The organism is Mycobacterium sp. D16Q13 (assembly GCF_002013375.1).
GTDB lineage: Bacteria > Actinomycetota > Actinomycetes > Mycobacteriales > Mycobacteriaceae > Mycobacterium.
In genome coordinates this window covers 1-115343 of the sequence record NZ_MAEW01000001.1, presented here as the reverse complement: position 1 = coordinate 115343, position 115343 = coordinate 1, and the positions used below count along the sequence as shown (strand labels likewise).

The following is a 115343-nucleotide window of genomic DNA, read 5'->3' as shown; positions in this document are numbered from 1 at the left end:
TTCCCGGACGGGTGCGCTGGCAGCGTGGCTACTGCAGGCTGATGCTGCGGTGCCTCGGCGTACGCATTTCCGTCTCCGGTGGCCCGATCCGCGATATCCGGGGTTCCCTGGTGGTGGCGGGCCATGTGTCCTGGGTCGACGTCTTCGCCATCGGGGCGGTGCTTCCGGGGTCGTTCGTCGCCCGGGCAGACCTGATCGATTGGCCCGGTCTGGGCATCATCGCCCGGATGATGCGGGTCATCCCGATCGAGCGGGGGAACCTGCGCACCCTGCCGCGGGTAGTCGACACCGTCGCGGCGCGGCTCCAGGCCGGTCAGACAGTGGTGGCGTTCCCGGAGGGCACCACCTGGTGCGGTAATGCGTACGGGTCATTCCGCCCCGCGATGTTCCAGGCCGCGATCGACGCGCAGCGGCCGGTACAGCCGCTGCGGCTGACGTACCACCACCGGGGCGGCGAGCTGTCGACGGTTCCGGCCTACGTCGGCGAGGACACCCTGATGGCCTCTATCCGCCGGATCACCGCGACGCGGATGACCGTGGCGCATATCCAGGTGGCGGGGCTGCAATTGCCCGGAGAGAGCCGCCGTGATCTGGCCAACCGCTGTGAGGCCGCCGTTCGGGCCGGTGAACGAACCCCACAGATCCACAGCCACCCGGAGCACCCGGAACCGATCGCTGCCTGACGCGATTGGACGAGCCCACCTGGGTGGGACCTATCCTGGATGCGTTATGTCTGCTGCTCGAACCCCAGCTCGCCCGGATGGCTCATCTGCGGTGTACCTGGACCACGCCGCCACCACCCCGATGCGCCCCGCTGCCATCGAGGCGATGGCAGCCGTCATGGCACGGACCGGGAACGCCGCTTCGTTGCACGGATCCGGGCGCGATGCGCGGCGACGGGTGGAGGAATCGCGGGAGTCGATCGCCGCGGCCCTGGGCGCCCGACCGTCGGAGGTGATCTTCACCGCCGGTGGCACCGAGAGCGACAACCTCGCCATCAAGGGTATCTACTGGGCCCGCCGAGACGCGGACGTGCGGCGGACACGCGTCATCGCCAGCGCCGTCGAGCACCATGCCGTGCTTGATGCGGTGCAGTGGCTCGCCGACCACGAGGGGGCCGAGGTGACGTGGCTACCGGTGGACGACGCCGGCACCGTCACTCCCGCGGCACTGCGCGCGGCTCTCGTCGACCACGACGATGTAGCGCTCATTACGGTGATGTGGGCCAACAATGAGGTCGGCACCATCAACCCCATCTGTGAATTGGCTTCCATCGCCGCTGAATTCGACATCCCCATGCATAGCGATGCCATTGGGGCGGTTGGCCAGCTCGATGTCGATTTCGCCGTCAGTGGTCTGTCGGCGGTGAGCGTGGCCGCGCACAAATTCGGCGGCCCCATGGGTGTCGGAGCACTACTACTGCGACGTGAAACAGTTTGTGTCCCATTGCTTCATGGCGGCGGCCACGAACGCGATATTCGTTCGGGCACCCCAGACACCGCCGCCATCGTGGCGATGTCGACCGCACTCGTCGAAGCCGTCGCAGAGCGGTGCGAGGGTGCGGACACACTGAAAACACTGCGGGACGGGCTGATCGATCAGGTCTTGACCAGCATCGAGGGCTCCGTGCTCAACGGTGCGGTCGGCAGCGGCAGATTGCCCGGAAACGCGCATTTCACCTTCGCCGGATGCGAGGGCGACTCCCTATTGATGTTGTTGGACGCCAACGGCATCGAATGCTCCACCGGGTCCGCATGCACGGCAGGCGTCGCGCGTCCCTCGCATGTGCTCATCGAAATGGGCATTGACCCCGAGGTGGCGCGCGGATCGCTGCGCTTCACCTTCGGCCACACCTCCGTTCCCTCGGATGTGGCGCGTGCGGTCGAGGCCTTGCAGGTCGCCGTTCCGCGTGCGCGTGCTGCCGCCCTCGCCAGTGCTGGGAGCCGGTCATGAGAGTGCTTGCCGCCATGAGTGGGGGAGTGGACTCCTCGGTCGCGGCCGCGCGCATGGTGGACGCCGGACACGATGTGGTCGGTGTGCACCTGGCACTGTCCGCGGCACCCGGCACACTGCGCACGGGCTCCCGCGGGTGCTGTTCGAAAGAAGATGCCGCCGACGCCCGTCGTGTTGCCGACATGCTCGGAATCCCCTTCTATGTATGGGATTTTGCCGATCGATTCAAGGAAGACGTCATCGACGACTTCGTCGAGGCGTACGCCGAGGGGCGCACACCTAATCCCTGCGTGAAGTGCAACGAGAAGATCAAGTTCGCGGCGCTGGCCGATCGTGCCATCGCGTTGGGCTTCGATGCGGTCGCCACCGGGCACTACGCGCGGCTGCGCGACGGCAGGTTGCGCCGCGCGGTCGACGAGGACAAGGACCAGTCCTATGTGCTGGGGGTACTGACACCGCAGCAGCTGAGTCGTGCGCTGTTCCCGATCGGCGACAGTTCCAAGCCCGATATCCGGGCCGAGGCCGAGCAGCGCGGTCTGCTCGTCGCGAATAAGCCCGACAGCCACGACATCTGCTTCATCCCTTCCGGAGACACCCAGGCGTTCCTGGGTGCACGCATCGGCGTGCGCCGCGGAAACGTCGTGGACTCCGACGGCAGCGTACTGGCCACCCATGCGGGGGTGCACGAGTTCACCATCGGTCAGCGCAAGGGGCTCGGGCTGGTCGGTCCTGCAGCGGACGGCCGTCCCCGCTACGTCACCTCGATCGACGCCGAGACCTCCACCGTTCGGGTGGGAACCGTTGAGGACCTTGAGATTTGGGAGTTCGGGGGCGAGCCCGTGGTGTGGACCTCCGGTCAGGTTCCGGATGGGCCTGTTGAGTGCCAGGTGCAGGTCCGCGCGCATGGATCGGTCGTGGACGCGGTTGTCGACCCGGCGACCGAGCGGATTCAGGTCCGGCTGCGCACCGCCCTGCGGGGTGTGGCACCTGGGCAGACGGTGGTGCTGTACCGGCCCGATGCCGAGGGCGACGAGGTGCTCGGCAGCGCCATCATCACGCGCGACTAGGTCCCCTAGACCCCCGCGGAGCGCATGGCGATGGCTACGCGCTCGGCGACGTACTGCCGTCCCGGTGCGGTCGGATGCATCGGGATTCCCTCATCGCCGGCGCCGGTACCCGTCATCGACACGTAGCGCTGAAAATCGGACGCGCACACGCTGTGGTCGCTGCTTGTCGCCGGGATGACGGGGGTGAACCCGGCCTTTGACGATTCGGTGATGATCGTGTCGTTCAGCTGACGCTGCAGACCATTGAGGAAGGTGATGGTCTCTTGGGTGTTGATCAGCCCGACCAAGCACCCCTTGGCATCCGGGGGCAGGATCGGTAGGTAGCCCACCGTGAAGACGCGTGCGTTCGGAGCGGCTTGACGTATGGCGGCGTACGCGCCCGTGAGTTTCGGGCCCACCGAGGCCACGTTGGCGCTGAATTGCGCCTTCTTTTCCGGCGGGCAGCTCAACGCGAACAGGCAGTCGGTGGCGATCTGCTCAAAGCCGGCGTCGTTGCCACCGATGGATACGATCGCCACCTTGGTGGCGGGGGACAGCCCCGTGTTCTGCGGGCCGCGCGTGGAGGGCGTGTAGACATCGGTAGAAAGTGCGCCCACGCAGGAGTAGTCGGCGAATGTCATCTGCGGGAAAGACGTGGCCACCAGGTGTGCGACATTGTCGGTCGCCTGGTTACAAGCGGTGCCCACGGGGCCGGTGATACCTGCGGCGTTTGAGCCCGCCGCCATGAACGAGTCTCCGATCGCCACCAGCTGGGCGCCCGCGAGAGGTTCGGCCGACGCGATCGAGGGGCCGGCCACTGTCGCCGCCACCACTGTGGCGATGCCGATCACCGTCGAGAGCGTCCTGAACGCGCGCATGTGTCCCTCTCCTCCCGGCTGGCCGGCAGGCGGCCCCGATCAATGGTACTGAACGGCATATCGCCGTTTGCCCACGTCGGCGTTACGGAAGGGCTACACCCTGGCGGCCTTGCGCTCGGCACGCTTGGCCTGGCGTTCCAGGTACTTGGCCTTGACTTCCTCGAAGTCGCTGGCGGTCTTCCTGAGGTCGGTGATGAGACGGTCGAGGTCTTCGCGGTACCACTCGCCTTCGCCGGTGATGTCATCGCGCTCGAAGATGCGCCACTTGCGCAGCACCGGCAGGACAACTTCGGCGAGGTGCGACTGCGGGTCGTAGACGCCGCCGGTGGCGATGGTCACGGCGTTGCGGCGAAATCCCGGGATCGTGTATCCGGGCATGGTGAAGTTGTCGAGAACCTTGTGGATGGACTTCACGGCCTGGTTGGGAGCGATCTGGAGACCGGCCTCGACCATGTTGCGGTAGAAGATCATGTGCAGGTTCTCGTCATTGGAGATGTGTTTGAGGAGTTCCTGGGCGATGGGTTCGGCACACGCGACGCCGGTATTGCGGTGTGAGACACGGGTGGCCAGCTCCTGGAAGGACACGTACACCACCGAGTCGAACAGGCTGTCGGCGAACATGTGATCCCCGCCCTGACGGTTCTGGCCGGGGGAGAAGCCGCGGGTCATCTGCTCCATGCGCAGCTTCTCGAGCTCCACCGGGTCGACCGCGCGGGTGACGACGAGGTAATCGCGGATCGCGATGCTGTGGCGGTTCTCCTCGGCGGTCCACCGGTTTACCCAGGTGCCCCAGGGCCCGTCCATGGTGAAGTTCATCGCGATCTCACGGTGATAGGCGGGCAGATTGTCCTCGGTGAGCAGATTCGTGATCATCGCGACCTTGGCCAGTTCGGAGAGCTTGCACTGCTCTGGATCCCAATCCTGACCGCCCAGGGCCTTGTAGTTCTTGCCCTCGGACCACGGGATGTAGTCGTGTGGGCTCCACTCTTTGAACACGCCGAGGTGGCGATGAGTGTTCTCCTCGACCACGGGTTCGAGTTCGTGGAGGAGCTCGAGGTCGGTGAATTCCTTCTGCGGCATGAATGCGGTCCTCGGGACTAGTTATCTGTGTCTAAAAGTGACACTTACATTTGACCGGGTGGCCGCACGCGCCTCTAGTGACAAAGGTCATCTATCTGGGGTGGAAAGTCCCTCGCCCGTGAGCGTTCCGATGGGCGGCCGGGAACCGGGGCCTGTACTTTCAACGCCTATGAATGGCCTCCTGGACCGGTACTTCCGGATCTCCGAGCGGCAGTCGACGTTAGGGCGGGAGGTCCGCGGCGGGGTCGTCACCTTCTTCGCGATGGCCTACATCGTGGTGCTCAACCCGCTCATCATCGGTGGCGAGCCCGGACGCGCGCATAACGCCGACGTGCTGGGCCATGTGCTGCCAGTGGGGCAGGTAGCGGCGGTCACGGCGCTGGCTGCCGGAGTGATGTCGATCCTGTTCGGATTTATCGCCAATTACCCGTTCGCGCTTGCGGCCGGGCTGGGCATCAACAGTCTGCTCGCGGTGTCGTTCGCATCGCAGATGAGCTGGCCCGAGGCCATGGGATTGGTCATCGTTGACGGCCTCGTCATTGTGGCGCTGGGCATCTCCGGTTTTCGCACCGCGGTGTTTCATGCCATTCCCGACGAGCTGAAGGCGGCGATCGCTGCGGGAATCGGCTGCTTCATCGCGTTCATCGGGTTTGTCGACGCGGGTTTCGTGCGGCGGATCCCCGACGCTGCCAACACCACGGTGCCGGTTGGTTTGGGAATCGACAACTCGGTGGCCACCGTCCCGACCCTGATCTTCGCCGCGGGTGTGCTGCTGATGGGAATCCTGGTGGTGCGCAAGGTTCGTGGCGGACTGCTCATCGGAATCGTCGTGATGACGGGGATTTCCATGATCGCGCAGGCGTTGACCGAACGCGGCGCGCAGCCCGTCGACACCAAGGGATGGAATCTCACGGTGCCCGACTGGCCCGCCTCCGCGGGCGGCATCCCGGATCTGAGTCTGCTCGGTCAGGTCGACATGTTCGGTGCGTTCACTCGGGTGGGCGTGCTGTCGGCCACGGTCCTGGTGTTCGCGCTGGTGCTCTCGAACTTCTTCGACGCAATGGGAACCATGACCGGTTTGGGTAAGGAGGCCGGATTGACCGATGAACACGGCACCCTGCCCGGTATCGGACGGGCGCTGTCCGTAGAGGGCGTCGGTGCCGTCGTTGGTGGTGTCTCGTCCTCGTCCTCCAACACCGTGTTCGTGGAGTCCGCGTCGGGCATCGCCGAGGGTGCACGGACCGGGCTGGCCAATGTGGTCACCGGGCTGCTGTTCCTGGCGGCCATGTTCTTCACCCCGCTGTATTCGGTTGTACCGCTGGAAGCCGCGGCGCCGGCGCTGGTGGTGGTGGGTGCCATGATGATCGGCCAGCTTCGCAGCATTGACTTCACCCGGTTCGACCACGCGCTGCCCTGCTTTTTGACCGTGGTGACGATGCCCTTTACCTACTCGATCGCCAACGGCATCGGCGTCGGATTCATCAGCTGGGTGGTGCTCGCCGTCGTGTCAGCGGAGCGCGGGGCTCGAGGCCGTGCCGTGCATCCGCTGCTGTATGTGGTGGCCGGATTGTTTGTCGTCTATTTCGCCAAGGGTCCGATCGAGTCGCTCATCACCTAACGTTCTGCATGTGAATGTATGGGCGAAGGGAACTGGCGTCGGCTCGTGGCCGGGTCAAGAGGCGCGTGCCGCGACCGAGATCGTGGTGGCCGAACTGCCGCTGCCCCATATCGTGGAGCTGCCTGCGCGCGGAATCGGTGCCGATCTGATCGGACGGGCCGCGGCCTTGCTGGTTGATATCGCCGTCGATGTGGTGCCCACCGGCTACCGCACCACTGCCCGGCCCGGGGCGGTGGTGCGACGGGCCCGCGGATTCCTTGACGAGGACATGGATGCGCTTGAGGAGGAGTGGGAGCGTGGCGGGCATCGGGGTAGCGATCGCGCGGTGAAGGTGCAGGGCCCCGGGCCGGTAACGCTGGCAGCACAATTGGAGCTTCCCAACGGCCACCGCGCGATCACCGATCCCGGTGCGGTGCGGGACCTGGCGGCTTCTCTGGCAGAGGGGTTGGCGCTGCACCAAGCCACGCTGTCCCGACGGCTCGGTGTTCCCGTGGTGGTGCAGCTCGATGAACCGTCCCTGTCCGCCGCGCTGGAGGGCAGGCTGTCCGGAACCAGCATGTTCTCGCCGGTACATCCGGTCGACGTACCGACAGCGATTTCGCTGTTGGACCAGTGCGCCGCCGCGGTCGGCGGTGAACTAGTGGTGCACTGCTGCGCCACAGATCCTCCCTGGGAGCTGTTGCGCGGGACCAATATTCGCGGGATCGCGGTGGATGCCGCATACCTGACGGATGCGCAGGCGCTCGACGGACTGGCCTCGGTGCTGGACACCGGGAAGATCGCGCTGCTCGGCGTGATTCCCGGCTCGCCACCGCCGGTGCCGATATCGTCCGACGTGCTCGCAACGCGTACCGCGGCGCTCGCGGACAAACTGGGCTTCGGACGTGCCGTGCTGCGCGATCGGATCGGCATCAGCGCCGGATGTGGTCTGGCCGGCGCAGACCTTCCATGGGCACGTACCGCAACCGAATTGACCCGCAAGGTCAGCGATCTGATCGCTGCCGACCCGGATGCGCTGTGATGGACGTCTATCAGGCCATTGCCACCCGCCGGGACGTGCGTGCCGAGTTCACCGGACAGGTTGTCGACGACGCGACGTTGATGAAGCTGCTTCAGGCCGCGCATCGCGCGCCCAGCGTCGGGAACAGCCAGCCGTGGGATTTCGTGGTGATGCGCGAATCGCAGACGCTGGAGAAGTTCGCAGCGCACGTGACGGAGCAGCGCCAGAGATTCGCCGACAGCCTTCCGGAGGAACGGCGAACCACCTTTGACCCCATCAAGATTGAAGGCATCTGTGAAAGCGGCACCGGCGTGGTGGTCACCTACGACCACGGCCGTGGTGGCCCGCACGTTCTGGGCAGGCACACCATCGCCGACGCGGGCCTGTTCTCGGCCGTGCTCGCCATCCAGAACCTCTGGCTCGCCGCGGTCACCGAAGGGATCGGCGTCGGCTGGGTGTCCTTCTACGAGGAACAGTTCCTGGCCGAGTTAATAGACGCACCAACGCATATCAGGCCGATCGCCTGGTTGTGTGTCGGACCGGTGCATGAGTTCGCCGAGCGCCCCGACTTGGAGCGCTTCGGCTGGCGCAGCGGGCGCCCCCTGGAGGATGCCGTGCACTGGGGCCGCTACCGGGAGATCTAGCGTCCCTTGAAGTCGGGATCACGCTTCTCGAAGACCGCGCCGATGGCTTCCTGCAGGTCCTCCGACGGCAGGAACGCGGCATTCCACGTCGAGACGTACTTGAGGCCGTCGGCGACGACACTCTCGCGCTCGCGGCCCAGCACGTCCTTGACGCCCTGCACCACCAGGGGCGGATTGGCGGCGATTTCGGCGGCGGTCGCGTGGGCGGCGGCCAGCGTTGCCTCCGCAGTGTCGAACACGTCATTGACGAGTCCGATCTTCTCGGCCCGCGCGGCGTCGATGTCCTTGCCGGTGAACGCCAGTTCACGCAGGTGACCGTCGCCGATGATCGGTGGAAGACGGTGCAGTGAGCCAATATCGGCCACAATCGCGACCTTGGCCTCGCGCACACTGAACTTCGCGTCGGCACTCGCGTACCGGATGTCGGTGGCTGCGATGAGGTCGACGCCACCGCCGATGCACCAGCCCTGCACCGCGGCGATCACCGGCTTGCGGCAGTCGGCGACGGCGGTCACCGAGGCCTGCAGCCGGCGTATCTCGTCGAGGAAGTCGGTGCGCGGTTTCGCCAATGCCTTCTCGGCCATCAACGGCATGAAGGTGCCTGCCATCGCGGGCAGGTCCAATCCGTAGCTGAAATTGGTGCCGTCGGCGGCGAGAACAATCGCCCGTACCTCCGGGTCCGCGTCCAGTTCGGTGAAGATCAGCGGCAGTTCCCGCCAGAAATCGGGTCCCATCGCATTGCCCTTGCCAGGCCCGATGAGGGTGACCTGGGCGATGTGCCCGGTGGTCTCAACGGTGAAGGCTTTCCAGTCGCTCGCCGATGAGCCGCTTGTGCGAAGAGAATCAGACATGGGCGTGAGCCTACGGGCTCAGCCGGGCAGTAGACCCTTGCGGTCCTCGCGGAGTTGCTTGACCACCGACGGCCAGGACATCGCCCACGACTGCACGTCATCGCCGGACTGGCTGGTCATGAAACCGCGAATGATGCCGACGAGCACGGTGCGGTCGCCGACATGGGTGTACACCGGGCCTCCAGAATCGCCTTTGGCGATCACCGGGCCGTTAAACCTGAACCAGCCGTTGCCAAGTCGGGTCACCGATCCGCACGCATCGCCCGTGGTGAAGCCGGTGCGGCAGACAGGCATTCCCACGTCGGGAGTGACCGTGTCATCGCGTTCGAGCCGTTGACCATTGGCCATGACGTCGTTGACGGGCAATCCGTCATCGATCGAGATGGCCTCGTAGTCGATGGTGTACTCGTCCTCGTACACCGGGCCCTCGGGCGGGCGGTTGTCGTGCGCCAGGATCTTGTGTCCCACCGCCGCGAAGTCTCCATTGCGAACGATGCCGTCACCGTTGAAGCAATGCCCAGCCGTGATGCCCACGCGAAGCGCCGGATCGACATAACCGAGCGTGCAGCTCAGCGAGCCCTGATAGATGAGCATGCCGGGGTACACCAGCGGCGGGTCCGCATGTGCAGGTGCGGGGTTCGCGGCGGGAAGCGCGCACAGCACAGCGACGATGGTCGTTATCCACAAGAACGGGCGCATGACGGCTAGGGGACAACCATTCTCGCGGGACCAGACGGGCGGTCATCGGAGGGCGCCGGAGGCAGGACCATCGGCGGCGCCTGCGGATTGATGGCCACGGGGCTCGCGGCCTCGGGGCGACGCGCGGCCGCCGCGATGTCGTCTCGGATCTGCTGTTGCACCGTCGGCCAGGACAGCGCCACGGTGGACTCCCGGCGGGTCTGATTGGCCGTGAATCGCGCGCTCACGATGCCGACGATGGCGGCATTGCCGGGCGAGGTCACGGTGTACACGGCGCTACCGGAGTCGCCGTGGTCGGCGGGCAGGCCGTCCACGAGGAACCAGCCGTTGCCGAATCCGGCGATGGCGCCGCACGCCTCACCCGTGGTGATCCCGATTCGGCACACCGCCAGACCGTCCCGGGGAACGACGGCGGGGTCGACTCCGAGTCGTAGTCCGTTGGGCAGCACGTTGTTGATCGGCACGCCCTCGTCGAAGGCGATGCCCTCGTAGTCGATTCGGTAGTCGTCGCGGGCCAGCGGCCCTTCGGGCTTGATATTGGACTGGGCCACCGCGAGCTGTCCGATACGCACGCCGTCGTTGGTGAACACCGGCCCGTTCCCGCCACAGTGACCTGCGGTGACGCCGACGCGCGCGGTGGGATCAACGAACCCGAGGGTGCAACTCAGCGATTCCTTACCGGGTGGGCGTTGGATGATCTCCATACCCGGGTAAATCAGCGGATCCGCATGTGCCGCAGCCGGGTTCGCGAGACCAAGACCGCTCAGCACGGCCAGGGCCGCCACCCAGACTGTCCACCGTCCCCACGGGTCGGTCCGTCGACCGTTCTCGCCGACACTGGTCACGCGATAGCTCTCTGTCTGCCACGTTCACCGTCAACAAAGCCCGACCAGTGTGAGGAGAGCACGCGGCACGACTCTCCGTGTCGCTACGAGCCTATGCGAATTGGGTGTCTTGTGGTGCAGGAAGTGCCGTCGGGGTTGGTGAATCCCCAGGTGGAGGGGGAGCGGTGGGTGGTTTTTCGAGGTCTTCCCGCAGTTGATTGAGGACGGTTGACCAGGAAATCGCGGTGGTTTGCACCACGCCGGTGTCCACGCTGCGCGTGGTTCCGCGGGCGATGCCGACGATGGACCCGTGCCCGGGTGAGGTGATCGAGTACACCGGGCTGCCCGAGTCGCCGTGGTCGGCGGGTAGTCCGTCGATTTCGAACCAGCCGTTGTTGACCGTGGTGACGGTGCCGCAGGCCTCACCGGTAGTGACGCCATTCCGGCAGACCGGCAGCCCGGTGTGCGGCTGGATCCCGCTGCCGCGCTCAAGCCGAATCCCGTTGGGCAGCACGTCGTTGATCGCTACGTCATCGCGGAATTTGATGGCCTCGTAGTCGATCAGGTACTTGGTGCCGTCGATCCGCTCGCCGTCGCGCAGATTGGAACCGGCGATGACGAGGACGCCGATGAGTTCGCCTGCCGAGTCGTACACCGGGCCATCGGTATCCATGGCGCAATGGCCCGCGGTGAGGCCGAAACGTACATCGGGATCGACGAAGCCCAGCGTGCAACTCTGCGTTCCCTGGATGATCTCCATCCCGGGAAACACGAGGGGCCCATCGGCCAGGGCCGGGGGCGCCATGGCGACTGCGGTCAGCGCGGCTGCGCCGAGAACACCGCACAATCTGCTAGCAACAGACAATTTGCATCCCAGCCTGTCTCTCTGAGTGGTAGGCAAAGCGTGAAACTGAGTGTAGGGATTGTCCGGGGATCAGTGGCGCTGATCGAGCAGCTTGATCAGCCTCTTGGTGGCGATCAATCGATAGGACGCATCGAGAAGCTCGGCAACCTCGTCCCAGTCCACGTCGGTGGTGCTGACATCCAGGCCGAGCCAGCCAAAGGGCCCCATGTAGGCCGGGTAATAGAAGCGTTCGTCCTGCAAGAGAGCGGGGCGCTCCGAATCGTCCACCTTGACCAGCACCGAGTAGGGGTAGGCGATCATCTCGCCCCGGGTTGCGCCCTTGGCGTTCCCGCCGAACATCGCGAAGATCTTTCCGGCCTTGAAGACGGGTCTGCCCCAGGAGATCTGTTCGGTGGCCTCGGGCAATGCGAGAGCAAGCTCGCGTAGTTCGGCCAGACCCGGATCGTCCTCGGTGAACATAATCGGGTGTGTGCCCATGGGCACATCGTAGGGTTCCGGTGCTGTCGGGCGGGTCCGTTAGCCTGCCGGTATGGATCCCGACATCCAGCGCCAATGGGGTGAGCTGGCCGAAGAGGTGCGCGGTCACCAGTTCCGCTACTACGTCAAGGACGCCCCCGTCATTTCCGATGGCCAGTTCGACGAGCTGCTGACGAGGCTGACGGCGCTGGAAGAGCAGTACCCGGAGCTGCGCACTCCGGATTCGCCGACGCAGCTGGTAGGTGGAGCCGGTTTCGTCACCGAGTTCAGATCGGTCGATCACGTGGAGCGAATGCTGAGCCTGGACAACGCATTCAGCTCCGAGGAGCTGGTGGCCTGGGACGCGCGGGTGCGCGGCGATATCGGTGAAGAACCCGAGTACCTGTGTGAGCTGAAGATCGACGGTGTGGCACTCGCGCTGGTCTACGAGAACGGCGTGTTGGTGCGCGGGGCCACCCGCGGGGACGGACGTAGCGGTGAGGACGTCACCCTGAATGCCCGGACCATTGAGGATGTGCCGGAAAGGCTCACGGGGTCAAAGGAATACCCGATACCCGCGCTCTTGGAGGTGCGTGGCGAGGTGTTTTTCCGGCTGGAGGACTTCGAGGTGCTCAATGCCTCGCTGGTGGAGGAGGGCAAGCCGCCGTTCGCCAATCCGCGCAACAGCGCCGCGGGCAGCTTGCGGCAGAAGAACCCGGCCATCACCGCCAGACGCCGGCTGCGGATGATCTGTCACGGACTTGGCCGTGCCGAGGGCTTCGCGCCCGAAAGCCTGCATGACGCCTATTTGGCGTTGGGGCAGTGGGGGTTACCCGTATCTACTCACACCACCAAGGTGCGCGGTATCGCGAAGGTCCAGGAGCGCGTCAACTACTGGGCCGAGCATCGTCACGATGTGGAACACGAGATCGACGGCCTTGTCGTGAAGGTAGATACGGTATCGCTGCAGCGTCGCCTCGGTAGCACCTCGCGGGCGCCGCGCTGGGCCATCGCGTACAAATATCCGCCCGAGGAAGCCACGACCGAACTACTCGACATCCGGGTGAGCGTGGGCCGTACCGGCCGGGTCACGCCCTTCGCGTACATGACCCCGGTCAAGGTGGCCGGGTCCACGGTGTCCCTGGCCACCCTGCACAACGCCTCCGAGGTCACGCGCAAGGGAGTGCTGATCGGTGACACCGTGGTGATCCGCAAGGCCGGGGACGTCATCCCGGAGGTGCTGGGGCCGGTCGCCGATCTACGCAACGGATCCGAACGCGAATTCGTCATGCCCACAACATGTCCGGAATGCGGGACCACGTTGGCCCACGAGAAGGAGGGCGACGCCGATATTCGCTGCCCCAACTCACGCAGCTGCCCGGCGCAGCTGCGTGAGCGGGTTTTCCATGTGGCGGGGCGTGGCGCCTTCGATATCGAGGCGCTCGGTTATGAGGCGGCGATCGCGCTGCTCTCGGCCGGGGTCATCGAGGACGAGGGCGACCTGTTCAGCCTCACCGCCGATGATCTGCTGCGCACCGATCTGTTCACGACCAAGAACGGATCGTTGTCCGCCAACGGAAGCCGATTGCTGGACAACCTGGATAAGGCGAAACAACAGCAGCTGTGGCGTGTATTGGTGGCGCTGTCGATCCGCCACGTGGGCCCGACCGCGGCACGCGCCCTGGCCACCGAGTTCGGTGAACTGGAAGCCATCGAGGGCGCCTCCGTCGAACAACTGGCCGCCGTCGAGGGTGTGGGAACCACGATCGCCGCGGCCGTGGTGGATTGGTTCAGCGTTGACTGGCATCGCGCCATCGTCGACAAGTGGCGCGCCGCGGGCGTGCGGATGGCCGATGAGCGCGACGAGTCCATACCGCGCAATCTGGAAGGCCTGTCGATCGTCGTTACCGGTTCACTCCCAGGGTTTTCGCGTGATGAGGCCAAGGAGGCCATCATCGCGCGGGGTGGCAAGTCTGCGAGCTCGGTGTCCAAGAAGACGGCATTTGTCGTCGTCGGCGACGCGCCGGGGTCCAAGTACGACAAGGCCGTTGAGCTGGGGGTGACGATCCTCGACGAGGACGGCTTCCGGGCACTGCTGGCCGACGGGCCGCCCGCCTAGCGCCGACAAGTCCGATGCCGAGTGTGAAGCTGTGGCGAGAAATCGCCCGGAATCTCGCCACAGCTTCACACTCGGCGTTTCTAGGGTTTCGGCGGCACCGACAGGTCGAACACCCGAAGATCTCCGTAATCCTTTGAGGAGAAGTGGGTTTCGACCCACTTCTGGACCTCGTCGGTCACCCGCTTGGTGTCGCCGTCCTTCTGCGGCTGCTCCTCTTGCTTGTCTTTGTCCTTGACGGACTCGGCATAGAACTCGACGGTGCCATCCTGCGTGTAGTCGATGAACTGCTGCAGGGTGATGGGGTTGTCGCGTCCGGAGAACCCGCCGATCGCCATCACGGGCGCGTTGGTCTCCAGCTGAATGGGAGCGGCCGTGCGGGTGTTGGTGGTCGCCACCGGCCACCGGGCATCGGAATCCCTGATTAGCGCCGCCAGTGCGGGATCGAGCGGCTTGGGCTCCCGCCCACCGAACTTGTCGTCGTCGGGCATCACCGGGCCGGAGGTGGACAGCCCACCGACCTTGGGCGTGGTGACGTTCGCGATGGTGAAGGCGATCGACCCGCCCAGCGAAACCGCAAGGGCCAGTGTGGCAATGGCGTAGCGCAGCCGGGCGTTGCGCTCGAGCGCGCCAAGTGTCAGGGCAATGGCCGCGGCGATGCCGCCGATCAGCAGGACCCAGCGCAGCCACGGCAGCCAGGCCGGTATGCGCCGGAGCAGGACGAACGCCATGATGGTGGCGCTGAGCGTGAGCGCACTGAGCCCCAGCTTGCCGATTCGCTCGGATCGATGCCGCCATAACAGGACCGTGCCGATGGCCAGGGAACCGGCGATAGCGGGGGCCATGGCCGAGGTGTAGTAGGGATGGAACTGCTTGGCCATGTAGCTCAGGATCACGTAATTGGACACCATCCAGGTGCCCCACAGAATGAGCCCTGCCCCAGCGGGATTGGTGGTGATCGCACGCAGGCGGCCCAGCCAGCCCTCGGTCTGCGGGGTCCTGCTGACGATGGCGAGTCCGAGGATCAGTGCGATGAGCGCCGTGGGCAACAGCCACGCGATGTGGTCGGCCTGGGTGTCCTGGAACAGGCGGAAGATGCCTGGGGTACCAGAGAACGAGGGTCCGCTGCCGCGGCCGCCTTCGCCCATTCCATTCGAATCGTCGCCGAGCAGGCGGTCCAGTCCGTTGTAGCCGACTGCCAGGGTCCATTCGCTGTTGTCGGTGGAGTTGTCGACGTACGGACGGCTGGCCGCCGGGGTCAGTGCGACCGCGGCCATCCACCATCCCGACGAGACCAGCAGCGCCGCGCCGGCGCCGAGCAGATGCACGAGCGTTGTTTTCCAGGGCCATTTCGCGCACACCAGATAGGCGAGGAGCAGCGCGGGAGCCACCAATAGCCCTTCCAGCGTTTTGCACAGGAATGCGAAACCGATGCCCACGCCGGCCAGCGCCAGCCACCCGGCCGCGTTGCGAGAGCGCTCGGAGTCGATTGCGCGCGTGGTGAAGTACGCGGCCACCACCATGCCGAACACCATCGGTGCGTCGGGGTTGGAGTGCCGGAACATCACCGAGACGACGGGGATCAGCGCGAACAGGGCCGCCGCGAGCAGGCCCGCGCTCGGACCGGCCTGGCGCCGGACCGTGGCGCGAATCAGGGCGGCGCTGACGATCGCCAGTACGGCCTGCGGAATCAGCATGCTGGCGCTGGAGAAGCCGAAGATTCTGGCGGACAACCCCATCAGCCAGAGACCACCGGCGGGCTTGTCCACCGTCACGTAGTTCTGCGGATCGAAGCTGCCGAAGAACCAGGCCTTCCAGCTCTCGCTGCCCGATTGGACGGCCGCCGCGTAGAAGGCGTTGGACCAGCCGTTATGGCTGATGTCCCAGAGATACACCACGGTGATCGTCAGCAGAATGGCGGCGAAGATGAGTCGTTCACGAGTCCTGCTCATGGACGCGTCGATATCAGTCACGCCAGTGAGTGTGCCGGGCGATTCCGGGAGACGGCTGTACCGTTCCTGTGAACCGGCCGCTACCGCACCAAGGTTGCGACGATGCCCGCCAGGTAGCCCAGACGGGCGACCTCCGAGGGCCGAAACTCCGGGCCGCCGGGACGACCCAGCACGACGGCGGTGTCACCCGAGCCCAGCGGTGCGGCCGCCAGGGTGGTGTCCATGTCTTTCCACAGCTGCGGCACCCAGTCGGCGGCGGTGTCGAGGACCTGCGCTCGGTCCAGCGGTAACCACGGGGCCGAGGTCGCCTGGGTCTCCGGAGCGCCGGAACTCCCGGCCACTCGAATGAAGCCGCTGCCGTCCTGCCGCACCACGGTGCACCAATTGGCGCGCAGCACATGGGGGGCTTCCTGGGCGAGTACCTCCAGACGGGCGGATGCCGCGGCGGCGGCCACCCTGTCGATGAGTTCCAGCTCGCGATGCGCCTCCAACAGGCCCGTGTGCGGGCGGATGGAATGCACATGCACCCCGTTCAGCGCCTCCGCGGCAGTGAGCAACGAATCGGGCATGGCCCCCGGCGGCAGGTCGATGACCAGATCGTCGATGGCATAGCCCGGGCCGCGCTCGACGACGTCGAGGGACAGGATGTCTGCGCCCACCGTGCCGAGCGCGACGGCGACCGATCCGAGACTGCCGGGACGGTCGGCGAGCTGCAGGCGCAGCAGATAAGACGGCACGTCCAACACTGTGGCACAGGTCAGGCACTGCCGCCCTCTAGGCTATCTAGCCGTGAGCGCCATATCCCGTGACGAGGTCGCGCACCTGGCCAGACTGGCCAGGCTTGCGCTGACTGACGCTGAGCTGGACGGATACGCCGGGCAACTCGACGCGATCCTCGGCCACGTCAGCCAGATCAGTGCTGTTTCCACCGATGAGCTCGACGAGGTGGACGCGACGAGCTCTCCGCTCGATGCGGTCAATGTCACACGGCCCGATGTGATTGCCGACTGCCTGACCCCCGATCAGGCGCTGGCGCAGGCTCCGCGGGTGGCGGAGGGGCGCTTCGCGGTGCCGCAGATTCTGGGGGAAGAAGAGTGACCGATCTGATCAGGCAAGACGCCGCCTCTCTGGCCGCGCTGATTCATGCGGGCGAGGTGTCATCCGTCGAGGTGACGCGCGCGCATCTGGATCAGATCGCCAGTACCGACGAGACCTATCGAGCCTTCCTGCATGTGGCGGGAGAGCAGGCACTCGCCGCTGCCAAGGACGCCGACGACGCGATATCGGCCGGATCGGTAGCGTCACCGCTTGCCGGCGTTCCGCTGGCGCTCAAGGACGTCTTCACCACCAGCGATATGCCGACCACCTGCGGGTCCAAGATCCTGGAGAACTGGGTTCCGCCCTATGACGCGACGGTCACCGCGCGGCTGCGCGCGGCCGGGATCCCGATCTTGGGCAAGACGAACATGGACGAGTTCGCGATGGGTTCCTCCACCGAGAACTCCGCGTACGGACCCACCCGTAACCCGTGGGACATCGAGCGGGTGCCGGGCGGTTCGGGCGGCGGTAGCGCGGCCGCTCTGGCTGCGTTCCAGGCGCCCCTGGCCATCGGCACCGACACCGGCGGCTCGATCCGTCAGCCCGCGGCACTTACCGCGACCGTCGGGGTCAAGCCCACCTACGGAACGGTGTCGCGTTATGGCCTGGTGGCCTGCGCGTCGTCCCTGGACCAGGGCGGGCCCTGCGCGCGCACGGTGCTGGATACCGCGCTGTTGCACCAGGTGATCGCGGGGCATGATCCGCGCGACTCCACCTCCGTCGATGAGCCGGTGCCCGATGTCGTGGCCGCCGCTCGTGCCGGTGCCGCTGGCGACCTCAAAGGCGTTCGCGTCGGGGTGGTCTCGCAGTTGCGTGGCGATGGGTATCAGCCGGGCGTGATGGCATCGTTCGACGCGGCCGTCGAACAGCTGACCGCGCTGGGCGCCGATGTGGTTGAGGTGTCCTGTCCCCACTTCGAATACGCACTTCCGGCGTACTACTTGATTCTGCCGTCCGAGGTGTCCTCCAATCTGGCTCGGTTCGATGCCATGCGGTACGGCATGCGCGTGGGCGACGACGGAACACACAGCGCCGAGGAGGTCATGGCGCTCACCCGGGCCGCGGGCTTTGGCCCAGAGGTGAAGCGGCGCATCATGATCGGCACGTATGCGTTATCGGCGGGGTACTACGACGCCTACTACGGCCGGGCGCAGAAGGTGCGCACCCTGATCAAACGCGATCTGGAGCAGGCCTATGAGCAGGTGGACGTGTTGGTGACCCCGGCGACGCCCACCACCGCATTCCGGTTGGGGGAGAAGGTCGATGACCCGCTGGCCATGTACCAGTTCGATTTGTGCACGCTGCCGCTGAATCTGGCCGGGCACTGCGGAATGTCGGTGCCGTCCGGACTGTCTGCCGATGACGGGCTTCCGGTGGGTCTGCAGATCATGGCTCCCGCACTTGCCGACGACCGGCTGTATCGGGTGGGGGCGGCCTACGAAACAGCCCGCGGCCCGCTGCCCTCGGCGCTTTAGAGATTCACAGGTAACTATCAGCGTTCTGTACGGGCGCTAGCCGTAAGAGCTGTCATATTTGCATATATGCATATGAGAGTTCGGTGTGGCGGTACGGTGATCGCCGCCGGTGTGGTGGCGGCGATACCGGGTGTTGTGGCGGTGTCACAGGCCGTCCCGGCAACGCAGCAGGTGCCGGTCCGATGTTCAGTACAGACGGACACCACCTGCGATTACTCCGGCGATCCACACCTGACCGCGCGACCGAACCCGGGCAATATGGTGCCGCGGGCGACCGTCCCGCAGACAAAAACACGCCCCAGTACCGTCTTGCCGCGACCGTGACGCGCATCCATAGAGCGTCGAGAGGTCTGCTTGGCGCGGTCGGCGTGTGCGCGATGGTTTTCGCCGGTGCGGTGTGGACGAGCCACACCGAGGCTCCCGAGGCGGCAGTCCAGGTGAAACCCGTGGATTGCGGGGGACCGGTGGACCGTGACTGTCTTCCTGCCGGCGACCGTCACCTGTCGTCGACGCCCGACCCCGGGAATGCTCCACCGTCCGCCACCATCGTGACGACCAGGCCGGGCCCCACGACGGTGCGCCCCGGGCGATGACGACGCGCCCCGGGGGCTAGGTTGGCATCCGTGGCAGCGGCGCCGAAGCGGGTAAGAGTCAACAGTGGCGTCATCGAAGGCTTTGTCCGGCGCGGAATGCGCCGTTTCCGCGGGATTCCCTACGCCGAACCGCCGGTGGGGCCGCTGCGACTGCGGGCGCCGCGTCCCGTGCAGCCCTGGGAGGGCGTCCGGCGCTGCACAAGATTTGGCGCGGTGCCGTACCAGCCCAAGGTGTTCACGCCACAGAAGCGGCGCAGCGAGGACTGCCTCTCGCTCAATGTGGTGACGCCGGAAGAGTTACCGGATGGTCCGCTGCCGGTCATGTTCTACATCTACGGCGGCGGATACTTTCTCGGCGCCAGCGCCTCGCCGCCTTATGAGGGGTCGATACTGGCGCGCCGTGGATGCGTCTACGTGTCGGCGAACTATCGCGTGGGTGCACTGGGCGCTTTCGATCTGTCCGCGCTGTCCGACGACGAGCATGTCATCGAAAGCAACGTGTACCTGCGTGATCTCGTGCTGGCTCTGCAGTGGGTCCGTGACAACATTCGCGCCTTCGGGGGAGACCCGGACAATGTGACCATCTTCGGGGAGAGCGCGGGCGGCAGTGCTGTCGAGACCCTGATGGCCACCCCGGCCGCCGCGGGGCTGTTCCATCGCGCGATTATCCAGAGCACCGCCAGCGGCCTGGCCGCCAACGCCGACGCGATCGCGCATGACGCCCGGCGTTTCGCTGAACTGCTCGGCGCCGCACCCGATAACGCCGCGGCGACTGTCATGAATGCCTCGCCACGGCGGCTGCTGCGCGCACAGCGCACGTTGATCGCGGAGGGCAGCTTCCCGTTCGGTCCTTCGGTCGACGGCGACTATCTGCCGAAGCCTCCCGTAGAAGCGATGGAACACGGTGAAGCGCAACGTGTTCCGCTGATCGTTGGCAGTAACGCCGATGAGGCCAGGCTCTTCACGAAGGTGATCAAGGCGATGCCGTTGTCCGAGCCCGAGCAGCAGGAAATTCTCGCGGGCGGGGGCTCCGGTTACCGGGAACGAATCCTCGCGGCCTATCCGGGATATCCGTCGAAGGAAGCGCGGTTGCGGCTCGCGGGGGACATGTTCTTCACGTCCTCGGTGTGGCGGATTGCCGGAGCGCATCAACAGTTCGCGCCGGTGTACGTCTACCGATTCGACTATGCGCCCTGGACTGTGCGGGCGGCTGGTTTGAAAGGGTCGCACGCTACCGAGCTGCTGGCGGTCTTCGGCAGTTATCGCGGTCCTGCCGGGCCGCTGTTGGCCGGCAGCCTTACGCATCGCGATGCCTCACGTGTGGTTGACGACATGCAACAACGCTGGGTAGCTTTCGCGCGCAACGGCGTTCCCAGTGAGGACTGGCCGTTGTACCGCGGTCCGGAATGGCCCGTGATGGTCTTCGACAGTGCGACACGTGTCGAGCAGAACCTGGGCGCCGACCGTCGTGAGGTGTGGGCCGGGTTCAGGCTGAGCGTTCCGAGTCGCCTCCCGAAGGCTCCGTAGCGCTGCCGTCTCACCCGCTGCCGGGCATGATGGGGCTATGCGTATCGGAGTGCTTACCGGTGGAGGAGACTGCCCAGGGCTCAACGCCGTCATCCGCGCGGTGGTTCGAACCTGCGCCAACCGCTACGACTCCCAGGTGGTCGGATTTCAGGATGGCTGGCGCGGGCTGCTGGAGAATCGGCGCATTCAGCTGGCCAATGACGATCGCAACGACCGGCTGCTGACCAAGGGCGGCACGGTGCTCGGCACCGCGCGCACCAACCCCGACAAGCTGCGTGCCGGGCTGGACCAGATCAAGCAGACCCTCGATGACAACGGGATCGATGTACTCATCCCGATCGGTGGGGAGGGCACGCTGACGGCGGCCAGCTGGCTCGCCGACGAGAACGTGCCCGTGGTGGGGGTGCCCAAGACAATCGATAACGATATCGATTGCACCGATGTCACTTTCGGGTTCGATACGGCGCTGACCATCGCCACCGACGCCATCGACCGGCTGCACAGCACGGCCGAATCGCACCAGCGCGTCATGCTGGTGGAGGTGATGGGCAGGCATGCGGGGTGGATCGCGCTACACGCCGGGCTGGCCTCCGGCGCCCATATGACACTGATCCCCGAAGTACCGTATGACGTGGAAGAGGTGTGCCGCCTGATCAAAGGCCGCTTCCAGCGCGGGGATTCGCATTTCATCTGCGTGGTGGCCGAGGGTGCCAAGCCAGCGGAGGGCTCAATGGAGTTACGCGACGGGGGAATTGACGAGTTCGGGCATCAGCGGTTCACCGGTGTGGCCCAGCAGCTCGGCGTCGAAATCGAGAAGCGCATCAACAAGGAGGTCCGCACCACGGTGCTGGGCCATGTGCAGCGCGGCGGCACCCCGACACCGTTCGACAGGGTGCTCGCTACCCGGTTCGGTGTGAATGCCGCGGACGCCGCCCATGCCGGCGAGTACGGGGTGATGGTGTCGCTGCGGGGCCAGGACATTGGGCGAGTGCCGTTGTCGGAGGCGACCCGCCATCTCAAGCTGGTCCCGAAGAATCGTTACGAGGACGCGGCCGCCTTCTTCGGCTGAGGAGCGTCGCCATCCTGCGTCCTCATCGAGTGCCCAGATTCACTGCCCGACGGCGGCCACCTGCGCTTTCTCCGCGACACGCGTCTGCTTGGCCGGCAATGCCGACCCATTAGGATCGCAGCATGACAGAACTGCTGGACTACGACGACGTGCTGACCCGATACGAGCCGGTGCTCGGTATGGAAGTCCACGTCGAACTGTCCACGGCCACCAAGATGTTCTGCGGCTGCCCGACGGCGTTCGGCGCGGAGCCAAACACGCAGATCTGCCCGGTCTGCCTCGGCCTGCCGGGCTCGCTGCCGGTTGTCAATGAGAAGGCCGTCGAATCGGCCATCCGTATCGGACTGGCGCTGAACTGTGAGATCGCCCCGTGGGGCCGGTTCGCCCGCAAGAACTACTTCTACCCGGACCAGCCCAAGAACTACCAGATCTCCCAGTATGACGAGCCGATCGCGTTCAACGGTTACCTCGACGTTCCATTGGACGACGGCACCACCTGGCGGGTGCAGATCGAGCGCGCCCACATGGAAGAGGACACCGGCAAGCTGACGCATATCGGCGGCGAGACCGGTCGCATCTCCGGGGCAACCGAATCCCTGCTCGATTACAACCGTGCCGGCGTGCCGCTGGTCGAGATCGTGACCAAGCCCATCGAGGGCACCGGGGAACGGGCCCCGGAGATCGCTCGTGCCTACGTGACGGCGCTGCGGGATCTGTTGCGCGCCTTGGATGTTTCCGATGTGCGCATGGATCACGGGTCGATGCGCTGCGATGCGAATGTGTCGCTGATGCCGACCGGTGCCGGCGAGTTCGGCACCCGTACCGAGACCAAGAACGTCAACTCACTCAAGAGCGTCGAGGTAGCGGTCCGCTATGAGATGCGCCGTCAGGCAGCTGTTCTGGACGCGGGCGAGGAAGTTATTCAGGAGACGCGGCACTTCCTGGAGCAGGACGGCTCCACCAGTGCGGGGCGCCGTAAGGAGACCGCCGAGGACTATCGGTACTTCCCGGAGCCGGACCTGGAGCCCGTCGCGCCGAGCATCGAGCTGATCGAGGGGCTGCGCGGCACCCTTCCCGAGCTGCCCTGGCTGCGGCTGGGGCGCATTCAGCAGGAGTGGGGCGTCTCCGATGAGGTAATGCGCGACCTGGTGAACAACGGTGCGGTCGAACTCGTACAGGCCACCGTCGCCGAGGGAGCCAGCAGCGAAGAAGCACGCTCGTGGTGGGGCAACTACATGGTGCAGCAGGCCAATTCACGGGAGGTCGAGCTGTCCGAGCTTCCGATCACGCCGACTCAGGTGGCTGCCGTTGTCACGTTGATCAACGACGGCAAGCTGTCCAACAAGCTGGCCCGACAGGTGATCGACGGGGTGCTCGCCGGTGAGGGTGAACCCGAGCAGGTGATGACCGCTCGTGGGTTGGTGGTGATGCGCGACGATTCGCTGATCCAGGCCGCCGTCGATGAGGCACTGACTGCCAATCCAGATGTCGCGCAGAAGATCCGCGACGGCAAGGTGGCAGCCGCGGGTGCCATCGTCGGCGCGGTGATGAAGGCGACCAAGGGTCAGGCCGACGCCGCGCAGGTCAAGGACCTGGTGCTCAAGGCCTGCGGCCAGGGCTAGTTAGTCCAGGTCGTCGTTGGCCCGGGGGAATCCGCCGCCCTTCGGGAACAGTGGGAACACCACGTCCTCGGTGGGAGTGGCGGTGCCGAAGTCCTTGTTGATGGAACCGCCCCAGACGTTTCCGTCGGCCGAGAGCTTCAGCGCCCGCACATGACCGTGCTGCTCCTTCTGGCGGAGCACCTCGGGATCGCCGGTGACCGCACCGGTTTCGGGGTTCTGGCGCACCACCACGGTGGTCTGGTTGAACACCAAATTGACCATCACCGAGCTGTCCAATGCGGCGCAACCGGCCACCCCGGGCTTGTCCGGCCACGTCCAGACCGTTGAGATCTTGCCGTCCTTGGTGAGCTTCTGCAGCCGATCGCCCGCGGGTGCGCGGTCGGTGACATATAGCGCGCCGTTGGCGGCATCCACACACATGGCACCGCCGTCACCGAGGCCGCTGATCGCGGTCGTCGGCGCGGCCTGGTCGATGGTGGTGGGCTGCTCGATGCGGATCACCTTGCCGGCCAGAGAGTTCGGATCATTGGCTGCTGCCGCGTTGCCACCGGTGCCGGTCTGTACCACCAGTGTGGTGGGGCTGATGAACGCCAGCGATCCAGCATTGCCATTGGGTCCCTTGGGGATACCGGTGAGGATGTCCTTGGGTACGTCGCCGTCGGCGACACGTATCACCCGGTTGTCGGTAGGGGTGCTGATGTAGGCGTACATCAGCCGGTCCTGCTGGTAAGAGGGGGAGAGCACGATATCGGACAGTCCGCCGTCCCCGGACGGGTCGACGGGGATGGTCGTCTTCACCTTCGGTTCGGCGCTCGTCGCGATCTCTTTGATGACACCCGTCGCGCGCTCGGCGACCAATGCGGTCTTTCCGTCGCTGCCCATGATGAGTCCGCTGGTGGCCTCCAGGCATCCCTGCATCACACCGTCGGCGGGGCACTGCTTGGGGAACGGTTTACCCGGCAATGGCGGCGGCGGGGTGGTCGTGGTCTGGGCAACCCCGCGCCGGGGAACCTCGGTAAACGGCTGATCCTGGGTCGGATCGAACCGCACACATCCCGATAACAGCGTCACCGTTCCGGCCAACGCCGCCATCGAACCGACAAGCAGTCTTTTCCCCGATGGCTCATTGATCGGTCCCGTCGAGGGGCTGGAGCGAATGAGCATGCCCGCAAGATTACGGACCTTACGGCGTTGCTCGCCACATTCGGGGCTCCAATGGACTTACGCTGAGCCCGTGACCGGTCATTCGGACGATCCGCAGGCGTGGCGTAAGCCGCCCGAGCTGGTCGACCCTGAAGACGATGTGCCGTCGGCCACCTATGGCGGCGATTTCGAGACCACGGCAATCCCGCATTACCAGGCGGAGAAGCTGACGAGCTCCCACGATGTGAAAGAGGTTGGACCGTTGTACGATCCAGCGCCGCTGCCCTATGCCGAGCCTGCCACCACGCAAATATCCTCCGAGGCGGTGCAGGCGCGACATGCCGCGCCGTGGGGTACCCAGGACCCGACGGGCGATCGTCGTGGCACTCAAGATCTCGGACTGTTGTTGCTGCGTGTCGGGGTGGGCGCGGTGCTCATCGCGCATGGGCTGCGCAAGGTTTTCGGCTGGTGGGGCGGGACCGGACTCAACGGATTCGAAGCAACCTTGAATGACCGGGGCTTCAAATACGCCGACATCCTTACGTATATCGGCGTGACGGCGGAGCTCGGCGCCGGGGTGCTGCTGGTTCTCGGCCTGCTCACGCCGCTGGCCGGTGCGGCCGCGCTGGCCTTCATGGCCAATGTGCTGCTGTCCGACATGGTGTCCGACAAGGCGAACCGCTACGCGATCTTCTGGCCCGATGGGCACGAGTTCGAGCTGTTGATGATCGTCGCGATCATCGCCGTGATCCTCGTCGGCCCTGGCCGGTACGGGTTTGACGCCGGACGGGGCTGGGCCCGCAGGCCGTTTGTGGGGTCCTTCGCCGCAGTGCTGCTGGGTCTGGGTGCCGCGGCCGCCATCTGGGTGTTCCTCAACGGAACAAATCCACTGGCTTAGTCCGCACCTCTCCCGCGCCGACACGCCGCATTGTGCGTCGGCGACTCGAGAAATGCGTCGTAAACCGTAGTTTCGCTGCCGGTTCGGTGCACCGGCACGACGGCGGCCTCGTTGCTGAATCCGGGGCCTGAGGGTGTTATCCCAACGGATTCCGCTCATGTTGGGCGAAATCTCAACGGAAACCGTATTCTGCTCGCATTCCGCCGAGCAGGGAGATGCCGATGAGCGCAGACAGTGCAGTGGAGAGCAAGGGGCTCAAGGGCGGCGCGATGGGGCTGCTGTCCAGCGTCGTCGTTGGGCTCGCCTCGACGGCACCGGCCTACAGCCTGGCCGCCACCCTGGGTTTGATCGTCGCCAGCGGCGGTGCCCTGCTCGCCGGGGTCAAGGCGCCCGCCATCGTGCTGATCTCGTTCATCCCGATTTATCTGATCGCGGTGGCCTATCAGGAGCTGAACAAGGCCGAGCCGGACTGCGGCACCACCTTCACCTGGGCGTCCCGTACCTTCGGGCCGATTGTCGGATGGCTCGGCGGCTGGGGGATCATCGCCGCCGACGTCATCGTGATGGCCAACCTGGCCCAGATCGCGGGCGCCTATTCGTTCACCTTCGTCGGTGATCTGGGGTGGACCGCGGCGGCGAGTCTGGCCGACAGCACGCTGTGGTCGACAGTGGCGGGCGTTCTTTGGATCGTGATCATGACCTACATCTGTTACCGCGGTATCGAAGTCTCGGTGCGCCTGCAGTACGGGCTCTTACTGGTCGAGATGGTGGTCCTGGTCGCCGTGTCGATCATCGCGTTGATCAAGGTCTATACCCATAACGCCGAGGCCTACTCACTGCTGCCCTCGTTGTCCTGGTTCTGGCCCGGAGGTATGGATTTCGGCACCGTCATCGCGCCCGCCGTGCTGACGACGATCTTCATCTACTGGGGTTGGGATACCGCGGTGGCCTGTAACGAGGAGTCCGATGACCCGGGACGCACGCCCGGACGCGCCGCGGTGCTGTCCACGTTCCTGCTGCTGGCCACCTATGCGCTGGTCAGCGTGGCAGCCGTGGCGTTCGCGGGCGTCGGCACCGAGGGGATAGGCCTGGGCAATCAGGAGAATGCCGCCGACGTGTTCGCGGCCATCGGTCCCGAACTGTTCGGCGATAGCTTCCTTGGGCATGTGGGGATGCTGCTGTTGTCGGCCTCCATCCTCACGTCGGCCTCGGCCTGCACCCAGACCACGATCCTGCCCACGGCCCGCACCACGCTGTCGATGGGTGTCTACAAGGCGCTGCCGGATTCGTTCGCGTCGATCCACCGCACGTATCTGACGCCCACCACCTCCACCGTGGCGATGGGTGCGGTCTCGATCGCGTGCTACGTGCTCTTTACGATCATCAGCACCAACCTGCTGACGGCGCTGATCGGATCGGTCGGCCTGATGATCGCCTTCTACTACGGGCTCACCGGTTTCGCGTGTGTGTGGTTTTACCGCCGGACACTCACGCAGAGCCTGCGCAATTTCATGATGCGTGGTGCGATCCCCTTGCTCGGTGGAGTCGCGCTGACGGTCATCTTCGCTTACGGGCTGATTCAGTACGCCAAACCCAACTGGCTCATCGATGACGCCGGTAACAACGTCACCGTCTTCGGATTCGGTGCGGTGGCGGTGGTCGGTATCGGCGCGCTGGTGCTCGGCGTCGTGCTGATGCTGCTGTGGCGGGTGGCGGCGCCGCCGTTCTTCCAGGGGGCGACGCTGCCACGGCGCAGTGCCGACCTGGTGCTTGCTCCTGCCGGGGCCACCGCGCATTTCGGACTGCCCGATGCGGTGGAGGCGCAGCAGACCGTGATCGCCGGCGATCTGTCCAATCTTCCGGAAGGGGAGGTCGCGGTGAATCCGCAGACGGGTGAGGAATTCAGCAGGGATTAGAGCGAGGCAAGCGCCGTGCCAGCCGCAGTTGCGGCGTCGTAATCGGGAATCCAGTTGCCGGTGAGGATTTCGATGAGCTGTGCCGCTTGCTGCTGTGCAGTCAGGTCAACAGAGCGATAGACGTGCCCTGACTGGCGGGCATTCTGTTGAACTCGGGTGGTGCGATCACGCCGCAGCGACTCGTACAAGGCCAGCCGCTGGGGGACGTCAGCGGCCGAGGCGCCTGCCAACACGGTGGCCAGCACGACGGCGTCCTCGATCGACATGTTCGCGCCCTGGCCAAGGTGCGGAGTCATCGGATGCGCGGCGTCACCCAGCAGTGCGATGCGATCGGTGGTCCACCGGCTCAATGGCTTTCGGTCGTATAGGCCCCAGCGGAAGGTCTCCGTCATCGCTTCCACCACACGCTGCACCGGCCGATCCCACCCCGCGAACTCGGCGGCCAGTTCCGTGACGTCGCCGGGGGCGGTCCAGGATTCCTCGGCGTCGAGATTGCTCGGGGTGAAGGCCACCACGTTGAGCAGCCGGCGTTGAGAGACCGGGTAGATCAGGAAGCTGCGCCCGGGGCCGAGCCACATCTGCATGCTGTCCAGATCGATCGCGCCACCGAGGCGTTCCACCGGGATCAGGCCGCGATAGGCCATGATGCCGTCACTGGACAGCTCAGCCGGGTCGGTCACTACGCGCTGCACCACCGAGTGGATACCGTCGGCTCCCACCGCGATATCGGCCCGCTCCTCGGAACCGTCGGCGAAAAGGATGCGCACCTCGTCGGCCGTCTCGACGATGTCGCGGCAGGGGCGTCCGAGGCGAACGGTTCCCGCGGGCAGTGCACTCAACAACGCTTGCTGCAGTTCGCCGCGGTGCGTGGGGAGGGAGGTCACCGGGCGATCTGGGCTCACCGATGGCCAGGCCGGGGGCACCGGCACGCATTCTCCCTGCCACGTGTGCCAGCGCGTGCGTTCGATCGGGGTGCCCACGGCGCGTACCCGCTCGCCCAGGCCCACTGCGTCGAGTGCGCGCAGACCGTTGCTCGCGACGACCACACCCGCGCCCACCTCGCGCAGCTCGTGTGCCTTCTCATAGACGGCGACGTCGATATCGTTGGCGCGCAATGCAGCTGCTGCCGTCAGCCCGCCAATTCCGGCGCCGATGATCGCTACCCGCATGAGTTCGTCCTTTCCTTGGCCCTCTTCAATAAAATTAGCATGCTAACTATTGCCGTGCTAACCCTTAGACTGTCGGGGTGCCAGGACAACCGAGTGGAAACAGTGCGCGCGAGATCGAAGAGCTTGTCGCGGCCACGGATGCGCTGTACTTCGCGATGCGCCGGGGGCGAACGTCGCCCTCGGGTACTCAGGCGGGTATGAGTCGCTCGCAGCTTGAGCTGATGGCGCCGCTGCTCGATCGGGATTCGATGTCCGTGAGTCAGCTCGCCGGGACGGCAGGAGTGGCAGTGCCGACGGCCACCCGGGCGCTCAAGCAGCTGGAGGAGCGAGGGGTGATCGAGCGCGCTCGATCGTCATCGGATGACCGCCTGGTCCTGGTGGGCTTGACCTCCACCGGGCGCGCGCAGGTCATTAAGGCACAAGCGGCCTTTCGGGCGCGACAGCACGGGGTCTTCGCGGAACTGACCAGTGCCGATCGCCGTACCATGACCGCCAGCCTCACCCGGCTCGCGGCGCTCATCAACGACAATGTGGACGCGCGGGCCTAGCGTTTCGCGAAAATAATTCGGTGCCAGTCTTTTTCGGCGGTTCCGGTGATGTCGCTCATGACGTGTTTGATGGTCAGGTACTCCTCAAGGGAGTAGTCGGACATGTCCTTGCCGAATCCGGATGCGCCGAATCCGCCGTGCGGCATCTCGCTGACGATGGGGATGTGATCGTTGATCCATACGCAACCCGCCTTGATTTCCCGCGATGCCCGCTGCGCGCGATAGACATCGCGTGTCCACGCCGAGGCGGCCAGACCGTAGGCGGTGTCATTGGCCTGCCGCAGAGCGTCGTCGTCATCGCTGAATGAGCGCACGGTGAGCACCGGGCCGAAGATCTCGTCGCGGTAGACCTCGGAGGCCTCGGCGACATCGGCGATCAGCGTGGGCCGGTAGAAGCATCCCGGTAGGTCGGGGGAGCTTGCGCCGGTGACGATTCGGCCGCCCTGGGCGGGGGAGCGGTCCACGATGCTCGATACCTTGGCGCGGTGCGCGGCCGAGATCAGCGGTCCGATATCGGTGGTGGGGTCCATCGGGTCGCCGACGACGACCCTGCTCATCACCTCACCGACCCCGGCGACGAAGTCGTCATACAGATCGCGGGCGACGATGGCCCGCGTCGCGGCCGTGCAGTCTTGGCCGGAGTTGATGAGCGCTCCGGCAACCGCGCCCTGGATCGCCGCGTCCAAGTCGGCATCGTCGAACACTACAAAGGGGGCCTTGCCGCCGAGCTCCAATTGTGTTCGGTGGCCATGAACCGCCGCTGCCGCCATCACCTTTCGGCCGATGGCGGTGGACCCGGTGAAGGTGACCAGATCTACGTCCGGATGGCCGGCGAGTGCACCACCGGCGGCATCGCCGCGCCCGGTGACGACGTTGAGCACGCCAGGAGGCAGTCCGGCCTCGACGGCCAGGCGTGCCAGGGTGAGCGTGGTCAGTGGTGTCAGTTCGCTCGGTTTGATCACCACCGTGCATCCGGCCGCCAGCGCCGGCAACACTTTCCACACCGCCATCTGCAGTGGGTAGTTCCAGGGAGTGATGGTGGCGACCACCCCGGCAGCCTGCCGGCGGATGCTGGAGGTGTGGCCGGCCGAGTATTCGGCCGTCGCCTTGCCTTCCAGATGTCTTGCGGCACCGGCGAAAAACTCGACATTGTCGATGCTGCCGGGTACATCGAACTCGGAGGCCAGCCGCACGGGTTTACCGGTCTGGGCGACCTCTTCGGCGACCAGCGTGTCGGCATTGGCAGCCATCACGGCCGCGAGTTTGGCCAGGACATTTGCGCGGTCGACGGGTGTCGCGGACGCCCAGCCGGGCCCCGCGGCCTTGGCCGCCAACACTGCCGCATCGACATCGGCAGGGGTGGCGAGGCTTAACTCTGCGACGGTCGTACCGGTCGCCGGGTTGATGACGCGGTGCGCTTCGCCGTTGGTCGTGACGGGGCGGCCATTGATCCAGCTGCTGGGAACGATCACCTGGCCACGGTATCGAAAATCGGTGCCTGAATCCACGGATTCCATCGTCAATAGTCCACTCTTCGCGGTAATTCGTCGTAAAACATTGCAAGAACCGATGGAATCCGTGCACAATCGAGCTCGTGGCCAACACGAAACGACGTTTGTTGCGGGTCGCTGATCCGGGTAACGGCTCCGCGGCATTCCAGCTCGATGATGCGTCCAAGGCGATCGTCGAGGAGCTTCAGCAGGACGGGCGGCGCCCGTACGCGACCATCGGCAAGTCGGTCGGGCTCTCGGAGGCGGCAGTTCGGCAGCGTGTGCAACGCATGATCGACGCCGGTGTCATGCAGATCGTGGCGGTGACCGACCCCATGCAGCTGGGGTTCGCGCGCCAAGCCATGATCGGTATCAAATGCTCCGGTGACACCACCGAAGTGGCCGATCGTCTGGCGGAACTGGACGCGGTCGACTACGTGGTACTGACCGCCGGAACCTTCGACGCGATCGTCGAAGTGGTCTGTGAGGACGATGACGACCTGCTGGATCTGCTGAACAAGCAGATTCGTGCGGTGCCAGGGGTGACCTCCACCGAAACCCTGGTCTATCTGAAATTAGTGAAACAGCAATATAATTGGGGTACTCGGTGACAACCGTCGATGTAGCACACGATATTTCCGGCGACCTGCAGCAGAAGGCTTCCCGTCATCTGTGGGGTCACTTCGCCCGGCACGGTGAGGGCATCTCTGTGCCCATCATCACGCGCGGTGAGGGGGTAAGGATCTGGGATGACCGCGGTAAGAGTTACCTCGACGGCCTCTCCGGACTGTTCGTCGTACAGGCCGGGCACGGTCGCGCCGAGTTGGCGCAAGCGGCGGCCCGGCAAGCTGAGAAACTTGCCTTCTTCCCGCTGTGGTCGTACGCCACCCCGACTGCGATCGAGCTGGCCGATCGCATCGCCGGATACGCCCCGGGCGACCTGAACCGTGTCTTCTTCACCACCGGTGGGGGCGAAGCGGTGGAGAGCGCGTGGAAGCTGGCCAAGCAGTTCTTCAAGCTGACCGGGAAACCCGGTAAGCACAAGGTTGTTTCGCGGGCCATCGCGTATCACGGAACCCCGCAGGGCGCATTGGCCATCACCGGGCTGCCCGCGTTCAAGGCGCCCTTCGAACCCCTGACCCCGGGCGGGTTCCGCGCACCGAACACCAACTTCTATCGGGCGCCGGAGCCATACGCGCATGATCCCAAGGCATTCGGGCGTTACTGCGCCGACCGGATTGCCGAGGCGATCGAGTTCGAGGGACCCGACACCGTCGCGGCGGTGTTCCTCGAACCCGTCCAGAACGCGGGCGGTTGTTTCCCTCCGCCGCCGGGCTATTTCGAGCGGGTACGCGAAATCTGCGACGAGTACGACGTGCTGCTGGTGTCCGATGAGGTGATCTGCGCCTTCGGTCGCATCGGGTCGATGTTCGCCTGCGAGGATTTCGGGTATCAGCCGGACATCATCACCTGTGCCAAGGGCATGACATCCGGGTATTCGCCGATCGGGGCGATGATCGCCACTGATCGCCTGTTCGAGCCGTTCAACGACGGCAAGACCACCTTCCCGCACGGATATACCTTTGGTGGACACCCTGTCTCGGCGGCGGTGGCACTTGCCAATCTCGACATCTTCGAACGTGAGGGACTCAACGACCGGGTGCGGGAGAACGCGCCGGTGTTCCGGGCCACCCTGGAGAAACTGCACGACCTGCCGATCGTCGGTGATGTGCGCGGCGAGGGGTACTTCTACGGGATCGAGTTGGTCAAAGACAAAGCGACCAAGGAGACGTTCAGCGGCGAGGAGAGCGAGCGGCTGCTCCGTGGCTTCCTGTCCACGGCGCTGTGGGACGCGGGTCTGTACTGCCGCGCCGACGACCGTGGTGACCCGGTGATTCAGCTTGCGCCACCGCTGATTTCCGGGAAACCGGAGTTCGACGCGATCGAGGACATTCTGCGCGGTGTGCTCACCGAGGCCTGGGCCCGGTTATAGGTATGAGAGTCCTCATCGTGGGTGCCGGGGGAGTGGGCAGCGCGGCCGCGTTCATCGCGGCCCGTCGAGAGTTCTTCGAGGCGCTGGTGATCGCGGACTACGACATGGCGCGGGCGCAGGCGGTGGTGGACCGTCTCGGCGATCCACGGTTCACGGCGGCCCGCATCGATGCCTCCTCGGCCGAGGATGTCGCGGCGCTGTGCCGCGAGCATCGAATCACCCATGCGCTCAACGCGGTTGATCCTCGATTCGTCATGAGCGTCTTCGGGGGATGTTTCGCGGCGGGGGTCACCTACCTCGATATGGCGATGAGCCTGTCGCATCGCCATCCGGACAAGCCCTACGAGCTGCCCGGGGTGATGCTCGGTGACGAACAGTTCGCCATGTCCGAAAAGTGGGAGTCCGAGGGGTTGTTGGCGCTGGTGGGCATCGGCGTGGAGCCGGGCCTCAGTGATGTGTTCGCGCGGTATGCCGCCGACCATCTGTTCTCCGAGATCGACGAGCTGGGCACCCGGGACGGCTCCAACCTGGAGGTCCAGGGGCACCGGTTCGCTCCGTCGTTCTCCATCTGGACGACCATCGAGGAGTGCCTCAATCCCCCCTTGATCTGGGAACGCCATAGAGGGTTCTTCACCACCGAGCCCTTCAGCGAACCGGAGGTCTTCGACTTCCCGGGAGGCATCGGCCCCGTCGAATGCGTCAACGTCGAGCACGAGGAAGTGGTGCTCATGCCGCGCTGGGTAAATGCCCGGCGGGTGACGTTCAAGTACGGCCTCGGTGCCGAGTTCATCAATGTGCTGCGCACGCTGCGTCTGGTCGGGCTGGACAGCACCGACCCGGTGAGCGTGCACGCGCAGGGCGGCGATGCTGCCGTCAGCCCTCGCGATGTGGTGGCGGCGTGCCTACCGGATCCGGCCGGGCTGGGGCACCTGATGCGTGGGGCCACGTGTGCGGGTCTGTGGGTGACCGGTACCGGCAAGGACGGCAAGCCACGCGAGGTCTATCTGCACCACGTCGTCGACAACGAATGGACGATGGCCCGCGACGGCGCGCAATGTGTGGTGTGGCAGACGGCCGTGAACCCGGTCGTGGCCCTGGAGCTGCTCGCCGAGGGCGCGTGGAGCGGCACGGGTGTGCTGGGGCCGGAGGCCTTCGACAGCCTGCCGTTCCTGGATCGGCTCAATACCTTCGGCGCGCCGTGGGGCATGCAGGAGCGCGCGGTCGCCTAGCCCCGCTCGAGCCCCTGATAGGGATTCGGCACCCGGCCGTTACTGGCCGCGGACAGGATGGGCAGCGTCGAGAAGGTGACTGCCGGCAGGCGCAGGGTGCCGTCGACCAGCTCGGCCCGTGCCCAGGCGTGCTTGTCGAATCCGATCCCCTTGACCTGAGTCCAGGGCAGCTTGCGAGTAGCCGTCAGTGTTCGTACCTGCACCGACTGGGTGTCGACCGCGGTCTGGTACCGAAAGACCGCATAGGAGAAGGCGGCGGGGATGACCAGCAGGGGCGCGAGGACCGGGAGATATAGGACGAATGTCAGGATGCCGAGCGCCAGAAACCCGGACATGAAATGCGCCATCGGCGACGTCCTGATCACTGTGCGTTTCTCCTCGGTCATCTACCCATTGTCGCCGACAGCTACGTCATGGCGAGAATTCGGGCCCCGAACTCGCGGTGGCTTCACGCTCGGCGAAGCCGCTCCTAGCAGGGATTTGACTCGGACCTCCAGAAACGACTACCGTACGCGGTGTGAACAACCCCGCCTTGCTCGTAGTAATCGGTATGCGCGTCGACGCGTAGCCCGAGTCCAAGGCAACTCGCGCACACTCGACGCGCAACCCTCGTACAGCAGACAGCTGGCGGGGGTTTTTTGTTGCCATAGGTTTTCAGTACGGACACAACAAGAGGACAGACCACCATGAGCGCACCTGCAAAGCCCAAGCCGGCTTCGGCCCCGGGGCCGGCTCCGGAATCGAACACCGTCGCACCCCAGCGCGTCACCGGCGCGCAGTCGGTAGTGCGGTCGCTTGAGGAGCTTGGCGTCGAGGTCATCTTCGGCATTCCCGGTGGTGCGGTGCTGCCCGTGTACGACCCGCTGTACGACTCGGTCAAGGTCCGGCATGTCCTGGTGCGGCACGAGCAGGGTGGCGGGCACGCCGCCAGTGGGTACGCACATGCCAGCGGCAAGGTCGGCGTCATGATGGCCACCTCCGGCCCGGGTGCCACCAACTTGGTCACCCCGTTGGCCGATGCGCAGATGGACTCGATCCCCGTGGTCGCGATCACCGGGCAGGTGGGACGGGGCCTCATCGGCACCGACGCCTTCCAGGAAGCCGATATCTCCGGCATCACCATGCCGATCACCAAGCACAACTTCCTGGTGAACAACGCCGAGGACATCCCACGGATCATCGCCGAGGCCTTCTACATCGCCCAGAGCGGTCGACCCGGTGCGGTCCTGGTGGATATCCCCAAGGACATCCTGCAGGCGCAGACGACCTTCAGCTGGCCGCCGCAGATCTACCTGCCCGGCTACAAGCCCGTCACCAAGCCGCATGGCAAGCAGGTCCGTGAGGCGGTCCGGCTCATCGCCGCCGCCAAGCGTCCGGTGCTGTACGTCGGTGGCGGTGTCATCCGCGCGGACGCGGCACCGGAACTCAAGGAATTGGCCGAATTGACCGGCATCCCCGTCGTCACCACCCTTATGGCGCGCGGTGCATTCCCCGACAGCCACGAGCTGCACATGGGTATGCCCGGGATGCACGGCACCGTCGGCGCGGTGGCAGCACTGCAGCGCAGTGATCTGCTGATCACCCTGGGCGCGCGTTTCGATGACCGCGTCACCGGGCAGCTGGACTCGTTCGCGCCGGATGCCAAGGTGATTCACGCCGATATCGACCCCGCCGAGATCGGTAAGAACCGCCACGCCGATGTGCCGATTGTCGGGGACGTGAAGAACGTCATCGCCGAGCTGACCGAGGCTATCCGGAATGATCACGCGACCGGTGCGACCACCGATCTGTCCGAGTGGTGGGAGTACCTGTCGGGTATCCGCGCGACCTACCCGCTGGGCTACGACGCACAACACGATGGCAGCCTGGGCCCGGAGTTCGTCATCGAAACCCTGGGCAAGATCGCCGGACCCGACGCGGTCTACGTGGCAGGCGTTGGGCAGCACCAGATGTGGGCCGCACAGTTCATCAAGTACGAGAACCCGCGCACCTGGCTCAACTCCGGTGGCCTGGGCACGATGGGCTTCGCGGTGCCCGCAGCCATGGGCGCCAAGATGGCGCGGCCCGAGGCCGAGGTGTGGGCGATCGATGGTGACGGCTGCTTCCAGATGACCAACCAGGAGTTGGCCACCTGTGCCATCGAGGGTGTGCCCATCAAGGTGGCGCTCATCAACAACGGCAACCTGGGCATGGTGCGGCAGTGGCAGACCCTGTTCTACGACCAGCGCTACTCGCAGACCGACCTGGCGACACACTCGCGTCGCATCCCGGACTTCGTGAAGCTGGCTGAGGCGCTCGGTTGCGTCGGATTGCGTTGCGAGCGTGAAGAGGACGTGGCCAAGGTGATCGAAGAGGCGCGGGCCATCAATGATCGCCCGGTGGTCATCGACTTCATCGTCGGTGCCGACGCCCAGGTGTGGCCGATGGTCGCGGCCGGCACCAGTAATGACGAGATCCAGGCGGCCCGGGGCATCCGGCCGCTGTTCGATGATGATGAAACTGCGGAGCAGGAAGGGTCACGATGACCAGCACCCACACCCTGAGCGTTCTGGTCGAGGACCGTCCCGGTGTGCTCGCCCGTGTTTCGGCGTTGTTCTCGCGGCGCGGATTCAACATCGCGTCGCTGGCGGTGGGCCCGACCGAACTCAAAGGTATTTCGCGTATGACAATCGTCGTCACCGTCGACGATTTTCCGCTCGAGCAGGTCACCAAGCAGCTCAACAAGCTCATCAACGTGATCAAGATCGTCGAACAGGACGAGGAGAATTCGGTCGCCCGCGAGCTGATGCTCGTCAAGGTGCGGGCCGATGCGACGGTGCGCGCGCAGGTCATCGAGGTGGTGAACCTGTTCCGCGCCAAGGTCGTGGATGTGTCGCCGGAGTCGGTGACCATCGAGGCGACGGGCACCCAGTCCAAGCTGGATGCTCTGCTGCGGATGCTCGACCCGTACGGTATTCGGGAGATCGTGCAATCCGGCGTGGTCGCGCTGTCGCGTGGCCCGCGGTCCATCGCCGCCGCGAAGTAGCAGTCATAAAGACGTCAGAAGAAGAAGTAAGAAGGGAAAAGCACTGTGGCAGTTGAGATGTTCTACGACGATGATGCGGACCTCACCCTGATTCAGGGCCGCAAGGTCGGCGTCATCGGGTACGGCAGCCAGGGACACGCGCACTCGCTGAGCCTGCGCGACTCCGGCGTCCAGGTGAAGGTCGGTCTGCGCGAGGACTCCAAGTCGCGCGAGAAGGTCACCGAGCAGGGCCTCGAGGTCGATACCCCCGAAGCCGTCGCCAAGTGGGCCGACGTCATCATGATCCTGGCGCCCGACACCGCGCAGGCCCAGATCTTCACGAATGAGATTGAGCCGCATCTCAAGGACGGCGACGCGCTGTTCTTCGGTCACGGCCTGAACATCCACTTCGGTCTGATCAAGCCCCCGGCCAACGTCACCGTTGCCATGGTCGCCCCGAAGGGCCCCGGCCACCTGGTGCGTCGTCAGTTCGTCGATGGCAAGGGTGTTCCCGCGCTTATCGCCGTGCACCAGGACCCCAAGGGTGAGGGCCAGGCCCTCGCGCTGTCGTATGCCAAGGGCATCGGCGGCACCCGCGCCGGCGTCATCAAGACCGACTTCAAGGAAGAGACCGAGACCGACCTGTTCGGTGAGCAGGCCGTGCTCTGCGGTGGCACCGAGGAATTGGTCAAGACCGGATTCGACGTCATGGTCGAGGCCGGATACGCCCCCGAAATGGCGTACTTCGAGGTGCTGCACGAGCTCAAGCTGATCGTCGACCTCATGTACGAGGGCGGCATCGCGCGCATGAACTACTCGGTGTCCGACACCGCGGAGTTCGGTGGCTACCTGTCGGGTCCGCGCGTTATCGACGCGGGCACCAAGCAGCGGATGAAGGACATCCTCAAGGACATCCAGGACGGCACCTTCGTCAAGCGCCTCGTCGCCAACGTCGAGGGCGGCAACAAGGAACTTGAGGGCCTGCGCAAGGAGAACGCCGAGCACCCGATCGAGGTCACCGGCAAGAAGCTGCGCGACCTCATGAGCTGGGTGGATCGGCCGATCACCGAAACCGCCTAGTTTTTGTTTATCTGAACGCAAGGCCCCCGCACTCTACGGAGTGACGGGGGCCTTTGCGTTTTACGGGATGTTGGCGACCGATGGGAATGGGGTCCATCGAGTATCCAATTGCCCAGTGTTACTCCGGCGTCATCGGGTACCCCTACGGCCTGCTACTTCGGCCGCTCGCGCGGCTAGGATTGCTAGCTAACACTGCTTGACTGCCGGGGAGGTTCAATGGGTCTGAGTGTCGATCCCGATGACGTTGATGGTTTCGCTAAGACGGTGTGGCACGTCAGCGACAAGCTGGCCGCTCTGCGGATGGATTCAGTTCTCTTGCAAGGAGCCGGGGCCTGTGAGGGTACTGCCCTCATGTCGGGCCTTCGTGAGCACGCATTCGAGCAGCAAGAGCATGTGACCAACCATGCGCGGCGTCTGGATGGGTTGGTAGACGAGCTGAAACACGCTGCCGAAGAGTTCCGACGTACCGAGTCGCGTAATGCGTCGCGTCTCGATGACACCGGCAAGCAACTGTGAAGATTTCACAGGTCCGCAGCTGGCGCCTCAGCGATCTGACCGACACCGCTACAGGCTTGCGTAACGGGGCTTCTCAACTCGATGAGCATGCGTTGACGGTGATCAACGGCATGGAAGGTGTATCGACCAACTGGGATGGCGAAGCCCGAGACAGTTACGCGGTCAAGGTAAAAGACCACGGAGAAGAGTTCTTTCAGCGCAAGCAGCGGTGGAACAATGCCGCTGCCGTTCTCGATAAAGGCGCCCAGCAGATGGGACTGCTCCGCGACAAGATCCTTGAAACGGTCGACAACCCGAACTACCGAGGGGTCTACTCATTCGCTGACGATGGCGGCGTCACCTTGACCCCAGAATATGCAAAAACGCTCACCACCAAGGACGCCCAAGACAACGCTGAAGCAACGCGTAGCGGGCTAGAACATGCATTGCGTGCATTACTGGCAACCGCCGACGTGGCAGGACAGCAGTACGACTGGCAAGCGACGAACGCGCTTCGAGGCGACAAGGATTCGGATCGTCCATTTGTGCCGCAGATACCCGATCACCCGACGCCACCAACGTTCTCGAAAGACAACGCAAACAAGGATGGTTCGGGGCCGGATCAGTACGGCATCGACAAACCGGGATTCCTCGACAAGGCGGGATTGCAGGCAACGCGGGCATGGGCCGAAGGTCTCGTGGGTGGCGCCCGTGCAACTGGACAGCAGTACGCCCCCGATCTTCTCCAGCACTTCCTCGATGGTTCCGGTAAGCCTGCAACCGTTCCGGTGGACAACATGCTTCATGACATGTCGTGGTTCAAGCAGGACTCCACAGCGATGGCGCGGACCAACTTGGATTCGGCAATGCAGGCGATGCCGCGAGGATACGAGGGACCGGTCGCTTTCCAGAGTGGCTACGGATCGGTGGACGGAAACCGTGCCCGGCCCGACTGGTCAAAGAACACAGATTGGTTCGCCGCGCTGGGCTCGTTTAGTTACCAGACCAGCGGTGTGGCAGTGCCCAATGGCAACGGAACCTATGATGTGTCAACGCAAACCAGCATCTACGACTACTTCAATTTCGAGACCACAAACAAGAATCCGTGGCCGCAACCGTCGGATCTGAACAACCTGCACCGCGCAGGCTGGGCACAGAACTTCGAGACGTTCGGCACGTCAAGCCCGCAACGGAGCACTTGGCCATGACCATCCGCCGACTTTTTTCTTACGCAGCGAGCGTGTGCGCGCTCTTGCCAGCCGCTTGCGGTCCAGGGATTACAGACAAGGACAACAGTCCGGTGGCAGCCCTCAAAATCGAGGTCCCGGAATCCGCTAAACCTCTTGGCGGGTACCTCGATCCATATCGTGTCGAGTTCCTCATACCCAACGATCAATGGCGCAGCTACGTGGATAAGTACTACCCCGGAAAGCAGCTCTCAGAATTCGTCAACAAGACGGAATACGAGTATCCGTCAGCCTGCATTGCCGCGTTCCGCTCCGGTGTGCGGCTTGTCAAGTGGGTGACCGGCGACGAGATCCAGTATCTCGACACCGACCAGACAGCCCACCGTTCAGTGAGTGTCATTCCCGACTGCGAGCCGGGCAAGGCGTACGTGCGATGGAGCCTCGGCGACCCGAAGTAGCTGCGGGGTGCTGGACCGCTACCTTCGTGTCCTCTTAATTCATCGCATTTTCGCAGGTCAGCCGGACCGACAACGCATCCCTCCTGTTCTTAATCGAGATGAGGACGTACCTATATCGCAAACCTCGTCAGCGTCGGCGATTACGACTGTTCCATTGCCACACGTGACCTTGTATTGTGCTGAGGCGCAACGGGGTACCGGTCTTGCCGTCCCTTGCCGCCTTTTAGCTTGTACGCGGGCCTGCCGCAGACACCGCAGTAGATCACCCGCAGTAGTAGGGCAGAACTCCGTTTGGTCCCAGCGCGTGCCGGGAGTCAGCTCATTGGTGTTGCGGTGGATCGCGCCCCGTGTTTACGGCGGTGGCTACCGGCCACAGCTCTGCAAGTTGAGACGTCGCCTTTAGTCAGGTGGATACTGGAACTCGATGACCACCTCCCGTCCGTCCACCGTCGCCTCCCGACTGGTCGCCCCCGCCGCAGTGGCGGGCGTGACGGCAGCGGGATGCGCTGCAATCTGGTTCGGTGACCCGACAACGCCAGGGGGAGTACTCCCGGTGTGCCCTTTCAAGGCACTGACCGGTCTCGACTGTCCCGCGTGTGGCGGTTTGCGCATGGTCTATTCGGTGATGCACGGCGATGTACTCGGTGCGTTGCACTACAACGCGGTTGCGCTGGTGGCCCTGGGATTCCTCACGGTGTGCTTTGTCGCATGGACGCGTAGCCGCTGGCGAGGAGACTCCGGCTGGAATCCGCCGTGGCTGCGCGGATGGGTGCCGACGATCGTCGTGGTGGTGTTCGTGGCCTGGTTCGCCATCAGGCTGATTCCGATCGCACCGTTCACCGCACTGCGAGTGTGACGCCCTAGGCGGACCGCTCCGTAAGCTCGCGGGCGTTCTCTCCCAACGTAATACCGTCATCACCGATGAAGAGTCTCGAGATCTCGCGCGCCAGCGGCTCGAGTGTGAAGGGCACAAAGGCAGGCTGCGCAAGTCGCAGGAGCACCGCCAGTACCGGGTCCGCGATCCGGGGAATTCCCAAATGACGCCGCACCTTTGGCGGCACCACGGCAACAGAAGGCACGGCGGTGACGAGGGTAATCGCGGCGACCGCCGCCGCAGTCAGTCCGCCGAAGCCGCGCGCGTTTCTGATCACCGACAGGGCGAATCGCATGCCACCGGGCACAAATCCTTTCACCATCCGGTACTCGGATTCGATGGAGTCGTAGTAGGCCTCCACCTCCTCGGAGGTCACCGGCACGGTGTCCGGGTCGGCTCCCATGAGCTCGGCGAACGTCTTAACCTCTGAAAAGAATTGGTCGCGTTCGGCTTTGGGGAGGCGCCGGGGGATAAGTCGCCCCGGTGCGGGTGTGTTCTCGTAGATACGTAGCGCCGCATGCATGATCGTCACGTGCGCGAAGAGCACCAGTGCCGGCCCCTGCGCGTCGTAGGGCCGGTCGGTGCCGGGAATGACACCCTTCATGTTGCGGTGGTAGTGACGCAGGTGCGCGGCCAGGGCATCGGCGCTCGCGGTGTCGCCGAAGATGATCGGTATCGGCACTCCGGCCGTGCGCTGAATGCGTTTGACGGTGTCATCGAAGTCGACCTGGTTGCGCTTGCTCTTGGTGAACACCGGATCGTGGTTGATCTCGACGGCCTGTAATCCCTCATGACTGCCCTCCAGGAGCGCCGTCACCAGGACGATCATCGGTGCCACGGAGGGATGCAGAAAGACCTTCCAGGTCACCGAGTCGGGGCCGAAGTAACCGTAATCCGGGTGTCCGTCGGGGCCGGTGCGTTGACCGGCGGGGGTTGGCCCGTCACCGCGCCGCCAAATCCGGGCTTTGGCATCACCTCGAGGCGGCATACCCGCCGAGGATGGTGTCGTGGCGTGTGTAGCTGTGCTTGGCATCGTTGCCTCCCAGGGAGCGGTTCGCTTCCTCTTATTGGAGACGTTAACAACGTCAGTTGTCAACAGTAATGGGCGCAACTGTTATGGAAGTGGCTGCTGCATTGCAATCTCCGCCGGTGGTGCACCAGCTACCGGCGGTTCGCCCCGATCAGGTCCAGGCCCAAAGCGGTGGCCCAGTGAATGACTGCTTTGCCATCGCGGCGGCTGTGTACCAACCGTGCCTGCCGCAATGCCGACGTGTGCTCGGAGGCTGAGGCCGGGCTGATACCGAGATTGCGGGCGATGTCACCGGTGGTGTGCTCCTGACTCAGCACGCGCAATACTGCCGCTCGGGTCGCCCCGAGTATCGTTGCGAGCGAGTCAGATTCGGTGCCGATACCCATGGTGAGATCGATTGGTGCTGGGTATGCCAGGACCACCGGGCGGTCGCCAAGCTCACCGACTAGCGGCGGCCCCGCCCAGAAGACGCTTGGTGTCAGCACGAGGCCACGGCCGCGTAAGGCGATGGTGTGGCGCTGTGGACTGTCGATCTCCAGGCAATCGCCATTCCATCGTGCGCCGGGGATGATTTTGCTGAGAGCGGCCCGCACGCCGTGGCGCGCCATCATGCGCCCCTGCCTGACTAGTTCAATCTGATGATTCGCCTGGATATTGGGCCAGTAGGGTTCCAGCACCGCCCTGTAGGCGCTTCTTGTCGTGCGCCCCAACGCCACGTTGGCCTCGCGATTGCCTGCGATGGCGTGCCGGAGATAGTGCGGCGCACCGGTGCCTTCGGTGGGGCCGCGCCCGAAGACAGCCAATTCCGCATGCGCTTGTTGCCGAGTCAATTCCTGGACAGACTGCATGCCCTCATCGAAATTGTCGCCCAGCACCGTGGGGGACAATGACCACGAAAAGTGGCTCACCAGTGCCCGTCCCGGTGCGGCCGATATGGGGAATGCCGCCAGTGCGTGACAACGCCACCGCTCGCCCCACGGTGTACGAATACCGTGCCGCAGCGCTCGTGCCGCGAACTTCATCTCTAACAAAGGGGCGGGCATCGGCAAAAACCGCGTCAAAGCAAGGTCATTCGAGGTGAACATGAGTTGCAGCACGCTGGCCTACAACCCGCTGCGGACCGCTTTGACGAGCATTTCACCACAATATGCCCATACCTTTCGGTACACCCGCGAAATATCGCGCTGCGGTGCTTAGATATGGAACCGCATGGGAATGCTGAGTGGTCCGCGGATGGCGGGTGTATCTCGCCAGCTGACAGGACCGATGATCATCGGCCGGCGTGCCAGGATCTCGCGAATGGCCACCGCGGCCTCCAGCCTGGCCAGCGCTGAGCCCAAGCAGTGATGCGCCCCGTATCCGAAGGCCAGCGGTGGGGTGTTCTTGCGGTCTAGCCGGAATTCGGCGGGATTGGTGAACACCTGCGGATCGCGGTTTGCGGCCGCGATCGCGATGAGTACAGTCTGGCCCTCCAGGATCGTGTTCCCGGCGAGGCTATGGTCCCGGGTCGCTACGCGCGCGGTGCCCTGTACCGGGCCGTCGAGTCGCAGTAGTTCGGTGATGACTGCGGGGTCATCGGGGTCGACGTGATCGGCAAGCCGGGTTCCGTCGGCGCGCGCGGTGAGCAGCCGAAGCATGCTTGCCCCCAAGAGATTAGCCGTCGTCTCATGACCGGCTATCGCGATCATGAATGTCATGGTGACGACGTCTTCCAAAGACAGGTCGGTATCGGATGCGATCAGGCTGAGTAGGTCGTCACCGGGATGGGCTCGCCGATCCGCGGCCAGGGGTAGCAGCTCGGTAGCGAGGGTGGCCCCGGCCGCCGTGCCGGCCATGACGGTCTCGACGTCGGCGAAGGCGCCCAGCATCTGAATGATGATCGGCGATTCCTCGCGAAGGACGGCGGACGACGAGTCATCCAGGCCAAGCCATTCACCGATGATGGCGATCGGCAGCGGCAGGGCGATATCGGTCATGAAATCGAAAGATTCTCCTGCCAAGTGGTACTCGATGACATGAGCGGTGATGGACTCCACGCCGTCGCGTAGGCCGGCAATGAATCCGGGGGTAAACACGTCGCGGACCGCACCCCGGAGCTCGGTGTGGTCTGGTTCATCGGCAAAGAGCATGTTTCTGCCGAAGCTCGACAGATCGAGGTACTCGGGGGCTGCCGCGCGCATCTGGGGGCTGGCGAGTGGATCACTCGACCAGCCGGTGCCGCCCAGCACCTCGCGGGCCGAGTGATAGCCGAGAACCACCCAGGTGCCGGCGTTCTCGTCCCATACCACGTCACCACGGGCCCGGAGACTCTCGTAGTAGAGGTAGGGATCCCTTGAATCCCAGGGGATCCGCGGTGCGATGGGCTTAGCAGTGGTCATGATGATCCAATCCGAAGGGCAGGCCGCGGTCACGGACCCATGCGACATGCTGTTTACCTAGTGGGGAAACAGGTTCGGCGACACCGTCGAGATCGTCGAGTAGCGCGCGGGTGTGCGCGGTCCCGTTCAGCGTTGCCGACAGGGCGCTGATGTTCAGATTGATCCGGGCCAGGAAAATCAGGTCGCTGGGGATCGACATCTGATGCAGCGTTTGGAAATTGAGCAGGGATCGGGTGCCACTGTTGGACACTTCACGCGTGAATGTCACGGGTTGAGCGGCGCGGATGTCTTGCACGGTCGCCCCGAGCCATTCGAAAATGTCCTGTTCGGACAGCGGCGAATCGATCGCGAAGTAGCCGGCGTCGACCATGAGCTGACGCAAATCTCCCCGGCGTTCCTCGGCGGCCGCGCGAATCATCTGCACGAGCCGATAGCGCAAGATCTCGGGCACCACCTTGATGCAGCCGAAATCGACGAAGCCGACCGACCCGTCCATGCCGAATCGATAGTTGCCCGGATGTGGATCGGCATGAAACAGATTGGCATGCCGAAATGACCCGGTGCTGAAGCGCCAGATCGTCTCCACCCAAACATTTTTGAGGTCCTGATCGGCCAGCTGGGCCGCCGTCCAGTCCAATCCGTCCAGGTACGTCATGGTGAGTATCCGATTGCCGGAAGCTTCCGGGATCACCTCGGGTATCCGGATGAACGGATGGTCCCGGTATAGCTCCGCGAAGATCTGAATGTTGGTGGCCTCGTGCCGATAGTCCAACTCCTCGGAAATACGCGCGGCCACCGGCCAGGGGCATGGTGCGCCGGATGCGCCCTCGGGGGATTTCTTTGCCGCTCATAGCCGGACCTCTTCTTGCCCGCGACGATCAAGACCGAACGGCAACCCACGTTCACGTACCCACGCCACATGCCGAACACCCAGGGGGGTTTCGGGTTCGGCAACACCTGCCATGTCCGACAGGATCGCGCGAAGATTGACCGTCGCCTCGAGTCTCGTCATGGAAGAGGTAACACCCATGGTGATGCGGCTAAGCATGAACATGTCGGGCGGAATAGTCAGATGGCGCGATCCAGCGTCGGGGTTGGAGACGTTGACTGCGGCGAGAAATTCTTGCATCAGCTCGGGTGTGTATCTGACGGGTTGAGTCAGGGATAGTCCGGGACTGAAGTTGGTTATCCAGCGGTATGTCTCGTCGGCAGAAGCAGTGGAATCATCAGGCAGCACCCCGTATTCGACTGCCATCCGACGAAGGCCTGGTCTGTCGCCACTGAACATCGCCTGGCCCATCAATGTCCAGCCGTATCGCCGGAATTCCGGAAACTCTTTGACACAGCCGAAGTCGACGACGCCGATACTGCCATCTAAGCCAAAACGATAGTTGCCTGGATGTGGGTCGGCGTGATAGAGCGACGAGTGCTGAAAGGATCCATAGACAAAGCGCCATAAGGCTTCTGCCCAGGTGTCCTTCAGCTCTTGATCGGCGCTGTGCGCCTCATCCCAACCGATTCCGCCCACGAATGTCATGGTCAGCACTCGCTCGCCGGATGCTTCATCGACGAGCTCAGGTACCCGGATGAATGGGTGCTCGCAGTAGAGGTCGCTGAAAGCCCGAATGTTAGCGGCCTCATTGCGATAGTCGATTTCTTCACCGATCCGGTCTGCGATCTCGGCGGCAATGCCCCGCAGATCGGCTTGGCTGTAGATTCCGGCTGCGGACAGGGCCACCCGCAGGAACGTGGCGAGCAGCTCGGTGTTTGCAAGGTCGTCCCTAATAGCCTGTGCCACACCGGGATACTGGATCTTTACCGCGACCCGGCGCCCGTCGTGTAGCACCGCTTGATGGACCTGGCCGATGGATGCTGACGAGATCGGCTCATCATCGAACTCGGCAAAGAGCTCGTCGATGTTGCGGCCCAGGTCGTCTTGGAGTATCTGCCGGGCCAAGCCAGACTCCATTGGCGGTGATTGCGTCTGCAACTTCGTCAGAGCATGCGCATAGGGAGTCAAGAAGCCGCTGAGGCTCGTATCGAGAGTGGAGAAGATTTGGCCGGCTTTCATGAGGACGCCTTTGGAGTGTCCGAGTAGTTCTGTGTAGCGCTCGGCGGTGCGTTCATGGAAGCGGTCGATGGCTCCGGTGTCTCCGGCTTTTTCGCGGAGGCCCGCCACGAGTCGTCCGCCTGCGGCGCGGGCGGTGAAGCCCGCCAGCGGCATGGTGCGCCGGACCCTGCCTCTAGGCACTAGCTCTTCGGCCATGGCTGCCTCCTACCGGTGACCGGTCCCAGCTGTTAAAGTACTCACTGAGTGAGACTAAGTGATTACTTGGGAGGCGTCAATGGGTGAGATTTCCACCAAGGAGCGCCTGGTCACCGAGGCCATGCGGTTGTTCGGAGAGCAGGGGTACAAGGCCACCAGCGTGGCGCAGATTGAGAAGGCTGCTGGTCTGACGCCGGGCTCGGGCGGCCTGTACCACCACTTCAAGTCGAAGGAGGCGCTGCTTGAGGCCGGTATCGACCGTCAGCTCGATCGGCGCAGCGCTATGCGCGATATCCGCGCACTCTTCGGCGGTCTCGGAGACCTGCGTAATGAACTGACCATGATGGGGCGCTACATCCTGGCGATCCTGGACGAGGAATCGCAGTTGTTGCAGATCGTCTCCAGTGTGCCATCGGGCCGCCCCGCGCGGCTCGATGACGCCTACGCGGCGCTGTTCGACAGCCTGTACGGAGAACTGACCGATTGGGTACAGGGCTGGGCGCCCGGCGTCGGTAAGCAGGACGCGGAATCGATTGGGGTGCTTGGCGTCAATGCGCTCCTGGGCAAGCGTGCGACCAACGCGGTGTTCCGCCGGCCTGGCCTCGATATTGCCGACGAGGACTACATCGCGGAATGGACGGCCATGCTGGCCACGAGAATCGAGTCGCTGCGTTAGTCTCCGCCGGTGGCCCTGACACCGGAGACCGTGCCCGCTGCGCCCGTGGTCCCGCGCAGCCGAATCGTCGTTGCCTCCATGGTGGGCACGAGCATCGAATTCTTCGACTTCTATATCTACGCCACCGCAGCGGTGCTGGTATTCCCAACGTTGTTCTTTCCCAAAGGAGATGACACCGCCGCGCTGCTGTCCTCGTTCGCGACATTCGGGTTGGCCTTCGTCGCCCGGCCGGTCGGATCCATGCTGTTTGGACACTTCGGCGATCGGATCGGACGCAAGGCCACGCTTGTTGGATCGCTGATGACCATGGGAGTCGCGACCTTCGCGATCGGGCTGCTACCCACCTTCGAAACTGTGGGCTACTGGGCTCCGGCCATGCTGTCGCTGCTGCGCTTTTGTCAGGGGTTGGGACTGGGAGGGGAGTGGTCGGGTGCGGCGCTGCTGGCGACCGAAACCGCCGAGGAGGGCAAGCGGGGCTGGGCGGCGATGTGGCCACAGCTCGGCGCCCCGGTCGGCTTTTTCTTCGCCAACGGCACCTTCCTGTTGTTGATGCTCGTCATGGGCTTCGACGCTAAGTCGGCCGCGGCCAACCATGCGTTCTTGGCGTGGGGTTGGCGGGTTCCGTTCTTGGCCAGCGCCGTCATCGTGGTCGTCGGCCTGTACGTGCGGCTCAAGCTCACCGAGACACCCGTGTTCACCCAGGCGGTTGCCGAGGGCAAGAAGGTGCGTGCGCCGCTGGCCGAGGTGGTCCGGACCTCGTGGCGTCAGCTGGTGATCGGCACCTTCGTCATGCTGGCCACGTACACCATCTTTTACGTCGTCACGACTTGGGCGGCGTCGTACGGAACGGGGAAGGTGGTCGACAAATCCGGGGTAAGACTCGCGATCAGCTACGTCGACTTCCTTCAGATGCAGCTGATTTCGGTGTTGTTCCTCGCCGCGTGTGTGCCGATATCCGGCCGGCTGGCGGACAAATATGGCCGCAGGCCGGTGCTGCTGACGTTCACTGCCGGAATCATGGCGTTCGGGCTCTCGTTCGGCTGGTTCCTCGACCCGGCGACGGTGGACAAGACCACAATGCTGGTGTTCCTGAGTCTGGGAATGGTATTGATGGGCTTATCTTTTGGGCCAATGAGTGCCCTGCTGCCCGAGCTGTTCCCGACGAATGTGCGCTACACAGGGTCGGGGATCGCCTACAACTTCGCGTCCATCATCGGCGCCGCCATGGCGCCCTTCATCGCGACGTGGTTGGTGCACGACTTCGGCGTCGGCTGGGTGGGCGTGTACCTGTCAGTCGCCGGTGTACTGACATTTGTGGCACTGCTGGCCGTTCGTGAGACGCGTGGGATAGATCTGGCTGAGGTGTGATCAGCCACCCAGATCGATCGACGGGAAGTAGATGACCTGTCCCGCCGTGATGCGGTCGGGGTCTTCGATCAGGTTGGCCGCGGCCACCATCTCGACCGCCAACAGCGTCCGTTCGTCGCCGTAGTCGCCATAGTTCTGACCCGCCAGCTTCCAGAGCGTGTCGCCGGCGACAACGGTGTGGCGGCGGTTGAGCCGAGGCTGGATCAGCACCGCGCCGGGTTCCGGGTCATCTCCGCTCAGCTGGTTCGCGATCGCGATCACTATCCAGAGTGTCCAGTCGCCGTACCACCGGTCCGCGAGCACTTGCAGCGTCTCACCCGACACCACGGTGTGATGTCCCACGTTGGCGAGATCGGGCATCAGCAGCCATTCGCCGACGATGAGGTCGCGCTGCGAGACGCCACCGGGGCTCTCGAACACTCCGCTCATCGAAAAGCTGCCGTAGAAGTGTTCTGCGATCTTCGCCTTGGTGTCACCGGCTTTGACCTGGTAGCGGTACGTGACATAGGGGATTTCAAGTTCCTGCCCGACCTCGATGAGGTCCGGATCGGACAAGCCGTTGATCACCGCGATCACCCGGTAGCGACGTCCGTCGCCATAGAACATTTCGGACAGTTTCCACAGCGTGTCACCACTGCGGACCGTGTATTGGCCACTGACAGGTAGTACATGTGTTTCAGTCATGCGCACAGCGTCATCCGGGCGCGCGTCCTGGGGCGTGAGTAGTGCGCTACTCGATGTGGCGGGGCAGGACCCCGACTGTCGGCGACTGTGATGTCCGCCGCTTCGGGCGGCACACTAGGCTATGACGACGTGAGCGAACGTCCAGTCGTGCTGATTGCCGACAAACTTGCCCAGTCGACCGTCGAAGCACTTGGTGATGGTGTGGAGGTGCGCTGGGTCGACGGCCCCGATCGCCCCGCGCTGCTGGCCGCGGTACCCGACGCCGATGCGCTGTTGGTGCGCTCGGCCACCACGGTGGATGCCGAGGTACTGGCCGCGGGAACCAAGCTCAAGATCGTCGCGCGCGCCGGCGTCGGACTCGACAATGTCGACGTCAAGGCGGCCACCGCCCGCGGTGTCCTGGTGGTCAACGCACCCACCTCGAACATCCACAGCGCTGCCGAGCACGCCGTCACCCTGCTGCTGTCCACCGCGCGGCAGATCCCGGCCGCCGACGCCTCGCTCAAGGCGCACACCTGGAAGCGCTCGTCGTTCAACGGCACAGAGATTTTCGGCAAGACCGTCGGTGTGGTGGGCCTGGGCCGCATCGGCCAGCTGTTCGCGCAGCGCCTCGCCGCGTTCGGAACGCACATCGTTGCCTATGACCCCTACGTCTCGGCCGCTCGCGCCGCCCAACTCGGCATCGAGCTGCTGACCCTCGACGAACTTTTGGGTCGGTCAGATTTCATCTCGGTGCACTTGCCCAAGACGCCGGAAACCGCGGGTCTCATCGGCAAGGAGGCGCTCGCCAAGACCAAGCCGGGCGTCATCATCGTCAACGCCGCGCGCGGTGGGCTTATCGACGAGGCCGCACTGGCTGACGCGATCCGCAGCGGTCACGTCCGCGGCGCCGGGCTTGACGTGTTCTCCACTGAGCCGTGCACCGACAGCCCGCTTTTCGAGCTCGACCAGGTTGTGGTGACCCCGCACCTGGGCGCCTCGACCAGCGAGGCCCAGGACCGCGCCGGCACCGATGTGGCCGCGAGCGTGCAGCTGGCCCTGGCGGGCGAGTTCGTCCCCGACGCGGTCAACGTCGGCGGGGGAGTGGTTAGCGAAGAGGTCGCGCCGTGGCTGGAGGTCGTGCGCAAGCTCGGCGTGCTCATCGGTGCCGTGTCCGAGCAGCTGCCCACCTCGCTGTCGGTCGACGTTCGCGGTGAGCTGGCTTCCGAAGATGTTGCGGTGCTGAAGCTTTCGGCGCTACGTGGACTCTTCTCCTCGGTGATCGAGGACCAGGTGACCTTCGTGAATGCTCCGTCGATCGCTGAGGAGCGCGGCGTGAGCGCCGAGATCACCACGGCCACCGAGAGCCCCAACCACCGCAGCGTGGTCGACGTGCGCGCCGTATACGCGGACGGTTCCGTGATCAACGTGGCCGGAACCCTGTCCGGCCCGCAGCAGGTGCAGAAGATCGTTCAGATCAACGGCCGTAACTTCGATCTGCGTGCTGAAGGCGAGAATCTCGTCATCAATTACGCCGACGTGCCCGGTGCCCTCGGCAAGATCGGCACCGTGCTGGGTTCTGCCGACGTCAACATCCAGGCCGCGCAGCTGAGTCAGGACGCCTCCGGACAGGCGGCCACCATCATCCTGCGTATCGATCGCAGTGCCCCGGATGTCGTGCTGGACGAGATCCGTGCCGCCGTCGGAGCGACAACCCTTGAGCTGGTTGATCTTTCATGACGAAACTCGCGATCATCGCCGGCGACGGCATCGGACCCGAGGTCATCGGCGAGGCCGTCAAGATCCTCGATGCGGTACTGCCCGGCGTCGACAAGACCGAATACGACCTGGGTGCCCGCAGGTACCTGGCCACTGGCGAGCTGATGCCCGATTCGGTGCTCGACGAGCTCCGTGGCCATGACGCTATTCTGCTGGGCGCCATTGGCGATCCATCTGTTCAGAGTGGCGTGCTGGAGCGCGGTTTGCTGCTGCACACCAGATTCGCGCTCGATCACCACATCAACCTGCGTCCGGCCAAGCTGTACCCGGGAGTGACGGGACCATTGGCCGGCAACCCGGCCATCGACCTCGTCGTGGTGCGCGAGGGAACTGAAGGGCCGTACACCGGCAACGGCGGAGCCATCCGGGTCGAGACCCCGCACGAGGTGGCCACCGAGGTCAGCCTCAACACCCGCTTCGGGGTGGAGCGTGTGGTGCGCAACGCGTTCCAGCGTGCCGAGGCCCGCAGCAAGAACCTGACGCTGGTCCACAAGAACAATGTGCTCAAGTACGCCGGCTCGCTGTGGACGCGGACGGTCAACGAGGTCGCCGCCGAGCATCCGGACGTGCAGGTGTCCTACCAGCATATTGACGCCGCCACCATCCACATGGTGACCGACCCGGGCCGGTTCGACGTCATCGTCACCGACAACCTGTTCGGTGACATCATCACCGATCTGACGGCCGCGGTCACCGGTGGAATCGGCTTGGCCGCAAGCGGAAACATCGACGGGTCGGGTAAGAACCCGTCCATGTTCGAGCCCGTGCACGGCAGTGCGCCCGATATCGCGGGCCAGGGGATCGCCGATCCTACGGCTGCGGTCGTGTCGGTCTCACTGCTGCTGGATCACCTCGGCGAGACCGAGGCCGCGGCCCGCGTGGAGAAGGCGGTCGAACAGCACCTGGCCACCCGGGGCGCGGAGAAGCTGTCCACCTCGGCCACTGGTGATCGGATCGCCAGCTTCCTGTAGTCCTGATCGAGTGCGAGCTTCACGCGGAAATCCGGCCGGAAAGTCGCGTCAGGCTCGCATTCGGCGTTATTGGGCGGGTTTCTCCAGCTTCACCGGCACCAAACCGACTGCCGCCAGCGGGAACAGCGCGCACACGGCGAACGCCGCAGAGAATCCCGCTGCTGTGGCGATCGCCCCGAACACCGGCGGTGACACCGCGGCGGCCAGCAGCTGACCGGTGTTCTGCGCGCCTAGGGCCCGGCCACTCCAGAACGGTCCGGCGATCTCCGCGATCGACGTGTAGGCCAGGCCGTTATCCGACACGGTGATCACCGAAGCCACCAGCATGACGACGACGCTGATCGACCAGTCCAGCTGATTGGTGACAGCCAGTAACGCCATGGTCGCCGATGCGGCGAGGGCAATGAGACGGATCGGCCGCATGCGCGAACCCCAACGGTCGGACCACATTCCGGCTGCGACCCGGCCGAGCGCGCCGACGACCTGTGCGACGGTGACCATGATGCTGGCGGCCCCAATGCTCCAGCCTCTATCGGTCACCAGCCACACCAGCGTGAATGTCCACACCACCACCTGCGGCACCACCAGCAGTACCGACACGCCGTGGATGAGCCACAGCACCCGTGATCCGCGATAGGGGTTGGCCAGGTGCTCCTCGGGCGCCTCTGCGCGAGGAGGGCGGGGCGGGTCGATGATGCCCACCAGGCACACCGCCGAGGACACCGCGCATACGACCGCCGGGAAGATCAATGCCGTTGCCACGCCGTGGCCTTCGGCAATACGGGGAATGACCAGGGCGCCCAGGGCAACCCCCAGTGGTTGGGCCATCTGGCGGATGCCCATCACCGTGCCTCGCTGGTTCGGCGGGAACCACCCCACCACCACGCGTCCGCTGGCCGAGTTGCATGCCGCGGCAGCGGCTCCTCCCAACAGCAGGAAGACGCCGGTGATCACCAGCGACGGTGCCTCGGCCGCCGCGAATGCGGCCAGGGCCGTGAGCGCCAGACCGCTCACCAACGCGATCCGTTCGCCGAACCTGTCGATGAGCGCACCCCACGCGATGAGGGTCAGCACCATCCCGAAACTGGGCATCGCCGATAGCAGCCCTGCGTTGGCGAGGTCGAGACCGCGCTCGGTATGCAGGGCCGGTATGAGGAATGCCACGCCGTTGATGAAGACATTCGCACCCGCCGTGGACCCCAGGGCAATGGCCAGCATCGCCCAACGGCGTGTTGTACCAACCTCATCGACACGAACCATGACTGTCATGGTTCCACATCCATCTCAAATTGTTGAACTATTGTCTCAATATATGAGATTGCCTAACTGGCGGTCGCGAGCTTGTCGTGCTGCCGGTACGTGCGATCGCCACCGGTCTGCGCCATGCCGCGCGAGACGATCTGACGTCGCGCAAAGTGACCGAATTCCTCACTGATACGAGTCATGCCGGGCAGCACATTGCGGCGCTCGAAGAACCAGTTGACCACCGAGGTCCCGAGGACCGCAGCCTGCATGGACTTGCTGTCGATAAGCCCCAAGTGATCGGCATGCGTCTTCCCGAGGATGAGGCGGCTGTAGGACGACAGGTACGCACGGGAAAGCCGCATGAACGCCGGCTCGTCCTGTGTGGACGCGTGTAGCGCCTGCGTCAGGGAGTACGAATCCTCGTCGGGCAAGAACTCGGTATCGGCCTCCAGCCAGAACAACCGCCAGGTGTCCTCCTCGCTGGTGGGTACAAGTTCGGGGTGAATTCCCATGAGCTGTCCCACATATCGCCAGAAATGGAAAACTGCCTCGCGCTCTGCGTCGGAGAAGCTCATGCCCATGGCCTGACATCCCGCCAGGTTGGCCAGTGAGAAGAGCATCAGCGTTCCCGCCAACTGAATCTGGTTGATCGGGGTGTCCCAGTTCTCGTAGTCCCAGTCATCGCGCCGGTTCATGGCGCCACGAACCAGCGCATGCATCAGACGGACGCGAGAAACTCCCTTGAAACCGGTGGCGAATCGCTCGAGTCCACCGGGAGAGGTGACGTCGATGAGCCATTGCGCCGTCTCGTGCAGCCGACGGGGAGCCGCGGCTTGCAGATTCAGGTTGCCGGTACCGACCAGGGGTTTATCGGCACGGGATGAGAGGTAGCCCCCGGTAAGGGCAAGGCCGGGCAGCGCCAGGCCCAGGCCGACGACTCCGGTGCGCATGCTGACCCGCGCCGCCAGCTCAAGCTTCGCCTCGTCGAGCCAATATGGCCGGGCATCGACCTGTGCGAAGAATGCAACGAGTTCCTCGGGGGGATTGTCGACCGATTCGATGCCGGACTCCAGGGCCATCTCGAACATCCGGCGACCCTGACCTGCCGGGAACCGCGCGAACATCGCGACCACTGCGTCAGCGAGCGGGTCGCCGACATGCGCGTACTGGCGGAAGGCTTCTCGCTGCTCGGCGGTCGCGCGGATATCCCGTCCGGCCAGGAAGCGAGTGAACACGTTGAACGGGAACTCGCGAAGCTGCGGCGGGTTAGGGAGCTTCTGCCAGCTCGAAGCCATGGATGAGGTCCTTTCCTCGTTGAATGGGCCATCTGGTGACACGATTCACCATCTGGTGAGAATCATCACCAGAAAATCCCGTGAGGTCAAGGACCGCAGTGCGACAATCGGCAGATGCCATCCCGGACCTATGGCGGTGCAACATCCGGTGAACGACGCGCACGACGACGCGCGGCGCTTCTGGATGCCGCACTGGACCTGGTCGCGGGTAGCGGCGTGAAGGGACTGACGGTGCGCGGCGTATGCGCCGAGGCCCGGCTCAACGATCGGTACTTCTACGAGAGCTTCCGCAGCACCGACGAGTTGGTACTCGCGATGCTGGACGAACAGATGCTCGCGGGCTCGGCCGCCATTATCGAGGCCATCGCGAAGAGTTCGACGTCCACCGATCCGGTGGTGCGCACGCGTGCGGCCGTCGGCAGTGGCTTGCGGTTCCTGACCGCCGACCCACGCCGGGGCAGGCTTCTGGTCGAATCGCAGGCCACCGAAGGGCTGGCCGCGCGCCGCCGCGATCTGGTCAAGACCCTGGCCCAGGTGATGGCCGATCAGGGGCGCGTGCTGCTCCCCGCCGATGATGCGCTGGACCCCGATCTGGACCTTGCCACGTTCACGCTGGTGTCCGGCGGGCTGGACTTGGTCACCAGCTGGTTTCGCGGCGAGCTCGACATCACCCATAACCGGTTGGAGGATTTCCTGGTGGCGTTGGTCACTCGCGCCAACATCCGGGAGGACCAACGCGAGGACGCCGAGGAAGCCACAAAGCCCGGCAACTAGGCTCATATGAATGCGCCTAGGACGTATTGCCAGCCCAGACGGTGTCGCCTTCGTCAGTATCGAGGGAGAAGACGGCTCCGAGACCGCCCGTGAGATCGCCGAGCATCCCTTTGGGACGCCCACCTTCACGGGGCGGCAGTGGCCACTCGCCGATGTCAGGCTGCTGGCGCCGATCCTGGCGAGCAAGGTTGTGGCCATGGGCAAGAACTACGCAGCCCACGCCGCGGAAATGGGCGGTGCCCCGCCGGAGTCGCCGGTGATCTTCATCAAGCCCAACACCTCGATCATCGGCCCGGGCCTCCCGATCCAGTTGCCGCCCAGCGCATCCGAGGTACACCACGAGGGCGAGTTGGCCATTGTGATCGGCCGGCCGTGCAAGGACGTCCCCGCCTCCCGTGCCGCCGAGGTCATCCTGGGATACACGATCGGCAACGACGTGTCGGCGCGTGATCACCAGCGTGCCGACGGCCAGTGGACCCGCGCCAAGGGGCACGACACGTTCTGCCCACTGGGGCCGTGGATCGTCACCGACCTGGATCCCTCGGACCTGGCCATCCGCACCGAGGTCAATGGCGAAGTCAGGCAGAGCAGCAGCACCGCGTTGCTGTTGCACGATGTCGGAGCGATCGTTGAGTGGGTGTCCGCTGTCATGACCCTGCTGCCGGGTGACGTGATTCTTACCGGGACACCCGAGGGTGTCGGACCCATCGTCGACGGCGATACCGTCAGTGTCACCATCGAAGGAATCGGCACGTTGTCCAATCCTGTTGTGCGGAAGGCGAAGTAACAATGAGTGACACCACTGGATCTGACAAGGTCCGGGTTCGTTTCTGTCCGTCGCCGACGGGCACTCCGCATGTCGGGTTGATTCGGACCGCGTTGTTCAACTGGGCGTACGCGCGACACTGCGGAGGCGACTTCGTCTTCCGCATCGAGGACACCGATGCCGGCCGCGACAGCGAGGAGAGCTACCTGGCGCTGCTGGACGCGTTGCGCTGGCTGGGCCTGGATTGGGACGAGGGGCCCGAGGTTGGCGGGCCGTATGTGCCCTATCGGCAGTCGCAGCGCAAGGAGCTGCACCTTGACGTGGTGCGCAAGCTGCTTGAGTCGGGGGATGCCTACGAAGCGTTCTCCACGCCGGAAGAGGTGGAGGCGCGTCACCTCGCCGCGGGGCGCAACCCCAAACTGGGGTACGACAACTACGACCGCGACCTCACTGATGAGCAGCTCGCCGCATTTCGTGCCGAGGGGCGTAGCCCTGTTGTCCGTCTGCGGATGCCCGATCACGACATCACCTGGAACGACCTGGTGCGGGGGGAGACCACCTTCGCGGCGGGAGTCGTGCCCGATTTCGCACTGACCCGCGCCAACGGAGATCCGTTGTACACGTTGGTGAACCCCGTCGACGACGCGCTGATGAAGATCACCCATGTGTTGCGCGGCGAGGATCTCTTGCCGTCGACGCCGCGCCAGATCGCCCTATACGAAGCCATGATCCGGGTGGGGGTGGCCGATTCGATACCCATGTTCGCCCATCTGCCGTCGGTGCTCGGAGAGGGCACCAAGAAGCTGTCCAAGCGCGATCCGCAGTCCAATCTGTTCCTGCATCGCGACCGGGGATTCATCCCCGAGGGGCTGCTGAATTACCTTGCGCTGCTGGGATGGTCGATCGCCGACGATCACGACATCTTCAGCCTGCAGGAAATGGTCGCCGCGTTCGATGTGGCCGACGTCAACTCGAATCCGGCGCGGTTCGACCAGAAGAAGGCCGACGCCATCAATGCCGAGCAGATCCGGCTGCTGGCCCCGGAGGAGTTCGTGGCGCGGCTGCGGACTTTCTTCGCCGGGCACGGGTACGAGCTCGGGCTCGACGACAGCGCCTTCGCGGTGGCGGCGGACCTGGTGCAGACGCGGGTCGTGGTGCTGGGCGATGCCTGGGGCCTGCTGAAGTTCCTCAACGACGATGTGTACGCCATCGACCCGGGATCGGCCCGCAAGGAATTGGGGGAGGCCGCGCTGCCGGTGCTGGATGCGGCGATAGGTGCGCTGGAGTCCGTCGACGCATGGACTACACCGGCCATCGAGGAGGCGCTCAAAGGCGCGCTCATTGAGGGGCTCGAACTCAAACCCCGGAAGGCATTCGGGCCACTGCGCGTCGCGGTCACCGGAGCGACGGTGAGCCCGCCACTGTTCGAATCAATGGAACTACTGGGCTCCGAGCGCACCTTGCAGCGGCTGCGAAACGCGCGGACCTGGGAAAATGAGGTGGAGAGCCAAACCGATTCGGGTTAATCGCGGTTGGTTTGGTAGTCTGCTCGTCGGCTCCAAAGTCCGCAGTCAGCGCGCTGACCTGCGGTTCTGCGAGGCCAATGGGGTATGGTGTAATTGGCAACACAGCGGTTTCTGGTACCGCCATTCTAGGTTCGAGTCCTGGTACCCCAGCGCAAATCATTTGCACAACAAGTGGTTTGGTGTGATGCACGCCGGTGAGCTAGACTGTCAAGTCTGCGCGCCTCGCGCGTCGCACGGAATGTTCTAGCCCCCGTCGTCTAGCGGCCTAGGACGCCGCCCTCTCACGGCGGTAGCGTGGGTTCGAATCCCATCGGGGGTACCAGCTCTCAATGCGAAATCTATAGCCAGCTCTCGGCGCGATAGTCGCCCAACATGCGCAACGCCTCCTCGGTGAGTTCGGGATGGCGCTCCCGCAGGGTCCAGATCACAAATTTGCGCGCCTGATGGGCGCCGGTCTTCTTGACATTCACCTCGATATCGAGGGTTTCGACGCATAGCTCACGGATCCGATCGCCGTGCTCTCCGGCCGTCTCGCCGGTATCGAGGTGGTGGACCAGCGCGTCGCTCAATGGCCGCTTGATCTTCTTATGCCGCAGACCCTCACGGAAGGAGTCGAACGCATCGCGCGCGAGCTGGCCCACCGCCGTACCTACTGCTGTGGCGCCGTCGACCCGCCGAGGGGCATCGCGGGCAGGCCCAGCTTGCGGTGATCCCAGGACCGGATGCGGGCCGGCCGCACCCGGACCGCGATGCGTTTGTTGAGCATCTGCTCGACGAAGGGTTTCATCTCTTCGGTGTACGGCGCGGTGTAGCGCTCGAAGACGCTGATGCCGACCTGGAACAGCTGGTCCGCGTCCTCGACTATCTCGGCCTGTCCTTCGATCGATACCCCGCGCAGTGTGTCGTAGGTGAGTCCGTCTTCGATGAGGCAGGTGATCCGCGGATCACGCTTGAGGTTCACTACCTTCTGCGACTTGGCCTTGGTTTCGAACCACAGCTCGCCCTCGATCACGGCGTACCACATGGCCACCAGGTGCGGCTGGCCATCGGCGCCGATGGTCGCCATGGTCGTAGTGCGCGAATTATTGATGAACTCGGTGATCTCTTCGTCGGACATGACGATCTGCGAGCGCTGATTGCTTCCCATAATCGGAGCTTAAAGCCGGGCAGTTATGGCCTCGGAGGCGGCAACGAGATCGGCGGCCCAGCGTGCTCCCGGCCGGCGGCCCATCCGATCGATAGGGCCGGAAACCGATATCGCCGCAACGACATTGCCATGCCGATCGCGAACGGGCGCCGATACGCTGGCGACTCCGGCCTCGCGCTCGGCCGCGCTCTGCGCCCAGCCCCGCTTGCGCACGTCGGCCAGGGCGCGGTCGGTGAACGTGGCGCCGGGGAGTACCGCGGCCTGAATGGCCGTATCGCTGTGGGCAAGCAGGACTTTGGCGCCCGATCCGGCGGACATGGGCAGGCGTGAACCGACCGGCACGGTATCGCGAAGCCCCGCTGGTGGTTCGAGCGCCGCCACGCATATGCGTACCGTGCCTTCTCGGCGGTAGAGCTGCACGCTCTCGCCGGTAATCTCACGCAGCTTGGGCAGCACCTGGGCGCTGGCGCTCAGCAGCGGATCGTTGACGTGCGCGGCGAGTTCGGTCAGCCCGGCGCCGAGCTGCCACTGTCCGGCACCGTCCCGGGACAGGAATCGGTGCACCTCCAGCCCCGCTGCCAAGCGATGCGCGGTGGCGCGGGGGAGTCCCGTGCGCTCGCACAATTCGGCCAGTCCGCACGGGGAGTCGCCGATGGCGGTCAGGACCTGCACCGCTTTGTCGAGAACGCCGATACCGCTATGCTGTCTCACGGAACGATACTAGCGTTCCAAATAATGAGACGCAATGAGCACGGAGCCAATGATGACTAGTGTCCAACAGCCCCGGACCCTGGCAGAGAAGGTCTGGGACTCCCACGTAGTGGTACGCGGAACCGGTGAGGGTGAGGCGCGTGAGCCCGACCTCATCTATATCGACCTCCATTTGGTCCATGAGGTGACGAGCCCTCAGGCCTTCGATGGTCTGCGGCTCGCCGGGCGCCCGGTGCGCCGGCCGGATCTGACGATCGCGACCGAGGACCACAATGTGCCGACCATTGATATCGACAAGCCGATCGCCGATCCGGTCTCACGCACTCAGGTGGAGACGCTGCGACGCAACTGCGAAGAATTCGGCATCCGCCTGCACCCGATGGGCGACGCCGAACAGGGCATCGTGCACGTGGTCGGTCCGCAGCTGGGTTTGACCCAGCCGGGCACCACGGTGGTGTGCGGCGATAGCCACACCTCCACCCATGGAGCCTTCGGGGCGCTGGCCATGGGCATCGGGACTTCCGAGGTCGAGCACGTGATGGCCACGCAGACCTTGCCGCTGAGGCCATTTCGGACCATGTCCATCAACATCGATGGCCCCCTGCCGACCGGCGTTACCAGCAAGGATGTCATTTTGGCGGTCATCGCCAAGATCGGCACCGGTGGCGGCCAGGGGTACGTCCTGGAGTATCGCGGGCAGGCCGTCGAGGAGATGTCGATGGAGGCCCGAATGACTATGTGCAATATGTCTATTGAGGCGGGCGCGCGGGCAGGAATGGTCGCTCCCGACGAGACAACATATGCCTACCTCAAGGACCGTCCGCACGCGCCCAAGGGTGAGCTGTGGGATGCCGCTGTGGCCGAATGGGACTCGCTGCGCACCGACGATGGGGCTCAGTTCGATGCCGAAGTGCACATCGATGCCAGTACTTTGGCGCCCTTCGTCACCTGGGGTACCAACCCGGGCCAGGGAGTTCCGCTGAGCGCCGCCGTCCCCGATCCAGAGCAGATGGTCGACGAGGAGGAGCGGCTGGCGGCCGAGAAGGCGCTGACTTATATGGATCTCACGCCGGGTACCCCGATGCGTGAGATTCCGGTGGACACCGTGTTCGTCGGGTCCTGCACCAACGGGCGGATCGAGGATCTGCGGGCGGTGGCCGAGGTGCTGCGGGACCGGAAGGTGGCCGAGGGGGTCACCATGCTCATCGTCCCCGGCTCGATGCGGGTGCGCGCGCAGGCCGAATCCGAGGGGCTGGGCCAGGTATTCACCGCTGCGGGCGCTCAATGGCGTCAGGCAGGCTGCTCGATGTGTCTGGGCATGAATCCCGATCAGCTGTCCCCAGGGCAGCGGTGCGCCTCGACGTCGAACCGGAACTTCGAGGGACGCCAGGGCAAGGGCGGCCGTACTCACTTGGTGTCACCGGCCGTCGCAGCGGCCACCGCGGTGCGGGGAAAGCTCTCATCGCCAGCTGATTTGGCAAAATCCGCGCTCTAGACCAGCAGGGAGAGGAAATAGTGGAGGCATTCGACACTCACACCGGAATTGGTGTGCCGCTGCGTCGTTCCAACGTCGATACCGATCAGATCATCCCGGCGGTGTACCTCAAGCGTGTCACCCGAACGGGTTTCGAGGACGGTCTCTTCGCCGGCTGGCGTAATGATCCCTCGTTCATCCTCAATCTGGAACCGTTCAATCGGGGCAGTGTGCTTGTCGCCGGGCCCGATTTCGGCACCGGATCATCCCGCGAGCACGCCGTGTGGGCGTTGATGGACTACGGATTTCGAGTAGTACTGTCGTCCCGTTTCGGAGACATCTTCCGGGGCAACGCGGGTAAGGCCGGTCTGGTTGCGGGACTGGTGGATCAGTCCAACATCGAGCTGCTGTGGAAACTGATCGAGCAGAATCCAGGTTTGGAACTCACTGTGAATCTTGAGGATCGGACAGTGACTGCCGGAACGGTGGTGGTGCCGTTTGAGATTGACGACTACACCCAGTGGCGGCTGCTCGAAGGATTGGACGATATAGGCCTTACGCTGCGAAAAGTCGACGAAATTGCGGCTTTTGAGGCGTCACGGCCGAAGTTCAAACCCCGTACTTTGGAGCCTTCTGGGTAGCTGATTGGGCGCCCTTGGGGGGCAAGGGCATTGCTTTTGGTCGGCATATGGCCCGTCAAAAAGCTCAGAGAATTTTGCCGAAATTACGCGTGGCACTTGGAAATCAGGTGCAGTTGGGTTTACCGTGTTCGAAGTCGGTTCAAAGTGGACCACTGGCTTCGGAGGGTTTTACATGAACAAAGCAGAGCTCATCGACGTTCTGACACAGAAATTGGGCTCGGATCGCCGGCAAGCCACCGCCGCGGTGGAGCACGTCGTCGACACCATCGTTCGCACCGTGCATAAGGGTGAGAGCGTGACCATCACCGGATTTGGTGTTTTCGAGCAGCGCCGCCGTGCCGCGCGCGTCGCCCGTAACCCGCGCACCGGTGAGACCGTCAAGGTGAAGCCGACGTCGGTCCCGACGTTCCGTCCCGGTGCACAGTTCAAGGCGGTTGTCTCTGGCTCGCAGAAGCTTCCGGCCGACGGTCCCGCTGTGAAGCGTGGCTCCACCGCCGCCCCGGCCAAGCGTGCCGCCGCCAAGAAGGCCGCCCCGGCCAAGAAGGCTCCTGCCAAGAAGGCCGCTCCGGTCAAGAAGGCAGTGGTCAAGAAGGTTGCCGCGCCTGCCAAGAAGGCGCCGGTCAAGAAGGCAGTGGTCAAGAAGGCCGCTCCCGCCAAGAAGGCTCCCGTGAAGAAGGCAGTGGTCAAGAAGGCCGCTCCCGTGAAGAAGGCCGTGACCAAGGCTCCCGCCAAGAAGGCCGCGACCAAGGCTCCCGCCAAGAAGGCTCCGGCCAAGAAGGCTCCCGCCAAGAAGGGCCGCAAGTAGTTTCAGCTGACATCGGGTCCCACCTCAGGGTGGGACCCGATGTTGCATTTCAGGGGGTAGTGCGGCAGTCAGCTGTTGCACATCAGGGGGGGAGCGCGCGCGTCAGCTCCCGGCGGGCAGCGGGCTGTCCAGATGATCTGCGGCCAGCAGCTTCTGGCCGTGTATCGACAGCACCCACATGCTGCCCTTGCGGTTACGTGACTTATCGGGGCGGATACCGTCGCGATCCGCCCACCAACTGATGAGATCCGGGATGACCCGTCCCTGTGTGCATACCACCCGGACGCCGTCGGACCCCGCGATTTCGAGAATTCTGCGATGTGCGCGCTTTCGGTCGGCCCAGTAGGCCTCTTCACTGAGTGCGGGCTCGCTGTAGATCACCGTGTTCAGTTCCTCGGCAAGCGGTTCCACGGTCTGACGGCACCGTAATCGATCTGCGGCGTGAATGGCGCTGGCGCCGAATGCGAGTAATTGACTGGTGAGTGCCTCGGCTTGCGCCCGGCCTTTCTTGTCCAGTGGCCGGAGGGTGTCATCCCCGGAATAGCGTTCCTTTCGCCCCGCCTTTCCGTGGCGCACAATGATCAATGTCCGAGTGTCAATTTCATGCTTTGCGAAGTTTCGCAGCACTTTCCGGTCGACGGCGTAGCTGACCGTCTTGATCGCCCGCGTTATCGGTAGCCATTGAATCTCATCGACTTCATGGTTGGCCTCGAATTTCCCGTCCAAAGCTTGTGCCGCCCAGTACCTGACGCGTTTGGTTCCCTGCGCCACCGGATAACTCACCGACGGCAATCGCCTACCGAGCCGCGCGGTGAAGCCGGTCTCTTCGGCGATCTCACGGACCGCGGCGATTGCCGCCGTCTCACCAGGGTCCAGCTTCCCTTTGGGCAATGACCAATCGTCGTACCGTGGCCGGTGCACCAGTGCTACCTCTATGGAGCCGGCAGTGTCGTCCTGGTCCGGGTCTTCCTGATACCGCCAGAGCGCGGCTCCGGCGGCAAGGACCGCCGCACCGGTCCGGGTGGTCGGATCGGGCACGAAAGCTCCTTCGGGGGAGAGGTGTTCAGCCGGAAGAACGTGGGCTAGCTCACGTCTGCGAGCGGTGCCGTTTCATCATTTCGACCTGATGATCGCGCACCTCCTCGCCGTCCGCAGGTGAAGCCAGCCACTGGCCATCGGACTGCAGTTCCCAGCACCGGGTCCGGGAGTCCAACGCGGAGGTGAACATGTCGTCGAGCTGTGCGGTGAGCTTCGGATCGGTGACGCGTGCAAGGACCTCGACTCGTCTGTCCAGATTACGATGCATCATGTCCGCGCTGCCGATCCAGAATTCGTCGATGGCGTTGAAGTGAATGATGCGCGAATGTTCAAGGAACCGGCCGAGAATGGATCGCACCGTCACGGTGCCGGAGTACTCGGGAACCCCGGGTCGGAGCGCGCAAATCCCGCGCACCACCACCTCGACGGGGACTCCGGCTTGGGAGGCCCGGTACAGCGCATCGATGACCTGCTCGTCGACCAACGCGTTCATCTTCAGCCGGATTCGCGCGTCTTGTCCTGCCCGATGTGCGGAGATCTCGCGGTCTATGCGGTCGATGATCCCGGCGCGAATTCCGTGCGGCGCTACTAGCAGGTTGCGGTAGGAGACCTTCCGCGAGTATCCGGTGAGGGAGTTGAACAGGTCGGTGAGGTCCGCGCCGATCTCCGGCGCGCTGGTCAGCAAGCCGACATCCTCATAGAGCCGGGCGGTCTTCGGGTTGTAGTTTCCCGTCCCGATGTGGCAGTACCGGCGGATTGCAGACCCCTCCCGGCGCACCACGAGCGCCGTTTTGCAGTGGGTCTTCAGGCCGATCAAGCCGTAGACCACGTGCACACCCGCATCTTCCAATGCGCGGGCCCACTTGATGTTGGCCTGCTCGTCGAAGCGCGCCTTGATCTCCACCAGCGCCACGACCTGCTTGCCGGCTTCCGCGGCGTCGATGAGTGAGTTGACGATGGGGGAGTCGCCGGAGGTGCGGTACAGCGTCTGTTTGATGGCCAACACCTGCGGGTCGGCGGCCGCCTGCTCGATAAACCGTTGCACGCTGGTGGAAAACGAGTCGTAAGGGTGATGCACAAGTACGTCACCATCGCGCAAGGTGGAGAAGATGCTCTTCGGTGTCTCGCCCTGGCCGAACGCGGGATGGGTCGCCGGGACGAAGGTCGGGTCCTTGAGCGCGGGACGATCCACGCCGTAGACCTGCCAGAGGCAGGACAGGTCGAGCAGCCCCGGCACCTGCACCACATCACCCGGATGGACGTCGAGCTCGCGCAACAGCAGTTCGAGCATGTGCTCGGTCATATCGTCGGCGACCTCGAGCCGCACCGGTGAACCGAACCGCCGCCGGGCCAATTCCCGTTCGAGTGCCTGCAGCAGGTCCTCGTCCCGATCTTCCTCGACCTCGAAATCCGCGTTCCGGGTGATGCGGAACGCATGATGTTCGACGACTTCCAGACCCGGGAACAGCGCCGACAGGTGTGCGGCGATGAGTTCTTCCATAGGCAGGAAGCGCGAGGTGTGGGCGGCCTGCGCGGACTCGGCACCGTCGGGGCTACGCAGCCTCACGAATCGATCGACGTTGTCAGGCACCTTGATTCGGGCGAAATGTTGGCCGCCTGTCTCGGGGACCTGGACGGTGATCGCCAGGTTCAGGCTCAGGCCGGATATATAGGGGAACGGATGCGCCGGGTCGACAGCCAGCGGGGTCAGTACCGGGAAGACCTGGTCGGTGAAATATGAGGAGAGATAACTCCGCTCGTTCTCCGATAGGTCGGCCCAGGTGACGACGAAGATCCCGTTCTTGGCGAGCTCGGGCCGCACTGAGTCGCTGAACACCCGGGCGTGCTGGACCGAGATCTCCTGTGTGCGCTCACCAATCAGTTTCAACTGCTCTCGTGGCGACAAGCCGTCGGCCGAACGCACGGACAATCCCGTCTCGTCGCGGCGCTTCAGACCGGCGACGCGGACCATGTAGAACTCGTCCAGGTTGGACGCGAAGATCGCCAGGAACTTGGCGCGCTCCAAGATGGGCAGGGATTCGTCAGCGGCCAGGGCCAGCACGCGCGTGTTGAAATCCAGCCACGAGAGCTCCCGGTTGAGGTACCGGTCTTCGGGTAGCTCCTCAGCCGATGCGATCGTGGTTGCGGCCGGGGGAACGCTGGGTGTGGTCACCCTTGTGATCATAGAGTTACCGGACCGGCTCAGAGTGGTAGTGAGGCCCCCAGCTCGCGGGCCGCGGCCAGATCTTCCAGCGTATCCACGTCGCAGCGCAATCCGGGCCAGTTCCCGGTGAGCTCGACCGCTGCTGAATCCCGGTGCCGCCGTGCCGAATCGACTCCGAACAACGGGTTCAGATCGCCGTCGGTGCTGAATAGCGCCGCGGTGCCGGTGCCGTGCCGGTCCGCGACGAAACTGCGTGAGTGATTTCGCGCAGCATGCATCGCAGCCGAGAATTCCTCGCCCGTCACCGCGGGAAGGTCGGCCTGCAACACAACGAGATTGGGTGACGATGCGCTCAGCTGTGCGGCGGCGCTGCGTAGCGCGTTGTTCAGCGGATCGGGGTGGTCAGCGGGAGTGTCATCAAAGATGAATCGTGCCCCGGCCTGTCCCGCCGCTGCCTTGGCCGCAGGATCGGGACTGATCACCGCGACGGTTCGGGCGGCGGTGAAGGCCACGGCGATGGCGTGCGTCAGCATGCCCAGTACCAGCCGTTCCCGCTGGGGTGCGGAAAGCGAGGGCGCCAGGCGGCTCTTGGCGGTCGCCAAGTTTTTGACCGCGATGATCACGCCGAAGTCTGCGTCAGCCTGTCTGCCCACGTTCTCTATGGTGCCAGCCCCGGCTAGGGTGTCTGCCATGGCCACGGCTGCGGTGATGGGTGCTGGTTCCTGGGGGACCGCGTTGGGCAAGGTGCTTGCCGACGCGGGTCACGACGTCAGGTTGTGGGCACGCCGATCGGAATTGGCCGATGAGATCAACGCGACGCATCGGAACTCGGTGTACCTCAGTGATGTGGACCTGCCCGCCTCGATAGTCGCCACGGGGGTGGCCGAAGAGGCCCTGCAGGGCGCCGAGCTGGTGCTGTTGGCGGTGCCATCACAGTCTCTGCGCACCAACCTGACCCCCTGGGCCGACCTCATCGAACCTGGGTCGTCGGTGGTGAGCCTGGCCAAGGGCATCGAGGTGGGCACGCTCATGCGGATGAGCCAGGTCGTCACCCAGGTGCTGGGTACCGATCCCAGCCGGGTCGCGGTGCTGACCGGTCCGAATCTGGCCAGCGAGATCGCCGCGGGCCAGCCCGCCGCCACCGTCATCGGGTGCACCGACTCGACCAGGGCCGTCGCCCTGCAGCGCGCGTTCTCCACGCGCTACTTCCGTCCGTACACCAACTCCGACGTGGTGGGCTGCGAGGTGGGGGGTGCGTGTAAGAACGTGATCGCCCTGAGTTGCGGCATGGCCGCCGGAGTCGGGTTGGGGGAGAACACGATCGCCACCATCATTACCCGTGGCCTGGCCGAGATCACCCGGTTGGGGCTGGCCCTGGGTGCCAGCCACACCACGCTTGCCGGTTTAGCGGGCGTGGGTGACCTGGTGGCCACCTGCACCTCGACACATTCGCGGAACCGGACCTTTGGCATGCGGCTGGGCAGCGGCGAGACGCTGCAGGAGGCGCGTAACGCCGCCGGCGGTAGGGTCGCTGAGGGAGTCACCTCCTGTGAGTCCATCCTGGCGTTGGCATCAAGCTACGACGTCGAGATGCCGCTCACGGAGGCTGTTCATGGCGTCTGTCATCGCGGACTGAGCGTCACCGATGCCGTCGCCCAGTTGTTAGGGCGCAGTACCAAACCGGAGTAAACACATGCCAGAGCCAGGGATATCGACCCGGGCCGTTGTGGCCGCCACCGCTGAACCTGTTGCCGGGCAACCCTTTCTGGCGGGGCCGGTGTTTGCCTCCGCCTATCATCTGCCGGTGCCCGAGGATGACTCGCTGGACACCTACGGGCGTGCGTCCAATCCCACGTGGAGACAATGGGAATCGGGCTTGGCGACACTCGAGCGTGCGGACAATGTGCTGGTGTTCGGCTCGGGTATGGGCGCGATCACTTCGGCGTTACGTGCATTGGTTCGACCCGGGCAGACTCTGGTGGTCCCGGAGGACGGGTACTACCAGACGCGGCGTTACGCTACGGAAAACCTTGCGGCGCTGGGTATCAACGTGATCGCGGCCAGATCGGATCAGATCGTGGCCGCTGCCGCGCAGGCCGATGTGGTGGTGGCGGAGACTCCCTCGAATCCGCGGCTCGACGTTGTGGACCTGGCTCTGCTGGCCCGTGCGACGCATGCGCACGGGGGTGTGCTGGTGGTGGACAACACCACGGCCACTCCGATGGGGCAGCTGCCTCTGGAGCTGGGCGCCGATCTGGTGGTCGCCAGCGCGACGAAGGCGCTCTCAGGTCACAGCGATCTGATCGCTGGATACGTCGCGGGGTCGCGTGAGGACCTCATGTCGGCCGTTGCGCAGGAACGGTCGCGGGCCGGGGCCATCGTGGGTCCGTTCGAAGCCTGGCTGGGGGCACGCAGCCTGGCCACCGCCGGATTGCGCTTCGAGCGCCAATGTCAGAACGCGATCGCGCTGGCGACGATGCTGCGCGAGCATCCCGCGGTGGCTTCCGTGCGTTACCCAGGGTTGGCGAGCGATCCGTCCCATCCCGTGGCATCCGCCCAGATGAGCCGGTTCGGTTCACTGGTGTCGATCGAGTTGGCCAACGCCGACGCCGTGCACGCGCTGGTGAGCAAGAGCACGTTGTTGGCGGCCTCGACGAGTTTCGGTGGTGTACATACCTCGGTGGACCGCCGGGCGCGCTGGGGGGATGCCGTTCCGGAGGGGTTCGCGCGCATCTCCCTGGGCATCGAGGACACCGATGATCTGCTGGCCGACATCGAGGCGGCGCTCGCAGCCGGTACGGTCTGACACTGTGAATGACTCCCGGATCAAGGTCGCGCTCGTCTTCGGTGGACGGAGTAGTGAGCACGCGATCTCCTGCGTGTCGGCCGGCAGCATTCTGCGCAATCTCGACCAGGACGCATACGAGGTGGTCGCAGTCGGGGTCACCCCAGAGGGTGGCTGGGTACTCACCGATGGCGACCCCGCGCAGCTGGCGATCAGCGACCGCACGCTGCCGCAGGTCACGGACGCTTCCGGTACCGAGCTGGTGCTCGCCACCGACCCGCGCCGTGCCGGCCAATTGGTGAACGTTGATTCGAGTGCCGCCGGCCAAGTGCTGGCCTCCGTGGATGTGGTGTTCCCGGTGCTGCACGGGCCGTACGGCGAGGACGGCACCATCCAGGGGCTGCTGGAGCTGGCGGGGGTGCCCTATGTCGGCGCCGGGGTACTCGCGAGTGCGGCGGGCATGGACAAGGAGTTCACCAAGAAGCTGCTGGCCGCCGAGGGGCTTCCGATCGGCAAATACGCCGTGATCCGCCCGCGTGACACCACGCTGACGCTGGATCAGCGGGAGGAACTGGGGCTGCCGGTGTTCGTCAAGCCCGCTCGAGCGGGCTCGTCCTTCGGCGTTTCCCGGGTCACCGCATGGGAGGAACTGCCGGCTGCCATCGCACATGCGCGCCAGTTCGACCCGAAGGTGATCATCGAGGCCGCCATCATCGGGCGGGAACTGGAGTGCGGTGTACTGGAATTCCCCGACGGGGACATCCAGGCCAGCGTGCTCGGCGAGATTCGGGTCGAGGGTGTGCACCAGGATGAGACGGCTGCGGGCGCCTTTTATGACTTTGAGACCAAATACCTGGACGACACCGCCGAACTGGACGTACCGGCCAAGGTTGACGATGACGTGAGCGATCAGATCCGTGAGCTGGCGGTGGCGGCGTTCCGGGCGATCGATGGCCAGGGTCTGGCGCGGGTGGACTTCTTTCTCACCGATGACGGCCCGCTGATCAACGAGATCAACACCATGCCCGGGTTCACCACGATTTCTATGTATCCCCGGATGTGGGCGGCCACGGGCGTGGACTACCCGGCACTGCTGGATGCGATGGTGCGTACCGCGCTGGCACGGGGCACCGGGCTTCGATGAGCGCTCGCGCGAAGATCGTCTAGCGGGGTAGCGGCACCGGGTCGGGTTTGACGGCGGGCAGCGCCTTGGCGATGGCGTCAGACATCTCGATCAGTGGCTCCGAACCCAGACCATCGGGCATGGTCAGCGCGATGTAGACGCCGCGGTCCACGGCGAACCACGTGGTGGTCGCGATCGCGGCGTCAGTGACTCGGAACCACTGCACTGAGTTGATTTGCTCTACCGAGGTCCCGACGGCGAACTCGGCCGGCCGGTCGACACCACAGCGTGCGACAACGGAATTCTTGCCCCGGCGCCACGCGGCGGTAGCGGGTGGCTTGGGTTCGACGATCTGTGCTCGCTTCCAATCGCCAGCTATGTTGCCCGGGTATGCCCTGGTCATATCGATGCAGAGCGGCGAATTAGCCTGTGGTGCAGGAATATTTGTGACCGCTATGGGCTTCTTGTCGTCCTGGAACTGTGCGAACTTCAGGACACCGAAGAGCACGGCGAGGGCCGCGACCGCACCGAAAACCGCGATACCGATGAGGAGCTTGCGTGGCGGGCCGTCTTCGGATTGCACAGGCCTACACTAACCGAGTGCCAAATCTGGGCGATACCGGCGAGTTCGGCGTGATCAGCCGGCTCACAGCGGGTCGTGTGCCCGGCGCCGATATTGAACTCGGCCCGGGTGACGACGCCGCGGTGGTCCGTGCGCCGGATAATCGAGTTCTGGTGTCGACGGATATGTTGGTGCAGGACAGGCATTTTCGGCTTGAGTGGTCGTCGCCGACGGATATCGGCCGAAAAGCGGTGGCGCAGAACGCCGCAGATATTGAGGCCATGGGTGGACGGGTCACGGCGTTTGTCGTCGCGGTGGGCGCGCCCGCGGAAACCGATATCGCATTCCTGGATCAGCTCAACGAGGGAATCTGGGCCGAAGCGGCGCGGGTCCAGGCGTCCATCGCCGGCGGAGATCTGGTGGCCGCGCGTGAACTGGTGGTCTCGGTGACGGCGCTCGGTGATCTGCAGGGGCGCGCTCCAGTAACTCGGGACGGCGCCACCGTGGGAGACATCGTCGCCGTCTGCGGTGCGCTCGGTACCTCAGCGGCGGGCCTCCGCTTGTGGCAAGACGGGATTGACCAGTTCTCCGAGCTGCGTCAGGTACACCTGGTGCCGTCGCCGCCCTACGGACAGGGACGCGTCGCCGCGTTGGCTGGTGCGACGGCGATGACGGATATCTCCGACGGGCTGCTGGCCGATCTGGGGCACATCGCCGAATCGAGTGCGGTCCGCATCGACCTGAGCTCACCGAGCCTGGAGCCGTATCTGGTGCCGGTGGCGGGCGCTTCGGGACTGCTCGGGGCCGATCCCTGGGAATGGATCTTGACCGGCGGCGAGGAGCACGCGCTGGTCGCGACGTTTCCCGGGACAGTCCCGGCGGGCTGGGTCGCGATCGGTGAGGTGCGCGCGGGAGACCCAGGGGTAACGGTCGACGGCAACGCGTGGACACAACGGATGGGATGGGATTCGTTCGGTTGATGTCTTCGCGCAAGCGGCTCATCCCTGACCCGATGTCTTCGCGCAAGCGGCTCATCCGTGAGCTAAGTTGACTCTTCGTGACTGCCCGACCCCTCACCGAGCTGATTGATCCCGGCTGGGCCGACGCGCTGGAGCCCGTTGCCGAGCAGGTGACCAGGATGGGGGAGTTTCTGCGCGAGGAGAACTCCTCGGGTCGCGGATACCTGCCCGCTGGGGCAAATGTGCTGCGCGCCTTCACCTATCCGTTGGCCGATGTCCGGGTGCTCATCGTCGGACAAGATCCATACCCGACGCCCGGGCACGCCATGGGTTTGAGCTTCTCGGTGGCCGCCGAGGTGCGGCCGGTGCCGCGCAGCCTGGCCAACATCTTCGACGAGTATCAGAGCGACCTGGGCCTGCCCAAGCCTGCCAACGGCGATCTGACGCCCTGGTCACAACAGGGAGTGATGCTCCTGAACAGAGTGCTGACGGTACAGCCGGGCAACCCGGCCTCGCATCGAGGGAAAGGCTGGGAGGCGGTGACCGAATGTGCGATCCGGGCGTTGGTTGCGCGGGATGCACCCTTGGTCGCCATTCTGTGGGGACGTGACGCGGCGACACTCAAGCCGATGCTGGGGCCTGGCGTGCCCACTGTCGAATCGGTGCATCCGTCGCCGCTGTCCGCATCGCGCGGATTCTTCGGCTCCAAGCCATTTAGCAGGGCCAACGAACTGCTGGGCGGATTAGGTGCCCGGCCGATCGATTGGCGGCTGCCGTAATGCGTTGGTCGACCGGCGCATTGACCGCCGTGGGCGGTCTGACGGCGGCCTTGGCAACCGGCGGCTCCGCGCTGCGCACCCCGGCTGTGGTCGACCGGCTCAACGCTTGGGCGGCCCGCCGGCTCACGGAGGAACAGCGAGCCGACCCGTACTCGGCGATCCTTCCGACGCCCATCAGCGGCGACGACTTCTACAGTGATCCGGGTGATCTGAGCCTGCTGGCGCCGGGGGAGGTCATTCGTGCTGATCGAGTGACGCCGAGGCTTCCCTTACGCAAGGCGACCATGCAGCGAATCATGGTGCGTTCCACCGATACCGCGGGCAATGCCGTCCCTGTGACAGCGGCGTTGATCGAACCGGATCGTCCATGGCATGGACCCGGCGCGCGTCCGGTGGTGGTACGCAATCAGGCGATCAACTCTCTGGGACTCAAGTTCACGCCGTCCTACCGTCTGGCGCATCTCTGGTACCGGGATAACCCGCCGATGTTTCCGTTCCTGTCTGCCCAGAATTACGCCGTGCTGTTTCCGGATCATGAAGGACCCCGGATGTCGTATGCGGCCGGCAAGATGGCGGGGCATGCGGTACTGGACTCGGTGCGCGGAATGATTTCGGAGCGGCCGGACCTCGCTGATTCGCCGATTGTGATGCACGGATACAGCGGTGGCGCCATCGCCACGGTATGGGCAGCGCAGCTGCAACCGACATACGCGCCGGAGCTACGCATCGCGGGCGCGGCCGCGGGAGGCACCCCCACCGATTACACCCTGCTGCACGGCAGCATGAATCGCGGTCTCGGGGCGGGGCTCTTTTCCGCTGCGGTCATTGGTCAGGCTCGCGAGTTCCCGGAATTGGCAACGATTTTCGGCGAATTCGCGCTCTACGGCGCGATCCGGGCCAAGGACTTTCCGCAGCCCCCGCTGGCGGCGGCGGGTCTGCTGCGATTTGACCTGGACCTGCTCTCGGCGATCGAGGCACCGTTCGAATCGGAGCTGGGGCAACACGTTATCCGCGCCAACCGGCCCGGTGACCTCACGCCGACGATGCCGGTGCTGCTGTATCACGGCTCGCGCAGCAAGGCGGTCGGCGATCTCTTCATTCCCGAAAAAGGCGCCCTAGCGCTGCGCGATACCTGGCGCGCCAACGGTGCCGACGTGGACTACTGGGCTCTGCCCGGTGAACACATCACCGCGGATATGGTCGCGATCCCGTGGGTCATGAACTGGATACGCAAGAAACTGCAGGGCTGAGCGGCTGCGCGAAGACCGTCGAACTCGGCTAGATCTACGGCCAGACAGGCTTGCGCTTGCCGACGAAGGCATCGACACCCTCGATACCCGTAGGGCTGACTGAGGCCTCGGCGATGCTGGCCTGCTCCAGGTCCAGCTGTGCGTCCAGGGTGTTGTTCGCGCTCAGGCGCAGCAGACGACGGATGCGGTTCTGCGCCTCACGCGGGCCGGCCGCGAGCTTCTCGGCGGCCGCCACAGCGGTTGCCTGTACCTCGTCGTCGGCCACCACGCGGCTCAGCAGTCCCATGGAGAGCGCCTCGGGTGCCTCGACGACGCGATCCGTCAGCAGGATGTCCGCAGCACGCGCCTTGCCGACCACGCGGGGCAGTGCCCAGGACATGCCACCGTCAGAGGAGTACCCGATTCCCGGGTAAGCGGCGCGCAGCTTGGTCGACTCGCCGCCGATCGCGATATCGGCCAGCAGCACCAGACTCAGACCACCGCCTGCGGCCCACCCGTGCACCGAGGCCACTACCGGACGATCTGCGGCGTTCACCGCGCGCACGAACTCATGCAAGCGCCCGGCGAGGTCGTTGAGCTTGGCAGCCCGGTCCTCGGCGGCGGCGAAATCGCGCACATTGCCACCCGCGCAGAAATTGGCCCCGCTGCTGGTCAGCAGGATCGCACCGACCTCGGCGGGTAAGTTCTGCAGCACAGGAACCGCAGCGTCGACTCCCGTGAAGTCCAGCGAGGTCCCGGCCGCCGCGGTGGCGATGGTGATGTGCAGAACGCCGTTGTGAACGGCGACGTAGTCAGCAGACTGCGTGGAAGACACGGCGGTCACGACCGGTCAGGCGCCGCGAACTACCTTGCCGGCCTTGATGCAGGAAGTGCAGGCGTTAACGCGCTGCTTGTTGCCACCGGGGGAGGTGACGGCGTGCACCGTCTGGATGTTCGGGTTCCAGCGACGGTTGGTACGCCGGTGCGAGTGCGAAACCGACTTGCCGAAGCCGGGTCCCTTGCCGCACACGTCGCAGACGGCAGCCATAGTGAAACTCCTCAAGTTCGCGATTACGGCCGCCTTCTCAGCTCTTCGCGCAAACGCTTATCACGAAGCCAGAGCCGGGGCGGCCCACAACCCTGCAAGAATAGCCTGACCGGCCTGTGAACACCAAAATAGGCGTCAATGAGGCCCCCGCCAGCGGGGGATCCCCAGCTTCAGCGAGACCATTCAACTCTGTCAGCTCCGGTAGATAGGCTTCCTCACATGCAGCTCTCGGTGTTGGACAGCGCTGCGCTGCTCCATTGGGCGCGAGCCTCGGTCGACGGGCTGATCGCTCGCAGCGACGAGATCAACCGGTTGAATGTGTTCCCGGTCGCCGATGCCGATACCGGTACCAACATGCTGTTCACCATGCGTTCGGCGGTGAACGCCGCCGAGGCACTGGGGGAAGGCGTCACGGTCGCCCAGGTCGCCGCGGCGCTGGCCCGGGGCGCAGTCCATGGCGCCCGCGGGAACTCGGGGGTCATCCTGTCGCAGATCGTGCGTGGGATCGCCGACGCCGCCGCCGACCAGGACGACATCGGGGCCGAGGTGGTGCGCCGGGCGCTTCGACAGGCTTCGCAGTTTGTGATCTCTTCGATGAGCACTCCAGTCGAGGGCACCATCGTGTCGGTGCTAGCCGCTGCCGCCGAGGCAGCCGACCGGGCCGCCACCGATGGTGCGCACGCCGACGATCTACCTAGCCTTGTCATCACCGCCGCCGATGCCGCCGTCGCGGCGCTGGAGAAGACTCCCAAGCAGCTCGACATCCTCGCCGATAACGGTGTGGTCGATGCCGGTGCTCGCGGTCTCGTCGTCATCCTCGACGCGCTGGTGTTGGTGGTGGCCGGGGAGCTGCCCACACGCCGTGAGTACAGCCCGTCGCCACCCAAGAACGCGCCCTCACAGGTGTGGGTGGCTGGGCCCGGGCGCGGTTCGGGCGGCCTGAACCTGGATCCGCCACGGGAGCTGCCGCCGGAGTTCGAGGTGATGTACCTGTTGTGCGGGTGTGATGAGCTACAGATCGCGGATCTGCGAGCGCAACTCGACGGGATGGGCGATTCCATCGCCATCGCCGGAGACGGCGATATGGGGTACTCCGTACACGCACACGTGAACGATGCCGGAGCGGCCATCGAGGCCGGGATGAAGTTCGGTATTCCGCAATCGATCCAGATTTCCTCGCTACGCGGTGATGTGGGTGGGGGACATCACGATGGGCGTCACCGGCACCGCCGGGTGCTGGCGCTGGCGGAGGGTGATGGCGCGGCCACACTGTTCTCCAGCGAGGGTGCCCAGGTGTTGCGCGTCGATGAACCTCCTGCGAGTGCGAAACGTCTCCTGGATGCGGTAGTCGACAGCGGTGCGCACCAGATCATGGTGCTGCCCAATGGATTGATGTCGCCCGAGGAACTGGTGGCGGTCTGTGCGGCCGCGCGCGGATGGGGCATCACGGTCATTCCGCTGCCCTCGGCATCCATGGCACAGGGGCTGGCGGCGCTGGCCGTGCATGATCCGGAGCGAATGGCAGTCGACGACAGCTACACCATGGCGCGGGCAGCGGGCGCTACCCGGTTCGGGTTGGTGCGGGTAGCCACCGAGCGCGCTCTGACCTGGTCTGGAACGTGCGAGCCGGGAGATGCGATGGGCATCATCGGCGATGAGGTGCTGGTGCTGAACCATGATGTCGCCAATGCCACAAAGGCTTTGGTGAGCATCATGTTGTCCTCCGGCGGAGAGCTCGTGACGGTGCTGCTGTCGGACAAGGCGGATGAGTCCCTTGCCGACGCGTTGATCGAGCACACTCGATCGCACCACGGCGGTGTCGAGGTGATGATCTACCGCACTGGGCAACACTCAGACGTCGTTCATATCGGCGTCGAGTGACAGGTCTTAGCAGGGGATAGATGGCGCAACTTTCCGATCGTCTCGATCATGTATTGGGGCATAAGGCATCCGACGTTCTCGACGCCGAGTTCGGTCTGCTGACCGTCGAAGACCTGCTCCATCATTACCCGCGCCGATACAGCACCGATTTCAGTCTGCGCGACGAGCAGGACGGTGAACGCGCCAAACCCGGTGAGCACACCACGCTGGTGGGGTTCATCACCTCGGCGGAACTGAAGAGCATGCGCAACCGCAAGGGGCAGTTTCTCTCGGTCATGCTGGGAAGCGCCCCGCATGCCGTGCAGGCCACGTTCTTCCATCCGCACAAGGTGAAACGTGATCTGCAGGTGGGCAACCGGGTGATGCTCTCGGGTGCGGTCGGAGAATTCCGGGGTAAGCCTCAACTGACCCACCCCGACTATCTGGTGCTGGAAACCGCGCTCGGTGAGAGCACCGAAACGCGGGGGAGTACCGCGCTGCGCGGTATCGCCGGAACGGCGCGCGATGCGTCTACGGCCATCTCGGCGTTCGAGCGCAACGTGTTTCCGATCTATCCCGCAACCAAGAACCTGGAAAGCTGGGACATCTACCGGTGCATCGACCAGGTGCTTGCCCAGCTGGATCCGGTGCCCGAGGCGCTGCCGGAAGCCGTGCTGGCAGAGCACAACCTGATGTCCCTGGACGAAGCCCTGCGCAAGATCCACATGTCGGAGGACTCCTCAGAACAAAAGCAGGCGCGCAGGCGCCTGGCGTTCGATGAGGCGCTGGGTCTGCAACTCGCGCTGGCCATACGGCGCGGCAGTGACATCGGATCGGCGGGTCCGTCCATGCCGCTCACCGCAGGGAAGCTACGTGAGGATCTACAGCGCCAGCTGCCCTTCGAGCTCACCGAGGGACAGCAGCAGGTTGTCGCCGAAATCGGGGAGGACCTTGCCGGGGTCAAGCCGATGAACCGGCTGCTGCAAGGAGAGGTGGGTTCCGGTAAGACCGTCGTCGCGCTGCTCGCGATGATGCAGGCCATCGATGCCGGTTATCAGTGCGCACTCTTGGCTCCCACCGAGGTGCTGGCCGTTCAGCACGCCCGGTCGTTGCGCGCGATGCTCGGATCTTTGGCCACCGCAGGCGAACTGGGAGCTCCCGACGACGCGACCAGCATCGCGCTGCTCACCGGATCGATGTCGCCGGCGCTCAAGAAACAGGTCAAGGCCGATGTCGCGACCGGACTTGCCGGCATCGTCATCGGGACCCATGCGTTGTTGCAGGACTCGGTGGATTTCCACAATCTGGGCCTGGTGGTCGTCGATGAACAGCACCGGTTCGGCGTTGAGCAGCGGGATCGGTTGCGGGCCAAGGCCCCCGACGGCATCGTGCCGCACTTGCTGGTGATGACGGCGACTCCGATCCCGCGCACGGTGGCGCTCACGGTGTTCGGTGATCTGGAGACCTCGACATTGCGGGAGTTGCCGCGTGGGCGCCAGCCCATCACCACTACCGCGGTGTTCACCCGCGAGAAGCCGGGCTGGCTCGCGCGGGGTTGGGAGCGGATCGCCGAGGAGGTGGCCGCGGGCAGGCAGGCCTACGTGGTGGCCTCGCGGATCGACCCGGACGACAAAGATTCCGGCCCTGAGGATGCAGAAGAGAAGCGCCCGCCGCCGGTGCCCGTCACCGACTTGTACGAAACCATCCGCGGTTCACTGCTACCGGGGCTGCGCATTGGACTGCTGCACGGTCGGCTGCCGTCGGAGCAGAAGGATGCCGTGATGACGGCGTTCAACGCGGGTGAGATCGATGTTCTGGTGTGTACCACCGTGATCGAAGTGGGCGTGGACGTTCCCAATGCCACTGTGATGCTGATCATGGACGCCGACCGGTTCGGCATCAGCCAGCTGCACCAGCTGCGCGGTCGCGTGGGCCGTGGCGGCAACAAGGGTCTATGCCTCTTGGTAAGTCCCAGCAGCCCTGCGGGTTCGGCGGGACGGCGGTTGCGTGCGGTGCAGGACACCCTGGACGGGTTCACCCTGGCCGAGCTGGACCTGGAGGAGCGGCGCGAGGGCGATGTCCTGGGGCGCGACCAGTCCGGGCGCGCGGTGAATCTACGGCTGCTTTCGCTGATGGATCACCGCGACATGATCGAGACCGCGCGGGACATGGCGGTGCGGGCGTGTGCCGAGGACCCCGAGCTGACGAGACAACCGGCGCTGGCGGGTATGGCGCGACGTTTCCTGATCGCCGATCAGATCGAGTACCTGGATAAATCGTGAGGAATCGCACCGTGCTCATCGTCGCCATCGCCGCGGCGATCGCGGTGGTGGTGGCGTATCAGGTATCGGCTCGGTACCGGCTGCAACGTGCCAATGCCGTTGCCGGGCAATCGAATATTCCGACCCTCGCCCCTGGTCAAGATCCGCTGGCCGGAGTGATGGTGATACCCAAACGGGTTCGAGGCAAGGACTACGAGCGTGCCGAGTTCGGTGATGCCTGGTCCGACGACACCGACGCTCCCGGTGGACGCAATGGTTGCGACACCCGCAACGACATCCTGAACCGCGACCTGACCGACAAGAGCTTCGTGTTCACGCGCAGATGTCCCAGTGCGGTGGGTGCCGGGATGCTGCACGATCCCTACACGGGAGCGCTGGTGGCCTTTACTCGCGGGCCCAGCAGCGGCGAAGCGGTCCAGATTGATCACATCGTTCCGCTGGCGTACGCATGGGACATGGGCGCGCGTGAATGGCAACCGTCGATGCGCTGGCGCTTTGCCAATGATCCCGCGAATCTCATCGCCGTGCAAGGTCAAGCGAACAAAGACAAAGGTGATGCGGGGCCCTCGGGCTGGATGCCGCCGAATAAAGCGTTCTGGTGCCAATACTCCATGCAGTTCGCGGAAGTGGTTCGTGGATACCATCTTTCGCTCGATGAGCGATCGGCTAAAACCATCCGTGAGGCGGCGCAGACCTGTCCACAACCGTTGAATCTGTGGTAGACAGGAACGGAAGCCCGAACAGGTGGTGGTCGTTATGAAGAGAGTTCGGTGGGGCTGGTTACTTGCCATTGTGGTCATGTGCGCCCTGATTAGTTCGCCCGTCGGCATACCGTCAGCAGCTGCTGCCGCATGTCCCGATGTGGAGATCGTGTTCGCGCGAGGCACTTTCGAGCCTCCGGGTGTCGGCGGCACCGGAGAGGCATTCGTCAGCGCGCTGCGTGCGCGTACCAAGGGCAAGTCGGTGGAGGTCTATCCCGTCGAATATCCGGCGTCCCTAGCCTTTGCGACCGCGGCTGACGGCGTCATCGACGCCAGCAACCGGGTTAAGGATATTGCGGCGCGGTGCCCCAACACCAAGATCGTGCTGGGTGGCTTCTCGCAGGGTGCGGCAGTGGTGGCCTATACCACCGCGGACGCGGTGCCCCCGGGCTTCGAGCTGCCGGAGGGGATCACCGGGCCGATGCCACCTGAGGTGGCAGACCACGTCGCGGCGGTGGCGCTGTTCGGCAAGCCGTCCACCGGATTCCTGCAACGCATCGACAACACGGCCCCGCCGATCAACATCGGGCACCTCTACGCGGACAAGACGGTCGATATGTGCAACCCGGAGGATCCGATTTGCTCCCCGGATGGCAACGACAACACCGCGCACGGCTCGTACGGAGACAACGGGATGACCAACCAGGCCGCGGACTTCGCCGCGCGGGAGATCAACTCACCCACGGCATCGGTCAGCGCATCTCGATGAGTTCGATCGTCGCCTCGATCACCGCGATATCGGACACCACTGGTACGAGGATCGATTAACCCATCGAGCCCGGACTAGCTCGGCTCCCTCGTCGTTCGGTCGTGGCTTAGTTCCGCGTCAGCGCACCAAGTCGACCCTGCCGAATATGAGACGATTATGTCGCATATGAGATACCGCTATTCGCGGAGCAACCGGGAGGGCCAATGGCTGTGAGTCGTGACAGCTTGTTGCATGCGGCGGCTGTCTTCTTGGGTAGACAGCCGGCGGCGACGATGGACGAGATCGCGGCGGCGGTGGGAGTGAGTCGCGCGACGCTTCATCGACATTTTGTGGGCCGAGCCGCATTGATAGAAGCACTGACCATGCTGGCGGTGAGCAATATGGAGTCGGCGTTGGCCGGAGCGCGGTTGACCGAGGACTCGGCGACCGATGCCCTGGAGCGGCTGGTTGGGGCGTGTGAGCCGATAGCAGACCAACTCGTTCTCATATATACCCAGTATCAGAATCTGGACCTTCCGCAGACTCTTGAAGGCTTTTCAGGTGTTGAGGGTCAGATCACCGCGTTGTTCGCGCGAGGGCAAAAAAGCGGCCAGTTCCGTACCGATTTGACGGCGGTGTGGCTTACCGAAGCCTTCTTCAGCCTGGTCACCGGCGCGGCCTGGGCTATTCAGACGGGAAGGGTTGCCCGCCGAGACTTTTCCCACATGATCGCCAGTCTGATGCTGCATGGGGTAGACACTCCCTGAGGCGTCAGTGGGCGGTACTGGCTGTGCCGCCAAGGGATTCGCTTGTCACTGGCAAGCATTCTGGGCACGTTCACAGAGCGCCAGGCTGTTTAGCGTTGTGGGCAGGTTTGTGGTGCCGGCAGACCGCCATGGGCTGCGAGAAACCGTTGTTGTTCACAGAAGGAATCGTAGAGGGGTTGTATGTGGCCCTGTCCGGGTAACACGAGGTCCTCAATTTCTGATCCTTGTTGGCGGAGACTGTCGATAAGTTTGAGCGTGCCAGCCGTAGGGACGATAGTGTCGGCGTCCCCGGTAATGATTAATACAGGGCCATTAGTAGGTCCGTTGTCCGGATTTCCATATATTCTCAGGCGTTGGCTTAGTTCTGCAATTGTTCGAGAATCATGGAGAAAGATGTCAGCTCCAGGCAGACTTCTTGTGTTATTCAGCAGGTCTGCCAGGCACGTATTGTTTCGCACCTCGTCCACGATTTTCTGTCCTTGTGGCGACAAAATCTCTTCCAGATGTATGTTTTGATCCGCAGCGGCAGCGCCGATTAAAACAAAGAGGTCCAGGGCTGGAGCGAATGGGTCAGTGTCAGTCCCGTCGATCACCGCCTGAAGCGCACTCTCTGCCGAGTTGCCTGGACCGATCGCGATGACGGCCTTAAGACCGCTGGGGCGCTGGCCCTTGGCACCTGCACGTGTGGCAGACAGTGCTGCCGCCCCACCTTGCGAATGTCCGATGACGAACCAATTCTCGGATAAATGGGGGTTAATTTGGTGGACGGCCGGGACGATATCGGCCACCGCATTACCCTGGTCGATGGCACCCATGTACGTGTGATCGCCCGGGGTGCCTAAACCGATATAGTCGGTGGCCGCGACCGCGTAGCCCGCATTCAATAGCGACTTCACGTACTCCCCGTTAAATTCGCCACCCATTGTCGGGGAGTGGGAGGGGGCACAGCGGTCCGCAATACCCACTGTTCCGTGCGCCCAGGAAATCAGTGGCCAGCCTCCGGCGGGTACTTCTCCGTGTGGAATCAGCAAAACTCCACTGACAACAACATCCTGCCCCCGTGAATTCACTGAGCGATACAGAAGGGTTGTCCGACTCGACGCTCCCAAACCCACGTCCGCGCCCTGGTCGGCCGAGGCAATCAAATCGCCACGATTGCCGTCCGGCAAGCGGGAGGGTACGTCGTAAGTGCCCTGAGAATCCGTAGTCACCTGAAAATTCATGTGCGTGCGCTCCGGTGATGATTGAGGCGAGGAGCACCCGATCAAAGCCCCGGCCAAGATCACCACTCCGGCGACAGCGCCCCATCTCCGGTCAAAACTCCTGGACACCACAACCACTCCTTAAACGGGCGTCACCCGCCCACCCATGCGCCATAATCGACTCAAATGATACATCATTGTCTCAAGGGCGAGGGTTCCTCGCTGCACCGCACACTTCGGAGGAAAAGTCGTATGCCTCGCGGACGCGTTCCTCAGGCTGCATCTGAATCACCGCCTGCTCGAGGCGCTTTCGCCTCTGTGGCCCGGCTCGCCACCCATTGTGCGGCGGGGGGAATCGCCCGGAGCATGGGAGCTCAACTCACCCGCGGAATCGGTCAGCGCGTCTGGATGAGTTCGATCGTCGCCTCGATCACCGCGATATCGGACGCCCCTGGTACGAGGATGAATTCATCGAGCCCGGCCTCCTCGGCTCCATCGAGGGTCCGGCGCAGCGCGTCGGCATCGAAGTTGGTCAACGTCTTCGGGACGTTCTCGGCTATCTGAGGTCCGAAGATCGCAAGGTAGTCGCTGGTGAACTGCTTGAGTTCGGACTCGGCGGCGGGAATCCCCAGCGTGTAGAAGCACCCGCTCGAGAGCAGCGGCGGCTCGCTATGGCCGGCCTCTTGCCATGCCGCACGCGCGGCCGCGGCTGAGTAGGCAAGCTCGGCGGGCGCCCCGGAAACGCTGAAACCGGTGATGCCGTCGGCCCATTGTGCCGCGCGGGCCAGCGATTTCGGGCCGATCGCGGCGGCGACGATGGGAGGTCCGCCGGCCTGTACCGGCGGGGGACCCACCGGGTCGGCGCCCCCGAACGGAGCCTCGCCCCGCCAGAGCCGCCGCAGCTCGGCCACCTGGTCATCGAGACGCTGGTGGCGTCGGTCGAAGGACGCGTCCAACGATCGGTAGTCGTGTTCTCGGCCGCCCACACCCACACCCAGGGTGAACCGGCCCTCGGACAGCACATCCAGCGTCGCGGCTTGTTTCGCGACCAACGGCACCGGATGCGCCGGCAGCACAGAGACATTCGCGAGTATTCGGATGCGTTCGGTGACGGCCGCCGCTGCCGCGAGCGTCACCCACATCTCCTGGTTGTGATACGAAATCCGCTCACCGGAGGAGATCGTGGAGAACCCTCCCTCCTCGGCGAGGCGGGCCCAGGTGATCGTCGACTCGCGGGTGTACTCCCGGCACATGAAGGGCAGGGCAATGCCGATATCCATACCGGCAGCCTAGGAGTACTCGCTACGGTTACGGCGTGAGCCTTCTACGCGACCTCGCCCTGCGTGTCAGCACCGCCGCGACACCGCACATTCCCCTCGTGATTCGACGAGCCATGGCCGGTCGTCAGGTGATCATCGACGGCAACATCCTCGACCCGTCGACTCAGCTGCTGCTGCGCGGAATGGAGCTGATGGGGGAGGGTGAGATCACCAAGGGTGAGGACGTCGAGGAGAGTCGCGCCAACATCCGCAAGCAGTCGGCGCTGCTGTCCTTCAGCACCCCCGTCGGGCAGGTGCGCAACTTCTCCATTCCCGGCCCCGCCGGGCCCATCCCGGTCCGGCATTACCGGCCGGTGGTCGAGAACACCGGTGCCGTGCTGGTGTTCTTCCACGGCGGTGGGTGGGTGATCGGCGATCTGGAGACGCATGATCAGGCCTGCCGGCAGACCTGCCGTGATGCGGGTGTGCCGGTGCTGTCCGTGGACTATCGGTTGGCCCCCGAACACCCGGCACCCGCGGCGGCCGAGGATTGCCTGGCTGCCTATCTCTGGGCCGTTGAGCATGCCGGTGAACTCGGCGCCACGCCCGACAGGGTCGCGGTGGGTGGCGACAGCGCCGGCGGCAACCTCGCTGCCGTCGTCTCTCAGCAGGCGCGCGACACCGGTGCACAGCTGCCGCTGCTGCAGTTCCTGATCTACCCGGCCGTCGACTTCACCGTGCGGCGGCCGTCCCGCGATCTCTTCGCCGAGGGCTTCTTCCTCACCAAGGCGGCCATGGACATGTTCGAAGGTCACTATTTTGACGGGTCCGATGTCGACAAGGCCAACCCCCAAGTGTCACCGATTCTGGCCGCGGACCTGTCGGGATTGCCTCCGGCGCTCATCACGACCGCCGGTTTCGACCCGCTGCGCGACGAGGGGAACGAGTATGCGGAGAAGCTGCGGGCCGCCGGAGTGCCGGTGGACCTGCGGGTACAGGGTTCGCTGATCCACGGCTTCTACAACATGGCCCGGCTGCGCGGTGCACCGGCGGCGGCCGTGGACGAGCTGACCTCGGCACTGCGCGCACACCTGTCTCGCTAATTTCTGCCCGGTAGGCTGTGCGCGTGGCCAAACCGAAGCAACCCCCTAGCTACGACCTCAAGAAGTCGGAGCAGCGCCGAAGCCAGCTGATCCAAATCGCGCTCACGGCGATCGTCGTGTTGTTCGCCGCCGGGCTGGTGGGTTTCATCGTCGTCAAGAACAAGAAAGACCCGGGGCCCCCCGCACCGCCCGCGGGCGAGGTCAAGGCGATTGAGGTGGTCACGCCGGGGCCGGCCAAGCTCATCACGAAAGAGGGAACCACCGACCCCAAGGTCGTGCTGACTCTGATCGAGGATCCGATCTGCCCGGCGTGCGCCATGTTCGAGCAGGAATTCGGGCCCACCGTCAAGAAGCTCATTGATACCGGCGCGGTACGTGCCGACTACAACATGGTCGGGATCCTGGATGTGCCCCGGCTCAAACGCGACTATTCGTCGCGGGCTTCGGCGGCGGCCTACTGCGTGGCCGACCAGTCCGACGAGTTGTTCCTCAAGTTCCACTCCGTGCTCTATGACCCGAACAAGCAGCCCGATGAGGTCAACGCCAAGACCTGGCACGACGACAAGTGGTTGATCGATCAGGCCAAGGCAGTGGGCGCGTCTGACGCGGTGTCCAAGTGCATTAAGGACAAGAAGTACATCAACATGGTCAAGGAGCTCGGTCCGAAGCTCAATATCCAGGCCACACCGACCATCCGGATCAACGGCAAGGACTGGGAACTCGGGCGGGACACCATCCCGGCCGATCTGGTCAAGGCCGTCACGGACATCACCGGGCCTGTTCCGGGCCTGCAGTGACGATCCGCCCCGCGACCGCCTGGTACGTCCTCGTCGCCGGGGTGGCGGGGCTGGCCGCGGCGCTGGCCCTGACCATCGAGAAGATCGAGATCCTGCTCGACCCGACATACGTTCCGTCCTGCAGCCTGAACCCGATCATTTCCTGCGGTTCGGTGATGACGACCGAGCAGGCCTCGGCCTTCGGGTTCCCCAACTCGCTCATCGGCATCGTGGCGTTCACGGTGGTGCTGGTGACGGGGGTGCTAGCGGTCGCCAAAGTGGAGCTGCCGCGCTGGTACTGGGGCGGTCTGGCCATCGGGAGCCTGCTGGGGGCGGTCTTCGTCCACTGGTTGATGTTCCAGAGTCTGTACCGGATCGGTGCACTGTGCCCGTACTGCATGGTGGTGTGGACGGTCACGATTCCGCTGCTGGTAGTCAGTGCGTCGATTGCCTTGCGGCCATTGGGATCTCATCGCTGGGCGAGGGTTCTCTACCAATGGCGATGGTCGCTGGTGGCTTTCTGGTACGCCGCGGTGATTCTGGCGATTGTCGAGCGATTCTGGGATTACTGGATCACACTGGTCTGAGCCGAATTGTGAAGTTCAGCGGACGCGCGTTCGCTGAATCCTCACGGTACGGTCTGTGACTATGTTCTCGAAGGTTCTTGTCGCCAATCGCGGTGAAATCGCGATCCGGGCATTTCGCGCCGCCTACGAACTAGGTGCCGCGACCGTCGCTGTCTACCCGTATGAAGATCGCAACTCGGGTCATCGGCTGAAGGCCGATGAGGCGTACCAGATTGGCGAGAAGGGGCATCCGGTCCGCGCTTACCTGTCGGTCTCCGAGGTGGTCAATGCGGCCAAGAACGCCGGCGCCGATGCGATCTATCCCGGTTACGGATTCCTGTCGGAGAATCCCGACCTGGCCGCGGCATGCGCGAGGGCGGGCATCACCTTTGTGGGACCGCCCGCTGACGTCCTGGAGCTGACGGGTAACAAGGCCCGCGCGATCGCGGCTGCGCGTGAGGCGGGGCTGCCGGTGCTGGCGTCTTCGCAGCCGTCGGCCTCGGTCGAGGAGCTGCTGGCAGCGTCCGAGTCGATGGAGTTTCCGGTGTTCGTCAAGGCGGTCGCCGGTGGCGGTGGCCGCGGCATGCGCCGGGTCGCCGAGCGCGAGCAGCTGCGTGAGGCGATCGAGGCGGCCAGTCGGGAGGCGGAGTCGGCATTCGGAGACCCAACGGTCTTTTTGGAGCAGGCCGTCATCAACCCACGGCATATCGAGGTGCAGATCCTCGCGGACACCGCAGGCAACGTCATCCACCTCTACGAGCGCGACTGTAGTGTGCAGCGGCGCCACCAGAAGGTTATCGAGCTAGCTCCCGCGCCCAATCTTCCGGCCGAGCTGCGTGAGCAGATCTGTTCGGACGCTGTCGCTTTCGCGCGTCACATCGGGTACAGCTGCGCAGGCACCGTCGAGTTCCTACTCGATGAGCGCGGTAATCACGTCTTCATCGAGATGAATCCCCGGATCCAGGTGGAGCACACGGTGACCGAGGAGATCACCGATGTGGACCTGGTGGCGAGCCAACTGCGCATCGCCTCCGGCGAGACACTGGACGATCTTGGCCTGCGCCAGGACACGTTGGCGCCGCCGCGGGGGTTCGCCCTGCAATGCCGGATCACCACTGAGGACCCGGCCAACGGTTTCCGCCCCGATACCGGCCGCATCACCGCCTACCGCAGCCCGGGGGGCGCGGGTATTCGCCTGGACGGCGGGACGACGCTGGGTGCCGAGGTGGGCGCCCACTTCGATTCGATGCTGGTGAAGCTCACCTGCCGCGGGCGGGATTTCCAGACCGCGGTGGCGCGAGCCCGCCGCGCCGTCGCGGAGTTCCGCATTCGTGGTGTCGCCACGAATATCCCATTCCTCCAGGCGGTTCTGGATGACCCGGACTTTCGGTCGGGACATGTCACGACCTCATTCATCGAGGAACGCCCGCAGCTGCTGACGGCGCGATCCTCGGCCGATCGCGGCACGAAGATCCTGAACTACCTGGCCGATGTCACGGTCAACAAGCCGCACGGGGCCAAGCCCTCGAAGGTGTATCCGCATGACAAATTGCCGTCGGTCGATCTGTCGGCACCACCGCCGGACGGGTCACGCCAGCGGCTGTTGGCCCTGGGGCCCGAGGGATTCGCGAAGGCGCTGCGGGAGCAGAAGGCAGTCGGGCTGACCGACACAACCTTCCGCGATGCGCACCAGTCGCTGTTGGCCACCCGAGTGCGTACCACCGGCCTGCTCGCGGTCGCGCCATACGTGGCGCGGCTTACTCCCGAGCTGCTCTCGATCGAGGCGTGGGGCGGCGCGACTTACGATGTGGCGCTTCGTTTCCTGAAGGAAGACCCGTGGGAGCGGCTTGCCGAACTGCGTGAGGCCGTCCCGAACATCTGTCTGCAGATGTTGCTGCGCGGCCGAAACACGGTGGGCTACACGCCGTATCCGGAGACGGTGACCAAGGCATTTATTCGCGAGGCGACCGCCACCGGGGTGGACATCTACCGAATCTTCGATGCGCTCAACAACATAGAGGCGATGCGCCCGGCCATCGACGCCGTGCGTGAGGTCGGCGGTTCGATCGCCGAGGTCGCCATGTGCTACACCGGCGACCTGTCCAACCCCGGCGAGAACCTGTACACCCTGGACTACTACCTCAAGCTTGCCGAGCAGATCGTCGATGCGGGTGCACATGTGCTGGCGATCAAGGACATGGCGGGTCTGTTGCGTCCGCCCGCGGCGGCGACACTGGTGACGGCGCTGCGGTCTCGATTCGACTTGCCGGTGCACGTGCACACCCATGACACCGCGGGTGGTCAGCTGGCGACCTACCTGGCGGCCTGGCAGGCCGGGGCCGATGCGGTGGACGGCGCTGCGGCACCCATGGCGGGAACGACTAGCCAGCCGTCGTTGTCGGCGATCGTGGCGGCGGCCGCGCATAGCGAATACGACACCGGAGTGTCCCTGACCGCGGTGTGCGATTTGGAGCCGTACTGGGAGGCGCTGCGAAAGGTATACGCCCCCTTCGAATCAGGGCTGCCGTCACCGACGGGTCGGGTGTACACGCACGAGATTCCCGGTGGGCAGCTGTCGAACCTGCGCCAGCAGGCCATCGCATTAGGCCTGGGGGACCAGTTCGAGGAGATCGAGGCACGATACGCCGCCGCGGACCGGATGCTCGGACGTCTGGTGAAGGTGACCCCGTCCTCGAAGGTGGTCGGCGACCTGGCCCTGGCACTGGTGGGTACCGGTGTGAGTGCCGACGAATTTGCCTCGGATCCTGGACGTTTCGATATTCCGGAGTCGGTGATTGGATTCCTGCGTGGGGAGCTGGGCGATCCGCCCGGCGGCTGGCCCGAGCCGTTCCGAACACGCGCACTCGAAGGTCGCGGCCCCGCCCGTGCGGAGGTTGAACTCACGGCCGCTGACGACGCTCAACTTGATGGCGACAGCGCGACCCGGCGGGCAGCGTTGAACCGGCTGTTGTTCCCCGGACCGACCAAGGAGTTCCTGGCCCACCGCGAGCAGTACGGTGACACGTCACGGCTTTCGGCCAACCAGTTCTTCTATGGTCTGCGGTACGGGGAGGAACACCGCGTCAAGCTGGAGAAGGGCGTCGAGCTGCTTATCGGGATCGAGGCGATCTCCGATGCCGACGAGCGCGGTATGCGGACCGTCATGTGCATCCTCAACGGTCAGCTGCGCCCCGTGCAGGTGCGTGACCGCAGCATCGACAGCGCGGTGGCCAGTGCTGAGAAGGCCGATCGGGGCAACGCCGATCATGTGCCCGCGCCCTTCGCGGGTGTGGTGACGCTCAATGTGGTGTCGGGCCAGGAGGTTACGGCGGGGGAGACCATTGGCACCATCGAGGCCATGAAGATGGAGGCCTCCATCACCGCGCCCAAGGCGGGAACCGTCGCACGGGTGGCGTTGGCCGAGACCTCTCAGGTCGAGGGTGGGGATCTGCTGGTGGTGATCAGCTGACCCGGATCATCGCCGGCTCCGCGGGCGGACGCCGGATCGCGGTGCCGCCGAAGGGAACCCGGCCCACCACGGATCGGGTGCGGGAAGCGCTGTTCAGCATGCTGGAGGCGCGCCTGGACTTCGACGGGATCGTGGTCCTCGATCTGTTCGCAGGTTCCGGCGCGCTGGGCCTGGAGGCGTTGTCACGCGGTGCGGAACACGTGACGTTCGTGGAGTCGAACGCCGCCGCGTCAAAGGTGATCTCGGCCAATATCGCGACGGTGGGGCTGCCCGGTACCGAGCTGCGGCTGTCCCCGGTATCGAACTTCCTGTGGACATCGCCCAACCGTGCTTACGACCTGGTCCTTGCTGATCCGCCGTATTCGGTTTCTGCCGAGGAGGTTTCGGCGCTGTTGTCCCGCCTGACCGATCATTGGGTCAACGACGATGCTCTTGTGGTGCTGGAGCGTGACGCATCGGGGCCCGAGGCGGTGTGGCCGGATGGCTGGGAGGTGACCTCCCGCAAGTACGGGGGAACACGGTTAGAACTGGGATCTCTGTAACCGTCCAGGTAATCCACAGCGCGCGTTCACCTATCGGGCGCACACTTCTGCCCATGACCCCGCTGCAGCGGTATATCGCCGAAGAGATCGCTACTGACCATGTCGAGGGACTGCTGACGCGCCGCGAGGCCATGCGTCGGCTGGCGCTCCTGGGCGTCGGCACCGCCGCCGCCGGCGCGCTCATCGCGGCTTGTGGCAGCGACAACAAACCTGACAACAAGCCCGTCACCGCTCCGACATCGGCGTCCACTCCGCCGCCCCCGGGTAAGGACAAGACGGTCGTGACGGAGCCGATTACCTGGAGTGGGCCCCACGGCACGCTCCAGGGGGCATGGGCGTCGGCAGCCCAGCCGCGCGGCTCGGTGCTGGTTATCCATGAGAACAAGGGCCTCAATGATTGGGTTGGTTCCGTCGCGGGACGGCTTGCGGGCGTCGGATATTCGTCGCTTGCCATTGACCTGCTGTCGGAGGAGGGCGGCACGTCGACGTTCAAGGACCCGGCCGAGGCGACAGGGGCGCTGGGCAAGGTCTCGCCGGAACGCTTCGTCGCAGATCTGAAGTCCGGTGTGGACGAAATGCTGCGGCGCGTCCCCGACAAGCCCGCCGGCGCGGTGGGATTCTGCTTCGGGGGCGGCCTGATTTGGCAGCTCTTGGCGTCGGGGGAGCCCAGGCTTACAGCAGCTGCCCCCTTCTACGGTCCGCTTCCTGACGATCCGGACTTCTCGCGGTCGAAGGCGGCGGTCCTCGCTTTCTACGGTGAGCTCGACAAGCGGGTCACCTCATCGAAGGACCAGGCCGCGGCGGCATTGCAGCGGGCCGGGCTGGTTCACGAAATCGTCGTCGAACCGGGTGCCGACCATGCTTTCTTCAACGACAGCGGCCCGCGCTACAACCCCGGTGCGGCGGCAGATGCCTGGCAGCGCCTCACCGCGTGGTTCAGTCAGCACCTCGGCTAAATGGGGCTTAGGCTGCTGGTCATGTGGTGTAAAGCGGTAGTGCTGGCCGTGGCCTCTGGCGCGATGTCGGTCGCTGCTGCCGGTCTCGCGCTGGCCGATGATGGGGATGCCCCGGCGCCTCCCGCGCCGTCGTCACCCGTGGCGAATCTCTTGCCGGGAGGTGCGAAGACGGCGGTGGGTCCTTCGGTGGCCAGCGATGCGCTCTCGGCAGGGCTGCCGGCACCGGTCGCCGGCCTGGGGGCGCCGGGTGGTCCGCTCTCAGCGGAAGGGCCGTTGCTATCTCCCAGTGGCCCGCTATCGGCCAACGGACCCTTGACCGCGGCGGGTGGTCCGCTGGCGGCTGACGGTCCCGTGCTCTCACCGACCAGCCCGGTATCGCCGGTCAACGAGATATGCGGATCCGGTTCGCTGCTGAAGTCCGTCACCGATAGGTTCTCGGGCGTCATCCCCGAGAGCACGCTCGCATCGATGCAAAACCAGCACCCCGTCGGCACCGACAAGTGCCCCGCGACTGTTCCGCCGGACGATCAGGCCCAGGCCGCCGATCAACCGGGAAGTTAGTCGCTCAGCTAATCTGCACCCCCAATCCCAACAGGGGCGCGATCCGCGCCATTGCCGACCATTCTGATTCCTCATCGAGGCGCTTGATTCGGTCTGCGCCGAAACCATCCGTACTTCCCTTGATTTTGGGTGGCGCCGGGAGCATCATCAGCTTTCTGATGTGAGATGAGTCACAGTAAAAATGGCGGTGGCCGTGTGATGGGGCTGAGGTTAACCAGGTAGCGGGTATCGGCAACGCAAGGAGTTGACGTGGTAGTCCGGGGCATCAAGGCATTTAAGAAAATCATGCAGACTACGTTTGATCCAGAGCTGGTGATCCCGGAAGACGTTAGGGTGACAGAATTTACCGGCGATAACAGTTTGTCGCGGAAAGATCTTCTTCAGCATCCGATTCCTGCTGGTTCCCTGATATGGAAATACTGGGGAGCCCTTGACGTGATGTATTTCGGCAGCGGGGTGTTGGGTCCCATTGCGGGGGCCTGGCCGCAGATGGGGAGAGCGACGGCGGGTTCTGTTCTTTTCAACGGTGACAGTTCTTTTGGCGCACGCGCCGAGATATATAAGAAACGGCGCCAGAGATCCCGCGAGTACATTTATGGCTCGGTATACGACGCACCGGAAGAGGCCAAGAAATACGGACTGAAGACTCGGAATATGCACAAGTCCGTCAAAGGCACACTGCAGAACGGTACGTTCCATGCTTTGAATGCGGAAACCTTCTATTTCGCGCATGTGACCTTCTTTTATTACCATTTGATAGTCGTTACCGAGCGGCTGCATTTCGATGGGGCGATGCCACGGGCGGTGAAGGAGCAGATATTTGAGGAATCCAAGGAGTGGTACAGCATCTGGGGGGTGGACGATAGCCCTCAGCCCACTACGTATGACGATTTCGAGCGGTATCTAGAAAACATCGAGCGTAACCACTTGGTGAGCTCACAGGTGACTCAGCTCATGCTCGAGCAATTCATGGAGCGCCGTCCGGCGCCGCGGTGGTGGCCTTCGGTCATGAAGAATTTTGTGTGGCCCTGGCTGGTGGGGCGGCGGCAAGTTGTTATCAGTAGTTATCCGCCTCATGTGCGGGAGCTGTTCCATTTAGAGTGGACTTCCGAGGACGAGGAGATGCTGCGCCGCTTTATGGGCATGTATCGGCGGTTCTACGCGGTTCTTGAGCGTCTGCTCCCGCTGAAGTTTTTCTACTTGCCAATCGCGGTGAGAGGTTTTGAGCGGGAAGGGATCGATCCACGCAACATCACTCTGGAGTCCGCACAGCAAGCACTCCGGGAGAGCCGAACCCGCCGTGCCGCGCGAGAAAACGCATCAATAGATGAGGCCAGCGGGGTGGTGGCTTCCGGCTAGCAAGGTTGCTGGGCCGACGGTTTGGCCCTGGCCGTAGATCGACCGGCCGGTTTATCGCTCAGCTAATCTGGGTGCGTGGGGTCAAAAGGGTGGATATCACTGAGCGCAATCGTTGCCGTCCTCGTGCTCGGGCTGTCGTACCTGTTCGGTCAGGCGTACTGGAGTACGCGTGCGATTGAGGGAAATCCCGAACCCGCACATGATCTGCCCGCCTACGCCGAATTTCTGGTGCCGGTGCATGCCGAGCGTGCGGGTCAGCTGCCTCGTCCCGAGAACGCCGCTAAGTGGAGCGTGGACGGTATCAAGCTGCCCGAAGGACATCTGATCGTCAGCCCGACAGGCCGTTCGCTCGCCTGGGTGAGCAATGTCGCGGTGGTCGACATCCAGTCGCTCTGGTTGCGGTTGGCGGGCCGCTTCGATCGTACGGGGCTGTGGCCCTTGGCATCTCGTGGTTTGAGTGGAAACCTGCGTCGACCATGGTCGGATCCCGATGACCTCCGGTACCTCACCGACCCCGTCGATGTCGGTGCCGTCGACGCGAAATCCTTTCTTGCCAAAGAGGTCTCATCGGCCAACTCCGCCCCTGAGGCTGCGGCCGTCGATGTGCCGGTGGCGCCTATCACGCTGGAGCAGCGCACTCAGCCGCCCCAGCGTGCGCTCCCGGTAACCGCCGATCACCTGGAGCGGGGCTCGCTGCTGATGTTGGTGCCTACGACACGTCCGGCCGACGCGCTCAATGCCCTGGGCTGGACTCACGGTGTGAATTACGACATTTCCGAGGCGGAGCTGTCCGCCGTTCTTCGGTCGTGGGAAGACCGGTTTGGGGCGGTGCTGACGACGGTGGACTTCGACGCCATCGACGTGGAGGTGACGCGTCCGCCGGGCGCCGATCTTTCGGTGCCGGTTGGCTATGAGCACTACGGGTTTTGCGCCGACAACATCGATCAGGGCGCGGGCACCTTGAGCACCTATGCCCGGCAGATCAGTGGTGCGCGAACCTGGAAGTTTTGGTGGGATTAGTGCAGTGGCCGAATTAGTCTGGATCGGATTATCGGCCGGGGTGGACGGGAGATGCGCATGCGTTACGGCAGCATAGTGATGGTGAGTGGCGCCTTGTCGGCCGTCGTAGGTCTTGTCGGCTGCTCGTCGGGCGGAGGCTTGCGGCACGACTCGCCGGTGTCGACCACAGCAAGAAGCGTCCAAGCGGCCGGACCACGTGTTGTCGTCGACGGTGTCCTGAGATCGGTTGAAAATCGGGTCGAGTGTGTTACCGCGGCCGATATGACCTTCGTGAATATCGGTAGCGATAGTGAGGCGATTGCCGCGACGCTGGCAGCGGGCGATAGTCCAACGCTGAAGAGTCTGACCCTGGGCGTCATCGATGGCCACCCGGTGATGTACAACTCAGGGCATGGTGCGACCGAGCCGACGGTGACCAAGTCCGGGCAGTCCTACAAGATTGTCGGCACCGCAACGGCCGGCCTGAGCACGCCCGCGACCTTCGAGCTTGAGTTCACCTGCCCGGTCAGGAGATAACAGAATCATGGTGAGTCTGTAACGCACTGCACGAATCGCCGCCGATAAGTACCCGCGGCCGTTCCCGAGGAAATACCCTTGGGACATGACTACAAGTGTCGGGCAAGACCTCGTCAAGCACCTCTGGAAAACAGCGGTGGTATCAGGAGTTTTGGCGGTAATCGTTGGGGCCGTGGTGTTGATATGGCCCCAAGTCACTGTGCTCGTCGCCGCATACGCCTTCGGCGCCTATCTATTGATATCCGGTATCGCTCAGGTCGTCTTCGCCTTCACGCTGCCGGTGTCATCCGCCGGCATGCGGGTGCTGTTGTTCCTCACCGGTGCGATTTCGTTCGTCCTCGGCGTGCTCTGCTTCAAAGATGAGCTGAATTCGATTCTGTTGCTGGCCATCTGGATCGGCGTCGGCTGGATCGCCCAGGGCATCGCGGGCACCATCACGGCCATCGGCGACAAGGACCTCCCCGGGCGTGGCTGGCAGATCTTCAGCGGGATCATCTCGACGATCGCGGGCATCGTGCTCATCGTCTATCCGATCAGCTCGATCGTCACCCTTACCCTCGTCGTCGGTATCTGGCTCATCGTGATCGGTGTGCTGCAAATCGGAAGCGGCATCGGCATTCGCTCGGCCACTAAATCGTCCGCATGACGGGAGCTGTCTGCCCCGGCTCGTTCGATCCGGTAACCCTCGGGCATCTGGATGTCTTCGAACGAGCGGCGGCGCAGTTCGATGAGGTCATCGTCGCGGTATTGGTCAACCCCAACAAAGCGGGCATGTTCACCATCGACGAGCGCATCGAGATGATCCGCGAGGCCGCTGCCGACCTGCCCAATCTGCGCGTCGAGTCGGGGCAGGGTCTGCTGGTGGACTTCGTCAGGGAGCGCGGTTTCAATGCGATCGTCAAGGGGCTGCGCACCGGCACCGACTTCGAGTACGAGCTCCAGATGGCCCAGATGAACAAGCACATCGCGGGGGTCGACACCTTCTTTGTCGCTACCGCCCCCGCATATTCGTTCGTCTCGTCCTCGCTTGCCAAGGAGGTGGCGACGTACGGGGGAGATGTCTCGGCGTTGCTACCCCCTGCTGTTCATCAACGACTTCTCGGGAAACTGCATGGCCAGGCACAATAGAAAAGAGGCCGCGCAGAAATAGCCGACACACCGGTCAGCTAGCACGGTCACAGCAGTCACACCAGGCACACTGGTAACAGTGGAAACTCGCGTGAAGGGTGTAGCCGTGTACCGAGTATTTGAAGCGCTCGACGAACTGGGCGCCATTGTGGAAGAAGCGCGCGGCGTTCCGATGACCGCCGGATGCGTCGTGCCCCGCGGCGACGTCCTGGAACTCATTGACGACATCAAGGACGCCATTCCCGGCGAGCTCGATGACGCGCAGGACGTCCTCGACGCGCGCGATTCGTTGCTGCGCGAGGCCAAGGAGCATCACGAGACGGTGATCGGCAAGTCGAACGCCGATGCCGAGCAGACGCTCAGCCACGCCCGCAACGAGGCCGACCGGCTGCTGGCCGACGCCAAGGCACAGGCTGATCGCATGGTTGCCGAGGCGCGCAATCACGCCGAGCAGACCGTCGGCGAGGCGCGCGAAGAGGCAGCCCGCACGATGGCCAACGCCAAGCGCGAACAGGAGAGCACTGTCGCCCGCGCCAAGGCGGAGGCGGATCGCCTGGTCGATTCCGGTAATGCGTCGTACGACAAGGCCGTGCAGGAGGGCATCAAGGAGCAGCAGCGCCTGGTGGCTCAGACCGAGGTCGTGCAGGCGGCCAACGCCGAGTCCACTCGCCTGATCGACGCGGCCCATGCCGAAGCCGACCGGTTGCGTGGTGAATGCGATATCTACGTCGACAACAAACTGGCGGAGTTCGAGGACTACCTCAACGGCACGCTGCGCTCGGTGGGCCGTGGGCGTCACCAGCTGCGTACCGGCGCTGGCACGCACGACTACGTGCAGCGTTAATATTAGGTTTATGCCGGGACCTTTTGTTCTTGACGTCCTGGCCCTCGGGCTGGGGCGGCGCCCTGGGTCGATGCAGGAGATCGAGCGCACCGTTGCGAGCCCGGTGCGCATCGGCAACGACCTGATCGCGATTCCCGAGGGCGCGGACGTGGATATGGATCTGCGGGTGGAGTCGGTTTCGGAGGGCGTTCTCGTCACCGGAACGATCGCCGGCGATCTCGCTGGAGAATGTGCACGCTGCCTGGGGCCGGTGACCGGCCATGCAGACGCGTACCTCACTGAACTGTTCGCGTACCCGGACAGCAAGACCGAGGCGACCACCGACGAAGAAGACATACACCGGGTCGTCGACGGACTCGTCGACCTCGAACAGACCATCGTCGATGCCATCGTGCCCGACCTGGAGCTGACGCCGGTGTGTCGGCCCGATTGTCCCGGGCTGTGCCCGGATTGCGGAATCGCTTTGGCCACAGCCGAACCCGACCATCATCACGACAAGATTGACCCGCGGTGGGCGAAGCTCGCCAACTTCGGTGACGACCAGTGAGTGCTGCCCCAGCAGATCGATACGACGATCTGCGTGCCGCGATTGGTGTGCAGGTCGGTGACGATCTACTCACTCTGGCGCTCACGCACCGAAGCTATGCCTACGAGAACGGTGGCCTGCCCACCAACGAAAGGCTGGAGTTCCTCGGGGATGCCGTTCTTGGACTGACGATTACCGAGACGCTCTACCACAGCCACCCGGACCGCCCGGAGGGCGATTTGGCGAAGCTGCGTGCCAGCATCGTCAACACCCAGGCGCTCGCCGGAGTGGCGCGTGGCCTGACCGACGACGGCCTGGGCGCGCATTTGTTTCTCGGTAAGGGCGAGGAGAACACCGGCGGTCGCGACAAGTCCAGCATTCTTGCCGACGGCATGGAGTCGATTCTCGGTGCGGTCTACGTGGAGTACGGGTTGGAGATCGCCCGCAAGGTCGTACTGCAGTTATTCGGCCAGCTCCTGGAGGCCGCGCCCAAGCTTGGCGCCGGCCTGGACTGGAAGACCAGCCTGCAGGAACTAACCGCGGAAAAGGGTTGGGGCGCACCGTCGTATGTGGTCACCTCGACCGGACCCGACCATGACAAGGAATTCACCGCGACCGTGATGGTCAACGAGACTGCGCACGGTGTGGGTGTCGGCCGGTCTAAGAAGGAGGCCGAACAACGGGCCGCCTCGGAGGCGTGGAACGGCATCAATAGCGATGAGCCTCTCGAGGGAAGCGCCGAGGGCGCGGAGAGTGCCTGAGCTTCCCGAGGTGGAGGTGGTCCGCCGGGGGCTGCACCATCACCTTGTCGGCAAGACCATCGCTTCGGCGTCTGTGCACCACGATCGGGCCGTGCGCCGACAGCCTGGAGGTGCCGTCGAATTGACCGGACTGCTTGCCGGACAGCAGATCAGCGGTACCGGTCGCCGGGGCAAGTATCTGTGGCTCACGCTGGGCGAGGGACAGGCACTGGTGGTCCATCTGGGGATGAGCGGCCAAATGCTCATCGGACCCATCTCCAGGCCACAGCATTTGCGCATCGCCGCGACGCTCGACGACGGATCGGTGCTGAGCTTCGTCGATCAGCGCACCTTCGGCGGCTGGATGGTGACCGATGTCGTCACCGTCGACGGGAACGAACTCCCTGAGCCGGTCGCGCATATCGCGCGCGACCCACTCGATGAACGGTTCGACGTATCTGCTGTGGTTACCCGGCTACGCGGTAAGCACACCGAGATCAAGCGTGCGCTGCTGGACCAGACCGTGGTGTCCGGTGTCGGGAACATCTACGCCGACGAGGCACTCTGGCAGGCGCGCGTACATGGCCGCCGCCTCACCGACGGCATGACCCGCGCCAAGCTCACTGAGGTGCTCGACAGCGCGGCGGGCGTCATGCGTTTGGCGCTCGCGCAGGGAGGCACGTCGTTCGACGATCTATACGTGAATGTGAACGGTGAATCCGGTTACTTCGAACGCTCTTTGGAGGCATACGGACGCGAAGGTGAGCCGTGCCGCCGCTGCGGTCGAGCCATGCGCCGGGAGGCTTTCATGAACCGGTCGTCGTTCTTCTGCCCGAGTTGTCAACGGCTGGTTGAAGCCCGTAAATAGCGCGTCAAGAGCCCCGACGGGCCCGTCAGGGACGCGTAAAGAACGCAGGTAGTGCCCTTATCGGGGACCATGATTCCTGCGTGGTTGATTTCTGGTACCTGGTCCTGACGGTCGTGGGCTTCGCGTTGTGTGTAGCCGTCGTACGTGGATTGCAGGCGCGATGACCGTTGATGTCATTACCAACATTGTGCTGATTGTCTTGTCGGCCGCACTCGTCGTGTATCTGGTGGTCGCACTGCTCGACCCGGAAAGGTTCTAACGGTGAATTCCGCTCTGGCGGCCGGTCTTCAGATCGGTTTCGTCATCTTGGTGCTCGCCATCGCTTATGTCCCGTTGGGGGACTACATGGCGCGCGTCTTCACAGGTCCTCATTCTCTTCGCGCAAGCGGATCATCGACCGTCAAGCACTCGCTCGTCGAGCGTCTCATCTACCGCACGGGACGGGTTGATCCGGACACCGAGCAGACCTGGGTGGGCTATACGCTGTCACTGCTGGGCTTTTCGTTCGCGAGCGTGATCTTCCTCTATCTGCTGCAACGCATCCAGGGGGTCTTGCCCCTCTCGGGTGACCTGGGCGCGGTGAGCCCAGCGGTGGCCTTCAATACCGCCGTCTCGTTCGTCACGAACACCAACTGGCAGTCGTACACACCCGAGAGCACCATGACCAACCTGACGCAGATGGTCGGGCTTGCCGTGCAGAACTTCGTCTCCGCCGCGGTGGGGCTCGCGGTCGCGGTCGCACTGATCCGTGGCATCGTGCGGACATCGGCCGGGGGAGAGCTCGGCAACTTCTGGGTCGATCTGGTGCGGGCAAGCCTGCGGATCCTGCTACCGATTTCATTCATTGTCGCACTGATCTTATTGTCGCAGGGCACCATTCAATCCCTGTACACACACTTCACCGCCACCGGGCTGGACGGTACCGCGCAGCACATCGCCCTGGCTCCGGTCGCCTCGCAGGAGGCCATCAAGGAGGTCGGCACCAATGGTGGCGGCATTCTGGCAGCCAACTCCGCGCACCCCTTCGAGAACCCGACACCGCTGAGCAATATCGTCGAGATCCTCGCCATCCTCCTTGTCCCGGTCTGCCTGACCCGCACCTACTCGACGATGGTGGGTGACAAGCGCCAGGGTCTGACCGTCCTGTCGGTGATGGCCACCCTCTTCGGCGGCATGCTGGCCTTCGTCACCTGGGCGGAGTCCAGCCCGCGTGGTATCGCGGCGCAGGCGGCCGGCGCCATGATGGAGGGCAAGGAAGTCAGATTCGGCATCCCCACCAGCAGTTTGTTCGCGGTGGCGACCACCGGAACCTCCACGGGTGCAGTCGATGCCGCACACGACAGTTTCACCGCCGCCGGCGGTGGCGCCCTCATCCTGAACATGCTGTTCGGCGAGATCGCGCCCGGCGGTGTCGGAACCGGCCTGTACGGCATCCTGGTGCTGGCCATCATCGCGGTGTTCGTCGGTGGCCTGTTGGTAGGCCGCACACCGGAATTCCTGGGCAAGAAGATCGGTCGACGCCAGATCACCATGGCCGCACTGTCCGTGCTCGTCATGCCGGCGCTCGTGCTCATCGGCACGGGTATCTCGGTGGCCCTGTCGACGACGCCCGGATATCAAGGCAACAGCGGTGATCCGGGCACCTCGCAGTCCATTCACGGCTTTTCCGAGGTGTTGTATGCCTATGCCTCGGCCGCCAATAACAACGGTAGCGCCTTCGGTGGCCTCACGGTGACCAGCCACTGGTTCCAGGCCTCGCTCGGTGTGGCGATGTTGTTGGGCCGATTCCTGCCCATCATCTTCACACTGGCGCTGGCCGGATCGCTTGCCACTCAGCAGAGGACCCCGGCATCGGCCGGAACCCTGCACACCCACGGCCCCATGTTCGCCGGATTGCACACCGGCACAGTTCTCTTGGTGGCCGCTCTCACCTTCTTCCCGGCGCTGGCGCTGGGACCGATCGCCGAGGCAGTCCTGTGAGTAAGACCGTAGTCAGCACCGGAGTCTTCGACCCCACCCAGTTGGTCAAGGCGCTACCGCTTGCCGTACGCAAGCTCGATCCCCGGCACATGGCCCGCAATCCGGTGATGTTCGTGGTGTCCGTCGGGTCGGTGGCCACCACCGTGCTCGCCGTTCTCCATCCGTCGATCTTCGCGTGGGCCATCACCGCCTGGCTGTGGTTCACGGTGGTGTTCGCGAACCTGGCCGAGGCCGTCGCCGAGGGGCGCGGGAAAGCGCAGGCGGCGAGCCTGCGAGAGGTCAAGCGCGACACCGTGGCCCGCAAGTTGGTGGGAGACGGCAACGGTAACGAGATCGAGGAAGAGGTGTCGGGCAGCTCGCTGCGACCGGGGGACCGGGTCGTGGTCGAGGCCGGGCAGGTCATCCCCGGCGACGGCGACGTGGTGGAAGGCATCGCCACCGTCGACGAGTCGGCCATCACCGGTGAGTCAGCGCCCGTGGTACGGGAATCCGGTGGCGACCGATGTGCCGTCACCGGCGGCACTACGGTGCTGTCGGACCGGGTCATCGTGCAGATCACCGCGGCGCCGGGTGAGTCCTTCGTCGACCGGATGATCGCACTGGTCGAAGGCGCCTCGCGCCAGAAGACTCCGAACGAGATCGCGCTCAACATCCTGCTGGCCTCGCTCACCATCATCTTCCTGCTGGCGGTCGTCGCATTGGGTCCGATGGGCAACTACGGTGGGGAACAACAAGATCCGATCAAGCTCATCGCATTGCTCGTCTGCCTGATTCCCACCACCATCGGCGCCCTGATGTCGGCGATCGGCATCGCCGGCATGGACCGGCTGGTGCAACACAACGTCCTGGCCAAGTCGGGCCGCGCGGTGGAAGCCGCCGGCGATATCGACGTCCTCCTGATGGACAAGACGGGCACCATCACCTTCGGTAATCGTCAGGCTACCGAATTCATTGTCGCACCAGGTATTTCGCATGAGACCCTGGCTCAGGCGGCGCGGGCGTCCAGTCTCGCCGACGAGACCCCCGAGGGCCGCAGCATTGTGGAACTGGCCGCCGGCGCGAGCGATGCGGCGGGGGAACGAAGTGGTGAGGGTTCGATTGAGGGCGATTTCGTGGCCTTCACCGCGGCCACCAGGATGAGTGGGTTAGATACCGTCGAGGGCAGGCAGATCCGCAAGGGTGCGTCCGATGCGGTGTTCACCTGGGTAGCCAGCCTTTCCGGCGTCCAGGAAGACGACCCAGTCGTGGTCGCGGTCCGAAAGTCCGCCGACCACGTGGCCGGTGAGGGCGGCACGCCGCTGGTGGTCGCCGACCATGACAGCACGGGCACCCGCCTGCTGGGAGTGATTCGGCTCTCCGATGTGGTGAAGCCCGGTATGGCCGAACGGTTCGCCCAGATGCGAGCCATGGGTATCCGCACCATCATGGTGACCGGTGATAACCCCTTGACCGCCAAGCAGATCGCCTCCGAGGCCGGTGTCGACGACTTCGTCGCCGAGGCCACCCCGGAAGACAAGCTGGAGCTGCTGCGTAAGGAACAGAAGGCCGGACGCCTCGTCGCGATGACCGGCGACGGTACCAACGACGCTCCAGCGCTGGCACAAGCGGACGTGGGCGTGGCCATGAACACCGGCACGTCGGCGGCCAAGGAAGCCGGGAACATGGTGGACCTCGATTCCGACCCCACCAAGCTCATCGACGTGGTGGCCATCGGCAAGCAGCTGCTGATCACCCGGGGCGCGTTGACCACCTTCTCGCTGGCCAACGACCTCGCGAAGTACTTCGCGATCCTGCCCGCGCTGTTCAGTGGCATCTACCCGCAACTGAATTCGCTCAACATCATGCGACTGGCGACTCCGCAATCGGCGATTCTCTCAGCGGTCATCTTCAACGCCCTGGTGATCATCGCGTTGGTTCCTTTGGCGCTCAAAGGTGTCCGCTATCGACCGGTGGGCGCCGGGGAGCTGCTGCGGCGAAACCTGTTGATTTACGGCCTCGGTGGCGTGATCGTTCCCTTTGTGGGGATCTGGCTGATCGATCTGGTCGTGCGTTTCCTACCGGGAATTGGGTGATCTCGTGAACAAGGTTGTGATCGCGTGGCTGCGTCAGAGTGTGGCGGGCCTGGTCGTGCTGCTGGGCCTGACTGTGGTCCTGGGTATCGCCTACCCGGCCACGGTATGGGTGTTCGGTCGCATCGACTCGGCGGCCGCCGAGGGCTCGCCACTGAAGGACCGTAACGGCTGTGTCGTGGGATCTTCGCTCATCGGCGTGGATCCGCAAGCGGCACCGGGCGCTACTGACCCCTATTTTCATACCCGTACCAGCGGCGATCCCGCAGCGGGGTTGCCCTCGAACCAGGGCCCCAACAGTGAGAAGCTGAAGACAGATATCGAGGGGCGTCGCGCGACCATCGCCTCACGCGAGAGCGTCGATCCCACACGGATTCCCGCCGACGCGGTGACCGGATCGGGGTCGAGTCTGGACCCCGACATCAGCCCGGAGTACGCCGCGCTGCAGATACCACGGGTCGCGGCGGCGACCGGGCTGAGCCAGGCCCGGGTGAAAGAGCTCGTGGATGCGCACACGTCGTCACGGCAATGGGGCATTCTGGGAGGGCCGCGGGTCAACGTGCCCACGCTGAACGTGGCACTGGGCCTCACCGGCCCGCCCTGCCGATGAAGGAGAGACATTGCCGCGCGGGACACTGCGGATCTATCTGGGGGCCGCGCCAGGAGTAGGCAAGACATACGCCATGCTCAACGAGGCACACCGCCGGGCCAGCCGGGGCACCGATGTGGTGGCTGCGGTCGTGGAGACCCACGGCCGCAGCAAGACTGCCCAATTGCTCGATGGTTTGGAGCTCATCCCGCCCAAGGAGATGACGTACCGCGGAACCGCCATGTACGAGCTGGACGTCGACGCGGTGATCGAGCGCCAGCCGGCCTTGGTGCTCATCGACGAGATGGCGCACACCAATGTGCCGGGCAGCCGGAATCCCAAGCGCTGGCAGGATATCGATGAGATTCTCGATGCCGGGATCGATGTGCTCACCACGATCAACGTGCAACACCTGGAGAGTCTGAACGATGTCGTTGAGCAGATCACCGGGATTGTGCAGCGTGAGACCGTGCCCGATGCGGTGGTGCGCCGTGCCGAGCAGGTAGAGCTTGTTGACATCACGCCGGAGGCGTTGCGGCGCAGAATGGTTCATGGCAACGTCTACGCGCCGGAGAAGGTCGGTTCGGCACTGAGTAACTACTTTCGTACCGGTAACCTCACGGCCTTGCGTGAACTCGCGCTGCTGTGGCTCGCCGACCAGGTGGATGCCGCACTCGCCAAATACCGCTCGGACAACAGAATCACCAAGACCTGGGAGGCGCGCGAGCGTGTGGTGGTCGCGGTCACCGGTGGTCCCGAGTCGGAGACCCTGGTACGCCGGGCAAGCCGGATTGCCGCGAAGTCGAGCGCCGAACTGCTGGTTGTCCACGTAGTGCGTGGTGACGGCCTGGTGGGCGCCTCGACAGCCGTGATGGGCAAAGTGCGGCGGCTGGCCAACGACATTGGCGCCTCGGTGCAAACCGTCACCGGGGACGACGTGCCGCAGACGCTGCTGGACTTCGCCCGCGGCGTCAATGCCACCCAGTTGGTCATGGGCACCTCCCGGCGCTCACGATGGGCTCGCATCTTCGACGAAGGCGTTGCCGCGGCCGTCATTCGCGATTCCGGAGCCATCGACGTGCACATGGTGACGCACGGACAGACCCGGTCGGCTCCGCTGCGCAGCTGGACGGTACCGGCCGAGGGGCGAAAGCGGCTCGTCATCAACTGGCTCGCGGCGATCCTGGTGCCCGCGGCCACCGCATTGTTCATTCACTTCTTCGATGCCGCGCTCGGGGTGGGCAGCAAGAGCGCACTGTTTCTCATTGCGGTACTGGGCGTTTCATTACTCGGTGGTGTATCGACCGCATTGGTATCCGCAATCATCTCCGGTCTGTTGCTCAACTATCTGTTCGTCTCACCCCGGTACAGCTTCACCATCGGTGAGACCGATAACGCACTGACCATCTTGATGATCATGGTGACCGCCGTCGCCGTCGCGGCCTTGGTCGATGCGGCCGCCACCCGCGCACGGCAGGCGCGGCGGGCGGCCCGTGAAGCGGAACTACTGGCGCTCTTCGCCGGTGGTGTCCTGGTCAATTCGGACCTCTCGGCCCTGCTGGAGCGGGTGCGCACCACCTACAACCAGACGGCGGTGAGTCTGCTGTGCGCGGAGGGGCCGGCTGTCGCGAGCGTGGGGGAGCAGCCCCCGACGCGGGAATCGGAGGCCGACTCAGTGTTCCGGGTCGACGATGGTGCGTACGCATTGGCGCTCAACGGGCCCCCGGTGCCGTCCGCCGATGCACGGGTGCTGCAGGTGGTCGCCGGAACGGCGGTGGGTCTGGTTCGTTCGGCTCGGCTGGCCGAGGAGGCGTCGCAGGCCACGGCCCTCGCCGAGGCCGATCGGTTGCGCCGGGCGCTGTTGTCGGCGGTGAGTCATGACCTGCGTACACCGCTCGCCGCGGTCAAGGCCGCTGTATCGAGCCTGCGCAGTCCCGATATTGAATTTTCGCCCGAGGACACCGCCGAACTGCTTGCCACCGTGGAGGAGTCGACCGATCAACTCACCGCTCTGGTGGGCAATCTGCTGGACTCGTCGCGACTGGCAGCGGGGGTCGTCAAACCCCGCGCCGTGCCGGTGTACGTCGAGGAAATCGCCCACCGGGCCCTGTTGGGTACCACCGAGAACGATCGCAAACGGGTGCACCTGGACTTGAACGGTGCGGTGGTTCGGGCAGATCCGGGCCTGCTGGAACGCGTTTTGGCCAACCTTGTCGACAATGCGCTGCGATACTCACAAGCAGACGTGCGGGTCAATTACGAGGAAGTAGAGGGTCGCACGCTGGTGATTGTCGCCGACCACGGGAAGGGCCTGGAAGCGTCAAAACGCGGTGCGGCGTTCGATGCCTTCCAACGTCTGGGCGATCGTGATAACACAGTCGGTGTGGGGCTTGGTCTTTCGGTGGTGAGGGGTTTTGTGGAAGCGATGGAGGGCACGGTGAATGCGACCGACACGGCCGGTGGCGGTCTGACCATGATCGTCGATCTGCCCAGTGCTGGTTTCTCCCCTGTCGGGGGGATCCGGTGACACGGGTGCTGGTGGTCGACGACGAGCCGCAGATTCTGCGCGCTCTGCGGATCAACTTGTCGGCGCGCGGTTACGAGGTGGTGACCGCTTCATCAGGAGCAGGCGCCCTGCGCGCGGCCGCCGAGACTCAGCCCGAGGTGGTGATCTTGGACCTCGGGCTGCCCGATATGGATGGCACCGAGGTGCTGGCCGGGCTGCGCGGATGGACTGAGGTTCCGGTGATCGTGCTGTCGGCGCGCACCGATTCGGCGGACAAGGTCGAAGCGCTCGATGCGGGTGCCGACGATTACGTGACCAAACCCTTTGGCATGGATGAGTTCCTGGCCCGGCTGCGGGCCGCGGTGCGCCGTGGCACTCCTGATAGCGCCGAACCGGTGGTCCATACCGAGACATTCGACGTGGACCTGTCCTCGCACAAGGTGATTCGCGACGGCAGGGAAGTGCATCTGACGCCTACCGAATGGTCGATGCTGGCAGTGCTGGTGCGTAACCGCGGAAAACTTGTTGGGCAAAAGGAACTGCTCCATGAGGTCTGGGGCCCGGCGTACAGCTCCGAAACTCACTATCTACGTGTGTATCTGGCGCAGCTACGACGCAAGCTGGAGATCGATCCGGCTCATCCGAAACACCTGCTCACCGAGGCGGGTATGGGATACCGCTTCCAGGAGTGATAGGTCAGAAGGGCGGGCGGCCCAGATCGATCTGTTGAACGTCGGGATCGCAGCCCGGACGGTACTTGGGCACCAACTGCCCGTAGGTGGCCCGGAAATTGTCGGCGCCGACCTTCTCCACGGTTTCCGGTGAGGCCAGCAGAAGGTAGATACCCATCGGAGTGATTCGTTTGGTGAAGCAGGTGTCGACCACTGTGAAGGTCTGGCGCATCGCCGACGTCGGCACGATCTTGGGCTCACCGGGCGGGATATACACCAGCTCCTCGATGCGAGGAGCCCAGGAACCAGACAACAACTGCGCCCGTACCTCGCTGTACGGACGCAGCAGAAGCGACTCTAGCGTCACTACGGGCTCCGCCGCAGCGGTTGGCGCCGAGAAAAATGAAGCACCGCTAATCGCCGCGGCCATGATGGCGGCGGCGATTACATAACATTGCGGGCGTGACGTCATTATGGGTAGAGCGTACGGGCAATCGCCGCTACACGGGGCACAGCTCCCGAGGTGCGCACGTGCTGATTGGGTCGGAGACCGTCGACGGGGTGTTCACCCCGGGGGAGCTCCTCAAAATCGCCCTTGCGGCCTGTAGCGGAATGTCCAGCGACCAGCCTCTCGCCCGCCGCCTCGGCGAGGACTATCAGGTGCGCATCGACGTCAGCGGCCCCGCCGATCGGGAGCAAGAGCGCTACCCGGTTCTCGACGAGAAGATGGTCATCGACCTGAGTGCGCTTACTCCCGAGGAACGCGCACGGGTGCTCACCGTCGTGGAACGCGCCGTCGACCAGGTATGCACGGTCGGACGCACCTTGAAGGCGGGAGCCGAGGTGAACTTCGCGGTGGACGACCGCTCGCACGAAGACGGGTAGCAGATGCCGGACATCCGCTTGTCCGCGTGGGTGCACGGCCACGTCCAAGGGGTCGGGTTCCGTTGGTGGGTGCGATCCCGCGCCCTTGAACTCGGCCTGACCGGATATGCGGCCAACACACGTGACGGGCGGGTGCATGTCGTCGCGCAGGGGGACAAGGCCGCGTGTGAACAGCTGCTTGCGAAGTTGAACAGCGGTGAAACGCCAGGTCGCGTAGATCTTGTGGTGGATAGCTGGCAGCAGTCCGGCGAGCCCATCTCCGGGTTTACCGAGCGTTAGCGCTAAGACCGGTATTCTGGCCCGCTGTGCACCTCAAGAGTCTGACGCTGAAGGGCTTCAAGTCCTTTGCTTCGCCGACGACTCTGCGCCTGGAACCCGGTATTACCTGTGTGGTCGGCCCTAACGGATCGGGTAAGTCCAATGTCGTGGATGCCCTGTCCTGGGTGATGGGCGAACAGGGCGCCAAGGCCCTGCGCGGCGGCAAGATGGAAGACGTCATCTTCGCGGGTACATCGACTCGCGCCCCGCTGGGCCGCGCTGAAGTCACGTTGACGATCGACAACTCCGACCATGCGCTGCCGATCGAGTACTCCGAGGTCTCGATCACCCGCCGGATGTTCCGGGACGGCGCGGGCGAGTACGAGATCAACGGCCAGAGCTGTCGGCTGATGGACGTCCAGGAGCTGCTGTCCGACTCGGGCATCGGCCGGGAAATGCACGTCATCGTGGGGCAGGGGCGGCTCTCGCAGATCCTGGAGTCTCGGCCGGAGGATCGCCGCGCCTTCATCGAAGAGGCCGCTGGTGTGCTCAAGCATCGCAAGCGCAAGGAAAAGGCGGTCCGCAAGCTCGAGTCGATGGCCGCCAATCTGGCCAGGCTCACCGACCTCACCACCGAATTGCGCCGCCAGCTCAAACCCCTTGGCCGCCAAGCGGAGGTCGCGCGTCGCGCAGCCACCGTGCAGGCCGATCTGCGAGATGCGCGACTGCGCCTGGCCGCCGATGATCTGGTTACCCGTCGGGCGGATTTCGACGGAACCAACGATGCCGAGACCGCGCTGCGCAAGCAACACTCGGAGATCACCGAGAAGCTCGACGTGGCAACCGCGCTGCTGGCCGAGCATGAGACGGCACTCAACGAGCTGATGCCGCAGGCCGAACTGGCTCAGCAGACTTGGTTCCGGCTCTCGGCGCTCGCCGAACGCGTCAGTGCCACGGTCCGGATCGCCGGCGAGCGAGCCAGCCACCTCGATGAGGTGGTGGCCGCGCCGACAGGACCGGACCCGGAGGAGCTCGAGGCACAGGCGGAGCGCGTCGCCGAGCAGGAGCGACTGCTGATCGCACAGTTGGAAACGGTCACCGAGCAGCTGACCTTGGCGAAGGCTGAGCTCGCCGCCAGGGAGGCCGCGGTCGCCCAGGCACAGCGGCAACATATGGCCGCCGTGGCCGCCGAGGCGGATCGCCGCGAGGGTCTGGCCCGGCTCACCGGCCAGGTCGATACCATGCGCACCAGACTGGAATCGATCGACGGCCAGGCGCAGCGACTCACCGAGACGATCAGGGAGGCGACCCTGCGCGGCGAGGCCGCGCAGGGCGAGTTCGACACCGTCAAGGCGCGTGTGGCCGAGCTGGATCAGGGTGAGGTCGGGTTGGACGAACACCACGAGCGTTCGGTCTCGGCGCTGTCGATCGCCAATGAACGCGTCGCTGAATTGCTGTCGGCCGAGCGCCAGGCGGAACGGCAGATCGCTTCGCTCAAGGCGCGAATCGACGCACTGGCCATCGGTCTGGAACGCAAGGATGGTTCGGCGTGGCTCTCCGAGAATCGCAGTGGTGCTGGGATTTTCGGATCGATTGCACAGCTGGTCAAGGTGCGGCCCGGATACCAGGGTGCCATCGCGACAGCGATGGGACCGGCCGCCGACGCGGTGGCCGCGGAGAATCCGGCCGCCGCGCAAGCGGCCGTGGCCGCGTTGAAGGCCTCCGATGGCGGGCGGGCGGCAATCGTGTTCGGCGAGTGGCCCGCGCACACGCATGTGCGCCCCGCGATCAGTCTGCCTCCCGGTGCGCACTGGGCTGCCGACTTGGTCGAGGCGCCCGAGCGGCTCGCCACGGCGGTGTCGGCGATGCTGGCCTCGGTGGTGGTGGTCGATGAGCTCGGCGCCGCGATCGAGGTGGTGCTGGCCAACCCGCTGCTGCGCGCCGTGACCATCGACGGTGACCGGGTGGGTGCCGGATGGGTTGCCGGCGGATCTGACAAGAAGCAGAGCACCCTGGAGATCCAGGCCGCCATCGAGGCTGCGGGAGAAGAGCTGCGGGCCACCGAGATTCAGGTGGGCGAGATCTCCGCCGCGTTGTCCGGTGCGCTCGCCGAGCAGACGGCGCGTCAGGACACCGCCGAGCAGGCCTTGGCGGCCCTCAACGAGTCCGATGCGGCCATCTCGGCGGTGTATGAGCAGTTGGGCCGCGTCGGGCAAGACGCGCGTGTCGCCGCTGACGAGGTGAGAAAACTCACCCTGCAACGCGATCAGCTCGAGCTCGGCCGCGCCAAGACCATGGAGGAGCTGGCCGAGGTCGAGTCGCGGCTGCGCAATGCCGAAGAGGCGCCCAACCTTTTCGACGATGAGCCCATTGATCGCGACGACATGGCCATCGAGCTGGAAGAGGCGCGTTCGGTCGAGATCGAGGCGCGGCTGGCGGTACGCACCTCCGAAGAGCGAGTGAATTCGGTTCGCGGTAAAGCTGATTCGTTGCGCCGCGCTGCGACGGCCGAACGCGAGGCGCGAGCGCGGTCCGAGCGGGCAGCCGCCGCCCGGATGCGGGCGGCCGCGGTCGCGGCCGCCGTGGCAGAGTCCGGACGGCTGGTTGCCGCCCGTCTTGAACATGTGGTGGCCGCAGCGTCCGCACGTCGGGACCGACTCGGTGCCACCCGCGCGCAGCACACATCGGCGCTTGGCGCCGTGCGCGACCAGGCCCGCGAACTGACTGCCGCTCAGGCTCGTCTCACCGATGCGCTGCATCGCGACGAAGTCGCCAAAGCCCAAGCGGCGCTGCGTATCGAGCAGCTTTCGGAACAGGTGCTTGAACAGTTCGGTATGGCCGCCGATGACCTGATCGCCGAGTACGGCCCGCATGCCGAGCTGCCGCCCACGCAGCAGGAGATGGACGAATACGAGCAGGCTCGTGAGCGTGGGGAGCAGGTGAGCGCCCCACAGCCGATGCCGTTCGACAGGGACACCCAGGAGCGCCGCGCCAAGCGTGCCGAGAAGGATCTGCGCGAGCTGGGCAAGGTGAATCCCCTTGCCCTGGAAGAGTTCGCGGCGCTGGAGGAGCGCTACAACTTCCTGTCTACACAGCTGGAGGACGTTAAGGCCGCCCGTAAGGATCTGCTCGATGTGGTTGCCGACGTAGACGAGCGCATTCTGCAGGTGTTCACCGAGGCCTATGCGGATGTGGAGCGCGAGTTCAAGGGAGTGTTTTCCTCACTGTTCCCCGGTGGCGAAGGCCGGTTGGTGCTCACCGACCCCAATGACATGCTCACCACCGGTATCGAGGTGGAGGCGCGCCCGCCCGGCAAGAAGGTCAAGCGCTTGTCACTGCTCTCCGGCGGAGAGAAGTCGCTGACCGCGGTTGCCATGCTGGTGGCGATCTTCCGGGCGCGGCCCTCACCCTTCTACGTGATGGACGAGGTGGAAGCCGCCCTCGACGATGTCAACCTGCAGCGTCTGATCGGCCTGTTCGAGCAGCTGCGGGAGAAGTCGCAGCTCATCGTCATTACCCACCAGAAGCCGACCATGGAGGTCGCCGACGCGCTCTACGGCGTGAGCATGCGCGACGATGGCATCACGCAGGTTGTCTCGCAGCGTATGCGTGGGCTAGAGACCCAGCTCGCGGCTCAAAATACCTAGCCCCTCAGCGCGTTTGGCAGGATCACCGAGTACCTGGATTGCCACCTGGGTGGCGCCGGCATCCCGATGCTCCTGCAGTCGGGCGGCGATCTGTTCCGGAGTGCCGTACGCGACAAGGGAATCCACCAGCTTGTCGCTGCCGGGCCTGGCCAAATCTTCCGTACTGCCCGCGAACCGCTCCAGCATGGTCAGGTAGTTGGTCAGGCCGAGATACATGTCGAGCGCCTGGCGCCCGATCGCACGGGCCTCATCGGCATCGGTGGTGAGTACCACCTTCTGCTCGGGGACGATGATCGCATCGGGTCCCAGGAGCTCACGAGCCCAGCGAGTATGTGATGGCGGAGTGAGATACGGGTGCGCGAGCGCCGAGCGCTCGGCGGCAAGCTTGAGCGACTTCTCCGCGAGCGCTGCCAGACCCCGACCTTCCACGGGAACTCCCACCTCGTCGAGTACGTCGAGATACTCGACCAGCCCGGAGTACGGCTTGTAGGGAACGCCGCTGTCGATTTCGGGATGGCCGGCACCGATACCGAGAATGAATCGCCCGGGGTGAGCCGTCTCGATGCGCTGCCACGATTGACCGGCTTCCCGCGCGGGCGCGGACCAGATGTTGACGATCGCGGTCACGATCCGGATGCGCTCGGTGGCGGCAAGGAGAGGTTCAACCCATGGCAGAGCCGCCGGAGGCGAACCGCCCAGCCATGCGGTATCGAAACCGAGGTCCTCGATGGCCCGCAAAAGATCTGCGTCCACCGTTTCGTAGTGAGTGAAGAATCCGTACGGGGTGAACTCCGGTCTGGTCACCTCACGGCGAACGCGCTCACCCGCGGCCGGTATTCCCTGAGGACTACTTGTCGGAACCGCAGGAACAGCTGGATCCACACTGACAGTCGGCGCAGGTGCAGTTCGGGTTGTCGCAAGACCCTGCCTTCTCGGGTGCGACGGTCTCATTGCTAGTCATGCATATATCCTACGCCCGGGGTGCTATTCCTTGGCGGTATTGCGCCACCAGATCGCCGCACCGACCGCCGCTAAGCCGAGGATGAACAACCACGGCCAGGCGCCGTGCAGGTACACCCAGCCAGAGATCGCACGCTGAATCCTCCCGGCCGCGTTGATGATCGGGTCATCCGGGTTGCCATTGGCGTGGAACAACCTGACCTCGTAGCTGCCGTAATAGCCCACGTAGGCGCCGACCACAAGCAGAATGCCACCGCTGATCCGGTTCAAGTAGGGCAGCGCGCGGCGCATGCCGTTCAACAGCACCGTGCTTGCCAGTGCGGTGGATACGGCCAGCGTGCCCACCACGAGGGTGATACCGGCGGCGTAGGCCAGGTAGACCATGACACCGTCGAACAAGGAGCCGCTCTCGAATGTCGTGCTGGTCACCGCGAGGAATGGGCCGATGGTGCAGGACAGCGAGGCCACCGCGTATCCCACGCCATAGCCGAACATGGAACCCAGCCGGGTGGTGGGAGCGTTCGCATCGAGCACCTTGGGCATGAGCGCGATGATGTCGCGGCCCGAGAGCAGCCACAGCCCCAGAATCACCAGACCGATTCCGAAAACGACTGTCACAAAAGGCAAGTAACGCTGTACTACGGACGCGACCGACACCGTCAACAAGCCGAAGACCGTAAAGACCGCGACGAACCCCGCTGCCATCACCACGGTGGCGATGACGGCGCGGCCGAGAGCCCGTGTCTTCCCGATATCGGCACCGGGTCCGCGCACGACGAGCGCGAGATAGACCGGGAGCAATGCAAAACCGCACGGGTTGAGCGCGGCGATGAGCCCGGCCGCAAAGGCCAGAGATGTCAGGTGAGTGCCTTCACCCGGTCGCTGAGCTCCTGCTCGGACATCGATGACGTCGGGTTGTTCACAAAGTCCGAGGTGCCGTTGGAATTGATGAACAAGTACGCCGGCTGCCAGGGCACTCCGAACTGCCGCCACAACGAACCGTCGGCATCATTGAGATTGGTGAAGTGGAGGTTGTAGCGCGAGATGAATCCCTCCATATCTCCCACGGAACCGCGGCCGGAGATGCCGACGAAGGTGACGCGGGGGTTAGCCGCCGATACCGCACTCACATGCGGTCCCTCGCCATTGCAGAACGGGCAATACGCAGCCCAGAACCACAGCACGACCGGCTTGCCTTTGAGGCTGGCCCCGTTGAAGGGTGCCCCCGAGACGGTGGTACCGGTGAAATCGAGGAGGGAATCGGCGCGCGCCGTTGGCGCCCGGACGATGCCGGTCGATATCAACAACACTGCGACGGCGACCGTAAAGGTCCTCGTCAGCGTCCGAGCCCTCTGGGCTCGAACCTTCTGGGCCCGAAACTTGTTACGTCCCCCGAATTGGATATTCATGCCAAGAACCTCCTGGGACGAGATGTGACTCCCGCAGTGTATGACGGGTGTCTTGCGTTTAGCGGAGGCTTGGACGGGGACGCAGTGAAATTCGACTCAGATCCGCGATCGTGTTGACGTCGGCGCAGTGCATGGCGATGCGCAGCTCGTCGAGGAAGTGTTCGAGCCAGGCGATTACGGCCTGCGGCGATTGCACCGCTGGCGCCAGGAGTGGGAGCGCGACGGACACGACGCTCGCTCCCAGCGCGATTGCCTTGGCGGCATCCATGCCGGTGCGGATTCCGCCCGAGCCAATCAGGGGCAGATGCGGCAGCTCGGCATGCACCTCGACGAGGGCCTCAGCCGTCGGGATGCCCCATTCGGCGAGCTCGGGCGAGGTGATGGCGCCGAACCGAACGAACTGCTCGACCCGGGCCCAGGATGTGCCGCCAGCACCCGCGACATCGATGGCCGCGAGTCGGCATCCACCGAGGCGGCGCGCGGCGGCCCCGCTGATTCCGTGACCGACCTCCTTGAGCAGCACGGGGAAATCGACCGCGTGAGTCAGCTCTGCGAGCCGGTACACCTGACCGGTGAAATCGGTATCGCCGTCGGGCTGCACGGCCTCTTGCAGCGGATTGGTGTGCACCGCCAGCGCGTTCGCTCCGACCCGCCGCACCAGGTCGGTGAGCTGCGCGGCAGCGGCGATGTTGCCGAGCTGCGCGAGCCCGATGTTGCCAATGAGCAAGATGTCGGGTGCTACCTCGCGCACCGCGAAGGTGCCGGCGCTCGCGGGATCTACCAACATCACCCGTTGAGAACCGAGCATCATGCCGATGCCGAGCTCCTGGGCGGCGGCCGCGAGGTTGCGATTGATGGTGGCCGAAAGCTTCGCGCCGCCCGTCATCGCGCCGATGAGGACCGGCGCGGCCAATCGCTTGCCCAGGAACTCGGTGGACAGGTCAACCCGGGCGAGATTGGAGTTCGGCAACGCCATATACGGCAGGTCGAGTCGTTCCAGGCCGGTGGTTCGGGTGACGTACTGCACTGGATCGCTCAGGCAGGCGTCAATGTGGCGCTTCTTGCGTTCCTGTAACAATGCCCTGGTGCCTCTTGAAGTGTGGATCGCCATAGCGATCGTCGCCGTCGTGGTTTTTGCTGCATTGGTCTTCGGACTGGTGCGTTACCGCTCCCGTCGTATCAGCCTGACACGTTCCGACAAAAACACCGGGATCACCGAGGGCGCCACACCGACCGACCGTTCCGGCGGGTACACCGCCGGCTCCACCATCACCTTCAGCGAGGGCGGTGCGCAAGCGACCCCCGTGCCCAGCGTGGGCGATGATGCCGAAGTTCCGCGGGACGCACCCCGGCGCACTATTTCCAATGTCGAGCTACCGGAGCCAGCTCCGGAACCCGAGCCCGAACCGGTCGCGGCATCCGAACCGGAACCGGAGCCCGAACCCGAACCCGCGCCTGAGCCAGAACCGGAGCCGGCGGCGGTACTCGATGAGATCGCACCGGTGGCGGGACGACTCGATCGGTTGCGGGGACGGCTGGCCAGCTCGCAGAACGCTGTGGGCAGGGGCCTGCTTGGGCTGCTGGGTGCCGGAGACCTCGACGAGGAATCGTGGGAAGAGGTCGAGGACACCCTGCTGATCGCCGACCTCGGCACCGCAGTCACCACCTCGATCGTGGACAGGCTGCGCAGCGAGATGGCGGCACGCAGCGTGCGCACCGAGTCGCAGGCACGGGCACTGCTGCGCGAGGTGCTCATCGACGAGCTGCGGCCAGACCTTGACCGGTCGATCAAGGCGCTGCCACACAACGACAAGCCTTCGGTGCTGCTCATCGTCGGGGTCAACGGCACGGGTAAGACCACCACCGTCGGCAAGTTGGCCCGCGTGCTGGTCGCCGACGGCCGCCGTGTCGTGCTCGGGGCCGCCGACACCTTCCGTGCCGCTGCGGCCGATCAGCTGCAGGCTTGGGGGCAGCGTGTGGGTGCCCAGGTGGTGCGCGGTGCCGAGGGCGCCGATCCCGCGTCGGTCGCGTTCGATGCCGTCGACGCTGGGATCCGGGACGGCGCGGATGTCGTGGTGGTCGACACCGCCGGACGACTGCACACCAAGACCGGTCTCATGGATGAGCTCGGCAAGATCAAACGTGTCGTGGAGCGCCGGGCCGAGGTGGACGAGGTACTGCTGGTTCTCGACTCCACCATCGGGCAGAACGGTTTGGCGCAGGCACGCGTGTTCGCTGACGTGGTGGACATCACCGGTGTGGTGCTCACCAAACTTGACGGAACAGCCAAGGGCGGCATCGTTTTTCACGTGCAGCGTGAACTCGGCGTGCCGGTGAAGCTTGTTGGCCTCGGGGAGGGGCCCGACGATCTTGCCCCGTTCGAGCCGCCAGCCTTCGTCGACGCCCTGCTCGGATAGGGAACAACCGGTAACAGACGCGAAACACACGCGAGCCCTCTCGGAAACATCCGCTGCGCACTCTGCATGGGCAGAGTTCAAGCTTCAAGATCCCCGAGAGGAATGCC

The 115343-nt window shown here is 64.6% G+C and carries 109 protein-coding genes, 2 tRNA genes and 2 pseudogenes (1 of these 113 running past the window's edge); 75 read left to right on the top strand and 38 right to left on the bottom strand.

All coding sequences use genetic code 11. The features are described from left to right. The 3 genes in view from B4400_RS00560 to mnmA are tightly spaced (at most 46 nt apart) and all read left to right on the top strand, a layout consistent with a single transcriptional unit that may run on beyond the window. Positions 1 to 683: the 3' portion of a lysophospholipid acyltransferase family protein gene (locus B4400_RS00560; protein ID WP_078308885.1), read on the top strand. It extends 172 nt beyond the left edge of the window; the window shows 683 of its 855 coding nt (coding positions 173-855); its start codon lies beyond the left edge, outside the window; its stop codon occupies positions 681 to 683. Between the two features lie 46 nt (positions 684 to 729). Beyond that, on the top strand, positions 730 to 1953 hold the full coding sequence (locus B4400_RS00555) for a cysteine desulfurase family protein (RefSeq protein ID WP_078308886.1): 1224 nt from the start codon (positions 730 to 732) through the stop codon (positions 1951 to 1953). After that, a complete protein-coding gene (mnmA, locus tag B4400_RS00550) occupies positions 1950 to 3020 on the top strand; it encodes a tRNA 2-thiouridine(34) synthase MnmA (protein WP_078308887.1) in 1071 nt (356 codons plus the stop codon). Before B4400_RS00555 ends, mnmA begins: the two co-directional genes overlap by 4 nt. A 5-nt stretch (positions 3021 to 3025) precedes the next feature. On the opposite strand, the gene B4400_RS00545 is transcribed toward mnmA, so the two are convergent. Then, the gene (locus tag B4400_RS00545; RefSeq protein ID WP_078308888.1) at positions 3026 to 3877 is read right to left on the bottom strand and encodes an SGNH/GDSL hydrolase family protein; all 852 of its coding nucleotides are present in this window, start codon (positions 3875 to 3877) and stop codon (positions 3026 to 3028) included. A 93-nt stretch (positions 3878 to 3970) separates the two neighbouring features. Beyond that, positions 3971 to 4957, bottom strand: a complete 987-nt coding sequence (locus B4400_RS00540) for an acyl-ACP desaturase (RefSeq protein WP_078308889.1) — start codon at positions 4955 to 4957, stop codon at positions 3971 to 3973. A gap of 169 nt (positions 4958 to 5126) precedes the next feature. On the opposite strand from B4400_RS00540, the gene B4400_RS00535 reads away from it, so the two are divergent. Genes B4400_RS00535 through bluB form a run of 3 tightly spaced genes read left to right on the top strand, consistent with a single transcriptional unit; the run spans position 5127 to position 8219 of the window. Then, positions 5127 to 6575: an NCS2 family permease gene (locus B4400_RS00535; RefSeq protein ID WP_078308890.1), complete on the top strand. Its 1449-nt coding sequence runs from the start codon at positions 5127 to 5129 to the stop codon at positions 6573 to 6575. A 10-nt stretch (positions 6576 to 6585) separates the two neighbouring features. After that, positions 6586 to 7596, top strand: coding sequence for a uroporphyrinogen decarboxylase/cobalamine-independent methonine synthase family protein (locus tag B4400_RS00530; RefSeq protein ID WP_286151092.1), 1011 nt, complete (start codon positions 6586 to 6588; stop codon positions 7594 to 7596). Further along, positions 7596 to 8219, top strand: coding sequence for a 5,6-dimethylbenzimidazole synthase (gene bluB / locus B4400_RS00525; RefSeq protein ID WP_078308892.1), 624 nt, complete (start codon positions 7596 to 7598; stop codon positions 8217 to 8219). Before B4400_RS00530 ends, bluB begins: the two co-directional genes overlap by 1 nt. Here bluB and B4400_RS00520 read toward each other — a convergent pair. The 5 genes from B4400_RS00520 to B4400_RS00500 form a co-directional block, all read right to left on the bottom strand. Next, positions 8216 to 9070: a crotonase/enoyl-CoA hydratase family protein gene (locus B4400_RS00520; protein WP_078308893.1), complete on the bottom strand. Its 855-nt coding sequence runs from the start codon at positions 9068 to 9070 to the stop codon at positions 8216 to 8218. The two genes, bluB and B4400_RS00520, sit on opposite strands and share 4 nt — an antisense overlap. 18 nt (positions 9071 to 9088) lie before the next feature. Beyond that, positions 9089 to 9769 carry an Rv1815 family serine proteinase gene (locus B4400_RS00515; protein ID WP_078308894.1) on the bottom strand — a complete coding sequence of 227 codons (681 nt, stop codon included), beginning with the start codon at positions 9767 to 9769 and terminating at the stop codon, positions 9089 to 9091. Between the two features lie 5 nt (positions 9770 to 9774). Further along, complete coding sequence (locus B4400_RS00510; protein WP_078308895.1) at positions 9775 to 10614, bottom strand: Rv1815 family serine proteinase; 840 nt, start codon at positions 10612 to 10614, stop codon at positions 9775 to 9777. Positions 10615 to 10705: 91 nt separating this feature from the next. Continuing rightward, complete coding sequence (locus B4400_RS00505) at positions 10706 to 11458, bottom strand: Rv1815 family serine proteinase (protein ID WP_078308896.1); 753 nt, start codon at positions 11456 to 11458, stop codon at positions 10706 to 10708. A 69-nt stretch (positions 11459 to 11527) separates the two neighbouring features. Next, a complete protein-coding gene (locus tag B4400_RS00500; RefSeq protein ID WP_078308897.1) occupies positions 11528 to 11935 on the bottom strand; it encodes an MmcQ/YjbR family DNA-binding protein in 408 nt (135 codons plus the stop codon). Between the two features lie 52 nt (positions 11936 to 11987). Between B4400_RS00500 and ligA the strand changes: the two genes are divergently transcribed. After that, entirely contained in the window at positions 11988 to 14033 is a 2046-nt protein-coding gene (gene ligA / locus B4400_RS00495) for an NAD-dependent DNA ligase LigA (protein WP_078308898.1), read from the top strand. A gap of 80 nt (positions 14034 to 14113) precedes the next feature. Here the strand turns inward: ligA and B4400_RS00490 are convergent, their stop codons facing one another. Together B4400_RS00490 and B4400_RS00485 are read right to left on the bottom strand one after the other, a co-directional pair. After that, positions 14114 to 15982 (bottom strand): glycosyltransferase family 39 protein, encoded by a 1869-nt coding sequence (locus B4400_RS00490; RefSeq protein ID WP_078308899.1) that lies wholly within the window; start codon positions 15980 to 15982, stop codon positions 14114 to 14116. An 80-nt stretch (positions 15983 to 16062) separates the two neighbouring features. Then, positions 16063 to 16719 (bottom strand): ACT domain-containing protein, encoded by a 657-nt coding sequence (locus B4400_RS00485; protein WP_139361206.1) that lies wholly within the window; start codon positions 16717 to 16719, stop codon positions 16063 to 16065. 52 nt (positions 16720 to 16771) lie between these two features. Between B4400_RS00485 and gatC the strand changes: the two genes are divergently transcribed. The 6 genes from gatC to gatB all read left to right on the top strand — a co-directional run bounded on the left by gatC (position 16772) and on the right by gatB (position 23366). Beyond that, on the top strand, positions 16772 to 17080 hold the full coding sequence (gene gatC / locus B4400_RS00480) for an Asp-tRNA(Asn)/Glu-tRNA(Gln) amidotransferase subunit GatC (RefSeq protein WP_078287447.1): 309 nt from the start codon (positions 16772 to 16774) through the stop codon (positions 17078 to 17080). Beyond that, positions 17077 to 18555: an Asp-tRNA(Asn)/Glu-tRNA(Gln) amidotransferase subunit GatA gene (gatA, locus tag B4400_RS00475; protein ID WP_078308901.1), complete on the top strand. Its 1479-nt coding sequence runs from the start codon at positions 17077 to 17079 to the stop codon at positions 18553 to 18555. The genes gatC and gatA overlap by 4 nt, the downstream gene beginning before the upstream one ends. Before the next feature lie 182 nt (positions 18556 to 18737). After that, positions 18738 to 19148, top strand: coding sequence for a hypothetical protein (locus B4400_RS24540; protein WP_170914895.1), 411 nt, complete (start codon positions 18738 to 18740; stop codon positions 19146 to 19148). Positions 19149 to 19178: 30 nt separating this feature from the next. Further along, positions 19179 to 20675: a carboxylesterase/lipase family protein gene (locus tag B4400_RS00465; protein ID WP_078308902.1), complete on the top strand. Its 1497-nt coding sequence runs from the start codon at positions 19179 to 19181 to the stop codon at positions 20673 to 20675. A gap of 37 nt (positions 20676 to 20712) precedes the next feature. Further along, positions 20713 to 21744 carry an ATP-dependent 6-phosphofructokinase gene (locus tag B4400_RS00460; protein ID WP_078308903.1) on the top strand — a complete coding sequence of 344 codons (1032 nt, stop codon included), beginning with the start codon at positions 20713 to 20715 and terminating at the stop codon, positions 21742 to 21744. 122 nt (positions 21745 to 21866) lie between these two features. Next, a complete protein-coding gene (gene gatB / locus B4400_RS00455) occupies positions 21867 to 23366 on the top strand; it encodes an Asp-tRNA(Asn)/Glu-tRNA(Gln) amidotransferase subunit GatB (RefSeq protein ID WP_078355991.1) in 1500 nt (499 codons plus the stop codon). On the opposite strand, the gene B4400_RS00450 is transcribed toward gatB, so the two are convergent. After that, positions 23367 to 24530 (bottom strand): PQQ-dependent sugar dehydrogenase, encoded by a 1164-nt coding sequence (locus B4400_RS00450; protein ID WP_078287453.1) that lies wholly within the window; start codon positions 24528 to 24530, stop codon positions 23367 to 23369. Positions 24531 to 24600: 70 nt separating this feature from the next. Between B4400_RS00450 and B4400_RS00445 the strand changes: the two genes are divergently transcribed. Beyond that, positions 24601 to 25407, top strand: coding sequence for a DoxX family membrane protein (locus tag B4400_RS00445; RefSeq protein ID WP_078308904.1), 807 nt, complete (start codon positions 24601 to 24603; stop codon positions 25405 to 25407). A 221-nt stretch (positions 25408 to 25628) separates the two neighbouring features. Then, on the top strand, positions 25629 to 27323 hold the full coding sequence (locus B4400_RS00440; RefSeq protein WP_078309022.1) for an APC family permease: 1695 nt from the start codon (positions 25629 to 25631) through the stop codon (positions 27321 to 27323). Here the strand turns inward: B4400_RS00440 and B4400_RS00435 are convergent. Beyond that, positions 27320 to 28492, bottom strand: coding sequence for an FAD-dependent monooxygenase (locus B4400_RS00435; protein ID WP_078308905.1), 1173 nt, complete (start codon positions 28490 to 28492; stop codon positions 27320 to 27322). The genes B4400_RS00440 and B4400_RS00435 overlap by 4 nt on opposite strands. A 77-nt stretch (positions 28493 to 28569) precedes the next feature. On the opposite strand from B4400_RS00435, the gene B4400_RS00430 reads away from it, so the two are divergent. Then, positions 28570 to 29040, top strand: coding sequence for a MarR family winged helix-turn-helix transcriptional regulator (locus B4400_RS00430; protein WP_078308906.1), 471 nt, complete (start codon positions 28570 to 28572; stop codon positions 29038 to 29040). Here the strand turns inward: B4400_RS00430 and B4400_RS00425 are convergent. Beyond that, positions 29037 to 30512, bottom strand: a complete 1476-nt coding sequence (locus B4400_RS00425; RefSeq protein ID WP_139361205.1) for a gamma-aminobutyraldehyde dehydrogenase — start codon at positions 30510 to 30512, stop codon at positions 29037 to 29039. The two genes, B4400_RS00430 and B4400_RS00425, sit on opposite strands and share 4 nt — an antisense overlap. 122 nt (positions 30513 to 30634) lie before the next feature. Here B4400_RS00425 and B4400_RS00420 point away from each other — a divergent pair, with 122 nt between their 5' ends. The 3 genes from B4400_RS00420 to B4400_RS00410 are packed head-to-tail and all read left to right on the top strand — an operon-like array spanning position 30635 to position 33752. After that, positions 30635 to 31141 carry an Lrp/AsnC family transcriptional regulator gene (locus tag B4400_RS00420; RefSeq protein WP_078308908.1) on the top strand — a complete coding sequence of 169 codons (507 nt, stop codon included), beginning with the start codon at positions 30635 to 30637 and terminating at the stop codon, positions 31139 to 31141. Continuing rightward, the gene (locus tag B4400_RS00415) at positions 31138 to 32523 is read left to right on the top strand and encodes an aspartate aminotransferase family protein (protein ID WP_078308909.1); all 1386 of its coding nucleotides are present in this window, start codon (positions 31138 to 31140) and stop codon (positions 32521 to 32523) included. The genes B4400_RS00420 and B4400_RS00415 overlap by 4 nt, the downstream gene beginning before the upstream one ends. A gap of 2 nt (positions 32524 to 32525) precedes the next feature. Beyond that, entirely contained in the window at positions 32526 to 33752 is a 1227-nt protein-coding gene (locus B4400_RS00410; protein ID WP_078308910.1) for a saccharopine dehydrogenase family protein, read from the top strand. On the opposite strand, the gene B4400_RS00405 is transcribed toward B4400_RS00410, so the two are convergent. Further along, the gene (locus tag B4400_RS00405) at positions 33749 to 34138 is read right to left on the bottom strand and encodes a PH domain-containing protein (protein ID WP_078355990.1); all 390 of its coding nucleotides are present in this window, start codon (positions 34136 to 34138) and stop codon (positions 33749 to 33751) included. The genes B4400_RS00410 and B4400_RS00405 overlap by 4 nt on opposite strands. 300 nt (positions 34139 to 34438) lie before the next feature. Here B4400_RS00405 and B4400_RS00400 point away from each other — a divergent pair, with 300 nt between their 5' ends. The 6 genes from B4400_RS00400 to B4400_RS00375 all read left to right on the top strand — a co-directional run bounded on the left by B4400_RS00400 (position 34439) and on the right by B4400_RS00375 (position 39976). Continuing rightward, positions 34439 to 36277 carry an acetolactate synthase large subunit gene (locus tag B4400_RS00400; RefSeq protein WP_078308912.1) on the top strand — a complete coding sequence of 613 codons (1839 nt, stop codon included), beginning with the start codon at positions 34439 to 34441 and terminating at the stop codon, positions 36275 to 36277. Next, positions 36274 to 36777, top strand: coding sequence for an acetolactate synthase small subunit (gene ilvN / locus B4400_RS00395; RefSeq protein WP_078287463.1), 504 nt, complete (start codon positions 36274 to 36276; stop codon positions 36775 to 36777). The genes B4400_RS00400 and ilvN overlap by 4 nt, the downstream gene beginning before the upstream one ends. 57 nt (positions 36778 to 36834) lie before the next feature. Further along, positions 36835 to 37836, top strand: coding sequence for a ketol-acid reductoisomerase (gene ilvC / locus B4400_RS00390; protein WP_170914906.1), 1002 nt, complete (start codon positions 36835 to 36837; stop codon positions 37834 to 37836). A gap of 216 nt (positions 37837 to 38052) precedes the next feature. Further along, a complete protein-coding gene (locus tag B4400_RS00385; RefSeq protein ID WP_078308913.1) occupies positions 38053 to 38352 on the top strand; it encodes a WXG100 family type VII secretion target in 300 nt (99 codons plus the stop codon). Further along, on the top strand, positions 38349 to 39539 hold the full coding sequence (locus tag B4400_RS00380; protein WP_078308914.1) for a hypothetical protein: 1191 nt from the start codon (positions 38349 to 38351) through the stop codon (positions 39537 to 39539). The genes B4400_RS00385 and B4400_RS00380 overlap by 4 nt, the downstream gene beginning before the upstream one ends. A gap of 92 nt (positions 39540 to 39631) precedes the next feature. Continuing rightward, positions 39632 to 39976, top strand: coding sequence for a hypothetical protein (locus B4400_RS00375; protein WP_286151095.1), 345 nt, complete (start codon positions 39632 to 39634; stop codon positions 39974 to 39976). A 120-nt stretch (positions 39977 to 40096) separates the two neighbouring features. On the opposite strand, the pseudogene B4400_RS24775 reads toward B4400_RS00375, so the two are convergent. After that, a pseudogene (locus tag B4400_RS24775) lies at positions 40097 to 40272 on the bottom strand (recombinase zinc ribbon domain-containing protein); the annotation flags it as partial. Between the two features lie 128 nt (positions 40273 to 40400). On the opposite strand from B4400_RS24775, the gene B4400_RS00370 reads away from it, so the two are divergent. Then, positions 40401 to 40832 (top strand): DUF2752 domain-containing protein, encoded by a 432-nt coding sequence (locus B4400_RS00370; protein ID WP_078308916.1) that lies wholly within the window; start codon positions 40401 to 40403, stop codon positions 40830 to 40832. A 4-nt stretch (positions 40833 to 40836) separates the two neighbouring features. Here B4400_RS00370 and B4400_RS00365 read toward each other — a convergent pair whose 3' ends face one another. From B4400_RS00365 to B4400_RS00345, 5 genes and pseudogenes are all read right to left on the bottom strand, one after another. After that, positions 40837 to 41883, bottom strand: coding sequence for an oxygenase MpaB family protein (locus B4400_RS00365; protein WP_078308917.1), 1047 nt, complete (start codon positions 41881 to 41883; stop codon positions 40837 to 40839). A 128-nt stretch (positions 41884 to 42011) separates the two neighbouring features. Further along, positions 42012 to 42977: an ArsR/SmtB family transcription factor gene (locus B4400_RS00360; protein ID WP_078308918.1), complete on the bottom strand. Its 966-nt coding sequence runs from the start codon at positions 42975 to 42977 to the stop codon at positions 42012 to 42014. Between the two features lie 96 nt (positions 42978 to 43073). Next, complete coding sequence (locus tag B4400_RS25110; protein ID WP_502688367.1) at positions 43074 to 43442, bottom strand: cytochrome P450; 369 nt, start codon at positions 43440 to 43442, stop codon at positions 43074 to 43076. Between the two features lie 802 nt (positions 43443 to 44244). Further along, a pseudogene (locus tag B4400_RS00350) lies at positions 44245 to 45054 on the bottom strand (AarF/UbiB family protein); the annotation flags it as partial. Between the two features lie 51 nt (positions 45055 to 45105). Next, positions 45106 to 46524, bottom strand: a complete 1419-nt coding sequence (locus B4400_RS00345) for an ABC1 kinase family protein (RefSeq protein ID WP_078308921.1) — start codon at positions 46522 to 46524, stop codon at positions 45106 to 45108. Positions 46525 to 46603: 79 nt separating this feature from the next. Here B4400_RS00345 and B4400_RS00340 point away from each other — a divergent pair, with 79 nt between their 5' ends. Further along, on the top strand, positions 46604 to 47200 hold the full coding sequence (locus B4400_RS00340) for a TetR/AcrR family transcriptional regulator (protein WP_078308922.1): 597 nt from the start codon (positions 46604 to 46606) through the stop codon (positions 47198 to 47200). A gap of 15 nt (positions 47201 to 47215) precedes the next feature. Beyond that, positions 47216 to 48568, top strand: a complete 1353-nt coding sequence (locus B4400_RS00335; protein ID WP_078309023.1) for an MFS transporter — start codon at positions 47216 to 47218, stop codon at positions 48566 to 48568. Here B4400_RS00335 and B4400_RS00330 read toward each other — a convergent pair whose 3' ends face one another. Further along, positions 48569 to 49258 carry a LysM peptidoglycan-binding domain-containing protein gene (locus B4400_RS00330; protein WP_078308923.1) on the bottom strand — a complete coding sequence of 230 codons (690 nt, stop codon included), beginning with the start codon at positions 49256 to 49258 and terminating at the stop codon, positions 48569 to 48571. It lies immediately after the preceding gene. Positions 49259 to 49381: 123 nt separating this feature from the next. Here B4400_RS00330 and serA point away from each other — a divergent pair, with 123 nt between their 5' ends. Then, positions 49382 to 50971, top strand: coding sequence for a phosphoglycerate dehydrogenase (gene serA / locus B4400_RS00325; protein ID WP_286151513.1), 1590 nt, complete (start codon positions 49382 to 49384; stop codon positions 50969 to 50971). Further along, on the top strand, positions 50968 to 51981 hold the full coding sequence (locus B4400_RS00320) for a 3-isopropylmalate dehydrogenase (protein WP_078308925.1): 1014 nt from the start codon (positions 50968 to 50970) through the stop codon (positions 51979 to 51981). The genes serA and B4400_RS00320 overlap by 4 nt, the downstream gene beginning before the upstream one ends. Before the next feature lie 66 nt (positions 51982 to 52047). Here B4400_RS00320 and B4400_RS00315 read toward each other — a convergent pair whose 3' ends face one another. Both B4400_RS00315 and B4400_RS00310 read right to left on the bottom strand, forming a co-directional pair. After that, the gene (locus B4400_RS00315) at positions 52048 to 53250 is read right to left on the bottom strand and encodes an MFS transporter (protein ID WP_078308926.1); all 1203 of its coding nucleotides are present in this window, start codon (positions 53248 to 53250) and stop codon (positions 52048 to 52050) included. Positions 53251 to 53303: 53 nt separating this feature from the next. After that, on the bottom strand, positions 53304 to 54521 hold the full coding sequence (locus tag B4400_RS00310) for an oxygenase MpaB family protein (protein ID WP_078308927.1): 1218 nt from the start codon (positions 54519 to 54521) through the stop codon (positions 53304 to 53306). A gap of 114 nt (positions 54522 to 54635) precedes the next feature. Between B4400_RS00310 and B4400_RS00305 the strand changes: the two genes are divergently transcribed. The 5 genes from B4400_RS00305 (at position 54636) to B4400_RS00285 (ending at position 57909) form a co-directional block, all read left to right on the top strand. Beyond that, a complete protein-coding gene (locus B4400_RS00305) occupies positions 54636 to 55295 on the top strand; it encodes a TetR/AcrR family transcriptional regulator (protein WP_078308928.1) in 660 nt (219 codons plus the stop codon). 10 nt (positions 55296 to 55305) lie between these two features. Further along, a complete protein-coding gene (locus B4400_RS00300) occupies positions 55306 to 56082 on the top strand; it encodes a fumarylacetoacetate hydrolase family protein (RefSeq protein WP_078308929.1) in 777 nt (258 codons plus the stop codon). A 2-nt stretch (positions 56083 to 56084) separates the two neighbouring features. Continuing rightward, a complete protein-coding gene (gene gltX / locus B4400_RS00295) occupies positions 56085 to 57587 on the top strand; it encodes a glutamate--tRNA ligase (protein ID WP_078308930.1) in 1503 nt (500 codons plus the stop codon). A 78-nt stretch (positions 57588 to 57665) separates the two neighbouring features. After that, positions 57666 to 57737 (top strand) — tRNA-Gln (locus B4400_RS00290). A 96-nt stretch (positions 57738 to 57833) separates the two neighbouring features. Then, positions 57834 to 57909, top strand: a tRNA-Glu gene (locus B4400_RS00285). Between the two features lie 16 nt (positions 57910 to 57925). Here the strand turns inward: B4400_RS00285 and B4400_RS00280 are convergent. Genes B4400_RS00280 through B4400_RS00270 form a run of 3 tightly spaced genes read right to left on the bottom strand, consistent with a single transcriptional unit; the run spans position 57926 to position 59445 of the window. After that, entirely contained in the window at positions 57926 to 58228 is a 303-nt protein-coding gene (locus tag B4400_RS00280; protein WP_078308931.1) for a hypothetical protein, read from the bottom strand. An 8-nt stretch (positions 58229 to 58236) separates the two neighbouring features. After that, the gene (locus B4400_RS00275; RefSeq protein WP_078308932.1) at positions 58237 to 58734 is read right to left on the bottom strand and encodes a pyridoxamine 5'-phosphate oxidase family protein; all 498 of its coding nucleotides are present in this window, start codon (positions 58732 to 58734) and stop codon (positions 58237 to 58239) included. 9 nt (positions 58735 to 58743) lie between these two features. Further along, positions 58744 to 59445: an IclR family transcriptional regulator gene (locus tag B4400_RS00270; protein ID WP_078287482.1), complete on the bottom strand. Its 702-nt coding sequence runs from the start codon at positions 59443 to 59445 to the stop codon at positions 58744 to 58746. 49 nt (positions 59446 to 59494) lie between these two features. On the opposite strand from B4400_RS00270, the gene leuC reads away from it, so the two are divergent. The 3 genes from leuC (at position 59495) to B4400_RS00255 (ending at position 62365) form a co-directional block, all read left to right on the top strand. Continuing rightward, a complete protein-coding gene (leuC, locus tag B4400_RS00265; RefSeq protein ID WP_078309024.1) occupies positions 59495 to 60940 on the top strand; it encodes a 3-isopropylmalate dehydratase large subunit in 1446 nt (481 codons plus the stop codon). Positions 60941 to 60960: 20 nt separating this feature from the next. Continuing rightward, entirely contained in the window at positions 60961 to 61560 is a 600-nt protein-coding gene (gene leuD, locus B4400_RS00260) for a 3-isopropylmalate dehydratase small subunit (RefSeq protein ID WP_078308933.1), read from the top strand. Between the two features lie 172 nt (positions 61561 to 61732). Continuing rightward, positions 61733 to 62365: an HU family DNA-binding protein gene (locus B4400_RS00255; protein WP_078309025.1), complete on the top strand. Its 633-nt coding sequence runs from the start codon at positions 61733 to 61735 to the stop codon at positions 62363 to 62365. Positions 62366 to 62467: 102 nt separating this feature from the next. Here B4400_RS00255 and mutT1 read toward each other — a convergent pair whose 3' ends face one another. Genes mutT1 through cofC form a run of 3 tightly spaced genes read right to left on the bottom strand, consistent with a single transcriptional unit; the run spans position 62468 to position 66259 of the window. Next, entirely contained in the window at positions 62468 to 63403 is a 936-nt protein-coding gene (gene mutT1 / locus B4400_RS00250; protein WP_078308934.1) for an 8-oxo-(d)GTP phosphatase MutT1, read from the bottom strand. A gap of 49 nt (positions 63404 to 63452) precedes the next feature. Continuing rightward, positions 63453 to 65588: an RNA degradosome polyphosphate kinase gene (locus tag B4400_RS00245; RefSeq protein WP_078308935.1), complete on the bottom strand. Its 2136-nt coding sequence runs from the start codon at positions 65586 to 65588 to the stop codon at positions 63453 to 63455. A gap of 17 nt (positions 65589 to 65605) precedes the next feature. After that, positions 65606 to 66259: a 2-phospho-L-lactate guanylyltransferase gene (gene cofC, locus B4400_RS00240; protein ID WP_078309026.1), complete on the bottom strand. Its 654-nt coding sequence runs from the start codon at positions 66257 to 66259 to the stop codon at positions 65606 to 65608. A gap of 16 nt (positions 66260 to 66275) precedes the next feature. On the opposite strand from cofC, the gene B4400_RS00235 reads away from it, so the two are divergent. The 3 genes from B4400_RS00235 to B4400_RS00225 are packed head-to-tail and all read left to right on the top strand — an operon-like array spanning position 66276 to position 69496. Beyond that, positions 66276 to 67256, top strand: coding sequence for an NAD(P)H-dependent glycerol-3-phosphate dehydrogenase (locus tag B4400_RS00235; protein ID WP_286142038.1), 981 nt, complete (start codon positions 66276 to 66278; stop codon positions 67254 to 67256). A 4-nt stretch (positions 67257 to 67260) separates the two neighbouring features. Further along, on the top strand, positions 67261 to 68373 hold the full coding sequence (locus B4400_RS00230) for a cystathionine gamma-lyase (RefSeq protein WP_078308936.1): 1113 nt from the start codon (positions 67261 to 67263) through the stop codon (positions 68371 to 68373). Positions 68374 to 68377: 4 nt separating this feature from the next. Continuing rightward, positions 68378 to 69496, top strand: a complete 1119-nt coding sequence (locus B4400_RS00225; protein ID WP_078308937.1) for a D-alanine--D-alanine ligase family protein — start codon at positions 68378 to 68380, stop codon at positions 69494 to 69496. Positions 69497 to 69515: 19 nt separating this feature from the next. Here the strand turns inward: B4400_RS00225 and B4400_RS00220 are convergent, their stop codons facing one another. After that, positions 69516 to 70058, bottom strand: coding sequence for a DUF3515 domain-containing protein (locus B4400_RS00220; protein ID WP_078308938.1), 543 nt, complete (start codon positions 70056 to 70058; stop codon positions 69516 to 69518). Positions 70059 to 70075: 17 nt separating this feature from the next. Between B4400_RS00220 and B4400_RS00215 the strand changes: the two genes are divergently transcribed. The 3 genes from B4400_RS00215 (at position 70076) to B4400_RS00205 (ending at position 73025) form a co-directional block, all read left to right on the top strand. Further along, positions 70076 to 71017: a thiamine-phosphate kinase gene (locus B4400_RS00215; protein ID WP_078308939.1), complete on the top strand. Its 942-nt coding sequence runs from the start codon at positions 70076 to 70078 to the stop codon at positions 71015 to 71017. 77 nt (positions 71018 to 71094) lie between these two features. Beyond that, positions 71095 to 71775: a uracil-DNA glycosylase gene (locus B4400_RS00210; RefSeq protein ID WP_078308940.1), complete on the top strand. Its 681-nt coding sequence runs from the start codon at positions 71095 to 71097 to the stop codon at positions 71773 to 71775. Continuing rightward, positions 71775 to 73025: a lipase family protein gene (locus tag B4400_RS00205; protein WP_078308941.1), complete on the top strand. Its 1251-nt coding sequence runs from the start codon at positions 71775 to 71777 to the stop codon at positions 73023 to 73025. The genes B4400_RS00210 and B4400_RS00205 overlap by 1 nt, the downstream gene beginning before the upstream one ends. 34 nt (positions 73026 to 73059) lie before the next feature. Here B4400_RS00205 and B4400_RS00200 read toward each other — a convergent pair whose 3' ends face one another. Both B4400_RS00200 and rpmB read right to left on the bottom strand, forming a co-directional pair. Next, positions 73060 to 73839: an enoyl-CoA hydratase/isomerase family protein gene (locus B4400_RS00200; RefSeq protein WP_078309027.1), complete on the bottom strand. Its 780-nt coding sequence runs from the start codon at positions 73837 to 73839 to the stop codon at positions 73060 to 73062. A gap of 15 nt (positions 73840 to 73854) precedes the next feature. Further along, on the bottom strand, positions 73855 to 74052 hold the full coding sequence (rpmB, locus tag B4400_RS00195; protein ID WP_005056915.1) for a 50S ribosomal protein L28: 198 nt from the start codon (positions 74050 to 74052) through the stop codon (positions 73855 to 73857). A gap of 219 nt (positions 74053 to 74271) precedes the next feature. Here rpmB and B4400_RS00190 point away from each other — a divergent pair, with 219 nt between their 5' ends. The 5 genes from B4400_RS00190 to B4400_RS00170 all read left to right on the top strand — a co-directional run bounded on the left by B4400_RS00190 (position 74272) and on the right by B4400_RS00170 (position 80410). Then, the gene (locus B4400_RS00190) at positions 74272 to 75933 is read left to right on the top strand and encodes a DAK2 domain-containing protein (RefSeq protein ID WP_078308942.1); all 1662 of its coding nucleotides are present in this window, start codon (positions 74272 to 74274) and stop codon (positions 75931 to 75933) included. 20 nt (positions 75934 to 75953) lie between these two features. Beyond that, complete coding sequence (recG, locus tag B4400_RS00185) at positions 75954 to 78194, top strand: ATP-dependent DNA helicase RecG (protein WP_078308943.1); 2241 nt, start codon at positions 75954 to 75956, stop codon at positions 78192 to 78194. Then, positions 78191 to 78916: an HNH endonuclease family protein gene (locus tag B4400_RS00180; RefSeq protein ID WP_078308944.1), complete on the top strand. Its 726-nt coding sequence runs from the start codon at positions 78191 to 78193 to the stop codon at positions 78914 to 78916. Before recG ends, B4400_RS00180 begins: the two co-directional genes overlap by 4 nt. A gap of 34 nt (positions 78917 to 78950) precedes the next feature. Beyond that, positions 78951 to 79664 (top strand): cutinase family protein, encoded by a 714-nt coding sequence (locus tag B4400_RS00175; protein ID WP_078308945.1) that lies wholly within the window; start codon positions 78951 to 78953, stop codon positions 79662 to 79664. Positions 79665 to 79867: 203 nt separating this feature from the next. Next, positions 79868 to 80410 carry a TetR/AcrR family transcriptional regulator gene (locus B4400_RS00170; protein ID WP_078308946.1) on the top strand — a complete coding sequence of 181 codons (543 nt, stop codon included), beginning with the start codon at positions 79868 to 79870 and terminating at the stop codon, positions 80408 to 80410. 89 nt (positions 80411 to 80499) lie between these two features. Here B4400_RS00170 and B4400_RS00165 read toward each other — a convergent pair whose 3' ends face one another. Together B4400_RS00165 and B4400_RS00160 are read right to left on the bottom strand one after the other, a co-directional pair. Then, positions 80500 to 81333, bottom strand: a complete 834-nt coding sequence (locus tag B4400_RS00165) for an alpha/beta fold hydrolase (RefSeq protein ID WP_170914894.1) — start codon at positions 81331 to 81333, stop codon at positions 80500 to 80502. A 674-nt stretch (positions 81334 to 82007) separates the two neighbouring features. Then, on the bottom strand, positions 82008 to 82892 hold the full coding sequence (locus B4400_RS00160) for an LLM class flavin-dependent oxidoreductase (RefSeq protein WP_078308948.1): 885 nt from the start codon (positions 82890 to 82892) through the stop codon (positions 82008 to 82010). Positions 82893 to 82927: 35 nt separating this feature from the next. On the opposite strand from B4400_RS00160, the gene B4400_RS00155 reads away from it, so the two are divergent. The 22 genes from B4400_RS00155 to B4400_RS00050 all read left to right on the top strand — a co-directional run bounded on the left by B4400_RS00155 (position 82928) and on the right by B4400_RS00050 (position 105681). Further along, complete coding sequence (locus tag B4400_RS00155) at positions 82928 to 83974, top strand: alpha/beta hydrolase (RefSeq protein ID WP_078308949.1); 1047 nt, start codon at positions 82928 to 82930, stop codon at positions 83972 to 83974. A gap of 23 nt (positions 83975 to 83997) precedes the next feature. Then, positions 83998 to 84771: a DsbA family protein gene (locus B4400_RS00150; RefSeq protein ID WP_078308950.1), complete on the top strand. Its 774-nt coding sequence runs from the start codon at positions 83998 to 84000 to the stop codon at positions 84769 to 84771. Continuing rightward, positions 84768 to 85337: a vitamin K epoxide reductase family protein gene (locus B4400_RS00145; RefSeq protein ID WP_078308951.1), complete on the top strand. Its 570-nt coding sequence runs from the start codon at positions 84768 to 84770 to the stop codon at positions 85335 to 85337. The genes B4400_RS00150 and B4400_RS00145 overlap by 4 nt, the downstream gene beginning before the upstream one ends. Before the next feature lie 61 nt (positions 85338 to 85398). Then, a complete protein-coding gene (locus B4400_RS00140) occupies positions 85399 to 88785 on the top strand; it encodes a pyruvate carboxylase (protein WP_078308952.1) in 3387 nt (1128 codons plus the stop codon). Continuing rightward, positions 88782 to 89327: a 16S rRNA (guanine(966)-N(2))-methyltransferase RsmD gene (rsmD, locus tag B4400_RS00135; protein WP_078308953.1), complete on the top strand. Its 546-nt coding sequence runs from the start codon at positions 88782 to 88784 to the stop codon at positions 89325 to 89327. Before B4400_RS00140 ends, rsmD begins: the two co-directional genes overlap by 4 nt. 53 nt (positions 89328 to 89380) lie before the next feature. Beyond that, positions 89381 to 90283: a dienelactone hydrolase family protein gene (locus tag B4400_RS00130; protein WP_078308954.1), complete on the top strand. Its 903-nt coding sequence runs from the start codon at positions 89381 to 89383 to the stop codon at positions 90281 to 90283. Positions 90284 to 90322: 39 nt separating this feature from the next. Next, positions 90323 to 90844 (top strand): hypothetical protein, encoded by a 522-nt coding sequence (locus B4400_RS00125; protein WP_078308955.1) that lies wholly within the window; start codon positions 90323 to 90325, stop codon positions 90842 to 90844. Positions 90845 to 91129: 285 nt separating this feature from the next. Next, the gene (locus B4400_RS00120) at positions 91130 to 92203 is read left to right on the top strand and encodes an oxygenase MpaB family protein (RefSeq protein WP_078309028.1); all 1074 of its coding nucleotides are present in this window, start codon (positions 91130 to 91132) and stop codon (positions 92201 to 92203) included. 108 nt (positions 92204 to 92311) lie between these two features. After that, positions 92312 to 93223: a DUF4253 domain-containing protein gene (locus B4400_RS00115; RefSeq protein ID WP_078309029.1), complete on the top strand. Its 912-nt coding sequence runs from the start codon at positions 92312 to 92314 to the stop codon at positions 93221 to 93223. Between the two features lie 57 nt (positions 93224 to 93280). After that, positions 93281 to 93739, top strand: coding sequence for a lipoprotein LpqH (locus B4400_RS00110; protein WP_078309030.1), 459 nt, complete (start codon positions 93281 to 93283; stop codon positions 93737 to 93739). 85 nt (positions 93740 to 93824) lie between these two features. Beyond that, a complete protein-coding gene (locus tag B4400_RS00105) occupies positions 93825 to 94385 on the top strand; it encodes an HdeD family acid-resistance protein (RefSeq protein WP_078308956.1) in 561 nt (186 codons plus the stop codon). Next, positions 94382 to 94867, top strand: coding sequence for a pantetheine-phosphate adenylyltransferase (gene coaD, locus B4400_RS00100; protein WP_078287506.1), 486 nt, complete (start codon positions 94382 to 94384; stop codon positions 94865 to 94867). Before B4400_RS00105 ends, coaD begins: the two co-directional genes overlap by 4 nt. A 106-nt stretch (positions 94868 to 94973) precedes the next feature. After that, complete coding sequence (gene sepIVA, locus B4400_RS00095) at positions 94974 to 95711, top strand: cell division protein SepIVA (protein WP_078309031.1); 738 nt, start codon at positions 94974 to 94976, stop codon at positions 95709 to 95711. 10 nt (positions 95712 to 95721) lie between these two features. Then, a complete protein-coding gene (locus tag B4400_RS00090) occupies positions 95722 to 96258 on the top strand; it encodes a YceD family protein (RefSeq protein ID WP_139361203.1) in 537 nt (178 codons plus the stop codon). Further along, entirely contained in the window at positions 96255 to 96998 is a 744-nt protein-coding gene (rnc, locus tag B4400_RS00085) for a ribonuclease III (RefSeq protein ID WP_078308958.1), read from the top strand. The genes B4400_RS00090 and rnc overlap by 4 nt, the downstream gene beginning before the upstream one ends. After that, a complete protein-coding gene (gene mutM, locus B4400_RS00080) occupies positions 96991 to 97845 on the top strand; it encodes a bifunctional DNA-formamidopyrimidine glycosylase/DNA-(apurinic or apyrimidinic site) lyase (protein WP_078308959.1) in 855 nt (284 codons plus the stop codon). Before rnc ends, mutM begins: the two co-directional genes overlap by 8 nt. Before the next feature lie 160 nt (positions 97846 to 98005). Beyond that, on the top strand, positions 98006 to 98104 hold the full coding sequence (gene kdpF / locus B4400_RS00075) for a K(+)-transporting ATPase subunit F (RefSeq protein WP_078308960.1): 99 nt from the start codon (positions 98006 to 98008) through the stop codon (positions 98102 to 98104). Between the two features lie 2 nt (positions 98105 to 98106). After that, positions 98107 to 99825: a potassium-transporting ATPase subunit KdpA gene (kdpA, locus tag B4400_RS00070; protein ID WP_078308961.1), complete on the top strand. Its 1719-nt coding sequence runs from the start codon at positions 98107 to 98109 to the stop codon at positions 99823 to 99825. Further along, positions 99822 to 101897 carry a potassium-transporting ATPase subunit KdpB gene (gene kdpB, locus B4400_RS00065; protein WP_078308962.1) on the top strand — a complete coding sequence of 692 codons (2076 nt, stop codon included), beginning with the start codon at positions 99822 to 99824 and terminating at the stop codon, positions 101895 to 101897. Before kdpA ends, kdpB begins: the two co-directional genes overlap by 4 nt. Positions 101898 to 101901: 4 nt before the next feature. Then, positions 101902 to 102504 carry a potassium-transporting ATPase subunit C gene (locus B4400_RS00060; RefSeq protein ID WP_078308963.1) on the top strand — a complete coding sequence of 201 codons (603 nt, stop codon included), beginning with the start codon at positions 101902 to 101904 and terminating at the stop codon, positions 102502 to 102504. Between the two features lie 10 nt (positions 102505 to 102514). Further along, the gene (locus B4400_RS00055) at positions 102515 to 105010 is read left to right on the top strand and encodes a DUF4118 domain-containing protein (RefSeq protein ID WP_078308964.1); all 2496 of its coding nucleotides are present in this window, start codon (positions 102515 to 102517) and stop codon (positions 105008 to 105010) included. Beyond that, positions 105007 to 105681, top strand: a complete 675-nt coding sequence (locus tag B4400_RS00050; RefSeq protein WP_078295869.1) for a response regulator — start codon at positions 105007 to 105009, stop codon at positions 105679 to 105681. Before B4400_RS00055 ends, B4400_RS00050 begins: the two co-directional genes overlap by 4 nt. Before the next feature lie 4 nt (positions 105682 to 105685). On the opposite strand, the gene B4400_RS00045 is transcribed toward B4400_RS00050, so the two are convergent. Then, complete coding sequence (locus tag B4400_RS00045) at positions 105686 to 106132, bottom strand: hypothetical protein (RefSeq protein ID WP_078308965.1); 447 nt, start codon at positions 106130 to 106132, stop codon at positions 105686 to 105688. On the opposite strand from B4400_RS00045, the gene B4400_RS24770 reads away from it, so the two are divergent. Genes B4400_RS24770 through smc form a run of 3 tightly spaced genes read left to right on the top strand, consistent with a single transcriptional unit; the run spans position 106123 to position 110450 of the window. After that, positions 106123 to 106545, top strand: coding sequence for an OsmC family protein (locus tag B4400_RS24770; protein WP_078308966.1), 423 nt, complete (start codon positions 106123 to 106125; stop codon positions 106543 to 106545). The genes B4400_RS00045 and B4400_RS24770 overlap by 10 nt on opposite strands. Positions 106546 to 106548: 3 nt before the next feature. Next, positions 106549 to 106824, top strand: coding sequence for an acylphosphatase (locus tag B4400_RS24765; RefSeq protein WP_078308967.1), 276 nt, complete (start codon positions 106549 to 106551; stop codon positions 106822 to 106824). Positions 106825 to 106850: 26 nt separating this feature from the next. Continuing rightward, positions 106851 to 110450, top strand: a complete 3600-nt coding sequence (smc, locus tag B4400_RS00030; protein WP_078308968.1) for a chromosome segregation protein SMC — start codon at positions 106851 to 106853, stop codon at positions 110448 to 110450. On the opposite strand, the gene B4400_RS00025 is transcribed toward smc, so the two are convergent. The 4 genes from B4400_RS00025 to fni all read right to left on the bottom strand — a co-directional run bounded on the left by B4400_RS00025 (position 110418) and on the right by fni (position 113846). After that, positions 110418 to 111254, bottom strand: a complete 837-nt coding sequence (locus B4400_RS00025; protein WP_078308969.1) for a TIGR03620 family F420-dependent LLM class oxidoreductase — start codon at positions 111252 to 111254, stop codon at positions 110418 to 110420. The genes smc and B4400_RS00025 overlap by 33 nt on opposite strands. Positions 111255 to 111434: 180 nt before the next feature. Continuing rightward, positions 111435 to 112271, bottom strand: a complete 837-nt coding sequence (locus tag B4400_RS00020) for a cytochrome c biogenesis CcdA family protein (RefSeq protein ID WP_212566632.1) — start codon at positions 112269 to 112271, stop codon at positions 111435 to 111437. Further along, positions 112268 to 112819 carry a protein disulfide oxidoreductase gene (locus B4400_RS00015; RefSeq protein WP_078308970.1) on the bottom strand — a complete coding sequence of 184 codons (552 nt, stop codon included), beginning with the start codon at positions 112817 to 112819 and terminating at the stop codon, positions 112268 to 112270. The genes B4400_RS00020 and B4400_RS00015 overlap by 4 nt, the downstream gene beginning before the upstream one ends. Positions 112820 to 112877: 58 nt before the next feature. Then, positions 112878 to 113846: a type 2 isopentenyl-diphosphate Delta-isomerase gene (gene fni / locus B4400_RS00010; protein ID WP_286151104.1), complete on the bottom strand. Its 969-nt coding sequence runs from the start codon at positions 113844 to 113846 to the stop codon at positions 112878 to 112880. 22 nt (positions 113847 to 113868) lie between these two features. On the opposite strand from fni, the gene ftsY reads away from it, so the two are divergent. Next, on the top strand, positions 113869 to 115236 hold the full coding sequence (ftsY, locus tag B4400_RS00005) for a signal recognition particle-docking protein FtsY (protein WP_078308971.1): 1368 nt from the start codon (positions 113869 to 113871) through the stop codon (positions 115234 to 115236). The last annotated feature ends 107 nt before the right edge of the window (positions 115237 to 115343 follow it).

What these genes read in the sequence shown, in the direction of transcription:
- B4400_RS00490 (WP_078308899.1), bottom strand. Translation starts at nt 15,982, where the DNA reads ATGAGCAGGACTCGTGAACGACTCATCTTCGCCGCCATTCTGCTGACG.
- B4400_RS00545 (WP_078308888.1), bottom strand. Translation starts at nt 3,877, where the DNA reads ATGCGCGCGTTCAGGACGCTCTCGACGGTGATCGGCATCGCCACAGTG.
- B4400_RS00130 (WP_078308954.1), top strand. Translation starts at nt 89,381, where the DNA reads ATGACCCCGCTGCAGCGGTATATCGCCGAAGAGATCGCTACTGACCAT.
- B4400_RS00500 (WP_078308897.1), bottom strand. Translation starts at nt 11,935, where the DNA reads ATGGGCACACACCCGATTATGTTCACCGAGGACGATCCGGGTCTGGCC.
- B4400_RS00410 (WP_078308910.1), top strand. Translation starts at nt 32,526, where the DNA reads ATGAGAGTCCTCATCGTGGGTGCCGGGGGAGTGGGCAGCGCGGCCGCG.
- B4400_RS00190 (WP_078308942.1), top strand. Translation starts at nt 74,272, where the DNA reads ATGCAGCTCTCGGTGTTGGACAGCGCTGCGCTGCTCCATTGGGCGCGA.
- recG (WP_078308943.1), top strand. Translation starts at nt 75,954, where the DNA reads ATGGCGCAACTTTCCGATCGTCTCGATCATGTATTGGGGCATAAGGCA.
- B4400_RS00160 (WP_078308948.1), bottom strand. Translation starts at nt 82,892, where the DNA reads ATGGATATCGGCATTGCCCTGCCCTTCATGTGCCGGGAGTACACCCGC.
- leuC (WP_078309024.1), top strand. Translation starts at nt 59,495, where the DNA reads ATGATGACTAGTGTCCAACAGCCCCGGACCCTGGCAGAGAAGGTCTGG.
- B4400_RS00345 (WP_078308921.1), bottom strand. Translation starts at nt 46,524, where the DNA reads ATGGCCGAAGAGCTAGTGCCTAGAGGCAGGGTCCGGCGCACCATGCCG.
- bluB (WP_078308892.1), top strand. Translation starts at nt 7,596, where the DNA reads ATGGACGTCTATCAGGCCATTGCCACCCGCCGGGACGTGCGTGCCGAG.
- B4400_RS00255 (WP_078309025.1), top strand. Translation starts at nt 61,733, where the DNA reads ATGAACAAAGCAGAGCTCATCGACGTTCTGACACAGAAATTGGGCTCG.
- B4400_RS00460 (WP_078308903.1), top strand. Translation starts at nt 20,713, where the DNA reads ATGCGTATCGGAGTGCTTACCGGTGGAGGAGACTGCCCAGGGCTCAAC.
- B4400_RS00310 (WP_078308927.1), bottom strand. Translation starts at nt 54,521, where the DNA reads ATGGCTTCGAGCTGGCAGAAGCTCCCTAACCCGCCGCAGCTTCGCGAG.
- rpmB (WP_005056915.1), bottom strand. Translation starts at nt 74,052, where the DNA reads ATGGCTGCCGTCTGCGACGTGTGCGGCAAGGGACCCGGCTTCGGCAAG.
- B4400_RS00435 (WP_078308905.1), bottom strand. Translation starts at nt 28,492, where the DNA reads ATGCGGGTAGCGATCATCGGCGCCGGAATTGGCGGGCTGACGGCAGCA.
- B4400_RS00170 (WP_078308946.1), top strand. Translation starts at nt 79,868, where the DNA reads ATGGCTGTGAGTCGTGACAGCTTGTTGCATGCGGCGGCTGTCTTCTTG.
- B4400_RS00315 (WP_078308926.1), bottom strand. Translation starts at nt 53,250, where the DNA reads ATGACAGTCATGGTTCGTGTCGATGAGGTTGGTACAACACGCCGTTGG.
- B4400_RS00105 (WP_078308956.1), top strand. Translation starts at nt 93,825, where the DNA reads ATGACTACAAGTGTCGGGCAAGACCTCGTCAAGCACCTCTGGAAAACA.
- B4400_RS00140 (WP_078308952.1), top strand. Translation starts at nt 85,399, where the DNA reads ATGTTCTCGAAGGTTCTTGTCGCCAATCGCGGTGAAATCGCGATCCGG.
- B4400_RS00340 (WP_078308922.1), top strand. Translation starts at nt 46,604, where the DNA reads ATGGGTGAGATTTCCACCAAGGAGCGCCTGGTCACCGAGGCCATGCGG.
- B4400_RS00405 (WP_078355990.1), bottom strand. Translation starts at nt 34,138, where the DNA reads ATGACCGAGGAGAAACGCACAGTGATCAGGACGTCGCCGATGGCGCAT.
- cofC (WP_078309026.1), bottom strand. Translation starts at nt 66,259, where the DNA reads ATGGCAGACACCCTAGCCGGGGCTGGCACCATAGAGAACGTGGGCAGA.
- B4400_RS00540 (WP_078308889.1), bottom strand. Translation starts at nt 4,957, where the DNA reads ATGCCGCAGAAGGAATTCACCGACCTCGAGCTCCTCCACGAACTCGAA.
- B4400_RS00090 (WP_139361203.1), top strand. Translation starts at nt 95,722, where the DNA reads ATGCCGGGACCTTTTGTTCTTGACGTCCTGGCCCTCGGGCTGGGGCGG.
- ftsY (WP_078308971.1), top strand. Translation starts at nt 113,869, where the DNA reads ATGTGGCGCTTCTTGCGTTCCTGTAACAATGCCCTGGTGCCTCTTGAA.
- kdpF (WP_078308960.1), top strand. Translation starts at nt 98,006, where the DNA reads ATGACCGTTGATGTCATTACCAACATTGTGCTGATTGTCTTGTCGGCC.
- B4400_RS00370 (WP_078308916.1), top strand. Translation starts at nt 40,401, where the DNA reads ATGACCACCTCCCGTCCGTCCACCGTCGCCTCCCGACTGGTCGCCCCC.
- B4400_RS00400 (WP_078308912.1), top strand. Translation starts at nt 34,439, where the DNA reads ATGAGCGCACCTGCAAAGCCCAAGCCGGCTTCGGCCCCGGGGCCGGCT.
- B4400_RS00015 (WP_078308970.1), bottom strand. Translation starts at nt 112,819, where the DNA reads ATGAATATCCAATTCGGGGGACGTAACAAGTTTCGGGCCCAGAAGGTT.
- B4400_RS00300 (WP_078308929.1), top strand. Translation starts at nt 55,306, where the DNA reads ATGCGCCTAGGACGTATTGCCAGCCCAGACGGTGTCGCCTTCGTCAGT.
- B4400_RS00320 (WP_078308925.1), top strand. Translation starts at nt 50,968, where the DNA reads ATGACGAAACTCGCGATCATCGCCGGCGACGGCATCGGACCCGAGGTC.
- B4400_RS00520 (WP_078308893.1), bottom strand. Translation starts at nt 9,070, where the DNA reads ATGTCTGATTCTCTTCGCACAAGCGGCTCATCGGCGAGCGACTGGAAA.
- B4400_RS24765 (WP_078308967.1), top strand. Translation starts at nt 106,549, where the DNA reads ATGCCGGACATCCGCTTGTCCGCGTGGGTGCACGGCCACGTCCAAGGG.
- B4400_RS00235 (WP_286142038.1), top strand. Translation starts at nt 66,276, where the DNA reads ATGGGTGCTGGTTCCTGGGGGACCGCGTTGGGCAAGGTGCTTGCCGAC.
- B4400_RS00450 (WP_078287453.1), bottom strand. Translation starts at nt 24,530, where the DNA reads ATGCTCATTCGCTCCAGCCCCTCGACGGGACCGATCAATGAGCCATCG.
- mnmA (WP_078308887.1), top strand. Translation starts at nt 1,950, where the DNA reads ATGAGAGTGCTTGCCGCCATGAGTGGGGGAGTGGACTCCTCGGTCGCG.
- B4400_RS00275 (WP_078308932.1), bottom strand. Translation starts at nt 58,734, where the DNA reads ATGGGAAGCAATCAGCGCTCGCAGATCGTCATGTCCGACGAAGAGATC.
- B4400_RS00230 (WP_078308936.1), top strand. Translation starts at nt 67,261, where the DNA reads ATGCCAGAGCCAGGGATATCGACCCGGGCCGTTGTGGCCGCCACCGCT.
- B4400_RS00120 (WP_078309028.1), top strand. Translation starts at nt 91,130, where the DNA reads ATGCAGACTACGTTTGATCCAGAGCTGGTGATCCCGGAAGACGTTAGG.
- B4400_RS00440 (WP_078309022.1), top strand. Translation starts at nt 25,629, where the DNA reads ATGAGCGCAGACAGTGCAGTGGAGAGCAAGGGGCTCAAGGGCGGCGCG.
- ilvN (WP_078287463.1), top strand. Translation starts at nt 36,274, where the DNA reads ATGACCAGCACCCACACCCTGAGCGTTCTGGTCGAGGACCGTCCCGGT.
- B4400_RS00165 (WP_170914894.1), bottom strand. Translation starts at nt 81,333, where the DNA reads ATGGGTGGCGAATTTAACGGGGAGTACGTGAAGTCGCTATTGAATGCG.
- ilvC (WP_170914906.1), top strand. Translation starts at nt 36,835, where the DNA reads ATGTTCTACGACGATGATGCGGACCTCACCCTGATTCAGGGCCGCAAG.
- ligA (WP_078308898.1), top strand. Translation starts at nt 11,988, where the DNA reads ATGGATCCCGACATCCAGCGCCAATGGGGTGAGCTGGCCGAAGAGGTG.
- B4400_RS00385 (WP_078308913.1), top strand. Translation starts at nt 38,053, where the DNA reads ATGGGTCTGAGTGTCGATCCCGATGACGTTGATGGTTTCGCTAAGACG.
- coaD (WP_078287506.1), top strand. Translation starts at nt 94,382, where the DNA reads ATGACGGGAGCTGTCTGCCCCGGCTCGTTCGATCCGGTAACCCTCGGG.
- B4400_RS24540 (WP_170914895.1), top strand. Translation starts at nt 18,738, where the DNA reads ATGTTCAGTACAGACGGACACCACCTGCGATTACTCCGGCGATCCACA.
- B4400_RS00555 (WP_078308886.1), top strand. Translation starts at nt 730, where the DNA reads ATGTCTGCTGCTCGAACCCCAGCTCGCCCGGATGGCTCATCTGCGGTG.
- B4400_RS00365 (WP_078308917.1), bottom strand. Translation starts at nt 41,883, where the DNA reads ATGCCAAGCACAGCTACACACGCCACGACACCATCCTCGGCGGGTATG.
- B4400_RS00175 (WP_078308945.1), top strand. Translation starts at nt 78,951, where the DNA reads ATGAAGAGAGTTCGGTGGGGCTGGTTACTTGCCATTGTGGTCATGTGC.
- B4400_RS00045 (WP_078308965.1), bottom strand. Translation starts at nt 106,132, where the DNA reads ATGACGTCACGCCCGCAATGTTATGTAATCGCCGCCGCCATCATGGCC.
- B4400_RS00305 (WP_078308928.1), top strand. Translation starts at nt 54,636, where the DNA reads ATGCCATCCCGGACCTATGGCGGTGCAACATCCGGTGAACGACGCGCA.
- gltX (WP_078308930.1), top strand. Translation starts at nt 56,085, where the DNA reads ATGAGTGACACCACTGGATCTGACAAGGTCCGGGTTCGTTTCTGTCCG.
- B4400_RS00245 (WP_078308935.1), bottom strand. Translation starts at nt 65,588, where the DNA reads ATGATCACAAGGGTGACCACACCCAGCGTTCCCCCGGCCGCAACCACG.
- gatB (WP_078355991.1), top strand. Translation starts at nt 21,867, where the DNA reads ATGACAGAACTGCTGGACTACGACGACGTGCTGACCCGATACGAGCCG.
- B4400_RS00110 (WP_078309030.1), top strand. Translation starts at nt 93,281, where the DNA reads ATGCGTTACGGCAGCATAGTGATGGTGAGTGGCGCCTTGTCGGCCGTC.
- B4400_RS00535 (WP_078308890.1), top strand. Translation starts at nt 5,127, where the DNA reads ATGAATGGCCTCCTGGACCGGTACTTCCGGATCTCCGAGCGGCAGTCG.
- B4400_RS00205 (WP_078308941.1), top strand. Translation starts at nt 71,775, where the DNA reads ATGCGTTGGTCGACCGGCGCATTGACCGCCGTGGGCGGTCTGACGGCG.
- B4400_RS00515 (WP_078308894.1), bottom strand. Translation starts at nt 9,769, where the DNA reads ATGCGCCCGTTCTTGTGGATAACGACCATCGTCGCTGTGCTGTGCGCG.